This is a genomic window from Azotobacter tropicalis (genome assembly GCF_059739045.1).
On sequence record NZ_AP046059.1, the window covers coordinates 785,001 to 899,623 of the forward strand.

The window sequence follows — 114,623 nt, forward strand, 5'->3', positions numbered from 1 at the left end:
GCCAACGATGGCGAAAGCATCAGCATCAACCTGAAGGAAATCAACAAGACCACCCTGGGTCTGGCCTCCTTCGATGTTACCAATACCCTCAACACCGAGGATCTGGCAGCTACTGCGACGACTGAACTGGCTCCGTCTTCGCGCAATCTGGAAGACTTTAGCTTCACTGACACGGCAGGTGCTGCTACCTGGGCCGTCTATGTAGACGACGCTAACCCGGATCAGCTGTATGTTTCCTCCGATGGTGGTGCTACTGTTGCTGCAGCCACCTATAACACGACAACCAATGCCCTGGAGTTCGACTCCAGCACCGCAGCAGCCCCCGGCGGCACTGTAACTGCTGCTGCTGGCCAGGAAGTCCATGTAGGTAGCGGCGTGGTCATGCAGGCCGACGACATCACTGGCCGCTCCGACGCCAATGTCGCAACCCAGCCGACTCTGCATCTGATGTCCGATGGCAGCTATCACATCAAGCGCGGCGCCAACGACTATGTCACTGCAACCGTTGATTTCGCTGCCGGCACTGTGACCTACGATTCTTCCGCTGCTGCAAACGCCACTACTGATGCCGATGTGGGTTCTGCATTGGATCAGCTCAGCAACCCGGATCCAGCAGTTACCATCGACACCTCCGGCCTGGACACCAGCCTGGTCGGTGACAGCGCCCAAGTCTTCGCCATGGAAGACGGCAGCGGCTATGTGGTCAAGGGTACCGATGCCGACGGCAACGACGTCTACTACGAGGCCGAAGTCGACACCGCTACCGGTGCAGTGACCCTCGGCGACCAGTTGACCGCTGACCCCCTGGCAGCGCTGGACAACGCACTGAAAGAAGTTGACACCCTGCGCTCCGACCTCGGTGCCATCCAGAACCGTTTCGATTCGGCCATCACCAACCTGAAGACCAACGAAACCAACCTGTCCGCCGCCCGTTCGCGCATCGAAGATGCCGACTACGCAGTGGAAGTGGCCAACATGACCAAGGCGCAGATCCTGCAACAGGCCGGCACCTCGGTCCTGGCCCAGGCCAACCAGATCCCGCAGAGCGTTCTGTCCCTGCTGGGTTAATTGGCAATAGCGCCAAGGCGGGTTCTTCGGAACCCGTCCTCCGAAAAAACAACAAAGCGCCTTTTGGCGCTTTGTTGTTTTCAAACGAGTAGAAAAAGGAGGATGGATCTACACATCCGCCAAAGAGCAGCTTGTCGAGCCCCAGCCATGAACACTGCCGACCATCAGCGCCTCATCGACGAGTTGGACATCCTGCTTTCCCAGATAGCAGCTCTGCTACACCGCTTCGAAACCACCGGCTGCAGCGCGACCATGAAAGCCGACTACATCGCCCTGCACGAGTTGCAGGCGCGGGCAATGGAGCAGCGACAGGAACATACACATGCCATAGCCGACGTCCAAAGGCAGATTGCCTTGGCAATAACAAACGTCGAGATACATTGAGCGCTCAGGGGCAAGACCCGCCTCGCCAACAAATGAGGCGTCTTACTCGTCGAAAAGCTCCGCATGTGTGGCCATCCCGGACAAGGACGATCTAGCCGGTCGCACTACTCCGCACACCGCTCCTGCCGCGCCGTCCGGCCTCAAGTTTCCATACCCCCATCCGATAAAGGGTCATGGATCTGTCCGTCTTCCAAGGAGAACCCCCATGAGCTCGCCCCTGAACGATACCGCCCCCCTTTCCAGCTCGCCCCTGGCCAGCCTCACCCCGCGCCAGCGCCTGGAAAACGCCCTGGACGAGCTGCCGCCGGCCGCCGGCAGCGCCGCGGCGCAGGCCGAGGGTGCGCAGCCGGCGCTGGTCGCCCGCGAGGAGCTGGTCGAGCCGGTGCAGCGCATCAACGAGGTGCTGGGCAGCTACGGGGTAGAATTTCATCTGAAGGAACCCGGACCGCGAGTGGTCACCGAGATCGTCGACCGCGAGAGCGGCGAATTGATCCGGCAGATCCCCAGCGAGGAAGTGCTGCGGATCGCCGAAAGCCTTGAACAACTGCGCGGGGTTCTGCTGCGGGAACAAGCCTAGAGCCTGTTATTAACCACTGCTTTGGTTATCGTTTGCAGTTATGCAGACGACAACCCGAAAACCCTACCCCACCGATGTCAGCGATGAGGAGTGGGCCTTCGTGGCGCCCTATCTGGCGCTGATGCCCGAATCCTCCGCCCATCGCGTCCACAGCCTGCGCGAGGTCTTCAATGCCCTGCGCTACATCGTCCGCGGCGGCCTGCTCTGGCGGCAGATGCCGCATGATCTGCCGCCGTGGCAGGTGGTGTATCAGCAGACCCGACGCTGGATCGAGGCCGGCGTCTTCGAGGAACTGCTGCATGATGTGCGCGAGTTGATCCGGGTGGCGGACAAGCGCAAGGCTCAGCCCAGCGCCGTGATCCTCGACAGCCGCACCCTGCAGTCGACGCCGGAAAGCGGCGCACGGGCCGGCTATGACGGGGCCAAACGCCGCAAGGGCTCGAAGGTGCATATGGCCGTGGATACGCTGGGGCAGTTGCTCGCCCTGCGGGTGACGCCCGCCAACGAACAGGACCGCGCCCAGGTGGCCGCCCTCGCCGAGCAGGTGCAGCGGGTGACCGGTGAGGCGGTGGAGGTTGCCTTCGCCGACCAGGGCTACAGCGGCGAGTCGGCGGCCCGGCAGGCAGAGGCGCATGGCATCCAGCTGGAAGTGATCAAGCACACGGAAGCGAAGAAGGGCTTCATCCTGCTGCCCCGGCGCTGGGTGGTCGAGCGCAGCTTCGGCTGGATGGCCCGCTTTCGAAGACTGAGTCGGGATTACGAGCGCCTGGCCTCGACGCTGGCGGGCTTTCACTTCATAGCCTTTGTTTGCCTGATGTTGCCGACTGCTCTCAAGGCCTTGGCAACACTCGGCTGATCAAGAAACGAACGGGTTAATAACAGGCTCTAAGCGCAGTCCAGCCTGGGACTGCGCTTAGAGTTTCTCAGCAGCTCGCCTCAGGCAGGACGATGCCCTCAATGGCGCCCAGAGCGGCCAGCTCGCTCCCCGAAATAGGCGCACTGAGGGTCGCGCCACGCAGGGAGGGCTGATCGGTCAAGCGGACCTGGAGGATGGCACCCTTGCGGTCGAGGCGCTCGACCCAGCCCAGGCCGCCCTCTCTGAATCGCACCAGCGAACCGATCGGGACCAGCCCGAAATGCCGTGCGTAATACTGGCACCAGCGCTTGTCGAGTTGCCCCTCGCGGCCGATCAACTGACGATAGACGCTGCTGATGGTCTGCTCTGTGCGATCCGGGCGGGCCCGTCCCATGGCGTCGATCACATCGACGACGGCGGCGATCCGCGCCAGCTCGCCAAGTTGCTCGGCGCCCAGGCTCCGCGGGTACCCACTGCCGTCGAGACGCTCGTTGATCTCTTCGACGACGCCCCGGATCACCGCCTCGGCCAGCCACTTGCAGCGCACCAGCCGCTCGCGCAGCAGCGGCACATGCTGCGCGAAGGCCGCACGCTGCCCATCGTCGAAGGAGTCGCTGCGCATCAGCGAAGGCGGCAACAGTCCCTTTCCCAGATCGTGGACCAGAGCGCAGGCACAGATGCTCTTGACCAGATCGGGCGGCAGGCCACGACTGCGGGCCAAGTCGCTCAGGCGCGTGGCCACGGCGATGCAATGCTGAATCAGCGGCGGATCGTCCACCAGGCAATTCACCGCGAACAGCACGGCTTCGCGCTCCTCGTTCAGCAAGCCGAGCAGAAAGTCGCAATGCCAGGACAGCTGTGCCGGGTCGATCTCGCTCCCCTGCTGCAACTGCACCAGCAGACCGTTGAGGTACACCGCCAGACGCGCCAGACGCCGGGCCATCGGCGTCGCATAATCCAGCCCGTGCGGACGCTGGGCGCCGGGCGCCGCCTCGCTCGCAGGAACGAACAGCGACGAGGGCATGCGCGAAGGATCGCCCTCCGTGCCGCTGCGGGCGCTTTCCCGCTCGATCTCCCGCACATAGAACCAGAGCCGCCGCTCCTCCGCGGCCCCCAGAGCAGCGAAGGCACAGCCGAAGCGAAGCGTCTGCCAGCCGGCATTGAGCCGACGATGGCGAATCTGGCCACTCAGCTCCAGCTGCTGACCATTGGGAAAGCGCAAACCGAGCCGCTGCAGATCCTGTCCGACCTGCAGATCAGGGGCGGCGCTGGCCGGCAGCTCGACTTGGCAGCCCCCCAGCGACAGGTCCCGCAGGCGCCCGAGGTAGGGACGGTCGCCAGCCCCCATCTGCACCTCCACATCCACTACCATGTGGGCGTTGAGCTTGGCGCGAAAAGTGCTCCGCCGATGCCGAGTCTCCAGCCATTCCGGCCAGGTACAGGCCAGCTGAACGCGGCCCGCTACCGCCAGCCGCTGCCACATGCCCAGCGGCGCGCTGCGCAACTGGGTTCCAGCCACCCACCCGGCAAGCCGCCACGCCTGCCCCGCCTCCAGATGGGAGGCCACGGCGGGTACCGTGGTCAGGTCCAGGATCAGCCGCCTCCCGGCGGCGACCTCCATCAGCAGGACGGGCACGGACGGACTGTCCGGCGCGAGTCCCTCCAGCTGGGCGCCCCCCCGCTCGCACAACTGCTCGAGCAACGCACGACACTCGTCTGGATTGTCGATGCGTGCATAGGCATCGTCGGTCTGTGCCATTTTCATGATCTGCCCGGCGTCCTCCCCTGTCGGCGCCCTGTTCTGATGCTCTTGCGCCGACCGCGACAGGCCGGCATATGACGGCTATCCGGCCAGCCCCTTGCGCAGGCGGGCCACCGCCTGACTGTGTAACTGGCAGACACGCGACTCGCTGACGCCCAGCACGGCGCCAATTTCCTTGAGATTGAGGTCTTCTTGGTAATACAGGCCGAGCACCAGCTTCTCCCGTTCCGGAAGCGCCTCGATGGCCTGCACCAGCCGCTCCATGTCACGCCCCTCGGCCAGCTCGGCGAAGGGCGAGGCATAGTGTCCGACGCTCATCGCGTCCACCTCGTCCTCGCCCAGCTCGTCGATGGCCAGCAGTTGGCTGCCGTTGCTGTCCAGCAGCAACTGCCGGTACTCGGCCAGCTCCAGCCCCATGGCCGCGGCGATCTCGCGCTCCTCGGCGGGCCGGCCGAGGCGCTGCTCGAGCTGACGCAGGGCGTTCTCCAGGGCTCGGGCATTGCGTCGCACGCTGCGCGGCACCCAGTCGCGACTGCGCAGCTCGTCGAGCATCGCGCCGCGGATACGCTGGCTGGCAAAGGTGGCGAAGCTGGCGCCCTGACCGGCGTCGTAGCGCGACAAGGCGTCGAGCAGACCGACCGTGCCGGCCTGGATCAGGTCGTCCAGCTCGACGCTGGGCGGAAGCCTGGTCTGCAGGTTCAGAGCCTGCCGGCGCACCAGCGGCAGATGCTGCTCGAGCAGGTCGCGCTGTCTGATTTTGCCCTGTGCCGTATACATTCCACTGACCTGGAGCTGACGAAAGACGGCCTGTCCCATCCGACTCTGCCGGGGCCGGCCCTGGCCGAACGGAGGCTCTCCGCTCGGCATTCTCGCCTTGCGGAGGAACCCTGAAAGCCCCGAACAGTCGCCGGGGAAACGGGCTATTCCGGGCTTTGCGAACCGGCTGAGCCCCCGCTCAGCGATATTCGACGAGCAGTTCGATTTCCTCGACCTGCTGCGCTTCGGCATGCGGCGCCAGGCGAAAGCGGAACTGCAGCGGCTGCCCGGCATCCAGCCCGGCCAGCGCGGAACTGCGTCCCCGGCTGCGGGGCAGCTCGATGCAGCGCTCCGGATGGCAGAGCCAAGCCCGAACTGCCGCGCCAAGCGGAAGCTCGAAACTCCAGCGCACCCCGGCAAGGCGCCGCTGCCAAGCAAGATCCGGCGGCGGCAGGGGGACGGATGCGCTCTCCCGGCCAGGTACCGCGAGGCGCAAGCCGGGAATCCGTGCCTGCCAGCTGCCCGGCGCGGCCTCCGCAACGGATGCCGGCATGACTGGCAGCAGGCCGAGAAGCCCGCTCAGCACGAACGCCCCGAGTCGGTCGCGCCCGCTCATCCTCCGTGCCCCCTCGGCCGCTCGGCCAGCAGCAGCAACTCGATCTCGAGGAAGGCGCCCGCGGCCTGGCGCAGGTTGTCGAGCAGTCCCGCGTGCGAGGCGAACCCCGGATGCAGCACCAGCAACCGGCTCGGCCCACCGCCCTCGCGCAGGCGGCGCAGGCACTGATAGGCGCGGCGGAAGCTGTCCGGATCACCTTCGACCCAGAGGGCCCAGCGCGGCTGCTGGCAGGCCAAGGTGTGCAGGTGCGGGCTGTCCGCATCCAGGGCGACCAACTGCCAGCGGGCCGGATCGCCGATCCAGGCATGGCCGTTGGCCTGCCATCGCTGCAGGGTCCGGCGCACCCGTTCCAGCCGTTGGCGCTGCGCACCGCTCGGCAGGCCGACCACCATCAGGGTCGGGCGCGGCGCCTCGGGAGAGCCTGAGGACAGCGCGGCGGCGGATAGCTCCCCACCGCCCGCGCCCTGTTGCTCCGCCCAGCGGCGCAGCCCGGCGGCCTGGTCGAGCGGGCCGAAGCCGTCGCCATCCTCCGCAGCGGCCATCAGTGCCCGAACTCGCCGCCAAGTTGGCGAAAGGCATCGCCGGCGACCAATAGATGCAGCAGAGCATCGAGCTGCTGGGCGGGACCGCGCAGACGCCGCCCGCTGCCCAGTCCGGCCAGCCGGGCGCGCAGATCCATCGCCCAGTCCTCGGCGGACCGATCCAGACGGCAGGCGCCGGCAGCCAGCGCGGCGGCCAAGAACAGCCGCAGCTCCGTCTGCGGCGCTCCCTGGACCTCGCCGAGAGCCTGCCAGGCACGCTGGGTCAGCGCCGGCAGATCGTCGCAGGCCAGCAGCAGGCATACCCCGTCGGCCTGTTCGACGAGCGTCCGGCGGCCTGGCTCCGACGACCAAGCCAGCCAGTGCCGCTGGCCGAGCGACTGGCCGCTGTCGCCATCGCGCAGGGTGCCGAACCAGGCCTCGACCGGCCAGGACATCGCGTCTCCGGCGCGCTCGCCGGCAGCACGCAGACTGACCGGCAGATGCTGCAGCTCCAGCCACCGCGGCTGGCCGCGGTGGCGCAGCTGCAGACTGTCATGGGGCTCGGCGACGGCGGCCAGCCGGGCCAAGCTGTGACGCTCGCCCTGGAACTCGACCCGATTACCGGACCTGGCGGCGCCGATCCAGGGGCTGCGCAGCCGCGCCAGCGCGCGTAGGAGTCCACCCTCCGGCACCGCCGGCAGCAGATGGCGGCGCGCCCTGAGACGCTCGAAGGCCCAGTCCAGACGCTGCTCGTGCCCGCTCGGCAGCCGATGGGCCAGCCAGGGACGCATCTGCAGACGCCCCTCCGGGTCCAGGCTCAGCAGCGGCATGCTCCAGGTGGCGCCGGGCACCGGCTTGCCACCGCCCCAGAGCAGTTGCCGCGCGCCGTCCTCATCGGATTCGTCGTCGCACACCTCCAGCAGCCGGGCCAGCCGCTCCCCCTGCACGCTGGCCGGCAGGGCGGCCAGACGCCAGGCGCGTTCTAGCAGGGCGAAGCCGTCCAGCTCGCGGCGCAGCCCTTCGAGCGCGGCCGTCAGGCTGCGGCCACGGCCGACCAGGCCGCGGGACCAGCTGTCGAGGCGCCGCCCGGCGCCGTCAGCCCCGACCTCGGGAACGAACGGCGACGGCTGGCTGACCGCCAGCGCCTGCTGCAGCAACGGCCGGGCCTCGGCTGGCTGCAGGTCTTCCGGCACCTGCTGGCCGTTGGACAGGTAGTTCAGGCGCAGGCCGTGGCGCATCAGGATGTCCAACACCGGGCCGAGCCGCGCAGCCTCGTCGCACTTGCTGACGATGCAGTCGCGCAGCCGGGTGCCGGCGGCCAGGGCGGCACGCTGGTAGGTGCCGACCACCTCCTCCAGGGTGTCGCCATGGCAGGCGGCGTTGAGCAGTAGCATCAAGCTCACCGGCCGCCCGGCGGCGCCGAGCTGGTTGATCTGGGTGAGCAGGCGCCGGTCGCGCTGGCTCATGCCGACCGTGTCGATGATCACCAGACGCTTGCCGGCCAGGCCGGCGAGCAGCGGCTCCAGCGGCGCGACGGCGGCCAGCGTGTGCACCTCGACGTCGAGCAGGCGAGCGTAGATGCGCAGTTGCTCGTGGGCGCCGATGCGGAAGCTGTCGGTGCTGATCAACGCCACCTGGCTGGCACCGTGGCGCATCACGTAGCGCGCCGCGAGCTTGGCAGCAGTGGTGGTCTTGCCCACCCCGGTGGGACCGACCAGGGCGATCACCCCGCCTTCGTCGAGCAGACCAGCCTCGTCCTCGAGCACCGGCAGGCGCACCTCCAACTGGCGCTCCAGCCAGGCCTGCAGGGCGGGTGCCGCGGCGGAGCCGCTGGCCAGCTCGACCGGCAGGCCGGCGAGAACCTCGTCGCTCAGGCAGGGACCGAAACCGGCGCCCAGCAGACGCTGGCGCAGCGGCCCGCGACAGCCGCCGCTCGCCGCCGGAGCCTGTATCTGCCGGTCGAGCAAGGCGCGCATGTCCTGCATCTCGTCGAGCAGACGCTGGCCAAGAGCGGCGAAGTCGACGGCATCCGCTGCCGGCACGGACATGGCTGACCGCCCCGGCGGGGCGACACCGGCCGTCTGTCGATGGTCCACGGGAGCGGTCGGAGATGCGGCAGCGGCGGCCTGGACAGCCTGCTGCTCCTCCTCGGCCAGGGCGAGGATTTCCACGCCTTCGGCGACGGGACGGTTGGACAGGATCAGGGCGTCCTCGCCCAGAAGTTGGCGTACCTGGCGCATGGCCTCGCGGCTGCTGGCCGCGACGAAACGTCTGATGCTCATGGATCATTTCCCTCCGATCAGGCTGGTCACGCGCAGGGCGCGGTCGTCGGGCAACTCCACCAGGGACATCACCACCAGATGGCGCAGGCGCCGGCGCAGGAAGCGCGAGAGCAGCGCGCGCAGCCGGTGCGGCACCACCAGCACCGGCGGTTCGCCATTGGCTTCCTGGCGGGCCAGGGCACTTTCCGTCTGCTGCATCAGGTTGTCGGCCAGGCCCGGCTCCAGGGCACCGTTGTTCACCGCCTGCAGGAGTACCTGCTCCAACTGCAGGTCGAGACCGATGACGTGCAATTCGCTGCGGCTGCCGAACCACTGCTGGGTGATGGCCCGCCCCAGCGCCACGCGCACCAAGGCAGTCAATTCTTGGACATCGCCCGGATGAGCGGCGGCATGCTCGGCCAGAGCATCGAGGATGGTGCGCATGTCACGAATCGACACGTCCTCCTCCAGCAGGGCCTGGAGGATGCGCTGCAGGGTGCTGAGCGGGACCAGCTTGGGCACTACCTCCTCGATCAGAGCCTTGTTCTCCTCGCCGAGCTTATCCAGCAGGCGCTGCACCTCGCTGCGTCCGAGCAGGTCGCCGGCATGCCGGTGCAGCAGGTGGTTGAGGTGGGTGGCGGTGACCGTGCTGGCGTCGACCACCGTATAGCCGTAGATCTGCCCGTGCTCGCGCAGGCTCGTATCGATCCAGGTCGCCGGCAGGTTGAAGGCCGGATCGGTGGTGGCGACGCCCTCCAGGCGACCGCTGACCTGGCCAGGATCGATCGCCAGCCACTTGCCCGGATGGATCTCGCCACGACCAATCTCCACGCCCTTGAGAGTGATCACGTAGGCGTTCGGGCCCAGCTCCAGGTTGTCGCGGATGTGCACCACCGGCGGCAGGAAGCCGATGTCCTGGGCGAACTTCTTGCGCACGCTCTTGATCCGCGCCAGCAGCTCGCCCTGCTGGCGGTTGTCCACCAACGGAATTAGCCGGTGGCCGACTTCCAGGCCCAGGGTATCGACCAGTTGCACATCGTCCCAGCTGGCCTCCGGGGCCTCCATCCTGGCCACAGGCACCTCGTTGACCACTTGTTCGACCAGCCGCTCCTGCTCGCGCCTGCTCAGCCACCAGCCAAGGCCGGCGAGCAGCGCGGTGAACAGCAGGAAAACGAAGTTGGGCATCCCCGGCACCAGGCCGAGCAGGCCGATCACCGCGGCGGCCAGCATCAGCACCTGCGGCCGGCTGAACAGCTGGCCGAGCATCTGCTGGCCGACGTCCTGCTCGGTGTTCACCCGCGAGACGGTGACACCGGCGGCAATGGAGATGACCAGCGCCGGGATCTGCGCCACCAGGCCGTCGCCGATGGTCAGCATGACGTAGGTATGGGCTGCGTCGGCGAAGGCCATGTCGTGCTGCAGCATGCCGATCAGCAGGCCGCCGACGATGTTCACCGCCATGATCACCATGCCGGCCATGGCGTCGCCGCGGACGAACTTGCTGGCACCGTCCATCGAGCCGTAGAACTCGGCTTCCTGGGCCACCTCGCGGCGCCGCTGACGGGCCTCCGCCTCGCCGATCAGGCCGGCGTTCAGGTCGGCGTCGATGGCCATCTGCTTGCCGGGCATGGAGTCGAGGGTGAAGCGCGCGCCCACCTCGGCGATACGTCCGGCGCCCTTGGTGATGACCATGAAGTTGATGATCACCAGGATCAGGAACACCGCCAAGCCCACAGCGAAGTTGCCGCCGACCAGGAACTCGCCGAAGGCCTCGATCACCTTGCCGGCGGCGCCGGTGCCCTGGTGGCCATCCATCAGCACCACGCGGGTGGAGGCGACGTTCAGCGACAGACGCAGCAGGGTGGTGAACAGCAGGATCGCCGGGAAGGCGGCGAAGTCCAGCGGCTTCTCGGTGAGCATGCTTACCAGCAGGACCATGATCGCCAGGGCGATGTTGAAGGTGAAGAACAGGTCGAGGACGAAGGGCGGCAGCGGCAGGATCATCATCGACAGGATGAGGATGATCAGCACCGGCCCGGCCAGCAACTTGAAATCCGCCCGCCCCTGCCAGGAGCCTTGGCCCAGTAGATCGGTCAGTGCTTTCATCAGGTCTGCGATTCCTCGGATTCTTTGTCGCGCCGGATGCGCTCGTCCATGCCTGCCGGCACCGGCAGGTCGCGCGGGGTTTCCGGCATCTCGCCGCCCTCCTCGCGCACCCGCCGCAGGCGGTAGGCCCAGGCCAGCACCTCGGCCACGGCGGTATACAGCTCGACCGGGATTTCATGGTCGAGATCGACGTGGTAGTAGAGCGCCCGCGCCAGCGGCGCGGCCTCCAGCAGCGGCACGCCGTGCTCGCCGCCCAGCTCGCGGATGCGCGCGGCCACCGCGTCGGTGCCTTTGGCGACCACCCGCGGCGCCCCCATCTCTCCGTCCCGGTAGCTGAGCGCGACGGCGAAACGGGTAGGGTTGGTGACGATCACGTCGGCCGTCGGCACCTTGCTCATCATCCGCGAGCGTGCCATGGCCTGCTGCTGCGAGCGGATGCGCCCCTTGACGTGGGGATCGCCCTCCGACTCCTTGTGTTCCTGGCGCAGGTCCTCCTTGCTCATGCGCAGCTTCTTTGCGTGGCTCCACAGCTGGTAGGGCACGTCCAGGGCGATCACCAGGATCAGCGCCAGCACGATCATCCCGCAGGACAGGGCGATCAGACGCATAGCATCGGCCAGCGCCTGGTGGATCGGCATGCCGGACAGCGCCATCAGCTCGCCGCTGTATTTCCTCAGGAAAAACACCGCCACCCAGCCGACCAGGACGGTCTTGGCGATCGCCTTGCCGAGCTCGGCCAGTGCCTGGGTCGAGAAGATCCGCTTGAGGCCCTTGAGCGGATTGAGTCGCGCCAGCTGCGGCTGCAGCGCCTTGGCCGAAACCAGCAGACCGCCGAGCAGCGAGGGCGCGACCAAGGCCATCACCGCCATCAGCAGGAACAGCGGCAGCAGCGCGAACAACGTGCTCTCGCCGAGCTCCCAGAAACGCGCCAGCATGCGGGCCGTATCGAAGGCCTGGGTGCGCTCGAACAGCAGGGCCTGCTCCATGACCTGGGCCAGCCGCTCACGGAGCACCCCGCCCATCCCCCAAAGCGCCGCCACACCGCTCAGCAGCAGCAGAAAGGTGGTCAGCTCGCGCGAACGGGCGACCTGTCCCTCTTCCCGGGCTTTTTCCAGGCGTCGCGGACTCGCCGCTTCGGTCTTTTCCTGATCGCTGCTCTCGTCAGCCATGGCCCACCGGTGCGCCGCTGGCGACTCGTGCAGATGAACGGCGGCCATTCTGCATGGCCGTACCGAAAGGCCATCACCCGAACAGCACAACGAATTCCGTGCTTATGTCGCGATTGGCACAGGCAATCAAACCCATCGCCGAACCCACGCTGGTCGGTAAGCTGGGAAACGGCCGCCGAAGGCCTTTCCCACCGTGATCGCCGCGGTGGAAAATCGCTGCGCGAATTTTCCACGGGGTGGCCATCCATCCTACGGAACCGAAGCCAAGACATCGAGAACGAGCTCGCTCCTGCAAGGCGCGTCCGGCCTGTAGGAGCGAGGGGGAGCCCAGTCCCTGTTCGCGATGAGTCGAAGGTTGGAGGCAGCGCTCCTCAGAAGCCGAGCTGCGCGAGCAGATCGTCGACCTGATCCTGGTTGGCCACCGCATCGCCCGGAGTGGGCTTGATCTGCGGCCCGTTGAGCAGCTTCTTGTGATCGTCGACCGGCTCCCACTCGGCCTCGGCCAGGCGTTTCAGGACCGCCTGCTCGTCGCCGTCGGGCACGCTGTCGATCAGCACCTGGACCAGTTGGTGCTCGATCTCCTGGATCACTTCCATCATCTTCTTGATGACCTGGCCGGTCAGGTCCTGGAAGTCCTGGGCCATCAGGATTTCCAGCAGCTGGCTCTGGGTGGCCTGGGTCAGCTGCGGCACGGCAGCCAGATAGGCACGGGTGTCGGTGACCAGCGCCTTGGCCTGATCCAGCTCCAGCGGATCGGCGAACCAGGCCTGCCAGCGCTCGTCCAGCGCCTTCGCCCCCTCAGCCAGTTCGTCTTGGATCGGCTGGGCGCGATCGACGGCGTTGAGCGCCCGGTCGGCAGCCTGCTCGGTCATCGCGGCGATATAGCCGAGACGGTCGCGCGCATCCGGGATCGCCTGGGCCGCCTTCTCGATCTCCTTGTCCAGCCCCAGTTCGCGCATGCTGTCGCGCAACATCCGGGTCAGCTGACCGATACGTTGGATCAAATCCTCGGGGTTGGCGCTGCAACCCGCCCCGTTCAGCTCGTTGGCGCTCATGGACCTGCCTCCTCCCCCGAGTTCATTTACCCAGTTTTTCGAAGATCTTGTTCAGTTTTTCCTCCAGGGTCGCGGCGGTGAAAGGCTTGACCACATAGCCATTGGCGCCTGCCTGCGCCGCGGCGATGATGTTCTCCTTCTTCGCCTCGGCAGTCACCATCAGCACCGGCAGGTGCTTGAGCCCGTCGTCGGAGCGGATCTGCTTGAGCATCTCCAGACCGTCCAGATTGGGCATGTTCCAGTCCGACACCACGAACTCGAAACCGCCCCCGCGCAGCTTGTTCAGCGCGTCCTGGCCGTCCTCGGCCTCCTCCACGTTGTTGAAGCCCAGTTCCTTGAGCAGACTGCGGACGATCCGGCGCATGGTCGGAAAGTCGTCCACCACCAGGATGCTCATGTTCTTGTCGGTCATTTATGGTCCCCTCGCAATCAAGGGCGGGCAGTTCGTCGACACCCGCCGTGGCATGCAAAACGGGGCACGGAAAGCGCCCCTTCGTCATCGACCTGTCGGGCGGTCGCCCCACTCAAAACTCTTCCCACTGCTCCTCGGCGACGGCCGCAACCGGCCTGGCGCGCTCCTTCGCCGCTGCCGGCCTGTGCTGCTCCGCTCGGCGAGCCTGCACCGCCGGCGCCCCGGCACTCCGCTCCAGCCGGGTCTCCTGCGGCTGTGCACGCTGTTGCTCCGCGCTCAGCCGGAACACCGCCACCGCCTCCTCCAGATGCCGCGCCTGCTCGGCCAGCGAGGACGACGCCGCCGACGCCTCCTGCACCAGCGCCGCGTTCTGCTGCGTCACCTCGTCCATCTGCGCGATCGCCGTGTTCACCTGCCCGATCCCCTCGCTCTGCTCGTGCGAGGCCGCCGAGATCTCGTCGATGATGTCGGTCACCCGGTGCACCGCCTTCACCACCTCCTCCATGGTCCGGCCCGCCTGCTCGACCAGCTGCGAACCGTCGCCGACCCGCTTGGTCGAGGCCTCGATCAGCGCCTTGATCTCCCGCGCCGCCTCCGCCGAACGACCCGCCAGGTTGCGCACCTCGCCGGCCACCACCGCGAAGCCGCGGCCCTGCTCGCCGGCACGCGCCGCCTCCACCGAGGCGTTCAGGGCGAGAATGTTGGTCTGAAAGGCGATCGAGTCGATCACCCCGACGATCTGCGCGATCTGCTGCGAGCTGTCGCTGATCTCGCGCATCGTCTCCACCACCCGGCCGACCACTTCGCGGCCCTGCCCGGCGGTGCCCGACGCGTCGTTGGCCAGCGCGCTGGCCTGGCGGGCGTTGTCGGCGTTCTGCTTCACCGTCGCGGTCAACTGCTCCATGCTCGCCGCGGTTTCCTCCAGCGAGGCCGCCTGCTGCTCGGTGCGCGAGGACAGGTCGGCGTTGCCGCTGGCGATCTGCTGCGCGCCGACCAGGATCGAGCCGCTGCCGGCGCGCACGCTGCCGACGATCCGCACCAGGCTCTCCTGCATCTCGCGCATGGCCGCCTGCAGCTGGCCGATCTCGTTGCCCGAGGTCACCGGGATCGGCTGCGACAGGTCGGCCCGCGCCAGACGCTGCACGTATCCCACCGCCTCGGTCACCGGGCGGACCACGAAGCCCATCAGCATCGCCCGCAGGGCCAGCATCAGGAACAGGGCGAAGGCCAGGGAGATGCCGCCGATGACGGCGAAGGTCATCAGGCTGGAGTGATAGTCGGCCAACTGACGCTCACCATGGGCCTCGAGGTAGGCCATGGTGTCCGCTATGTCCTTAGCGATCTGCGGACCGCTCTTGAACATCATGTCGTTTTCGAGGTGGTCGTAAGCCGTGGTGTCGAGTTTTGCCCAGGCCTGCAGTTGCTGATCGAGGCTCTCCAGCGACTCGGCCAGGCTCACGGCAGCCTTCTCGAGCAGCTTGCGCCCGTCTTCCTTGGCGAACGACGGCATAGCCTGTAAGTCCGCCAGGGTCTTGCCGGCGTCGGTGATCAGCTCGTGGAGCTCGGCCTGCTGCTTCTGCCGCTCCGCAAGCGCGACCTGGGCGACCAGGTTCATCTTGCCGTAGGCCTCCAGACGCGCGAAGGCCTTCAGGCGCAGCATGTCGGCCTGACGCAACAGATCGATCCGGGTCGCGGTTCGGGTGCGGTCCACGAGGGCCTGGTCACCCAGCTTGGTCCCCCCGTACCCCAGTCCGGCGACTATGGCCAGCAACAATGCAAAACAGCCAAGGGTAGCGGTGACCACCGCCTTTATACTCAAACCACGCAAGAAACCCACCATCAATATCTCCTCATTGGCTGCCGGTACAGCCTTGCAATCGGGGCCGCTACGCCCGCCCGGGGCGACTGCCTTCTTAAAACTTAAAATTTTGCTTGCAAGCGACACATCTCATTGGCATCAGGATCATCTCCTGCGGCCCGGCTGACACCCGTGCGTACCAGCCTGCTAGAGCCGTGGCCGGAGCCTGTGCCCCGGCACGATTCGTTCATGCCCGGCCTGCCAGGCACCTCAATCAGAATTCCTCCCATTGCTCCTCGGCGACGGCCGCAACCGGCCTGGCGCGCTCCTTCGCCGCTGCCGGCCTGTGCTGCTCCGCTCGGCGAGCCTGCACCGCCGGCGCTCCGGCACTCCGCTCCAGCCGGCTCTCCTGCGGCTGCGCACGCTGCTGCTCCGCACTCAGCCGGAACACCGCCACCGCCTCCTCCAGATGCCGCGCCTGCTCGGCCAGCGAGGACGACGCCGCCGACGCCTCCTGCACCAGCGCCGCGTTCTGCTGCGTCACCTCGTCCATCTGCGCGATCGCCGTGTTCACCTGCCCGATCCCCTCGCTCTGCTCGTGCGAGGCCGCCGAGATCTCGTCGATGATGTCGGTCACCCGGTGCACCGCCTTCACCACCTCCTCCATGGTCCGGCCCGCCTGCTCGACCAGCTGCGAACCGTCGCCGACCCGCTTGGTCGAGGCCTCGATCAGCGCCTTGATCTCCCGCGCCGCCTCCGCCGAACGACCCGCCAGGTTGCGCACCTCGCCGGCCACCACCGCGAAGCCGCGGCCCTGCTCGCCGGCACGCGCCGCCTCCACCGAGGCGTTCAGGGCGAGAATGTTGGTCTGAAAGGCGATCGAGTCGATCACCCCGACGATCTGCGCGATCTGCTGCGAGCTGTCGCTGATCTCGCGCATCGTCTCCACCACCCGGCCGACCACTTCGCGGCCCTGCCCGGCGGTGCCCGACGCGTCGTTGGCCAGCGCGCTGGCCTGGCGGGCGTTGTCGGCGTTCTGCTTCACCGTCGCGGTCAACTGCTCCATGCTCGCCGCGGTTTCCTCCAGCGAGGCCGCCTGCTGCTCGGTGCGCGAGGACAGGTCGGCGTTGCCGCTGGCGATCTGCTGCGCGCCGACCAGGATCGAGCCGCTGCCGGCGCGCACGCTGCCGACGATCCGCACCAGGCTCTCCTGCATCTCGCGCATGGCCGCCTGCAGCTGGCCGATCTCGTTGCCCGAGGTCACCGGGATCGGCTGCGACAGGTCGGCCCGCGCCAGACGCTGCACGTATCCCACCGCCTCGGTCACCGGGCGGACCACGAAGCCCATCAGCATCGCCCGCAGGGCCAGCATCAGGAACAGGGCGACGATCAGCGCGAGCCCACCGAGGGTGGCGGAAATCACGATCTCGTCGCGACGTTCGGTCTTTTGCCGATCGTCCTCGATGGCAAGATAGGCCGTGATATCCGCCACGGCCTTGAAGGTCTTTGGCGCCAGCCGCTCCGTCATGTCTATTTCGAGCCGGTTGAAGGTCGCGCCATCCCCCGCGCTCCAGGCTTCCAGCAGCCGTTCGCTTCCCGCCAGAGACTCGTTGAGGCTCGCAATCGCCAGTCCGAACAGTTCGCGCCCCCTCTCCTCGGCGAACGGAGGCATGGCCTCGAGGTCCGCCAGCGTCTTGCGCCCCCCATCGATCCATTTCTGGGTCGCCGCCCGATACTGCTCCCTGACCGAATCGTCGATTTGCGCACTGGCGGCGAGCTTGCCGCCGAGCAGCAGGCGCGTGAAGGATTTCAGTCGAAACAGATCGGTCTGGAGCACCAGATTGAAACGTGTGGCGGTCAGCGCCCGCTCTTCGAACGCCTGGTTGGCACCATGGGTACTGAAGTAACCCAGCGCGGCGACGATACCGATCAGGAAGGCAAAACAGGCCAGCGTGGTGGTGACGATCGCCCTGATACTCAGGCTACGCAAGAAACCCAACATGCAATTCTCCTTGGCGACTACGAAACGGTCGAAAGATCAAACCCGCTGTGCCCGCCCGGAAGCGGCCACCTGCTTGAGAATCCGCTCGGCCATGTAGTCGAGCGATACCACCTCGCATGCTCCGCCGAGGGCGATACCCTCCCGCGGCATGCCGAACACGACGCAACTGGCCTCGTCCTGGGCGAAGGTGAAGGCGCCGGCCTGGCGCATCTCCAGGAGCCCACGCGCGCCGTCCTTGCCCATCCCGGTGAGGAGCACGCCAATGGCGTTGCGTCCGGCGTTCTCCGCCGCGGAGCGGAACAGTACGTCGACCGACGGGCGATGGCGGTTGACCGGCGGGCCGTCGTCCAGCCGCGCGACATAGTTAGCGCCGCTGCGTGCCAGCTTGAGGTGGGCGGTTCCCGGCGCGATGTAGGCGTGCCCGGGCAGAATGCGCTCGCCGTCCTCGGCCTCCTTGACGGCGATGTTGCAGAGGCGGTCCAGACGCTCGGCGAAGGAGCGGGTGAAGCCGCCCGGCATGTGCTGGGCGATGAGGATGGCCGGACTGTTGGCCGGCAGCGGCTCGAGCACGGCGCGGATCGCCTCGGTGCCGCCGGTGGAGGCGCCGATGATCACCAGCTTTTCACTGGAGAGGATCGGCGCCTGCAGCGCCTTCGGCCGCGGAGCGCCGGTCGAGGGTGCCTGGCGCGGACGCGAGCGGGCGGCAGCGCGGATCTTCTCGGCGATCAGCTCGCTGTAGTCGAGCATGCCGTGGCGGATGCCCATCTGCGGCTTGGCGATGAAGTCCAGGGCACCCAGTTCCAGAGCACGCAGGGTGACCTCCGAACCGGCCTGGGTCAGGGACGACACCATCAGCACCGGCATGGGCCGCAGACGCATCAGCCGCTCGAGAAAATCCAGACCGTCCATGCGCGGCATTTCGACGTCGAGGGTGAGTACGTCCGGATTGTGTAGCTTGATCAGGTCGCGGGCGGCCAGGGGATCGGCAGCGACGGCCACCACTTCCATGTCCGGTTGCGAATTGATGATTTCGCTCAAGAGGTCGCGTATCAGCGCCGAATCGTCGACGCACAACACTCGGATCTTGGGACTGCCCATGACGGATCTCCTTTTCAAAGGCCCAGCCAGTCGCCAGCCCAGCCCGGTAACGGGCTGGGCTGGCCGTTCGGCCTGCATGTTTTCGGTATATCGGTTGATTGACGTCAAACTTTAGGCTTGTGAGCGAGGGTGTAGACGGTGTGCCCGCGCAGCCTGAAGTCGTCGCAGAGGTAGGTGAAGTTTTCCGAATGACCGGTGAACAGCAGGCCATCGTCCTTGAGATAGGAAACGAAGCGCTTGAGGATGCGCGCCTGGCTCGGCTTGTCGAAGTAGATCATGATGTTCCGGCAGAAGATCGCATCGAACGGACCGCTCAGGTCCCAGCGCGGCGCATGCAGGTTGATCTGCCGGAAATCGACCATGCTCGTCAGTTCCGGGCGCACCCGGGCCAGCCCCTCCCGGCCGCCGCTGCCCTTGAGAAAGAAGCGCTTGACCCGCTGCTCGTCGAGTTCGAGGACCTGCTTGAGCGGATACACGCCGGTCCGCGCCTTGGCCAGCGCGTCGCTGTCGATATCGCTGGCGACGATCCGCGCCTGGCTGGCCAGCTGCGGACCGAGCGCCTCGATCAGGGTCATGGCGATCGAGTACGGCTCCTCGCCGGTGGAGGCCGCGGCGCACCAGATCCGCACCGGCTCGCGGCGGCCGGCCACATGCTCGGCGAGCAGCGGGAAATGGTGCGGCTCGCGGAAGAAGGCCGTCAGGTTGGTGGTCAGCGCATTGGTGAAGGCCTCCCATTCCCGCGCCGCGGGCTGTCGGGCCAGGCGCTCCAGGTACTCCGAGAAGTGGCTGATGCCGTGCAGCCGCAGGCGCTTGGCCAGACGGCCGTAGACCATCTCGCGCTTGTTGGCGGCCAGCACGATGCCCGCACGCTGATAGATCAACTGACAGATGCGCTCGAAATCGACATCGGTCAGTACAAGATCGCGCCCCAGCGGATCGCCCAAGGGCAGCGGCTCGGGGTTTTGTGGAACGCTCAAGATCTTTCCCGCTCCTGACCCCTGGCACGCCATTGGACGCCTTGCCGCTCCGCGCCACCATGCCCGCCTTCCGAAAGCCGCGGAGAAAGCTTTCCGCCATCGGAGAGCGAACCGACCCCAGCTACCCGGAACACGGAAATCGCACGCTGTACCTCGGTCGCCTGACGCTCCAGGTAAGCGGCTTGCTGAGCCACCGACTCCACCAGGCGAACGTTGTGCTGGGTCACCTCGTCCATCTGCGCGACGGCCTGGCTGGCCTGGCCGATGCCGCTGTTCTGCTCGGCGGAGGCGGCGGCGATCTCCTCCATGATGTCGTTGACCCGGGCGACCGCCGTCACCACGCCCTCGATGGTCTGCTCGGCATGCCGCACCAGATGCTCGCCCTCGGTGATCTGTCGCGACGAGTTGTCGATCAGGCTGCGGATTTCCTTGGCGGCCGCCGCCGAGCGACTGGCGAGGTTGCGCACCTCACCGGCCACCACTGCGAAGCCACGGCCCTGCTCGCCGGCGCGCGCCGCCTCCACCGAGGCGTTCAGCGCCAAGATGTTGGTCTGAAAGGCGATCGAATCGATCACGTTGATGATTTCGGTCATCTTCTGCGAGGTCGTGGTGATCACCCCCATGGTATTCACCATTTTCCCCATCACCTGGCCGCTCTCGCGCACAGCCCCGTGGCCTCCTGAGCCAATTGGCTGGCCTGGCGGGCGTTGGCGGAATTCTGCTCCACGGTGGCGGCAAGTTGCTCCATGCCGGCGGCGGTTTGCTGCAGGGAGGCCGCCTGCTGTTCGGTGCGGGCATGCAGCGCCAGGTTGTCCCTGGCGATCGTCTGGGCGGAATTGGTGAAGGTGTCGATGCTGCCGTTCACATCTGCCGAGATGCTCACCAGACTCTTGCGCATGGTTTCCAGCATCCGTGTCATCTGACCCATTTCGCCGTTGCCGTAGTCGGGCATGCGCACCATGAGATTGCCGGCGGCCAACTGGGCAATGAAGGCGATGGAGGCCTGTAGCGGGCGATCCAGGGTGCGGACGGTCGAGCGCGCCAGCACGATCAGCCAGATCATTCCCAAGGCGACCAGCCCCAGTTGGATCTGCAGCAGCAGTTCGGCCAGTTCCTTGTCTCCGCTCTGCAGGCCGAAATAGCCGAGCATGCCGCTGGCCAGCAGCAGCATCCCGCCGGTCGAGACGATCAGCTCCAGCTGCATGGACAGGGAGCCCAGTTGCAGACGCTCGAGAAAACCGCGCCAGCCACGCCGCACCAGTGTCCCGCGCAGCAGCCCCAGATGCTTGCCGCGCCCCTCGCAAATGCTCCGATAGGCCCGCTCGGCGGTGTCGATTTCCTTGCGCGAAACCTTGACACGCACCGAGGTATAGCCGACCAGCTGCTCGCCCTCGTAATAGGGCGTGACATTGGCGCGGACCCAGTAATAGTCACCGTTCTTACGGCGGTTCTTGACGATGCCGTTCCAGCCCACTCCCTTGCGGACGGTTTCCCAGAGATTGGCGAAGGCCACCGGCGGCATATCCGGATGGCGGACGAGATTGTGTGGAGCCCCCATCAGCTCCTCGTAGGTGAACCCGCTGATCTTGATGAACGCGGGATTGGCATAGGTGATCCGCCCCTCGAGATCGGTCCGCGAAATCAGGAAGTCGTCCTCCAGCAGCTCGTACTCGCGTTGGGTAACGGGCCGATTGTTGCGCATGCGAATTTTTCCTTCGTATCACGAAGTGGTGGGCGGTCCGTTGCCGCCCACTCATGGGTTGCGTTCAGAACGTCTGCCAGTCATCGCCGGCCTCGGAAGAGGTCCGACCTTGCTGCAAGGCGACCGGCAGTTCCCGCTGCGTCAATTCACGCGCGGCATTCTCGTATTGGCGTTGCGCCCAGGAGGCGTCGAGCTCCCGGGATGTGGAAAGATCCGTCTCACAGGCCGTGTTGATGAGAAATCCATTCACCGCCTCGCGCAGGCGACGGGCTTCGCCGACCAGCTCGTCGGCCGCCTGGTTGGTCTCCTTGACCAGATTGGCGTTCTGCTGGGTCACGGCATCCATCTCCAGCACCGCCTTGTCGACCAGGGCGATGCCGTTGCTCTGCTCGCGGGACGCGGCAGAGATCTCGTCCATAATATCGGCCACCTTCTGCACCGACTCGACGATCTCCTGCATGGCGGTGCCGGCCTGGGCGACCAGCTTGCTGCCGGCATCGACCTGATCGACCGAGGCGGTGATCAGGTCGCGGATTTCTTTCGAGGCCTGTGCGCTGCGACTGGCCAGGTTACGCACTTCGCCGGCCACCACCGCGAAGCCGCGGCCCTGCTCGCCGGCACGCGCCGCCTCCACCGAGGCGTTCAGCGCCAGGATGTTGGTCTGGAAGGCGATCGAGTCGATCAGCTTGATGATCTCCGCCACCTTGTGCGAGCTGTCGCTGATTCCGCCCATGGTGCTGACCACCTGGTCGACCAGGGCACCGCCGCGCCTGGCCACCTCGGCGGCGCTATCGGCCAAGGCGTTTGCCTGCTGGGCGTTGTCGGCGTTCTGGCTGACCGTGGAGGTCAACTGCTCCATGCTCGAGGCGGTGTTCTCCAGCGAAGCGGACTGCTGCACCGTGCGCGTCGAGAGGCTGCGGCTGCCTTCGGCGATCACCTGAGCGCCTTCGTGAATCAGGCGGCTGCTCTGGCGCACGGTGCCCACGGTCCGCGCCAGACGCTGCTGGATATCGGCCAAGGCCGCGAACAGCTTGCCGATCTCGTTGGTGCTGTGCACTTCGATGTGGCCGGCCAGGTCGCCGGAGGCGATCTGCTCGCAGTGCTCTACCACCCGCTGCAGTGGACGGAGCACGTTGGCGGTGACCCCCCAGAGCACGACGGCGACGGTCAGCACGGAGACGAACAGGGCCGCGTAGATGGCCCATTCGATCGCCGTCTCGACCCAGACGAACTCGCTCTGCGGGATGGGCCGGTCGCTGGCTAGCGCCTGCCCTAGCTTCTCCAGATCATGCAGGAAAGGCATGCTGTCCATCTTGACGGCGTTACCATGATGGGCCGCGATCGCCGGATTGCGCTTGACCAGCTCCTGCATCTGCGGACGCAGCCCGTTATCGAGCAGGCTGGCGAAGCGCTTGCGCACTGTCTGCACCTGTTCGGCATGCTCGGTAGCCCACGGCTGAGCGACGAAGCGCTCCAGGTCGGTCTGCAGGCTTTTCAATCCGCCTTCCAGAGCGGCCCTGTCCACCTGATAGGTCAGCGCCGCCACGGCCACGTCATTGCCGGACTGCGCCGCGCCGCTCGCCTGCTCGCGCTGCACAGCTTGGCCCAGCCGGGTCTGCTCGTCGCCCAGCCGCTGGAGCAGCTCTTGCAGGCGGAGGGCGATGCCCTGCAAGGCAACGATCTGCCGGAGATCCTCCTGCTGCTGACGGTTGAACTCGACCAATTGGCGCTGATTGTGCTCGGCATGATGGACCGCATAGAGGCCCAGCACGCCCAGACCCGCCACCACCACGCTGAAAAACGCCAGCACCAGCATCCAGCTGAGGCGTACCGTCATGTTGTCCAGTAGTTTCAACTCGTTCTTCCTTTGCGGTTGCCCGCTGCAAGTGTTTCGTCCAGACGATCGGTTACGCTCAGCCCCAGGCCTGCTCGGGTTGCGCCGGCTCGTGCTCATGGCGCTGGCGCCGGTCGGAGGCTTGCGCCTTGCCGCGAGCCCCGGCTTGCCGGCCGTCGAGGACGAAGCGCACCACGTGCCGGTTGAGCTGGACACTCTGGCGAGTCAGGCGCTGTGCGGCCTGGGTGCTGTCCTGAACCATGCCGGCATTGCGCTGGGTCATCTGGTCCATCTGCGCTACGGCCAGGTTGACCTGCTCGATGCCGTTGCTCTGCTCGGCGGAAGCCGAGGAAATCTCGCTGATCAGCGTATTGAGCTGGGTGATGTCGGTGACCATGCCGCGAATGAGTTCGCCGGTCTGGCGCACTTGCCGGTTGCCTGCCTGCACCTGGGTGTCGGCCCCATCGATCAGCCCCTTGATCTCGCGCGCCGCTTCGGCGCTGCGGCTGGCGAGATTGCGCACCTCGCCGGCCACCACCGCGAAGCCGCGGCCCTGCTCGCCAGCGCGCGCCGCTTCCACCGAAGCGTTCAGCGCCAGGATGTTGGTCTGGAAGGCGATCGAGTCGATGGTGTCGACGATCCCGGACATGCGGTTGGCGCTGACCTGGATAGCGGCCATGATTTCCACCACCGACTCCATGGCCGCACCGCCCTTGTGCGCACTCTCCGCGCAGTTCCCCGCCAGGCTGCTGGCCCGGCCGGCGTGCTCGGCGTTCTGGCGAACGGTGGCGGTCAGCTGCTCCATGGTCGAGGCCGTTTCGGCCAGGGCCGCCGCCTGCTGCTCGGTCCGCGCGGCCAGCTCGGCATTGCCGGCACCGATTGCCTCGGCCTCGTCCTCGATCTGGCGGGCGCTGTCGCCGATGTCGCCGATGATCCTGGCGAGCGCCTCGCGCATGCGGTTCATGCTGGCCAGCACGCTGTCGCTGTCGCCGGCGCGCAGCACCGGCGTCCTGCTGAGATCGCCGTCGGCAATGTGGCCCACGACCCGGACCGCATAGCGCGGATCGCCGCCGAGGCTGCGCATCAGGTCGCGGATGACCCAGCCCATCAGCAGCGAGACCGCGGCACCGGCGAACAGCAGGCCGAACACCGACTGGATCAGGCGCTGGACGAACATCTGGTTGATGTCGGCAATGTAGATTCCGCTTCCCACATACCAGCCCCAGGGCTCGAAGCTACGGATCAGCGAGCGCTTGCTCTCCAGCTCACCGGTACCGCCGTGGCGCCAGCGGTAGTCGAAGAACGCATGGCCCTGCCCCCGGTCTGCCGCCTCGGCGAACTCGACGAACAGGTTGCGCCCGTCGGCATCCTTGAACTCCGCCAGCGAGCTGCCTGCCTCGAGGGTCGGATGGGTGATGTTGCGCGAGTCGCCATCGAACACGAAGAAATAGCCGCGCCCATCGTCATAGCGCATGCTCTTGACCAGTCCGGCCGCACGGGCCTGGCCCTCATCGCGGCTCATGAGGCCACGGTCAACCTGCGCAGCGACATCCCCAAGCACCGACAGCGCGATCTCGAGCTGGCTTTCGACCTTGGCACTGCGCTCGTCGAACATCATGCCACGCATGATCCAGACCGCCAGGATCATCAGTGCCAGCATCGCCAGCCAGGCCGCGGCCAGGGTGCCCCAGAGCTTCTGACTCGTCGTCGGATTGCCCATTCATCTCTCCTTGTGCTGTTTTCTTATGATTATCGAGTTTCGAGATGCTGCCACTGGCCCCACTGCCAAGGGGCCTTTCCCACTCTATCGGCAAGCAGCAGTCGGACTTGAGATGAGGCCGGCATCGACTTGCACGACCGGCCTACGAACCGGAGAGGCCACGCGTCAGGCCACGGTCTTCTCCACCAAGGCCATTTCTTCGCTGGTCAGCAGCTTGTCGATGTCGACCAGCACCAGCATGCGCTCACCGATGCTCGCCAGCCCGCAGAGATAATCGGAGGACAACGACAAGCTGAACTCGGGCGCCGGCTTGATCTGCTCGGGCGGCAGGCTGATCACGTCCGAAACCCCGTCGACCACCACGCCGACGATACGCCCTTCGACGTTGACTACGATGACCACCGTCTGCCCGCCGTACTCGACGCGTTCGAGGTGGAACTTGATGCGCAGGTCGACGATGGGCACGATCACCCGCGCAGGTTGGTCACTCCTTTGATGAAGTCCGGGGTGTTGGCGATCCGCGTGACGTTCTCGTAACTGCGGATTTCCTGGGCCTTGAGAATGTCGATGGCATATTCCTCGCTACCCAGCGAGAAAACCAGGAATTCACGGGTATGGGTGTCGGCGATGGCCGCCGCCAGATCGGCTTGCTTGAAGGAAGTCATGACAGCATCAGCTCCTGTTCGATGGCGGCCGCACGTTCCTGACGGGCGGCGCTCTGTCTGCGGTTGAGGCGTTGCAAATCGGCGATGTCGAGAATCAGCGACACGCTGCCATCGCCGAGGATGGTCGCGGCGGAGACGCCCGGCACCTTGCGGTAGTTGGTTTCCAGGTTCTTCACCACCACCTGCTGCTGGCCGACCAGTTCGTCCACCAGCAGGGCGCAGCGGGCACCCTCGCCCTGGACGATCACGGCGATGCATTCGCTCGGCCGGGTGCGCGCGCCGGGAATGCCGAAGACCTGGTGCAGCGGCAGCAGCGGCAGGTACTCGTCGCGCACCTTGAGCAACTGGTCGGTGCCGGCCATCGCATAGATATCCTCGCAGCGCGGCTGCAGCGACTCGATCACGGCGTTCAGCGGCAGGATGAAGATTTCCCCACCGGCACGGATCGACATGCCATCGAGGATCGCCAGGGTCAGCGGCAGCACGATGCGGGTGGTGGTGCCCTGGCCTTGGCGCGAGAGGATCTGCACATGCCCGCCGAGCGACTGGATGTTGCGCTTGACCACGTCCATGCCGACGCCACGCCCGGAAACGTCGCTGACCACTTCGGCGGTGGAAAAACCAGGGGCGAAGATCAGTTGCCAGACCTCGTCGTCGCTCATGCTGTCGGAAACCGCCAGGCCGTTGCTGCGCGCCTTGGCCAGCAGCTTGTCGCGGTTGAGGCCGGCGCCGTCGTCGATGACGTCGATCAGGATATTGCCGCCCTGATGCTGGGCCGACAGGGTCAGGCGCCCGGTACGCGGCTTGCCCGCGGCCTCGCGTATCTCGGGCGACTCGATGCCGTGGTCGAGGCTGTTGCGCACCAGGTGGTTCAGCGGATCGACGATGCGCTCCACCAGGCTCTTGTCCAGCTCGGTGGACTTGCCCACGGTGAGCAGCTCGACTTCCTTGCCCAGCCTGGCCGCCAGGTCGTGCACCTGGCGCGGGAAACGGCTGAACACGAAATCCATCGGCACCATGCGGATGGACATCACCGCCTCCTGCAGGTCGCGGGCGTTGCGCTGCAGAAGGGCGATGCCGTTGACCAGCTCGCTGTGCATGGCGCCGTCCAGCTTGCCGAGCATCTGGTCGAGCATCGACTGGGTGATCACCAGTTCGCCCACCAGGTTGATGATCTGGTCGACCTTGGCCACCGGCACGCGCAGGGTGGTGGACTCGCCATTGTTATTGTTGTTGGCCGGCGCCTTGCCGGAGGTCGCCGGGCTGGACGGGGAGGCCGCAGGAGCCGGTACCGTCGGGGTCGCGACCTTCTTCTCTTGGACAGGCGGAGCCGGCGATGCGGGATCGAGCTGCGGAGGCTCGGCCTGGGGTGTCGCATCAGCCGCCTTCGACGGCGCTGCGGGAGCCGCGAGCGCCTGGATCTCCAGCTGCTCGGGCTCGACCACGAAGCAGAGCACGGCCTCGATGTCGTCGGCGCTCTCGCCGGTAGCCAGCTCCACCTCGTAGCGCTGGACGCCGCCGCTCTGGCCGAGGATGCTGCCGAAATGCTTGAGCTCCTCGATCAGCAGCTCGCGGTCCTTCTCGGCGACACCGAGCAGAATCACGCGCAGGCGCTCCGTGCCCTCCTCGTCCGCCGGCGCCTCTGCCGCTTCCGGCTCGGGCGACGGCACCGGTTCGGCGACCGGGATCGGGGCCGGGGCCTGCACGGCCACTTCCGCTCCCTGCCCGCCGAGCTCCTCCAAGGCCATCTGCTGCAGGGTTTGGCAGATACGCGCGAATGCCTCGGGGTCAGGTTCACTGCCGTTGCGATAGGCGGCTAGCTGGTCTTGCAGCATGTCCTTGGTTTCCAGGAAGGTGTCGACGATATCGCGCCGCAGCTTCAGCTCGCCGCGGCGCAGGTGGTCGAGGATGTTCTCGAAGATGTGGGTAGTCCGTTGCAGGACGTCGAAGCCGAAGGTGCCGGCTCCGCCCTTGATGGAGTGGGCGGCGCGGAAGATGGCGTTGAGCTGCTCGGGATCGGGGGACTCGATGTCCAGCTCGAGCAGATGACGTTCCATATCTTCCAGCAGTTCTGCGGCCTCCTCGAAGAAGGTGTCGTAGAAATCGGTGATATCCATGCAAGCACCCTGGCAGTGGTTGGTTAAGGCCGGACCTCGCGGCCGTCGGAGCGGTGGGCAGCATCCGGCGCCACGCCATCGGCGGGCTTTTCGGTTGCGGACGCAGGCGGCAGAGGGCCGTACTCCCGCTGATCGAGAATCGCATCGGCGACGCGGCTGTCGAGAACGATCACCGCGATGCGCCGGTTGGCGGCATCATTCGGTCCGGCCCCCTGGAAAGGAATGCGGTCGGACATCCCCGAGGCGCGCAGCAACTTCTCGGAAGCCAGGCCGCCGCTGACCAGCTCGCGCCGGGAAGCGTTGGCGCGCTCGGCGGACAGCTCCCAGTTGCTGTATCCCGCCTCGCCTCCGGCATAGGGACGACTGTCGGTATGCCCGGTGATCTGGATCCGATTGGGCAGCTCGCTGAGCATCGGCGCAAGGGTGCGCAGCAGGGTGCGCATGTAGGGAGCGACCCGGGCACTACCGATCTCGAACATGGGCCGCTGCTCGGTATCCACGAGCTGAATGCGCAGTCCTTCGGGCGTGAGGTCGATCAGGATCTGATCCTTGAGTTCTTTGAGGATCGGGTCGACCGTCAATGCCGCCTTGATGCGCCTTTCCAACTGCCGAAGACGTGCGCGCTCCTGCTCGTCGACCTGTCGCGACTCCAACTGCGGGTCGATGCGAAAGCGCTCGCCTTCGGCGAAGCTCGGGTCGGGGCCGCCACCGGGAATGACGTTCTTACTGGCCCCTTCGCGATCGCCACCTGTCAGGGCCACCGCGAGCGGGGTGCGAAAATATTCGGCGACCGCGGCCTTCTGGGCCTGACCGGCGTTGGCGAGCGTCCAGAGCACCAGGAACAAGGCCATCAGCGCCGTCATGAAATCGGCGAAGGCGATCTTCCAGGCGCCGCCATGATGGCTGTGGGCAGCCTTTTTGGTACGCCGGATGACGATGACGGGGCGGTCACTCATGCAGCGTCGGCTCCAGCACTCTTGCTGCTGCGCACATGTGCCTCAAGTTCAGCGGCGCTGGGACGCTCGGCGGTATGCAGCGCCTTGCGGCCGAACTCCACGGCCAGCTGCGGGGCATAGCCGTTGAGGCTGGCCAGCAGGGTGACGCGCATGCATTGCAACATCTTCACCGCCTCGCCCACCTGGCGGTCGACGCGGCTGGCCAGCGGGGCGACCATCCCGTATGCCATCAGAATGCCCAGGAAGGTGCCCACCAGCGCATGGGCGATCATCTGCCCCATCTCGTCCGGACCGGCATCCGCCATGCTCAGCGCCTTGACCACGCCCATGACGGCGGCCACGATGCCGAAGGCCGGCAGCGCGTCGCTGACCTTGTTCATGGCATCGACCGGCAGATGCGCCTCGTGCTCGAACTCCTCAATCTCGTGCACCATCAGTTCATCGATCTCATGGGGCGAGGTGTTGCCGCTGACCATCAACCGCAGGTAATCGGTGAGGAAACCGATGATCATCGGATCCTGCACGACCTTGGGATAGGGAGCGAACAGCGCGCTGTCGCCCGGACTGTCGATGTCTTTCTCAATGGCCAACATGCCCTCGCGCCGGGTCTTGCTCAGCAAGTTGAACAGCAGCGCCATCAGTTCCATGTAGAGTGCCTTGTCGTAGCCGCTGGCACGCTTGAGACGCGAAAAGCTTCCCAGCGTGGCCTTGATGGTCTTGCCGTTGTTGGCGGCGATGAACGCCCCCAGGCCGGCCCCGCCGATGATGAGCAGCTCGAAAGGCTGGAACAGCGGCCCCAGGCTACCGCCGGACAGCGCATAGCCGCCGAATACCGAGAGCATTACAACGATGAGTCCTAAAGCGATCAGCACGAGCGCGTCCTTCCAGAGAGCAGCGATATCAGGAATATCGGCACGACGGTACGATGCTTGAGGGTCTTCCGGAAAACTTTGCCGCCTTCGAGCAAACAGGGACAAGCAGAAGCCGATAGGCTTGCAGGGGCGGCGATAGCCGCCCGAAGTCAGCACTTGGTACGGAGTTCTGGCAATGCCGGCTCGTCGGCAGCCACCTGCAGCTCACTTTCCCGGCGCTTGCGCGTCTTGCCGGCACGCGAGGGCGGCTGGCAGATGCCGCAGACGAAGTTCCGGGCCGGAGCATGGGCATAGGCCACGAACGAACCGCCACAGCAGGTACACTGGATCATTTCCAGCATTTCGCTTTCGAAGAAGCGCACCAGTGTCCAGGCCCGAGTCAGGCCGAGCACGAACTCGGTCTCATCCAGATGGACCTGCTCGAGATAGAGACGAAACGCCTTGACGAATGCCTCCATCCGCTCGCAACCGCAATTGTCCAACAGCTGGCGATAGATCCCGTAGAACAGGGAGGAATGAATGTTCGGCAGCCAGGTGATGAACCAGTCGGTGGAAAAGGGCAGCATACCCTTCGGCGGCGACACGCCCCGCAACTCCTTGTACAAACGAATCAGCCGCCCCCGGCTGAGATCGGTTTCGGTCTCCAGCACCTGCAGGCGGGCCCCCAGCTCGATCAGCTCGATGGCCAACTGCACTTGGAGCATTTCATTGACCAGACTTTTTTCCGTCATCGTTCGGCGTTCCCCGCCCGCCCCGCCGGCTGATCGGCGGAAACCATGAGCAAGGACGCATGAAGCCGTGCCAGCCCTGGCTCGCGGGAATTGTTCAGAACCCTGGTCAACTGCCCGGCATCCTCGAAGCCCGGCCGACAGATCAGCTGATTGGTACGTGCCAGCTGCATCAGCTGCTTGCCCGATAATCCTGCCAGCAAGTTGGCCATCTCGTCGCTCAGCTTCAGACGAAAAATGGCAGTAGCGCGATCCTTGCGTAACAGCCGCTGCACCAGCAGCAGATAGGAAAGATTCAAATCCTGAATCTCGTCGATGAGGCTATCGGCAACCATTGACACCCTTGAAACTCCTAAACGACACGCACTCCTAAACCTGGAACGCCCGCCCCATCAAGATTCTCGAAAAAATCACCGTCCTAGAAATGCTTGGCGAGATAAGTGTGAACAGCGTCAAAAAATCAGACGAGCGAAGCGTAATTTTTTGAACTTAAGCAGCTAGTAGATGTATTCACCCTGACAATCTACACAAAAATCACATATGCGAGGCGGCCTTCCTGCCCCTCACTCGACAGGCTCGCCGCGATCCGCTTCGAGGCCATAGGCCCAGACCAGCAGTTCGGCCACGACCTGATAGAGCTGCGGCGGAATCTGCGCATCCAGCTCCACCTGCATGAGCAGACCGACCAGCTCCGGCGCGGCATGCACGGGAACGCCCTGGCGCTGCGCCTCGGCGACGATGCGCTCGGCCAGTTGCCCATACCCCTTGGCCACCACCCGCGGCGCGCCATCGCCCTCGCCATAGGCCAGCGCAAGCGCCTGGCGGCGCCCCCTAAAGCATCCCGGCCGCGTTGATCCTCACTCATCGGAACGCTCCGCAACCAGCCGCGCATCAAGGCAACGCAAGGCCAGCTCCCCCGGACAGCACTGCCCGATACGCTCCCGCAGGAGTCCCTGGGTACGCGAAAAATACTCGAGCAGCGCCGGCGAAGCGCTGAACATGCTCAGCGACAAGGACCCCGCACCCAGCCAGGCCTCCACGCGCAGCGTGCCGTGCACGGGCAGCTCCAGTTCCAGGCGTAGACACCATTGCGCCTCCTCCTGCACTGCCGCCTCCCTATCCCTGTCCGAGCGGGCCGAGTCCCCCCGCTCCGTTTCCGGCGCCTGTATCAGCAGGGACATGAACAAGCCCGGCCAGGCTTGACCCTCCCAGCGCAGGAGCGGATTGACCAGTAATTCCAGCTGATGACGAACGAGCCCCTGCAACTGCTCTCGGGAAGCGCTGCACCACTCTGCGGAGCCTCCTCGGTACGGACGGAAGACTCGATAGACAGCGACTCACCCTCCGCGGCTTCCGCCAGGACAGGCATCGCCGCGACGGGGACACGCTTCCGGCACGCAGCGAGGATGCCGCCTCCCCGGCCGAAGGCAACCAGCCGCTCATCTGCGGCTCGCGAAGCAGCGCCTGCAGAGGCAACTCGCCACGATACCAGCGGGCCAGATGCGCCTCGTAGAAGAGCCCACTTTCGCCAATGCTCCGCCCGAGCAGGCTGGCAAGCAGGCTGGCAACGGGCGGCGCGCCGACGGAGGACAGCAGCGGCGCGGCAGGCGTTATCGCCGAGGGACGCCCTGGATGTCCGACGAGCACATCGGCAATGGTGCGCGCCGCCGGACTGAGCCGGGTCGAGGTGGAAGCCAGGCTCGCCGCCCCCTCCGGAGACACAGGGCGGGAGGCCTCCCCATCGCCGCGCGGCGCGGCCTGCGGCAGCGGCGACAGAAGCTGCGGGCCGCGCGCATCTGGACGGGAATCGCCATGCAGCGCACGCGCCGCCCCGCCCGGAACGACCGGCTCCAGCGGCCGAGCGCCCTGCCTGGCCACCGGCAAATCGACCGATCTGCCCAACACCTGATGCAACAGGCTATCGAGCAGCGGCGTGATCCCGCTCACGGCAAGCCTTTGTCGAAGCGGTCAGCCGCCTGGTACACCAGCGCCGCGCCCACCGCGGGACGATAGGTGCGGTTCAGCTCGCGCTGGCGGCCCGAACTCACGATCAGCCGGCCGAGCTCATCGCGGCGCGCCAGCAGATGTGCACGGATCTCCGCATCCAGCGCCAGGATCTGCTCCAGCAACTCGAGTTTACGCTGTTGCTCCCGCTGCCCGAGGGAAATCCGGGCCTCCAGCTGCCGCAGGCTTTCGGCATCGACCAACCCACAGGATTTTTCCTGCAGCAGGGCCGCCCAGTCGCCACAGCGGGCCAGCTCCAGCATGCTTTTCGACTGCTGCAGAAGCAGCTCGTAGGACGCGATGAGTTGCTGCCCCCCGTCCATGCTCAATCCCCACCCGCCTGGGGGTTGATCTGTCGCCAGGCCGAACCGATCTGCTCCAGCAGGGCCGAGGCCTCGTCCAGGCAGCGCTCGTCGTTATGCAGGTTGGCCCGCAGCAGCAGCCGCGCCACATACTCGTAGAGCTGTTCCAGCCGTCCGGCCAGCTCTCCGCCGCGCTCGTGGTCCAGAGCGGCCAGCAGCCCCTGGTTGACGATATCGATCGCCTTGGAAACGGCCTTGCCCTTCTCCGCGACGTTGCCTGCCTGCATGTGGAGCCTGGCCGTCCGGATCGCCGCCTGAGCCCCATCGAACAGCATCACGATCAACTGATGGGGAGAGGCCGACATGACCCCGCTCTCAACCCCCACCCTGGCATAGGCGCCAGCCCCACGCATGACGGTCACGTCAAATCCCCTTGTTTTTGCTTACGAGTCGCCCAGCATCGCGCTCAGGGCATCGAACTGCTGGGTCAGATAGGTACTGGTCGAATTCATCTGGGCGATCAGCGTATCGAGCGCCGAGAACTGCACGCGGTAGCGCTCGATAGTGGTCGCGATACTGCTCTCCATCCGCGCATAGCGCTCGTCCAGGGCTTCGTTGCGCGACTCCAGCCCCTCGATGGCGCTGCCGATCGTCCCGCTTTCATCGAGGATGTCGTCCAGCGAATCGCTCAGCGTGGCGGCCAGGCCCGGCTTGTCATCGGTGCCGACGAATAGCGCCTGGATATCCGAGAGATCACCCTCGAGTGCCTCGGTCAGCTTGCTATCATCGACCTTCAAGGTGCCATCGAGCTGCAGGGAAATCCCCAGGTCCGACAGGTAGCGATAGGCGCCCTCGTCGAGGCCACCGGTAATCGCTTGGCGCAGCCGGCTCTGCACGCCGCGCAGCGTCGAGTCGCCGAGCAGGATGCCGGCTTCGCCGCTGTCGGCATCGTAGGACGTGAGGCTGTCAGTGGTGCTGTCCAGGGAGTTGAAGGCACTGACGAAGCTGGTGATCGCCGACTTTATCGACGCGGTGTCGCGCTCGACGGTCAGGGTCTGCGCATCGCCGGTAGCGGAGACGGTCAGGGTCACCCCCTGCAGAGCGCTTTCGATCGTATTGCTCTGGCTGGTGATGGCCAGGCCGTTGACGGTCAGCTGAGCATCCTTGGCCGCTGCGGTTTCCTTGTAGCCGTTCGAATTGGTAGCGGCATCGTAGGGATTGAGCAATGCGTTCAACTGATCGCCACCGCTCCCCCCATCGTCGAAGCTCATCGTTATGGCCGCCTCGGTGCCGGTCGCCTTGCTGGTCAGCGCCAGGCGCCAGGGCGTACCGCTGCCGTCGTTGACGATCGACGCGGTGACTCCGCCATTCTCGGCATTGATCGCATCGCGAATGTCCTCCAGAGAGTTGCTGCCGGCGACCACATCGATGCTCAGGGTCTCGTCGCCGCTCTGGATGGTCAGAGTTCCCGTGCCCAAGGCTGCCGTCTTGTCAGCCACCCCGGCGCTGGCCAGGCTGTGCGCCTGAGCGAGCTGGGTCACCTGCACCTGGTAGCTGCCCGGCACCGCATCGGCGGTTACCGCCACGCCCACGCCGCTGCCGCTGATGCGGCTGGTCTGGCCCTGGTAGGTGGAGGCCGTAGCGAGCTTCTCGACCGTGCCCTGCAGGCTGGTCAGGTAGCCCTGCAGGCGGCCAAAGGCGGAAATCTTGCTCTCGATGACACTCTGCTGGTCGGTGATGGGAGTGAGTTTCAGGCGCTCGGCAGACTCGAGCTGATCCAGCAGACCGGTGAGATCGAGACCCGAGCCAACGCCCAGTGACGAGATAGTAGCCATGTCAGTCCTTGTGAAGCAGCGCGGCGGCCCGCGGCGCGGACGGCTGCGCAATAGCCGATGTCGTTTGCTGCTTCAGGATATCGGCCCCGCCACGACAGACTTTAGCGACCATCCGCCGAACGCCCTCAGACCTGCATGTTCATCACGTCCTTGTAGGCGCTGACTAGGCGGTTGCGTACCTGCACACCCATCTGGAAGGCCACGCTGGCCTTCTGCATATCCACCATCACGTCGTTCAGAGCCACGCCCGGCTCGCCGGCCTGAAAGGCATCGGACCTGGCGCTGGCGGTCTGCTGCAGCTGGTTGATCCGATGGATCGCCGCCTGGAGCTCGCCGGCAAAGCTTCCCGACACGGCTCCGGCTGCCTGCGGACCCGAGGCGTGGGCACCGGCGGCCTGAGTGGCGAGAGCCTGCATCTGCTGCAGGGCGGACTGGATGACGGGCGAGCTCATGAGGAGGGGCCTGGACGAAAGAATGGACAACGGAAAAGTAGCGGCAAGCCTAGCAACCCCGCCCAGCCGGGGAAGCGGCCAATTGACCCTAAAAGCACCGGCTTTTTGAACCTTTACGTGCCGACACTCCCCGGATAATGACGCTCGTCCAGAATCGCCCCGCTTTCCTGGCCCGTGCTTACGCGACCAACGGCCGGCAGGCGTGCAACCCATCTCCAGAACCGGATTTTCCATGTTTGCCCTATCGCCCCAGCCCTCTGCCGGAGACACTCGTGAGTAACGCGGTCCTGGGGCAAGGCAGTGCGCTCGCCAGTCCAGCTCCGCTTGCCACCCGCCTGCTCGCACCGATGCGCAGCCAACCGCTGCTGCCGCTGCTGCTGGCCGGCGCGGCGGTACTGGCGGTGATCGTCGCACTGCTGCTCTGGGCCCGCGAGCCCGAGTACCGGGTACTGTTCGCCAACCTCGACGAGGCCGAAGGCGGGCGAATCATCGGCGAGCTGGAAAAGCGCGCCGTGCCCTATCGCCTGAGCGAGGGCGGCCAGGCCCTGCTGGTGCCGGCCGAGCAACTGCATACCCTGCGCCTGCAACTGGCCGAGCAGGGACTGCCGCAGGGCGGCAACGTCGGCTTCGAGCTGCTCGACAAGCAGGCCTTCGGGGTCAGCCAGTTCGCCGAACAGATCAACTTCCAGCGAGGCCTGGAGGGGAGCTGGCGCGCTCCATCGAATCGCTCGGCCCGGTAGCGAAGGCCCGCGTGCACCTGGCCATGGCCAAGCAGTCGGTGTTCGTCCGCGAGCGCGAACCGGCCCGCGCCTCGGTGGTGCTCAATCTGCAGCCGGGCCGCGAGCTGGGCGAGCGCCAGGTCAGCGCCATCGCCCATCTGGTTTCCTCCAGCGTACCGGGCCTGGCCGTCGACGCGGTGACTGTGGTCGACCAGAACGGCCGCCTGCTCTCCCAGCCGGGTGGTACCCGCGACCTCGACGGCAGCCAGCTGAACTACATCGACGAGGTGGAGCGCTCGTACCAGCGGCGCATCGAGAACATCCTCGCCCCCATCCTCGGCGCCCAGAACGTCCGCGCCCAGGTGGTCGCGCAAGTCGACTTCTCCACTCGCGAACAGACCGCCGAGCGCTATGCCCCCAACCAGCAGCCCGGCGAGGCGGCGGTGCGCAGCCAGCAGCTCTCCGAGAACCTGTCCGGCGGCACCGAGCCGGCCCGCGGGGTGCCCGGCGCACTGACCAACAGCCCGCCGAATGCGGCGCCGGCGCCCGCCGCAGCCGAGACGGCAGCAACCGGCGACACGGCCTCCGCCGACAAGGCCGACAAGCCGGCGGCCGCCGCGGAAAAGGCCCCCACCACCGCGCTGAGCCGCGACAACACGATCAATTACGAGATCGACCGCAACGTCGAGCACATACAACACCAGCGCGGCAACGTGCAGCGTCTGTCCGCCGCGGTGGTGGTCAACTACCGCGACCTGGTCAAGGACGGCGCTCGTGCCCGCGAGCCGCTGAGCCAGGAGGAGCTGGCCCGGATCGACCGCCTGGTCCGCCAAGCCATGGGCTTCACCGAGGGCCGCGGCGACCAGCTGGAAATCATGAACAGCCCCTTCGCGGACATCGAGGTCGTCGATCCGCCGGAGTGGTGGAAGACACCGGAGTTCTACAACCTGGCGGCCAGCCTGTCCCGCTACCTGTTGGTGCTCTTCATCGCCCTGCTGCTCTGGCTGATGGTGCTGCGCCCGCTGAAGCGCCGCCACCGGGAGAGGCTGGCCGCGGAAGCCGCCGCCCGTAGCGAGGCTGTCGAAGCCGCGCAGGCCGCCCTCGAGGCCTCCAGAGTGCCGATCATCGCCGCCGAGGAGCACCAAAAACGCGACCCGCGGCGCAAGTCGCCGGTCTATGAACACAACCTGCAGAGCCTGCGCGAAATGGCCCAGGAAGATCCCCGTCTGGTAGCCATGATCATTCGCGGCTGGATGAAGAAAAATGACTGAGATGAGTGGCGCGCGGCGCAGCGCGATTCTCCTGCTGTCCCTCGACGAGGACAGCGCGGCCGAGGTCTTCAAGTTCCTGTCCAATCAAGACGTGCAGGCGGTCGGTACGGAAATGGCGCGCCTGAGCCAGGTCTCCCACGAGGAAATGCGCCAGGTGCTCGAAGACTTCATGGACGAGACCGAGCAGTACGCGGCGATCAACATCCAGTCCAGCGAGCACATCCGTGCCGTGCTGACCAAGGCCCTCGGCAGTGAACGGGCGGCCAGCCTGATCGACGACATCCTGGAGACCAGCGATACCGGCACCGGCATCGATAAACTGAATCTGATGGAGGCCTCGACGGTCGCCGAGATGATCCGCGACGAGCATCCGCAGATTATCGCCACCATTTTGGTCCACCTGGATCGCCACCAGGCCGCCGACGTGCTGGAGCTGTTCGACGAGCGCCTGCGCAACGACATCATCCTGCGCATCGCCACCTTCAGCGGCGTGCAACCGATCGCCCTGCACGAGCTGACCGAAGTGCTCGGCGGCATGCTCGATGGCCAGAACCTCAAGCGCAGCAAGATGGGCGGCGTGAGGACCGCGGCGGAAATCCTCAACCTGATGAACTCGACCCTCGAGGAAGTCGCCATCCAGACGGTGCGCGCTCACAGCGAAGACCTGGCGCAGAAGATCCTCGACGAGATGTTCCTCTTCGAGAACCTGCTGGAGCTGGACGACCGCAGCATCCAGCTGATCCTCAACCAAGTGGAAAGCAACTCCCTGGTCGTCGCCCTCAAGGGTGCCCCGCCGGCGCTGCTCGACAAGTTTCTGGCGAACATGTCGAACCGTGCGGCCCAGCTGCTGCGCGAAGACATGGAAGCGCGCGGACCGATCCGCATCTCCCAGGTCGAGGCCGAACAGAAGACCATCCTGCAGATCGTCCGCCGCCTGGCCGACAGTGGCGAGATAGTGCTCGGCGGCGGGGACGACGCCTATGTCTGACCGGCCGTCCTGGTCGCGCGACGACGCCCCCTGGCGCCTCTGGCAGATGGACGAGCTGGGGCACCCTCGGGACGCCCGCCCCGACCCTGACAGCGCACGCCGCGAGGCCCAGCGCCAGCAGGCCTTCAAGCGCGACGCGGAACTCAAGGCGCTGCGTGAACAGGTGCGCGAGGAGGCCCGTCGCCAGGGCTATGAGGAAGGCTTCGCCGCCGGCAAGACGGACGGCTACGCGCAGGGCCTGGAAGAAGGCCGCCTGGCCGGCGAGCAGGCCCTGCAGGCGCAGATCCGCGAGGCCGTGGAACCGCTGCGCGTCCTCGCCCAGACCTTCGAGCAGGCGCTCGCCCAGCTCGACGGGCAGATCGCCGAGCAGCTGGTCGAACTGGCCCTGGCCGGCGCCCGTCAGCTGGCTGGCGAGGCGCTGAAGATCGATCCGGGGCACATCCTGCCGACCATCCGCGCCCTGCTGCACAGCGAACCGCCGCTCGGCGGTAAGCCGCGCCTGTGGCTGCATCCGGCCGATCTGCAACTGGTTCGCGAGCAGCTCGGCGTGGAGCTGCAGGCCGCCGGCTGGCAGCTCCAGCCGGACGCCCTGATCACCCGCGGCGGCTGCCGGGCGACCAGCCAGGGCGGCGATCTGGACGCCACCTGGGAAAGCCGCTGGGCGGCGATCGCCCGTCAGCTGCGCAAGCGCCCCGCCGCACTGCCGGTCGACGAGGCCCCCGCGACGTGACCGCCAATCCCCACCAGCAGCGCTGGTCGCAAGCCATCGACGGTCTGTGCCGGCGCATCGGCGACCTGCCGCCATACCGGCGCAGCGGGCGCATCGTGCGGGCCACCGGCATGGTCCTGGAGGCCGTCGGCTTGGGCATTCCTCTTGGTGGAGTGTGCCGCATCGAGCTGGCCGCCCAGCCCGGCAGCGCCGCGCGGCAGGCCGAGGCCGAAGTGGTCGGCTTCGCCGGGGAGCGCCTGTTCCTCATGCCGCTGGAAGAAATCGCCGGCCTGCAGCCGGGCGCCCGGGTATTCCCCCTCGGCGAGGGCAACGATGCGCTCAGCGCGCGACGCTTCCCGCTCGGCGAGCGCCTGCTCGGCCGGGTCGTCGACAGCAGCGGCCAGCCGCTCGACGGCCAGGGCCCGCTGGACGACGTGCGCCACGCCAGCCTGCACACCCCGCCGCTGAACCCCCTGCATCGGGCCCCCATCGACCGCCAGATCGACGTCGGCATCCGCGCCATCAACGGCCTGCTCAGCATCGGCCGCGGCCAGCGCATGGGCCTGTTCGCTGGCTCCGGGGTCGGCAAGTCGGTGCTGCTCGGCATGATGGCGCGTTACACCCGTGCCGACCTCATCGTGGTCGGGCTGATCGGCGAGCGCGGCCGCGAGGTGCAGGACTTCATCGACAACATCCTCGGCCCGGAAGGCCTGCGCCGCTCGGTGGTGGTCGCCGCCCCGGCCGACACCTCGCCGCTGCAGCGCCTGCAGGGCGCCGCCTATGCCACCCGGCTGGCCGAGGACTTTCGCGATGCCGGCCGCGACGTGCTGCTGATCATGGATTCGCTGACCCGCTACGCCATGGCCCAGCGCGAGATCGCCCTGGCCATCGGCGAGCCGCCGGCCACCAAGGGCTACCCGCCCTCGGTGTTCGCCAAGCTGCCCAGGCTGGTCGAGCGCACCGGTAACGGGCCGCGCGGCGGCGGCTCGATCACCGCCTTTTACACCGTGCTCAGTGAGGGCGACGACCAGCAGGACCCGATCGCCGACTCGGCGCGGGCGATCCTCGACGGCCACATCGTGCTGTCGCGGGCCTTGGCGGAAAGCGGCCACTACCCGGCCATCGACATCGAGGCCTCGATCAGCCGGGCGATGACCGCCATCGTCGATCCCACGCAGCAGCGCAAGGCCCAGCAGTTCAAACAGCTGCTCTCCAGGTACCAGCGTAACCGCGACCTGATCAGCGTTGGTGCCTACGTCCCGGGCCACGACCCGCAGCTGGACCGCGCGGTGAACCTCTATCCGCAGCTCGAGCGCTTCCTCCAGCAACGCATCGACGAGCGGGCCGGCGTCGAGGAGACGCTGAAAGCACTCAACGCACTGATTCCCACCCCATGACGCCATGTGAGCAAGGCAGGTAACCCGGCATGTCCACGACCAGCGCGCTTGACACTCTCATCGACCTGACCCGGGAGGCCATGGAGGCCGCCGGCCGCACCCTGGCCGACCAGCGCCGTACCCAGCAGCAGGCGCAGACGCAGATGAACACCCTCGAACACTATCGCCAGGAGTATCGCCAGCGCCTGCAGCAGGCCATGCAGGAAGGCATCGCGCCGGCCAGCCTGCACAATTACCGGGCCTTCCTGGCCTCCCTGGACAGCGCCATCCAGCGCGCCGTGCAGACCCTCGACGCACAGCGCCGACAGGTCGACCACAGCCAGCGGCACTGGCAGGAGCAACGCCGCAAGCTGAACGCCTACGACACCCTGGTCGAGCGTCGCGCCCTGCTCGGCCAGCTGCGCGAGAACCGTGCCGAACAGCGCCGTAGCGACGAGACCAGCGCCCAGTTGCGCCTGCGTTCCGGCTTTCCGAACGACAGCAATCTGTAGGAGGCCCCATGGATATCATCGCCCTGCCGGCCAGCCCCCTGTCCGGCGCTGCCCCCACTACGACGCCAGGCGCCTCGCCCGCACCCGTCAACGCTGGCGGTGGCTTCGCCCGCAGCCTCGAACAGGCGGCCAGCCGTCAGACGGCCGACGCTGCCGCCGCCCCGCAGGCCCGCTCCCTGCGCGCCGCCAGCGCGGAAACGCCGACTGCCGCGGCCGTTGCCGTACAGGCGCCCGGCCTGCTGGGGCTGTCCGTGACGCCTCCGGCGAGCGGGACGACGACCCAGAAAGAGGCCGCGCCGCCTGCGGACGAACGCCCGGAGGAAGCGCCAGCCGATCTGGCGGCCATGCTCCTGCAGGTGCCGCCCGTACCGGCGGCGCCGGCAGCCGGCGCTGCCGCCGACCTTCCGGAAACCGACATCCCCGACGAGCTGCAGCGCATCCGCTCGCGCCTGCTGGCGATCGAGAGCGCCGGACAACTGCCCTTCCCCGGCACCGTCGAGGCAGCTCTGGCCAGCCTGCCGGCACAGACTGCCCCCTCCCCGCTACCGGCCACCGCAAGCCTCCCGGCCGTCACGGTTACGCCGCTCTCACTCCAGACGACTGCCGCCAGCATCGAGCAAAGCCGGCCGGCGCTGTCCACGCCGCCACCCGATGCCGGACAGGCTGGATTCGCCGGCAGCGATCAGGCGGGCCAACCCCCCGCGCTCGCGGAAGGCACCCGGGCGGTCCATCCGGATGCCCTCCCGGAGAGCATCCAGGCAGGCCGTACGGAACCGCTCATGGAGGACACCCAGGCGAGCCGCCCGGAGCCGCTCACGGAAGGGGCCCAGGCGAGCCGTGCGGAACCGCTCCCAGAAGGCCCTCGGACGAGCCATGCGGCATCGCTCGCCGAAAACATCCGGGCGGGCGACAGCCTTCCGCCCGGCCTGGAAAGCACATCCGGCAGTGGCACCACCTACCCGCTCGCCAGCAACAGCCCGTCTACCGGCGGCCCGGCGACGGCGGGCAGCCCTGCCGGCGTCAGCCTGGCGGCGCCGCTGGCCAGCCCCGAATGGCAGCGCGGCCTCGGCCAGCACCTGCTCGGCCTGCAACAGCGCGGCGAGCAGGAGATCGAGCTGCACCTGCATCCGGCCGAACTCGGCCCGCTGTCGATCAGCCTCAAGCTGGGCGAGTCGGGGGCCCAGGCGCAGTTCCTTTCCTCCCACCCGCAGGTCCGTGCGGCGGTCGAGCAGGCCATCCCGCAGCTGCGCGAGGCCCTTGCCGAACAGGGCATCGCCCTCGGCGAAACCTCGGTGGGCGAACGCCAGCAACGATCCCGGGACGAACGCCCGGACAGCTCGGGGCGCGGCGCGGCCCTCGCGGGAGGCGCCGGCGAGGACCGCGTGCCCGGAGTGGCGGAAATCGCCGCACCGTTATCGGTGCGTCTCGAGGGTGTCGACCTGTACGCCTGAGGAGAGCGGCCGGACGGCCGCTTCGCAATCTAACCGACGACCAGTGCCACACGGCGGCAAAACAACAAGATACGCGCGATAGCGGGGTCTTATCGCCCCATCGGGATTGTGTGCCTGTCGGCATACTTTTTCCCTCGAACGAGTCGACCTCCCTCAAGGGCACACGCAATGAGCAAAACCCCTCCCGCACGCGGCAACGGCAAGGCCAGTTGGCTGTTGGTGATCCTCCTGGTGCTGGTCGCCGCCGGCGGCAGCGCCGCGGGCGTGTACCTCCTCATGGGCAAGGGCGCGCATGCCGCCGCCGACAGCACCGAGGCCGCTGCCGAACCCACGCTGGCGCCGATCTTCGTGCCGATCACCCCCTTCACCGTCAACCTGCGCAGCGCGGAGCACGAGGAGCGCCTGCTCTACGTCGGCCTGTCCCTGCAGGTGATGGACAAGGCCAGCGGGGAATTCCTCAAGCAGTACATGCCACAGTTGCGTAGCCGCCTGCTCAAGCTGTTCGCCGCGCAGACCGCCGCCGAGCTGATGACCCCCAGTGGCAAGGAGCAGCTCTCGGCGAAGATCCTCGAGATGCTCCAGCAGCCGATGGCCACGCCGCAGCCGGTCCTGCGGGTGACCGACGTCCTCTACACCGACTTCATCGTGCAGTAGCCGCCCATGGCCCAAGATGATCTGCTCTCGCAGGAAGAGATCGACGCGCTGCTCAAGGGGGTCAGCGGCGAGGAAGACACCTCGCCCAGCGAGCCCGCCGACAAACAGCGCATCCGCCCCTACAATCCGGCCACCCAGCACCGGGTGATCCGCGAACGCCTGCACGCGCTGGACATCATCAACGAGCGCTTCGCCCGTTATTTCCGCATGAGCCTGTTCAACCTGATCCGCCGCAGCGCCGACATCACCGTCGACAGCGTGCGCTATCAGAGCTACAGCGATTTCGCGCGCAACGTGCCGGTGCCGACCAACATCAACCTGCTGGCCATGAAACCGCTGCGCGGCACGGCACTGGTGGTCTTTCCGCCGAACCTGGTGTTCATGGTGGTGGACAACCTGTTCGGCGGCGACGGCCGCTTCCTCACCAAGTCCGAGGGGCGCGAGTTCACCCACACCGAGCAGCGCATCATCCGCCGCCTGCTGGGGCTGGCCCTGGAGGCCTACCAGAGCGCCTGGAAGTCGGTGTATCCATTGGAGATCGACTACCTGCGTTCGGAGATGCAGGCCAAGTTCGCCAACATCACCAGCTCGCCCAACGAAATCGTCATCAACAGCACCTTCCACCTGGAAGTCGGCAACCTGGCCAGCGACTTCAACATCGTCATGCCCTACCTGATGATCGAACCGCTGCGCAGCCTGCTCAACGGCCCTCTCAACGACAGCCATCCGGAAGAGGAGCGTCAGTGGGGCCAACGCATGGCCAGCGAACTCAAGCAGTCGCAGATCGAGCTGATCGCCGACTTCGCCGGCATCGACCTGTGCATCGGCCAGGTCATGGCGCTCAAAGTCGGCGACGTGCTGCCCATCGAGCTGCCGGAAACGGTCGTCGCTCGCGTCGACGGCGTGCCGGTGATGTGCTGCGAGTACGGCAGCCAGAACGGCCAGCGCGCCCTGCAGGTAAAGGAACTGATCGACCACTCATCCGCCAACTCCCGCGCGACGACCGACCGGTTCGTCAAGGGTAGCCTGCCCGCCGCCAAGGAACTCCACAATGACTGATTCGAACAAAACCGATCTCAACACCCTGGAGGACGACTGGGCCAGCGCCATGGCCGAACAGGCCGCCGCACCGGTCGAGGACGATCCTTGGGCGGCCGCCTTCGCCGAACAGGCTGCCACGGTCCCGGCACCGGCCGTGCAGAACGTCGGCAAGAGCGTATTCAAGCCGCTCGGCAAGAGCGCCACGGCGGATGGCATGCGTGACCTGGACATGATCATGGACATTCCGGTCAAGCTCAGCGTCGAGCTCGGCCGCACACGGATCACCATCAAGCAGCTGCTGGAGCTGGCGCAGGGCTCGGTGGTCGAGCTGGAGGGCCTGGCCGGCGAGCCGATGGACATCCTCATCAACGGCTACCTGATCGCCCAGGGCGAGGTGGTGGTGGTCGACGACAAGTACGGCATCCGCATCACCGAAATCATCACGCCCTCCGAACGGGTGCAGAAGCTCAACCGATGAGTACCGTCGCGACGAGCGCCGCCGGCCTGGAGAACGCCGGTGCCGACAGCCTGCTGGGCCTCGCCGCCCTGGGCAAGACCGCCTTGGCCCTGGCTCTGGTGGTCGGCCTGATATTCCTCTGCAGCTGGCTGCTGCGTCGCCTAGGCCCCGGCCGCCAATGGCCCGGTCAGCACCTGAGGGTGATCGGCAGCAGCTTGCTCGGTCCCCGCGAGCGCGTAGTGATCGTCGAGGTGCAGGGCACTTGGCTGGTGCTCGGCGTGACCGGCCAGCAGATCAGCAAGCTTCACGAACTGCCGGCACCGCCCGCCGAAGCAGGCGCCGTCCGTCCGGCCGGTGGATTTGCCGAACGCTTTGCCGGTGCCCTGTCCGGCCAATTTAAGCAACAGCCGCCCGGCCACAAGACAGCCACTCCGGAGCAACCATGAATCCGACCGTCCCGCGTCGCGGCCAGTGGTCGGCCGCCGGCGCCCTGGGCCTGGGCCTCGTCCTGTGCCTGCCGGCGCCCGCCCTGGCCGCCCTGCCCGCCTTCACCAGCCAGCCGCTGGCCGGCGGAGGCCAGCAGTGGTCGCTGAGCTTGCAGACTCTGCTGCTGCTCAGTTCGATGGCCTTCCTGCCGGCCCTGCTGCTGATGATGACCGGCTTCACCCGGATCATCATCGTCCTCGGCCTGCTGCGCACCGCCATCGGCACTCCGGCCGCGCCGCCCAACCAGGTCCTGCTCGGCTTGGCGCTGTTCCTCACTTTCTTCGTCATGGCACCGGTGTTCGACCGCGCCTACCAGAGCGCCTGGGCGCCTTTCTCCCGCGACGAGATCGGCTTCGAGCAGTTCCTCGAAACCGGCAGCCAGCCGTTCCGCGAATTCATGTTGGCGCAGACCCGCGACGGCGACCTGGCGCTGTTCGCCCGCCTGGCCAGGCTCGGCGAGCTGGAAGGTCCCGAGCAGGTGCCGTTGCGCGTGCTGATGCCGGCCTTCGTCACCAGCGAACTGAAGACCGCCTTCCAGATCGGCTTCACCATCTTCATCCCCTTCCTGATCATCGACCTGGTGGTGGCCAGCGTGCTGATGGCGTTGGGCATGATGATGGTCCCGCCGGCGACCATTTCCCTGCCCTTCAAGCTGATGCTCTTCGTGCTGGTCGACGGCTGGCAGCTGCTGGTCGGCTCGCTGGCGCAGAGCTTCTACCTGTAACCGAGAGGTAATCCGCGATGACGCCGGAAATGGTCATGGACCTGGCCCATCAGGGCATGCGTGTCACCCTGTTCCTCGCCGCACCGTTGCTGCTCACCGCGCTGCTGGTCGGCCTGCTGGTCAGCCTGTTCCAGGCCGCCACCCAGATCAACGAGATGACCCTGTCGTTCATCCCGAAGATCCTCGCGGTGTTCGCCGTGCTGGTGCTGGCCGGCCCCCTGATGATCCAGCTGATCGTCGATTTCACCCGGGAACTGTTCACCAACCTTCCCGGTATGCTCGGCTGACCCGTGGTCGAGGTCGACTACGCGCAACTGCAGCTGTGGCTGGTCAGCTTCTTCTGGCCTTTCTGCCGGATCGGCGCCTTCCTGCTGGTCGCCCCGCTGCTTGGCCACACCAGCGTCCCCGCGCGCGTGAAGATCGCCCTGGCGGTCCTGCTGAGCGTGCTGCTGGGTCCCGGCCTGCCACCGCTGCCGGCGGTGTCGCTGTTCTCCTGGCCCGGCCTCGGCATCATGGTCGAGCAGATGCTGATCGGCCTGGCCATCGGCATGGTCATGCGCGTCACCCTCGCCGCGACGCAGACCGCCGGCGACATCATCGGCCTGCAGATGGGCCTGGGCTTCGCCACCTTCTTCTCGCCGGACACCGGTACCAACAGCATGGTGCTCTCGCGCCTGCTGTATATGATCGCGCTGCTGATGTTCCTGGCCTTCGACGGCCATCTGCTGGAACTCGAACTGCTCGCCGGCACCTTCGTCAGCCTGCCGATCGGCCTGCTGCGCCTCGATCCGTCGGCCTGGGAGATGCTCGCCCGCTACGGCAGCACCGTCTTCGCCTCGGGCCTGCTGCTGGCCATGCCGCTGGTGGCCGCGCTGCTGATCATCAACCTGGCGATGGGCATCCTCAACCGCTCGGCGCCGCAGCTGACGGTGTTCTCGGTGGGCTTTCCGCTGTCACTGAGCGTCGGCCTGGCGCTGCTGACCATACTGATGGGCGATCTGGGAGGCTTTCTCGGCGGGCTGTTCCGTGCCGGCCTGGAATTCCTGGCGCAGCTGATCGCCGGCCTGGCGCCCCGGGAAGCTGAAGCGCGGCGCGAAGGCACCCCGCTTCCCGCGCGGGGGCCGCGTCAGAGCAGCTTGAACAGCGACAGCTGGTGGATATCGACGAAGGCCTTCTGCGCCGCCTGCAGCCCGACCTGGCGCAGGCTGTATTCGGAGATGGCCGCGTTGTAGTCGAGGTCGACCAGATCGGAGAGGGTCTGCTCGTAGTTCAACGCGCGGTTGCTGCCTACGGTGTCGAGCACGTCCAGCTCGTTCAGGCGGGCGCCCACCGACGCGCGGGTAGTCAGCACGTTGTCCAGCGCGTTGTCCAGCTCGCGGCTGGAGGTGGACAGGGTGTTCTGCAGACGGGCTTGGTCGGCGTCGCTCTGCACCGGCGCGTTCAACGCATCGAGCATGTTCTTGAGAGTGCGGAACAGGTCGGGATCGGCCTCGTCGGCGGCGCTCACGGCGATGGAATCGCCGTCCGCCGGGGTGCCCTCCAGGGTCAGGGAGAGGCCGTTGACGGCGATGCTCTGTCCCGACTCGTAGGGAACCTGGGTCGTACCGCCGTCGGTGCTGTAGGTGGTCGCACCGTCGGCCGCGACCGTGAAGACGACCGTGAAGCTCGTGCCGAAGCCGGCATCGCTGCTGTTCGTCACGCTGGGGCCGGTGAAGGTGACGCTGCCCGCATTAGCGGCATCGGCCCTGGCCAGGTAACTCGCTGAGTCGTGTACGGCCTGGAAGATCTGCTTGCCGTTGTCGCTGCTCGACATTTGCCGCGAGGCGTCCACCTGCTGGGCCACCACGCCCTCGTCGCCCTGATAGCTGACGATGTCGGTGAGCGCATCCTTGACGAACGGCGGGCTCTTGTCCTGGTAGCCGCCGAACAGGTAGCGCCCGTTGCCGTCGGTGGCATTGGCCTGGCCGAGCAGAGCCTCGTAGATGCCGTTGAGTTCGCTGGCCAGGGAGGAACGGTCGGCGTCGCTGAGCGTGCCGTTGCCGGCCTGGACCAGCAGGGTCTTGGCGCTGGCGATGGCGTCGGCGACGCTGTCCAGCACGCTCTCCTCCTGGGAGAGGGCATTGCGGGTGCTGATCCGGGCGTCGGCATACTGCTGGTTGACCGCCGCCGACTGGGCGACGCCGACCGCCTGCGACGCAGCCTGGGGATCGTCGGAGGGGTTGACCACCCGCTTGCCGCTGGCGATCTGCTGGCCAACCTTGAGGTACTCGCCCTGCTGGCGGACCAGCGAGCTCAGGCCCTGCTCGAACATGGTGACGGTGCTGATGCGCATGCTTGCTTATCCTCCGGGATCAGGCGTCGAGACCGAGCAGGGTGTCGAGCACGGTCGCGCCGACCTCGATGACCTTGGCGCTGGCCTGGTAGTACTGCTGGAAGCGAATCAGGTTGGCCGCCTCCTCATCCAGATTGACGCCGGACTCCGACAGCTGCAGCGCACGCAACTGCTGGGTCAGGCCCGCCTGGGCCTGGCGGTTGACCTGGACGACGTTGGTGCGGTTGCCGACGTCGCCGACCATCGAGGCATAGGCCTGGCTCAGGCTGGCCACGCCGCCGACCAGCGCCTCGTCCTGCAGCGCCTGCAGGGCCAGGGCGTTGCGGTTGTCGCCGCTGCCGGTGCCGCCCTCGGCCTGGCCGGCGGCGATCAGCGCGGTGTCCTGGATCAGGTTCTCCAGCTGGCCGGCGGCATGGCGGGTCGGCTGGACGAGGAAACGGTCGCCGTCGGCCGGCGTGCCGTTGATCGTCACGACCATGCCGCCGAATTCGAGGGTCGTGGCGTCGGCCGCGAAGGTTGTGGTTTCGCCGGTGTCGCGGCGAGTCACGCTGTAGCCGTCGGTCGTCGAGAACTTCACATCGTAGTCGCTGGCGGTCAGCCCGCTCAGGTCGTCGGAGAAGCTCGCCTCCAGATAGGCGGTGCTGTCGTTGCTGGCGTTGCTGTAGACGGTCGGCGCGCCGATCGAGAAGAAATCCCCTCCGGCGTCGCCATTGAGATCGACGCCCTCGGCGTGCTGGGTGTTGAAGCCCTGCGCCAGGGACACGGCGAGCTGGCCGAGCTGGTTCTGGGTCTTGTCGAGGGTCTCGCTGCGGAAGGTCATCAGACCGCCCAGTTCACCGCCGGTGAAGGTCGACTCGCTGAACTCGCGCAGGTTGCCGGCACCGTCGCGATAGCCGACCACGGTCCGCGACGGATCGGCGGAGGAAGCCATGGCCTCGAGGGCGAAGCTCTTGGTGCCGGAGACCAGGGACTGGCCGTTGCCGATGCTGATGTTGTAGGTGCCGCCGTCCTGGATGGTCAGCTCCACGTCGACCATGGCGCTCAGCTCAGCCACCAGCTGGTCGCGCTGATCCAGCAGGCTGTTGGGCGCCTCGCCGGTCTTGGCCTTGGCCAGGCTGATCTCGCGGTTGAGCATGGCGATCTGCTCGGCGGTATTGTTGATCTGGAAAACCACGTCCTCGATCTGCCCGTTGACGCCCTGCTGCATGTCTTCGAGGTAGCTGTCGAAGGCCCGGAACTGCGCGCTCAGGGTATCGGCCGTGCCGATCACCCCCTGGCGGGCGGCCGGGTCGGAAGGCGCCGAGGCGAGATCCTGCAGGGAGGAAAAGAAGCTCTGCAACAGCGGCGCCAGCCCCGCCTCGCTGTCCGCCAGCAGGTTGTCGATCTGGGCGATCTGGGTTTCGTAGGTATCCAGCGCACTGGAATTGCTGGTGGCTTGGTTGAGCTGGTTGGCGACGAACTGGCTGAACTGGCGCTGCACGCCTTCGACCTGCACCCCATTGCCCACGCCACTCTCGCTGAGCAGGGTGGTCTGGCGGTTGTAGCCATCCGTGTAGACGTTGGTGATGTTGTTGGAGGTGGTGCTCAAAGCCACCTGGGCGGCATTCAGGCCGCTGATGCCGATGGAGAAAATGCTCATGAAACCTTCCCTTTCGCAGCTTGCCTCAGGTTATCGGCAGCGCTGACCAAGACTTGAGGCGGCTCCTGGAGCCGCCTGTTCTCATTCCCGCGTGTCCGCCGCATCCAGATGGGCGACGTCCTGCCTTCGGCCAAGCGGACCGAGGCTGGCCATCACCGCGATCAGCTTGTCGGCATAGGCCGGGTCGGTGGCGTAGCCGGCCTGCTGCAGCGCCCGTGCGGCCTGGGCGGCATCCGGCGCGGCGACCACGCCGGCATAGCGCGGATTGCCGCCGATCAGCCGAGCGTAGTCGGTCACGGCGGCATCCAGTGACGGATAGGCGCGGAAGCGCTCCACCCGCTTCTGCGCCTGGCCGTCGACGTATTCGGTGGTCAGCACGTCGGCCGTCGCTCCGCGCCACTGGCTGCCGGCCTTGATGCCAAACAGGTTGTGGCTTTCGCCGCCGCTGGCCGTGGCGATCTGCCGCTGCCCCCAGCCGGTTTCCAGGGCCGCCTGGGCGAGGATCAGTTCGGCAGGTACGCCACTGGCGAGGCTGGCCCGGCGTGCCGGTGCCTGCAGGCGATCGAGGAAGTTCGTAACATGGGCCGGGCGTTCAACCACGCTGCCCAGCGAGGCCTGTGCCTCCGTCGCCCGTTCGGCTGCATCCGGCGCAGCGGACGGAAGCGCCACGCTGCCGTACAGAGGCCGCGGTGTGGCGCGCGGAATCCCGGCCAGCAGGTTCTCCTCCTTGGCGCTTTCCACGGGACCTGTTGCCTGGACAACGCCGCGCAACTGGTCGGCCAACTGCTCGGCCAGCCCCAGGCCTTGTCCGGCCAGATGCTGCGCCCACTGCTGATCGAGCAGCTCGGTGTACAGACGCGTCTGTGCGCTGTCGAACAGACCCGATTTCGGGCTGGCCTCGCGCATGCCTTTCAGCATCGCCTGCAGGAACAACGCCTCGAACTGCTTGCTCGCCTCGCGCAGCGCGGCCGGCGAATCCTCGCGGGCCGTATGCTTGAGACGCTGCAAGCCTTGCAAATCGAGGGCGAAACGCTCGCCGAGCGCAGCCGCAGCCATCAGATGATCTCCAGTTCGGCACGCAGGGAGCCGGCGGCCTTCAGCGCCTCAAGGATCGACATCAGGTCCTGGGGCGTGGCGCCCAAGGCGTTGAGCGCCTTGACCACGTCCATCAGGTCAGCGCTGCCCTCGATCAGATGCAGGGCGCCCCCTTGCTGCTCGATGGAGATATCGCTGTTCGGCGCCACTACCGTCTGCCCCCGCTGAAGGGTTCCGGCTGGGAGACGCGATTGTCGGTGTCGATGACGATCGACAGGTTGCCGTGCGCTACCGCGGCCCGGTGCAGCTTGACCGCACCGTTGAGCACCACGGCGCCGGTGCGCGAGTTGATGATCACCTTGGGCCGCTCCGACATCGGCGTGATTTGAACGCCTTCCACGCGCGCAATGAAGTTGACCCGCTCGTTCGGTGAGGACGGGCCCTGCAGGCGGATCAGGCCGCCATCCTGGGCGGAGGCCACGGTACGGCCGAATTCGTTGTTGATGGCGAGCACCACCCGCCGGGCGGTGGCGAAGTCGGGATAGCGCAGATAGAGATCGAGCTCGCCCCTGGGATTGCCCAGCTCGAGCGGCACCTCGCGCTCGACCAGCGCGCCACGGGCGATCCGCCCGCCGGCCTGCTGGTTGATCTGCACGCTACTGCCGTTGGCCTGGGCACCGACCCCGCCCACCAGCAGGTTGCCCTGGGCCAGGGCGTAGGTTTCGCCGTCCATGCCCTTGAGTGGCGTCATCAGCAAGGTGCCGCCGCGCAGGCTGCGAGCGTTGCCAATGGAGGAGACGACGACGTCGACCTGCTGCCCGGGACGGGCGAACGGCGGTAGGTTGGTGGTCACCATCACCGCGGCGACGTTGCGCATCTGCATGTTGCTGCCGGCCGGCACGGTGATCCCCAGCTGCGACAGCATGTTGGTCAGCCCCTGTTCGGTGAAGGGGGTCTGGGTGGTCTGGTCGCCGGTACCGTCCAGGCCGACCACCAGGCCGTAGCCGACCAGCACGTTGTTGCGCACGCCGGCGAAGTCGGCGATGTCGCGCACCTGCTCGGCCGGCGCCACGGCCGGGAGCAGCAGGCCGGCGAAGCAGAGCAGCAGGCACAGCGTCCGGCATGCCGCAGGGGCGAAGGATGTGGGGCGGGCACGCGAAACGGAATCGGGCATGGCAGGATGCATCAGAAGGGGGACACGTTGAGGAAGAAGCGCTGCAACCAGCCCATGTGCTGGGCCTCGTTGATGTAACCGTCGCCGACGTACTCGATGCGGGCCATGGACACCAGGGTCGAAGACACCGTGTTCTGCACGCTGATGGTGCGCGGGTTGACCAGACCGGAGAAGCGGATGTACTCGGTCCCCTGGTTGATGGCGATCTGCTTATCACCGACCACGCGCAGGTTGCCGTTGGGCATCACCTGCTGCACCGTCACGGTGATGGTACCGGTGAAGGAATTGTTGGCCCGCGATCCGCCGCTGCCGGTGAAATCATTGTCCCCCGTGGCGTCGGCGCCGAACTCGCCCACCTTCTCCGGCTTGTCCGACGTCGTCGAGAAGCCCACCGACATGTCCGCGGAACGGCTGGCATTGGAGGCCGAGTTCTTGCTGGCACTGACCTGTTCGTTGAGCACGATGGTCAGGATGTCGCCGACCATCCGCGGTCGGCGGTCCTCGAACAGCGGCTGGTAGATCTGCCCGCTCTGGAAGATGGAGCCGTTGGCCTGCCGGGGCGCCATCTGCGGCACCTCCAACGGCTCGTCGCGGACCACCGAGGTCCGCGGCAGCTGCGCGCAGCCCGCCGCGGACAGCAGCACAGCCAGCAGCCCGTGACGCAGGCGGAATCCCCAGGAGCGCGGCACTCGATTATTCCTCGTCATGCGCTTACAGCTGGGTCAGACGCGCGAGCATCTCGTCCGAGGTTTCCACGGCCTTGCTGTTGATCTCGTAGGCGCGCTGGGTCTGGATCATGCTGACCATCTCCTCCACCACGTTGACGTTGGAGGTCTCCACGTAGCCCTGGTAGAGGCGGCCGGCACCGTTGCTGCCCGGAATGTTCTCGTTGGGCGCGCCCGAGCTGGCGGTTTCCAGATAGAGGTTCTCGCCGATGCTCTGCAGACCGGCCGGATTGATGAACAGCGCCAAGTTGAGCTGGCCGACCTGATTGGGCTGAGCGTTGCCCGGCTGGGTCACCGAAACGATGCCGTCCTGGCTGACGGTCACCGACAGGGCGTTCTCGGGAATGGTGACGCCGCCCATCAGCAGGTAGCCGCTGGAGGTGACCATCTGGCCGTTCTCGTCGAGCTGGAAGCTGCCGTCGCGGGTGTAGGCGGTGGTGCCATCAGGCATCTCGACCTGGAAGAAGCCCTTGCCGTTGATCGCCAGGTCGTTCGAGTTCTCGGTCCCCTGCAGGTTGCCCTGGCTGTGCAGGCGCTCGGTGGCGACCGGGCGCACGCCGGTGCCGATTTGCAGGCCGGATGGCAGCTTGGTCTGGGTGGTATTGTCGGCGCCCGGCTGGCGCAGGTTCTGGTATAAAAGGTCCTCGAACACCGCCCGCGTGCGCTTGAAGCCATTGGTCGCGACGTTCGCCAGGTTGTTGGCGATCACGTCCATCTGCACCTGCTGGGACTCGAGGCCGGTCTTGGCCGTCCACAACGATCTGATCATCGGTGAATCTTCCTCCGTTCACGGCCATCGCGACGGCCGTGCCTGTCAGCCCTGCAGGGACAGCAGGGCGTTGGCGCGCTGGGCGTTGTCGTCGGCGCTGTCGATGGCCTTCATCTGCATCTCGTAGCGCCGCGCGTTATCGATCATCGCCACCATGGCCTCGGTGGCGCTGACATTGCTGCCCTCCAGGGCACCGGTGACCAGCCGTGCGGCATCGTCGGCCGCCAGCGGCTGGGAGGCTCCGGCGCCGTCCGACGGCGCGCGGAACAGGCCGCCCTCGCCGCGCTCAAGCCCGACATCGCCGGCCGACACCAGCTTCAGGCGTCCCACCGCGGCGCTGGTGTCGGGATCCTGCCCCTCCTCCACCACGCTCACGGTGCCGTCGGCGCCGATGGTCACCTCGCTGCCCAGCGGCACCATCAGGGGGCCGCCGTCGCCGATCACCGGATGGCCGGCGACCGTCATCATGCCGTTGCCGTCGATCTGAATGTCGCCGCGCCGGGTATAGGCCTCGTTGCCGTCGGAGGCCTGCACCGCCAGCCAGGCATCGCCGTCGAGCGCCACGTCCAGGCCGCGGCCGGTGCGGGTGACCGGTCCTTGGGTGAAGTCGGCGCTGGAGGTGGCAAGCCGTACCGAGGTGCGGGTCGGCAGGCCCTCGCCGTCGACCGTCACGGCCTGCAGCTCCATGAGCTGGGCGCGAAAGCCCGGCGTCACCGCGTTGGCCAGGTTGTGCGTGACCACCGCCTGCTGGTCGAGACTCTGCTTGGCGCCGCTCATGGCGGTGAATAGCATGCGATCCATGGATCAGGCTCCGTCAGCGGCCGAGGTTGACCGCCTGCTCGAGCACGTCGCTCTGCGTCTTGACCGACTGGGCGTTGGCCTGAAAGTTGCGTTGGGCGATGATCAGGTTGACCAGCTCCTTGGTCAGGTCGACGTTGGAGGTTTCCACCACGCCGCTTTCGACCGTCCCGAGCTGGCCAGCGCCAGCCACACCCACCAAGGCCTGCCCAGAGGCCGCCGTTTCGATCCAGACGTTGTCGCCCACCGGCTGCAGGCCCTCCGGGTTGCGGAAGCTGGCCAGTTGGATCTGGCCGAGAACCTGGGTCTGCTCGTTCGAATAGTTGCCGACGATGTTGCCGTTCTCATCCACGGTGAAACCCACCAGACTGCCGGCGGTATAGCCGTTCTGGGTCAGGCTGGACACCTCGAAGTCGTTGCCGAACTGGGTAGTGCCGGCCAGATCCAGCTCGAAACTGATGTCGGCGGCGCCGTTGGTCAGGGTGAAGCCGAAATTGCTTGATGCATAGGCATCGAGCACGCCGCTGGAAGTGAAATTGACGCTCTGCGAGTCTGCCGATACATCCCCATCAAGGGCGGCATGCACTTCCCAAGTATTGGTACCGGTCTTGGTGAAGTACAGGCTCAACTCATGGGCATTGCCCAGCGAGTCGTAGACCGTGGCGGTGTTGGCATAGGAATAGGTGGCCGGGTCGGTCGCATCGAAGGTCGCCGTCACCGCCTCGGCACCGGCATCCAGGTTCAAGGTCGCCGCGACCTCATCCGTGGGGCTGGCCTGCAAGCCATCGGAGGGGATCTGGATGACGCCATCAGCACCCACCAGACGCGCGCCCTGGGCATTCTCCAGATAACCGTCGGAGGTCAGGGTCAGTTGGCCGTTGCGCGAGTAGACCACCTGGCCGCCCTGCTCCAGGCGGAAGAAGCCCGAACCGCTGATGGCCAGGTCAAGACCGCGGTCGGTGGTTTCCAGGTTGCCTGAGTTGAAATTCTGCACGACATCCGAGACCCGGGTTCCCAGACCGACCTTGGCACCGGCATAGACGTCGGCGAACTGGGTGGTGGAACTCTTGAAACCGACGGTCTGCGAGTTGGCGATGTTATTGCTCACCACGTTGAGGTTGGTGGAGGCGGCGTTGAGACCACTCAGTGCCTGCGAAAAACCCATGTTCTGCTCCGTGAAGGTTATGACGGCCGGCTACCCGGCAAGCCGGGAGTCGTGGATCGGCGAAAAATGCGTTTAGAGAATCTGGCGGATATCGGCGAGAGCGACGCTTCCCTGCACTGCGCCCAGATCCAGCTGCAGCCCCTCGCTGCTGCGGGTGACGCCGCCGACCTCGGCGTAGTTCAGGGTCGTGTGGGAGAGTGTCTCGCCATCGGCGCTGGCCTCGATGCTCACGGTGTAGGCGCCGTCCGGAGCCGCGCTGCCGTCGTCCAGCGTGGCGTCCCAGACGAAGGACTGCACACCGGCATCCAGCGCTCCCAGGTCGAATTGGCGCACGACCTGGCCGTTGCCGTCGGTGATGGTTACCTTGACCTGATCGGCCGGCTGCTCCAGCTCGATGCCGAACGCCGTCGCCACCTGGTTGCCGACCAGTATCTGGTTGCCTGGCACCAGCACGCCATGCCCGACCAGCGCCGCGGCCTGCAAGGCTTGGCTCTCGTCGATCTGCCCGGTGATGCTCTCCAGCGTCGTGTTCAGTTCCTCGATGCCGTTCAGGGTGTTGATCTGCGCCAGCTGCGAGGTCAGCTCGGCATTCTCCATGGGCTTGAGCGGGTCCTGGTTCTGCAATTGCGTCACCAAGAGCGTCATGAAGTTTTCCCGCAGCTCTTCGGCGGTGCTCTTGCTCTGCGTCGTGCCGACATTGCCGTTGAGGGCGCTGACGACCGAAGTGTCGATGGTGCTCATGGAGGAGTTCAGCCTTCGCCAAGAGTCAGGGTTTTCAGCAGCAACTGCTTGCTGGTGTTCATCACTTCGACGTTGGCCTGATAGGAACGCGAAGCGGCGATCATGTTGACCATTTCGTGCACCGGCTCGACGTTCGGCAGGCTCACGTAACCCTCTCCGTCGGCCAGCGGGTGTTCGGGGCGATACTCCCGCCGCAACGGCGAAGGATCCTCCACAACCTGAGTCACGCGCACGCCGCCGATATCCGAACGCCCCAAGCTCCGGGTTTCGAAGACCACCTGCTTGGCACGATAGGCCTGGCCGTCCTCGCCCCCACGCTGTCCACGTTGGCCAGGTTGCTGGCGGTCACGTTCATCCGCTGCGACTGTGCGCTCAGCGCCGAGCCGGTGATATCGAAGATGCTGAACATCGACATGCTGCCGTACTCCCCGCTCATTCCGACTGCATGGCAGTCTTGAGTCCCTGAAGGCGACTGTTCAAAAAGGTCAGACTGGCCTGGTAGCGCACCGTGTTGTCGACGAACTGGGCCCGCTCGCGGTCCATGTCCACGGTATTGCCGTCCAGGCTGGGCTGGTCCGGAACCCGGTAGAGCAACTCGCGCACGGCGAGCGCTGCTATCGAGGAGCCCTGCACATGGCGCGTCGAGGTGGTCGTCAGGCGCATGGAGGAAGCGCCTCTCCCACCCTCGACGGCCTTGGCCAACTCGCGGGAAAAGTCGAAATCCCTTGCCCGGAACTCCGGCGTATCGGCGTTGGCGATGTTGGCGGCCAACACCTGTTGACGCTGGGTGCGCAGATTCAGGGCTTCCTGCTGAAAACGCAGCGAGGCATCGAGTTTGTCGAGCATGCCCGCGACTCCCTCCATAGGGATCATTTGGTTGATGGCAGAATAGCGGCACAACCTCCAGGGCAAAGGCAGAAACAGGCCCGCATTTATCAACCAATTCCGCCCTTGTCCCGGCGGCATTCTTCCTAGAATTTCCGCCTCACCGCCGACGGAACGACCGCATGTCGAGCCTCCCTCCGCTCCGCCTCCTTCTACAGGGAGTCCTGCCATGCCTCCTAGCCTGGCAGGCAGGCCAGCCAGCCGAAGCCGCGCCGGATCTGATGGAAACCAGGATCCGGGAATTGATCATGCAGCGCCTGCCGGTCAGCGACCGACAGGAACTGCGGATCGAGTTGGAACGCCCGGCCGCCAGCCTTCCGGGCTGCAACGATCCGCAGCCGTTTCTGCCGCAACCCAACCAGCGCCTGCCGGGACGAGTCGCAATAGGCGTCCACTGCGCCGGAAATGACCAACCAGCCCGTTATCTGCAGGCCTCCGTCGGCATCCTGGGGGAATATGCTGTTGCCCGACGTACCATCGAACCCGGCGAAATCATCGAGCCCGGCATGCTTGCGGTACGCCAGGGCCAACTGGAGCGCCTGCCGCGCAACGCAGCTATTTCCGCCGACGAGGTCCTCGGCATGCAGGCCGCTCGAGCCATCGCCGAGGGCAGCCCCCTCCAGCACAGCGCCCTGCGCACGCCCGGGCTGATCGAACGCAACGCCCAGGTCGTCCTCGAGGCCCGGGGACCCGGCTTCATCGTCAGCCGCAAAGCCACCGCACTCGACGGCGGCAGCCTGGACAGCGTGGTGCGGGTGCGCACCGAAGATGGGGAAATACTGCGCGGCAGGGTCGTCGGCCGCAATCGGCTGCAGGCGGGCCAGTGAGCATCGCTCGCAACCTTCGCATTTTGGTGAGGCGACTGTTCAAGTTTGCCCGCCCAGGGCCGATACTTCGCCTTGGGAACACCGCGAGAGAAATCCACCGTGAAAATCGACAACTCCACTCTGCCAGGCGCCGCACGACCGACCGACCACAGAGAGACCGGCCTCCGCATCCATCGTGGCGAAGCCCCGGCGCAAACGGAATCGCCCGCCGCCATCGCCCACCTCGGCCAGTCCACGGAAACGGATGCCACCCAGGACATCGACATGGCTCGCGTCATGGAAATTCGCCAGGCGATCGGTGAGGGCCGCCTGCAGATTCGCCCCGAACGCATCGCCGAAGGACTGCTCGAAAGCGTCCGCGAACTACTCGACGACGGGGCCTGAACCTTTTAGGACGGAAGGATTTCCATGAGTCTGAGCAAGCATCTCGCCACCCAGCAACAAACCTTGCAGCGCTTCGTCGAATTGATCGAAGAAGAGCAGCAAGCGCTGACCGAAGCCGATGTCGACGGCCGGCACCTGAGCAACCTGGCCGCCGCCAAGCAGACGCTGCTCGCCGAACTCGAACGCCTGGAAAGCCAGCGCAGCAACGCCCAGATCAAGCTTGGCTACGGCGCCGGGCGTCGCGGAGCCGAACAGGCCGCCAGGGATGCCGACTGCCTCCCCGCCTGGCAACGGCTGCTCGAACTGGCCAGCCATGCCCAACTGCTGAACCGCCTCAATGGCGATGCCATTCGCACCCGCCTGGGACACAACCAGCGCATCCTGAACTTTCTCCACGAAGCGGCCGGACACTCCCTTTACGGCCCGGATGGACGCGCTCGACGCAACGGCAGCCTCTCCGGCCTGTCCACCTAAAAGACAGGCCAGCTCGCGATCCAACGGACACCACAGCAGAGGGAACGAGAACCACCCTCATGGAAAGCTTGAAACTTTCAGGCAGGAAACGAAAAAGCCCCGAATTCTCGGGGCTTTTTCGTTCAGTATGGCGGTGGAGGTGGGATTCGAACCCACGATACGGTTTCCCGTATACACACTTTCCAGGCGTGCTCCTTCAACCGCTCGGACACCCCACCGGATATCTACGGACCTTCTTGCCCGTCGACGGCGCGCAATTTATCCGAACGACGATCAGAAAGCAAAGCTTTTTCAAAAAATTCATGCGTTTAGCCAGCTAGGCCTATCCGCAATCCACGTCCGCCATAGCGAAATGTTGCCATTGTGGGCCAAGCCAGAGCCAGGGAAACGAAGAGGCTGCTGAAGAACAACTGCGCCACCCCCCAAGGGTTATGGCTCAGCGGGGTCAGCGCCAAGCCTATTAAAGCCACAAGCGCCAATCCGGCCAAACAGGCAACGGTAGACGCACTGGAAAGATTGCACCGAGTCATCGGCATGACTCCTTTCGCCCAAGAATTCTTTACCGTACTGCGCGGGCGATGGCACAGCCAACCGCCTCTGTCAAAAACTTAATGCGCTGCACATTCATGAGCTGGGATCGAATTCTTTTGGGCAATGAATCACCTTATCTTTTCCCGATCCTGTGCTTTTCCACATATTCAGGCAAACGATAATGGCCAGGGACTCCCAATTTTTCTAACGCCTGTTATTAACCACTGCTTTGCTAATCGTTTGCAGCTATGCAGACGATAACCCGAAAACCCTATCCCACCGATGTCAGCGATGAGGAGTGGGCCTTTGTGGCGACCTACCTGGCGCTGATGCCCGAATCCTGCGCCCATCGCGTCCACAGCCTGCGCGAGGTCTTCAACGCCCTGCGCTACATCGCCCGCGGCGGCCAGCTCTGGCGGCAGACGCCGCATGATCTGCCGTCCTGGCAGGTGGTGTATCAGCAGACCCGGCGCTGTAGCGAGGCCGGCGTCTTCGAGGAACTGCTGCACGATTGGCGCGAGTCGATCCGGGTGGCCGACAAGCGCAAGGCCCAGCTTGGCGCCGTGATCCTCGACAGCCGTACCCTGCAGTCGATGCCGGAAAGCGGCACACGGGCCGGCTATGACGGGGCCAAACGCCGCAAGGGCTCGAAGGTGCAATGGCAGTGGATACGCTCGGACAGCTGTTCGCCCTGCGGGTGGCGCCCGTCAACGAACAGGACCGTGCCCAGGTGGCAGCCCTCGCCGAGCAGGTGTGCGGGTGACCGGTGAGGCCGGTGAAGGCTGCCTTCGTCGATCCGGGCTACAGCGGCGAGTCGGCGGCCGGACAGGTGGAGGCGCATGGCATCCGGTTGGGAGTCGGGACTACGGGCGCCTAGCCGCGCCGCCAGGACTTTGACCACCCCGCCAGCCGCCACGTAAACGAGCGGATCTACAACCTTTAGCGAGTGGTTCGCTGCAATGTGACAGTTGATTATCTCCCTAACAATCGGTTATCCATTGGCCATGGGAGCTGCGGCGAACAGCCGCAGCCCCACGAAAGGTTCGAGAAGAGCGTCTCCGGCGCCGATCCGCCGGAGCATCAGCGATCCGGGCGAACCCCGCCTGCCGGTTCAAGACCCGGCTCGGCAGGCGGCCAGCCCTTGAAGAGGAGGCTGCAGCATGAACGATTGGGGAGTTGTTTCGGCCAGAGAAGAGTCCCGCATGGACTCACAGCTTGCAGCCGAGCTGCTGAACAAGCGGGGCGCGATGGAGCGTACCGCTGTTGCCGATCTGCAATTCATTCCGCTGTACCGGGAAGTGCACGAGAAGGTAAGCCTACTCGCCCTACGTGCCGAAAGCTGTATCTGCGAGGGGCCAGAGCGGAGCTTTCATCTCAATGTCGCAAGGGCGATCGATTCGGTGATAGGTTTCGCCAGCGGCCACTCCGCCATCCTGACCAGCGAGCAGCGTCGGCTGCTTGCCGGCCTACAGTCCGAGTTCAGCGACACCTTGCGGCAGAGCCTGAACGCCGGTGAGCGGCATCGCCAAGCGGTGGAGAAAGCCAAGCGGGCCACCCTCGACTTCCTCGAACGTGCCGGTCGCCCCCTCACTATGGATCCCGTGGCTGCATAAGACTTGCCGCCAGCCCGCATGACCTCCGCCGAATCGTCGGCAGGAACGCCTGCTCGAGCAAGGACGCCTCCGAGCCTTGATTCACTTAGAGCCTGTTATTAACCCGTTCGTTTCTTGATCGGCCTGGTGCTGCCAAGGCCTTGAGAGCAGTCGGCAACATCAGGCAAACAAAGGCTATGAAGTGAAAGCCTGCCAGCGGCGGGGCAGCAGGATGAAGCCCTTCTTCGCTTCCGTGTGCTTGATCACTTCCAGCCGGATGCCATGCGCCTCCACCTGTCCGGCCGCCGACTCGCCGCTGTAGCCCGGATCGACGAAGGCAGCCTTCACCGGCCTCACCGGTCACCCGCACACCTGCTCGGCGAGGGCTGCCACCTGGGCACGGTCCTGTTCGTTGACGGGCGCCACCCGCAGGGCGAACAGCTGTCCGAGCGTATCCACTGCCATTGCACCTTCGAGCCCTTGCGGCGTTTGGCCCCGTCATAGCCGGCCCGTGTGCCGCTTTCCGGCATCGACTGCAGGGTACGGCTGTCGAGGATCACGGCGCCAAGCTGGGCCTTGCGCTTGTCGGCCACCCGGATCGACTCGCGCCAATCGTGCAGCAGTTCCTCGAAGACGCCGGCCTCGCTACAGCGCCGGGTCTGCTGATACACCACCTGCCAGGACGGCAGATCATGCGGCGTCTGCCGCCAGAGCTGGCCGCCGCGGGCGATGTAGCGCAGGGCGTTGAAGACCTCGCGCAGGCTGTGGACGCGATGGGCGCAGGATTCGGGCATCAGCGCCAGGTAGGTCGCCACAAAGGCCCACTCCTCATCGCTGACATCGGTGGGACAGGCTCTAGTGCCATGTGTCGTGACCATGTGGCTGCTGGGGTGCCCGACTCCGAGTTCCAAGACCATCGCTGACTTTCGACGGACAATGGCCGGCGCTCCAGGCCTGCTATCAGGCCCTCGTACAGCTCTACCGTCGGGTCGGACCGATCACCGGCGGGGGCACTGACCATCAATGGCAGCAAAGCACTTAAAGACTATACCCGCCCGAGCAGCCGACACCTTCAGCTGCCGAGCGAGCTGCTTGCCATCTGCCCCTCAGTCCTGCAGTACCCAGCCGGTACTGTAAAACCGGCACGCCGGTTGCTCCAATGGGGCGAATGTCAATGCGAGGAGCACTTGTCCGTCTTGAGGCAGCTGTTGATGGCCTCGGGCACCGGCATGGCCACATTCAGCAGCGCGTTCAGGCGCGGGATGTCGAAGCCGCAGACCAGGATCTCGCCCACTTCCAGCAGGGGCCGTTTGATCAACAGCGGTTCGGCGAGCATCTTCTCGATCAGTTCGTCCCGGCTCAGGGCGGCGACATCCACTTCGCCGGATTTGATCTTCGGCGCCGCGGTATTGACCATGGCGTCCTTCTCCAGTCCAGCGAAGAAGGATTCCAGACGCTCGCGGGTCCAAGGCGTGCTTAGCAGGTCCCGGACCTCCAGCGCGATGCCATGCTCCTGAAGCAAGGTCTTCTGCCTGCGGTTTCCACCACAGCCGGGTTTTTCGTAGAAGATGACGGTTTTTACAGCAGCTTGTGCAGTCATGGTGATCCTTCGAGCAATCAGGCGGATGAATGCCCGGATCTTAACCAAGGCCAAGCGCGAGGTCAGCCGGACCTCGCCCCTCCGACTGCGACACTGCGCCGCGGCGAAGGCGCCTCGCCCGACCGGCCAGGGCCTCAGCCGAGCGCCGTATCGAGGAACATCATCACCGCGAAACCGGCCATCAGGCCCAGTGTCGCCGGGGTCTGGTGGCCGTTGCGGTGGGTTTCCGGGATGATCTCGTGGGATACCACGAAGACCATGGCACCGGCGGCCAGGCCCATGCCGACCGGGTAGGCCAGGGCGAAGCCGCTGGAAATGCCGATGCCGACCAGGGCACCGAGGGGCTCCATGAGGCCGCTGGCCAGGGCCACCAGGACCGAACCGGTCATCGACAGCCCGGTGGTGCGCAGAGCCATGGCCACGGCCAGGCCTTCGGGGATGTCCTGGATGGCGATGGCACTGGCCAGCGGGATGCCCACGCCGAGATCGCCGCCGGCGAAGCTGACGCCGATGGCCATGCCCTCCGGCAGGTTGTGCAGGGTGATGGCCAGTACGAACAGCCAGACCCGGCCGATGCGCTCGCTGTCCGGGCCGCAGGGGCCGGTAGCGGCATGCGAGTGCGGGGTGAAGCGGTCGAGCCCGAGCATCAGCAGTACCCCGAGCGCCAGTCCGGAGACCACGCTGGCGGCAGCCTGCAGACCGCTGCCGGTGATCTCCCTGGCTGCCTCCAGGCCGGGCAGGATCAGCGAGAAGGAGCTGGCGGCGAGCATCATGCCGGCACCGAAGCCAAGCATGATGTCCTGAATGCGCACGCTGATCCGCCGCAGGACGACGGCTGCAAAGGCACCGAGGCCGGTGGCGGCGAAGCCGGCTCCGCCGCCGTACAGCGCGTGCCATAGGCTCTCCGGACGGGTGCCGGTGAAGGCGTTGTACAGGCTGCTGCCGAGCAGTACCAGGACGATCAGCAGGGCAAGCACCAGACCGGAGGCGAGCACTGGGCTGGCTTCGATCTGCGCCAGCAGGGCCACCCGAAAACTCGAGGCCGAAGTGGCCAGGGGATTGCTGCTTATGCCGTCACTCATGGTCGCGGCTCCACTGTCAGCGGCCGGGCTGCGCCGGCCTGGAAGCAGGCAATGCCCGAATCGCTACCTGGGCAAGGTAGCGACCGGGATGACCTGTCGGATGGCGGGAAGGAGGACTTTCCGCCGCCAAGCCTTTTGGACCACAGGGAACGGGCGCTCGTGCCCTTTTTCTAACTCTGCAGATGCAACGAACCTCGGAGAGCAGTATGTCCATGACCTCAACCTTCTCTTCCAGCGAACCGACCCGGGCCGCCATCGAGGCCCTGCGCGCGCCGACCGTCCTCGAGTTCGGCGCCTCCTGGTGCGGCCACTGCCAGGCGGCGCAACCCCTGATCGCCAAGGCCTTCGCCAGGCATCCGAAGGTTGGCCACATCAAGATCGCGGATGGCAAGGGCCGCCCGCTCGGACGCGCCTACCGGGTCACCCTGTGGCCGACCCTGATCTTCCTTGACCGCGGCCAGGAAGTCGCACGACTGGTCCGTCCCGACGACGTGCAGGCCATCGAGCGCGCCCTGGCGATGATCGACGCGGCTGCCTGACGCCGCCCGAGGCCGCCCGGGCACCGCCCTCCCCGGCGAATCCCCTCGGTCCGCTTCGCCGGTTACACTCGGCAGCGGTTCCGAAACAAGGAGGCGGTATGAAGCTCCACCTGTACGACCACTGCCCGTTCTGCGTACGCGCCGAGATGGTGGCGAACTACAAGGCGGTGGCCCACGAGAAGGTTTACCTGGCGAACGACGACGAGGCGACCTGCCACCGGCTGATCGGCGCCAAGCAGGTGCCCATCCTGCAATTCGACGACGGCCGGGCCATGGGCGAGAGCCTGGAAATCGCCCGCGTACTGGACGAGTTGGGCAACCCCAGGCGGATGATCCGCCCGCACGGCGACTTCGAAGCCATCCGTCAGCATATCGAGCAGGTACGCACCGCGATCAGCTGCCTGCTGTTTCCCCGCGACATCGCCCTCGGCCTGCCCGAATTCGCCACCCGGAGCGCCCGCGACTATTTCCAGGCCAAGAAGGAGCGGATCATCCAGCGCCCGTTCGTCCAGGCCCTGGCGGAAACGCCCGAGCACAAGGCCAGCGTGGAAGGAATACTCGCCAGCCTGCCACCGCTGCAGACACCCGTCGCCCACGGCAATCGCCTGGGCTGGGACGACGTGCTGCTCTACCCGCCCCTGCGCAACCTGAGCATGGTCCGGGATCTGGCCTTCCCGCCCTCGGTGCGTGCCTACGTCGAGGAAGTGGCACGCCTGATCGATACCGCCACCTATTTCGACCGGGCGATCTAAGCCCAAAAGGAGCATCTTGTGCCCATTCTTCTCGCCCGTGCCAGACTGGCCACAGCCATCCTGCTGCCGGCCTGGCTGCTGATCACCCTGCTGCTGAAGCTCTGGCGTCCGATCATCGCCGGCCTGCCGGAATGGCAGGTCGCCGCCATCATCGTGCCGCAGATGATCGTCGGCATGGTGTTCGTGATCATCCCGCTCACCCAGGGACTGCTCCTGAGGCTGGCGGCGAGGCGCCAGGGGTTGGCGGTCGGCCAAAAGGACTGAAGCACAGCTGGCGGACAGGAGCAGAGGACGGCCGGCTGCGGCCGCGCCTGCTAGACTGCGCGTCATTTTCGCTTTCCATCAGGCCTTCCCGTGACCTCCACCGCCTTCGCCACCCTGCCCCTTTCCGCCGCCACCCTGACCAACCTCGATGTCCTCGGTTACACGACGATGACACCGATCCAAGCGCAGAGCCTGCCGATCGTCCTGGGCGGCCATGACCTGATCGCCCAGGCCAAGACCGGCAGCGGCAAGACCGCGGCCTTCGGCATCGGCCTGCTGGAGCCCCTGAATCCGCGCTTCTTCGGCTGCCAGGCGCTGGTGCTCTGCCCGACCCGCGAGCTGGCCGACCAGGTCGCCCGGGAAATCCGCCGACTGGCCCGCGCCGCCGACAACATCAAGGTGCTGACCCTCTGCGGCGGCGTGCCCTTCGGCCCGCAGATCGGCTCGCTGGAACACGGCGCGCACGTCATCGTCGGCACCCCGGGGCGGGTACAGGAGCACCTGAAGAAAGGCACCCTCACGCTCTCCGGGCTGAATACCCTGGTGCTCGACGAGGCCGACCGCATGCTCGACATGGGCTTCTACGACAGCATCGCCGAGATCCTCGGCCAGACCCCGGCGCGGCGGCAGACCCTGCTGTTCTCCGCCACCTACCCGGCCGGCATCGAGCAGTTGGCGGCGGCCTTCATGAAGAGCCCGCAGCGCGTGGAGGTGGAATCGCTGCACGACGATGCCCAGATCGAGCAGCGCTTCTACGAGATCGACCCGCGCCAGCGTCTGGACGCCGTGGTGCGCCTGCTCGGCATTTCCGCCCGCAGTCCTGCGTCGCCTTCTGCCATACCCGCCAGCAGTGCCAGGAGCTGGTCGAGCGGCTCCAGGCCCAGGGCATCTGCGCCCTGGCGCTGCACGGCGACCTGGAGCAGCGCGAACGCGACCAGGTGCTGGCGATGTTCGCCAACCGCAGCCTGTCGGTGCTGGTGGCCACCGACGTGGCGGCGCGCGGCCTGGACATCGCCGGGCTGGAGGCGGTGGTCAACGTCGAGCTGGCGCGCGACCCCGAGGTGCACATCCATCGCATTGGCCGCAGCGGCCGGGCCGGCGAGAAAGGCCTGGCGCTGTCGCTGGTGGCACCGGCCGAGGCCGGCCGCGCCCAGGCCATCGAGGATCTGCAGCGCTCGCCGCTGAACTGGTGCGAGCTGGACAGCCTCGAGGCCCGGGGCGGCGGGCCGCTGCTGCCGCCGATGACCACCCTGTGCATCGCCGCCGGACGCAAGGACAAGCTGCGCCCCGGCGACATCCTCGGCGCGCTGACCGGCGCGGCCGGCATTCCGGGTACCCAGGTCGGCAAGATCGCCATCTTCGACTTCCAGGCCTTCGTCGCCGTCGAGCGCGGCCTCGCCAAACAGGCGCTGAAACGCCTCAACGAGGGCAAGATCAAGGGCCGGTCGCTCAAGGTGCGCATCCTGCAGGCTTGATGGCGCCTGCGTGACACACTGCCGACCTTCGGATCGCGCTGCGCAACCGGCCAACCTTATTCCTTGAGCGATTGGAAAGCGCCCATGAACGACAAGATCTTCTGGCTGTTCCTGCTGGCCGGCCTGAGCTGCGCACCGGGCGCGATGACGGCGCAGGCCGCCTGCCCCACCGAATCCGCAGCCGCCGAGCTGGTGGCGCACTATCTGCAGCGCCAGCCGCTGGAGAACCCGCCGGCCATGTCCCTCATGGATGCCGAATGCGGCCGTGATCGGGTGGTCGCTCTTCTCGGCCGGCAACTGGGCCGGGTCGTGGGCTACAAGGCCGGGCTCACCAATCCGGCGGTGCAGCGGCGCTTCAATCATGACCAGCCGGTGCGCGGCACCCTGCTCGCCGGCATGCTGCTGGAGGACGGCGCCAGCGTGCCGGCCCGCTTCGGTGCCCGGCCGCGGCTCGAGGCGGACCTGCTGGTGCGGGTCAAGGATTCGGAGGTCCATGCGGCGACCAGCCCCGAAGAGCTGCTGCAACACCTCGATGCGCTGATCCCTTTCATCGAGCTGCCCGACCTGCTGGTGCAAGACCCCGGCAAACTCAATGGCGCGGCCATCACCTATATCAACGTCGGCGCGCGTCTGGGCGTGATGGGCAAACCCCTGCCGGCCAGCCCGGCGCTGGCGGCGCAACTGGCCGGCATGACCGTGCGGGTGCTCGACGGCGAGGGGCGCGAGCTGGATCGCGGACGCGGCAGCGACGTGATGGGCCAGCCGCTGCAAGCGGTAATCTGGCTCGCCCAGGACCTGGCCCGCGCCGGCATCCGTCTGCAAGCCGGCGACCTGCTGAGCCTGGGCTCGTTCTCCAAACCGCTGACACCGCAGGCCGGCCAGCAGGTGCGGGTGGTATACGAGGGGCTGGACAGCACGCCAGCGGTGGGCGTGAATTTCCAGTGAGATCATCGCCGGCATAGCCAGCCGTATCAGCCGCGATCGATCGACAAGGCATTTCCGCGAGGACAGGATCATGCCCACCGCAGCTCGCCGCATCGCCCTGCTGGCCCTCGGATGCCTGCTCCTCTCCGGCTGTGGCGGATTTCGCGGCGGCTGGGAAAGTGTCGCCTATCTCGGCGACACGCCACCGACCGCGCGAAACGAACCCAGGTTTTTCGAGGAGACGGCGAATCCTCCTCCACTGGAGCTCCCCGGCCTGCGCCTGCAGGTGATGCTCGACAACCAGCTGCGCACCTACGACATCCAGCTGTACCTGTTCGTCCTCCCGCTCTACATCGACCCGCGCGACCGCTACTGGAAGAACCACAGCCCCGGCACGACCCGCGTCTACCTCACGGTGACGCCCGCGAAGTCGGGGCTCGTGTTCCGCCCGGCACAGGCGGTGCTTAGCATCGGCAACCAGCGCTTCGAGGGCATCGCCGGATTCGACTTCGACCGCTGGGACCGAGCAGGACGCCGCGTCGGGGAAGGTGGAACCTGGGAGCATCGCCCCGTGGCAACGGAGCTGCCTCTCGACGAGCCGGGGCGCAGTTATCATCTATCGATCGACTTCGACACTCCCGTGCCTTCGCCGGAGTCCCGCGAGATCCTGCTCGACCTGTCGCGGGCGCTCGGCTCGCCGCGCCATCCCGTGCTGCCGCCCATCCGCTTCGTGCCGATGCGCTGGCGGCGAAGCTATAGCTAGCGCTAGCCTGGTTGCCCACAGCTCGCCCGCCTCCGTGCCACTCTCCCCGTCGCCCCGGCTGCCACTCGCCTGCGCCAGGTGGTAGCATCCGCGCCCCATGAAAATCGCCGACTTCCACCAACGCCTCGCCGACCTCGGCGCCAAACCCCGCCATATCGGGCGGATCGACCGTGCCTGGCTGCACGGCTGGCCGCTGGACACCGGCACGCGCCACCAGCAGGCCCAGGACTTTCTGCCGCTCAGCGTGCGCGAAGCCATGCCGCAGCTGAGCGCGACGGTCGCCGGCCTCGCCCGGCTGCGCTCCGAGTACCCGGCTGCCGACGGCTCGGCGCGCCTTCTGGTCGAGCTGGGCGACGGACAGATGGTCGAGAGCGTACTGCTGCCGCGTGACGGGCTCTGCGTGTCGAGCCAGGTCGGCTGCGCAGTGGGCTGCGTGTTCTGCATGACTGGCAAGAGCGGCCTCTTGCGCCAGCTCGGCAGCGCCGAGATCGTCGCCCAGGTGGCGCTGGCCCGGCGCTTCCGCCCGGTGAAGAAGGTGGTGTTCATGGGCATGGGCGAGCCGGCGCACAACCTCGACAACGTGCTGGAGGCCATCGAGCTGCTCGGCACCGCCGGCGGCATCGGCCACAAGAACCTGGTGTTCTCCACGGTGGGCGATCCGCGGGTGTTCGAGCGCCTGCCGCAGGGGCGGGTCAAGCCGGCGCTGGCCCTGTCCCTGCACAGCACCGATGCCGAGCGGCGCCAGCGGCTGCTGCCGCGCGCCCCGCGCCTGGATCCGGAGGAACTGGTCGAACTGGCCGAGGCCTACGCGCGCCGGACCGGCTATCCGATCCAGTACCAGTGGACGCTGCTCGAAGGCATCAACGACAGCCAGGAGGAAATGGACGGCATCCTGCGTTTGCTCAAGGGCAAGTACGCGGTGATGAACCTGATCCCCTACAACAGCCTGGAGGCCGATGATTACCGGCGTCCCGGCGGCGAACGGATCGTCGAACTGGTGCGCTACCTGCACGGCCGCGGTGTGCTGACCAAGGTGCGCAACTCGGCGGGCCAGGATATCGACGGCGGCTGCGGACAGCTGCGCGCACGGGCGGAACAGGCGGCCAGGAGCCGGGCGCCGCGCACGCACTGACCCGCCATCCGTCTGGACAGCTCCGCCGCGCCGTCGATACTGTCGGCGAGATCGGCCATCACCTCTGGAGCCCGCCATGTTCCGCATCCTGGGAATCGACCATCTGGTGCTGCGCGTCGTCGATCTGGAGAAGATGCTGCGCTTCTACTGCGAGGCGCTCGGCTGCAGCGTCGAGCGTCGCCAGGACGACCTCGGCCTGGTCCAGCTGCGCGCCGGCAATGCGTTGATCGACCTGGTTCCCGTCGACGGCATGCTGGGCAGCGCCGGCGGCGCCGCACCGGGCAGGGAAGGACGCAATCTCGACCATTTCTGTCTGCGCATCGAGCCGTTCGACGAGGCGCTGATCCGCCAGCGCCTGACGGAACACGGCATCGCGGCCGGTGCCGTGGCATTGCGCTACGGCGCCGAAGGCACGGGCCCCTCCCTCTACGTCACCGACCCGGAGGGCACGGTCGTCGAACTCAAGGGACCGGCGGCCGCCTGATCCCATGACCAGCGACGCGGACATCCTCGCGCAGATCGATACGGCCTTCGCCGGTGTCGGCAAGCCCGAGCATTTCACCGACTACCGCCACTGCTGCGAATGCGCCGAGCATGACGAGACGCTGCGCAGCCACGACCGGGACAGCCTGGAACTGCACCACGTCGGCAATCCGGGCTGGGATCCGCTGTGCTTTGCGTCGGCCCAGGGCCTGGCCTATTACCTGCCGACGCTGGCCCGCTTCGCCCTCGACTCGCCGAGCGCCGAGCACGGCTGGTATGGCGATCAGTTGCTGTTCCATCTTTCCCATGGCGGCGCCTGGAACAGGCTGTACTGCTACTGCTCGCCGGAACAGCGCGGTGCCGTCGCCGCACTGCTGGCGCACTTGGTCGAAACCCGCGCCGAGGCGGTCGATGGCCTTCCCGAAGAGGACATGCTGCAGGGCTACGCGCTCTGGTCGGCAGAAGCCTGATCCTCTTCCACCGTCGGCACTTCGCCTGCTCCGACGGTTACACTGCGCAGCCTGCCCGGGGCCGAGAAAAGCCCCGGGCCTCTCCAGGCAGTACAGAGAGACAACCCAGCCATGATGGTTACCCAGAAACAGGTGGAGGCCGGCCAGGCCGTCTACACCCAGCGCACGCTCGCGCTCTACGACTTCGTGGTACTCGGCCTTTCCAATCCCTTCATCTGGAAATGCCCTACCCGGCGGCTCGAAGCCCACTACGAATACCACCTCAGCGCCAATCACCTGGATGTCGGGGTGGGCACGGGATATTTCCTCGACCGTTGCCGATTCCCTACGCAGGAGCCCCGGGTGGCGCTGATGGATCTGAACCCGGACACCCTGGCGTTCGCCGCCCGGCGCATCGATCAACACGCGCCCAGGAGCTACCGGCGCAACGTGCTGGAGCCGATCGCCTTCGCCGACGCGGGCTTCGATTCGGTCGGCATCAACTATCTGCTGCACTGCCTGCCGGGCGACATCGCTTCGAAGGCCGTGGTCTTCGATCACCTCAAGGCGTTGATGAACCCCGGCGCCGTCCTTTTCGGCGCCACCCTGCTGCAGGGCGGTGTCCCGCGCAGCTTTCTGGCACGGGGCCTGATGGCTGCCTACAACCGCAAGGGAATCTTCTGCAACCGGGAAGACGCTCTGGACGGCCTGAAAGACGAACTCGGCCGCCGCTTTCGCGAAGTTTCGGTCGAGGTGGCGGGCTGCGCTGCGCTGTTCTCCGCACGAGCCTAGGGCTGATCCACCCGGTACCAGGTGCGGTTCTCGCCGATCAGCGGAGTGCCGATGAAGCCCCGTACCCGCAGTTGCCGCCCGCCCTCCTGCAGGGTCAGGCGGCAGTCGTAGACCTTGCCGCTGTCCGGGTCGAGGATCTCCCCGTGCCCGTAGCCCTCGCCCTCCCGCTTGACGCCGCTGAGGATGGTCATGCCGAGCAGCGGCTTGCCACGGCGCTCCCCCTCGCACTTGTCGCAGTAGGGCGATTCGGCATTCGGCCCGCGCAGGCCCTTCTCGATGGTGCCCCGGTACTCGTCTCCCTGCCGGTCGATGCGGACCAGCGCGCGCGGCTCGCCGGTCTGCTGATCGCGGATCATCCACAGCCCGATCAGCGGATCGCCCGCCGCGGCGCTGGCGGCACCGCTGCTGGCAGCCAGCAGCATCACCAGGGCGCAGCAGATGCACAACCGCCGCACGGCCACTTGGGATCGCCCGTCCGGGGCCTTCATCTCAGCGTCCCCCGGCAGCGGCCCGGACAGCCGGGAGCCGGCGGTCCAGGCGCTCGCGCAGGGCAGCCAGCTCATGACGAATGGCATCGCCGCGATAGTGCAGGAAAGCGCCGGTCTCCCCGCCGACCAGGACCTCGAGATAGGGCTCGGCGGCCGCGATTCCCTCGTCGCAATAGGTCTTGAGGGTCAGCAGGCTGTCGTCGTCCTCCTCAATCTCGGTTTCCACTACTCGCCTGAGCCCCAGTTCCTGGACCAGCATGCCCAGCCCCACGCTGTCCTCGTCGGCGACCCCCTGGTGCAGGGGCAGGTGCAGCGAGAAGTGCCGCTCGTCCACCCAGACCGGCTCCACGGGAGAAGCGCTACGCAGCAGTTCCAGGGTATGCGCCGCCTGCTCCAGGCTCGCCAGGTTGATGGCCGGCATATACAGGCCGCGGCGCCCGGAGCCGGTGTAGGCCTTGCGCATGATGCCTTCGAGATTGGGTTTGCGGCTCGCCGGGGCGTGCACGCAGCCGGGGTGCTCGCGGCCGATGCCGCCGCCGAACTCGACGACCAGGTTCACCCCGTCGCCGATCGCCTGCTGCAAGCCGCTCATCCACTTCACCGGGTGGAACATCTGGAAGAACAGTGCGGCACGCAGCTGGTCGGGGTCGTTGCCATGATAGTCGCCGGTATAGTTGGAAAGGACCTTCACCGCCGGAGCCTTCATGGCAGTGGCATCGAGATGGGCACGATAGCGCTCCGCGGCATTGATCATCAGGTAGGTGTGGAAGGCGCCATCGGTCTTCAGGTAGCGTCCGGCCTTGGCCCGGCCGAAGCGCTCGACGACATCCGCCATGAGCGCCTCCAGGTCGTTCTCGAAGCCGCAGACCACGGTCTGATCGGGCAGGTTGCAGCCGCCGATGCCGCAGTAGTGCGCCTCGGCGAGCGGCTTGATCGATTCGAGATCCAGGCGGAAAGCGGCCATCTTCCCGCGCCCGAACTCCGACATCAGCCGGCCGCGCATGCGGATCAGCCTTAACGCATCCTCGAACGCCAGAGCGCCGGCGGCTACCAGCGCGGAATACTCGCCCAGGCTGTGACCGGCCAGCACGCTCGGCGTCCAGGCCCCGCCGGTGAGTTCGCGGAACGCCGCGAGGCAGGCCATGGAATGGGTGAGCAGCGCGATCTGGGTGAACTCGGTGCTGTTGAGCCGCTCTTCCGGCCCCTGGAAAGACAGTTCCGCCACGTCGAAGCCCATCGTCTGACTCGCTCGCTCGTACAGGTCGCGCACGCAGGAAAAGTGCCGGTGGATGTCGCTCCCCATGCCGACGTACTGCGAGCCTTGCCCGGGGAACACGAACATGATGTTGGGACTGGAAACCTGGCTCATGGAAAAACTCCCTGTATGGATCGAGCACCGGGCATCGCCGCCCGGACCGTCAAACACGCGGGGGCGCCCGCGCGCGTCATGCCACCTTGGGAATGCTGCCAGCCGCCGGACCACCCATCCGGTCGGCGATCCCCAGGTGCTCGAGCACACGGTCGGTCATGTGATCGGCCGTGAAACGCTCCGCCAGCGCGCGGGCATTCCCTGCCAGCTCGCGGTGAAGTGCCGTGTTCGTCAGCAGGCTCTCCAGCTGCCGGGCCAGGTCGCCGCTGTCCCAGACCCCGAAGGTCAGGCCGCCGGCCCGCTCGCCGTCGCGCATCACCTCGGTGACGCCGCCATAGTCTGGGACCAGCACCGGCGTGCCATGGCTCATCGCCTCGGCCACCACCAGGCCGAAGGCCTCCCGGTTCACCGAGGGATAGACCACGCAGTGACTATGGGCGAACAGGGTGTCGCGGATATCCTCGGAAACCGCCCCCGCCTGGTGTATCGGCAGACCGAGATGGTCGGCGAGATCGGCGATGACCTTCTTGCAGGACTCGCCCTTGGCGGTGGCGCCGCAGATCACCAGTTGCAGCGGAACACCGCGTGCCATCAGCAGTCGGGCGGCATAGAGCAGCAGGTCGATGCCCTTCTCGGCTTCCTGGCGGCCGAAGTAGGTGACGATGGGGATGTCCTCGCGCAGTCCGGGGAAGAGCTTCCTGAGCCTCGCCCGTGGCGGCCTGGCCGACGGGAGGGGTAGCTCGATGCCGTTGTGGACCGCCTTCATACACTGTCGCGGGACGTTCAGCTCGTCGGCGATCCGCTCGAGGTAGTCGTGGCTGACCACCATGGCCGGCCAGCGCGAACCGGCGACGGCCTCGTTGAGACGGCTTTGAAAGGCCTCGAAGATCCCGCCGCGTCGCGCGTAGTCGGCGAATTGCTCGTCGCCCTGGAAGGTCAGCGCGTAGTCGAAATCGGCTCCGCCCTGGCGCTTGGCCGCCAGGGCGAGCGTGCCGAGAGAGGCGAAGCTCATCATCAGATGGCTGACTTCGTCCCGGGCGATGAAGCGACGCAGGCGACGGGCCAGACCGGTATCCGAGTCCGGCGTCGCATGCAGCGCACAGATGAGATGGGTGAGCAGACGGTCGACGAAGCCGTTGAGGCTCTGGGTGACGCGTAGCCGGAACTGCAGAGGGAGCAGGAAGGCGGCCGAACCGACCACCTGGTCCATGAACGCCGAGGGCCGCCGGAACTGGTAGCGCGTGCCGTGGCAGAGCAGCCGATGCTCGATCCCCGGGTCGGCGAGTTCGGGATTCCACTCCATCATCCAGTAGACCAGCACCTTGTAACCGCGTCGGTGCAGCATATTGGCGAGAGTCAGGTCGCGAACCGTGGAGCCCAGGTAGGATCCACTGCCAATGGTGACGAACGCGAAAGTCGGCTTGCTCATGCGGCCTCCAGTCCATGGAGAGGGCTGCGGGCCGGATCGGGCTCGCCGCCTCCCCTGCTCAGTGAACGCTCAGAACGTGTAGCTAACTCCGGTAAACACCGAGTAGCGCAACAACGTCCCGAACTCGTCGTCGTCGCCCCCGGTAAAGATGTTGCCCGTGAAATAGGCCTGGACGTTGTCGGTCAGGTCGTATTCGAGGATGCCGGTGAAGCGCTGGGACTCGTCGTCGAGGTTCCTCAGGTAACGGATGTTGTATTCGAGATCCGGAATCGAGGTGTTGTCGGTGACCTGGACCATCGCGTAGCTCTGCCGGTAAAGAACGCTCCTGCTGTTCACCTGCCCGGTCAGGTAGCACTGGATCATGGGTTCGTCGTCGCAGCCGTTGTTGTCGCGCAGGTACTCGACGTTGACCGTCGGCCCGACTTCGAGAGTGTAGGAAGCGCCGAACTGGTAGCCGGCCTTTCCTCGTACTTGACATTGCCCTCGGCATAGAGCAGCAACGCATCCGAGGCGTTCCAGCCGGCGAAGAAGCCGGTCTGGTGCTGGTCGTTCTCGCGGTACGAGTGAATGATCGAGGCATAGCCCGAGGAGCCGGTGTAGTCGAGCTTGACCGCGTAGATCTTCTCGAACTCATCGTCGTCCGACAGCCGGCTGCCGGTCAGCGAGGGCTGCCCCGAGGTCAGGCTGTCGATGTTGTCCGAGTGACCCGGACCGGTATTGGCGATCGCCGACAGGGTCCAGGTTCCGTTGGGAATCCAGATCGCCCGGTAGTAATCCAGGCCGGGCACCTCGACGCGCGGGTTGTTGCGTCCGTTGTCGCGGGTGAAGGGGTTGGACAGCGAGAGGATCACCGATGGCCCCCACTGCAGGTTTTCCCGTCCGTAGGACAGGGTCAGCTCGTCGAAGGGGCGGTAACGCACCCAGCCCTCGTTGAGGTACACGTCCGAATCTTCGTCGTGCTCGCCGTCGCGCGGACCGTCCTTCCAGCTTTCCCAGAGCTTCTGGTAGCGCGGCTTGAGGGCGAACTCCCAGTTGCGGAAGTTCAGGCTCAGATCCGCCCGCGGGTTGAGCACCCACTGATAACGCGGAATCTCGGCAGCGTTGTCACGGTTGATCGTGGATTCTTCCGCCTCCTGCACGAGGGTATATGCCATGAGGTTGAAGCGTGAATAGAAGCCGCTGGCCAGTTCATCGGCCAGGCTCATCTGCTCCTCACCCAGTTCGGGAAGCTCGGCTGCCCCCGCCAGTCCTGCCTGGATTGCCATGCCCGCCAGGGGCAATACCAGTCCCAAACGATGAGCCGTCCTTGCCATCTCGTCCGTCCATGCCATGTCTGAAGTTGTCCATACTGCGTTGAATACCCTGACCGGGTTGTTGAGTCCTGATGAAAAACTAGTATGGAGCGCTCCGTATTGCAGAGGCAATGCCGAACCGGCCATCCATGGCGTTTTCGTCATGCCGGAGCGCTCCATAGCGGACTCACTTCATGAACAAGTTGAGGTTGAAGATGTAATCCGGCAACGGCGAAAGCTTGGGCTTGGTCATGCTCAGGGTGGTGACGTCGCCGCTCATCAACTCCTCGTAGATGGCGATCTCGGAAATGAAAGGCCGCGGCTCGCCATTGATCGTTACCGTGCTGCCGTATTCCATGTTGGCCGACTTGAAGCGCTTGCCCGACAGCGTGTAGTAGTCCGCCTTCACCCCCACCATGCGCTTCTTGTCCACCCAGTAGACGATCCGGTCGTAGGTGGTCTTCGAATTGCGCGCCTTGAGGTCGAAGACGTAGCACTCCACACCTTCCACGGTCTCGTCGGGCAGACGGGTCGCGTCGTAGTCCTCGGCGTAGTTGGTCGAGGCGACGTCGCCGTAGGAGGCCTGCCCCATCAGTTTCTGGCGCAGCGAGATGGGTATCGGCTTGCTCAGACCCGGCTTGTGGAACCACATGTTGTTGTCGAGCATGAGCAGCTTCTGCCCCTTGGATTTCGGCGGCGCGATGTTGAGTCCCGAGATGTTGAAGCCGCGCGCCTTGATGTCGTAGAGCATGCTGTCGACACGGCCCTTCTCGTTGGACTCGATCTCCACGTTCCAGGCGATGCCCTGCAGATTGCCGCGCGACTCGTCGGCTCGCTTGAGGATCTGGTAGGGATCTTCGCCGGAGCCGGCGAGCGGCGCAGGGATGCTGGCCTTGGCCACCGCCGGTACTGGTTTGACCTCGGGCGTCTTGCTCGCCGGCACGCTCGGCGCGGCGGGCTGGCTGGCGGCCTGGGGGCCGCGTCGGCCTGCGGCGCCACCGACGCCGGCTGGGAACTGCCGGGCCGCTCGGCGGGCCTGTCGTCCTCGTCGCTGCCGAACAGCCGGCTGAAGAAGCCCCGGCTATCCCCCGGTAGTCGGTGCGGAGGGTGCAGTGTTCTCCGCGACAGCCAGGGTACTGACCAACAGCGCCAGACCGAATGCGGAAATGCGGGAAAGTCCTTTCATCTCTCAAATCTCCGTCGGTTCGAAAACTCGTTCCTGCGGCTCACACATGCCCCAGCGCGCCGACGATCTCCATCCGCGCCGCCTTGCGTGCCGGAAGGCTCGCCGCGACCAGGGACAGCACCATCAGGGCCACGAGGCTCCAGAGCATTTCCTTGGGTACCAGGTAGACCTCCAGCGGGATGCGCCGGGTGATCTGCGGCGGAATCCAGGTCGGCTCGAGGGTGGCGATGCTCGACCACACGGCGAGGGTGAGCAGCACCCCGACCAGCGAGCCGAACAGGCCGAGCAGCATACTCTCCAGGGCGAACAGCCCGACGATGCCGCGCCGCTTCACGCCCAGGGCACGCAGCGTGCCGATTTCCCGGGTGCGCTCCATGATCGCCATGCCCACGGTGTTGATCACGCTCATCACCACGATGGTGAACACGATCAGGAAGGCGAACAGGAAGATCACGTCGAACATGTTCTTGACCTTGGTGTAGAAGGTCGACAGCTCGTTCCAGGTCTTGATCTCTACTTCAAGGCCGCGGGCGGCCAGTTCGTTCTGCAGGGTCGCGCGCATCGGCTGGGTGAGCAGGCCGTCCTTGAGCAGGACGTTGATCCGGTCGACGCTGGTGGTGTCGTAGAGGTTCTGGGCGAACTCCAGGTTGACCAGCATCAGCTTGTCCTCCAGCGCCTCGACCGGCGAGTTGAAGGTCTGCAGCATCTGGCCATCGAGGGCATTGATCTGCCCGCTCACGGTCGGCGCCATCACCACCACGGTGTCGCCCTGCTTGAACCTGAGCTGGTCGGCCAGCCCCTGGCTCATGCCCACGCCGTTGGGCTTGTCGTCGGTCATGGGCTCGCCGTCGAACAGGCGCATGCCGCCCACCTTGGTCCGCGACTGGCTGCGGATGACGTCGACCTTCGACGACACCCGGCCACTGGCGAGGAAGATGGTCGACACCTCGCCGTTGCTGACCAGACCGGAAATGTTCAGCTCGGGGGTCGAGATGCGGATCTCCGGATGGGCCGCGAGCACCTCGTCGATCGCCCGGACCTCCTCCTCGTTGAGCAGGTAACGCGTCGGGTCGAGCTTGCCCTCATTGAGGAAGCCCTTCTTGAAGATCGACATGTGGCCGTTGCCCTGGATGTGGATATAGGAGTCCTCCAGGCTGGTGAAGATATAGGCGGTGAAACCGCCCAGGGCGTTGACCGCAGCGAAGCCGAGCCCGATCGCCATCACGGTGAACAGCGAGCGGCGGCCGTTGCGGAACAGGTTGCGCGTGGCGAGCTTGAACCAGGTGATCATGGGCGGCTCCCTGCGACACGGGTCTGTACGGTCGGGCGTGCCGGCTGGCTGTCGCTGCCGATCTCGCCGTCCTGCATCAGCACGCGACGCTTGACGCTTTCCAGCAGGCGCTGGTCGTGGGTGGAAAAGACGAAAGCGGTGCCGTGGCTGGCGTTGATGCTCAGCATCAGCTCGATGATCCGCCGGGCGTTGCCCGAGTCGAGGTTGGCGGTGGGCTCGTCGGCGATCACCAGCGCCGGGTCGGTGACCAGCGCCCGGGCGATGGCGACCCGCTGCTGCTGGCCGCCGGAGAGCTTGGCCGGGCGGTGGGTGACGTGCTTCTCGAGGCCCACCTCGGTCAGCCGCGCCATCGCCCGCTCCCGGGCGACCGAGGACGAGGCACCGGCGATCTGCAGCGGCAGCATGACGTTCTCCAGCGCCGAGAGCACCGGCACCAGATTGAAGTTCTGGAAGACGAAACCGATGGTCCGGTTGCGCAGCTCGCTGCGGGCGTTGTCCGACAGATCGTTGACCTCCTGGCCGTTGATCAGCACGGTGCCCGAGGTGGGCGAGTCGAGCATGCCGATGAGGTTGCACAGGGTCGACTTGCCCGACCCGGAAGGCCCCCAGATCGCCACGAACTCGCGCGCCTGGATGGTGATGTCGATGCCCTTGAGGGCGATCACCGGCTTTTCGCCGATCTGGTAGTGCCTGGTGACTCGGCGCAGCTCGACGAGCGGGGCCGTTCCGATCGAAGTGATGGTGTTCATGTCGGGTTTCCTGATGCGTCCAATGCCTTGAAATCCCCTGCGATCCGCGAAGTCCGGGCGCGACCGGGCCGCGGCCTGCGCCGCAGGGCCCGGACGCCGCGCCGGTTATCGACCGGATGCGCCCGCTGTTTCGGTAGCCGTGTAGGCGATGATGAAATTCCCGTCGCGCACGCTGTGCACGCTGATCAACCGATCGCTGCCGTGGGCCTGAATGATGAAGTTCCCGGCGCCGTCGATGGCGATCGCCTCGAAGCGTTGCGGGGCGCCATCCACGCCGGTTCCCAGCAGCTTGCCAGCAGCCTCCTTGGCGGACCACAGACGGGTGATCCACTCGTCCCTCGCCTCGCCCTCCAGTGCCAGATCGTCCAGCAGCTCGCGCTCGCCGGCCGTGCTGAAGCTCTCCAGGAAGCCGGGGTCGCGCGGCCGGATCTGCTCGATGTCGATGCCCACCGGCTGCTCGCCGGCCAGCGCCACCGCCCGATCCGCGCTATGCGCAATGCTGATCTTCGGCAGTTGCGCGTGCCCCTCCAGCGCCGCCACCAGCGGCTGGCCGGCCGCCTCGCTGTCGATGGCGAAGGCCGCCGGGTGCAGCATCTCCGCCTGCTCGGTGCGCGCAGCGAGCCAAGCGCGCACCGCGTCCTTCGCCGCCACCCGGCCGAGCTGCCACTGCTGCTGACGCGGCGGGACGGCGGCCTTGGCCGTGAAGTCCGCCATCTCGTCCAGGTGCAGGTAGTGACGCGCCAGGAGCAGCGGGTCGAAGCCCTGGGTATCGGCTCTGCTGATCTGGAAGCCCTGCACGCCCTTGGCCAGCGACGGCAGCTCCAGGGGCCGGCTCAGCAGATACCGGGTCGGCTGACGACGGAAATCGAGCACCTGCTGCGGATGGCGGAACTTAATGCTCCCCCACTCCCGCACGCGCAGCCAGACGCCGCCGGAACCGTCCTGGATCTCCACGTTGGCATACATGGTCATGGTCTCGTCGCGGATGATCTCGATGCGGATCGGCACCCGGGTGCCGGCCGGCGGCGTCGAGCGATACAGCTCGAGCTTGCCGAAACCGATCGGCAGCACGTAGCGGTCGTGCTGCATCGCCCACACGCCGATGAACTGGCCGATCCCGTCGAACAGGGCCGGATCGATCAGCAGCTGGGGCTGCTCGATCGAACGGAACAGCGCGGTCGGCGGCCGGGTCAGCAGATCCGTCACCGCCCCCTCGTCGGCGACGATGATTTCCCCGGTCAGGCAGTGGAAGCACGGCCCGTGGAACATATGGCGTTCCCGGTAGATGTCCTCGCCGGTCAGGGGCAGGCGATAGGGATTGCTGAAGCTGCCGAAGGCCAGGTCGAGATCGACTCGGTAGGCCGTGGAGAACAGCACCGTCGCGGTGGTCGAGGGCTGCTCCTGCCCCTCGAGCCGGATGGCCACGGCGATACGCCAGACCTGGGCGTCGGCATCGACCTCCTGCACCCGGGCGCTGATGTTCAGCAGCTCGCTATCGCGGTCGGACACCTCGATCCAGCGAGTGGCCTTGACGTCCTCGAAGCCGATCAGCCCCAGGCCGGGCGTCAGGCAGGCCGCCGCCTCGGCCATCACCTCCAGGCTCATGGTCAGCGGCAGCACCGGCATGCAGGCGGACACCGGCTTGACCCCCGGGGCATGGACGAAGGCGTGATCGGCGAGGTACAGGTCCTCGTCCAGGTGCAGCCGGCGCTGGATCAGCAGCGCCTCGCCGGGGCGTAGGCGAGCACCTGGCCGACGAAGGGCAGGCCGCCCTCCTCCAAGGGCTCGGCGGCGGGCCGGCCGGACGCTCGGCCGGCCGGACCTCCTCCTGCACGAGGGCGGTCTCGCGGGTCACCGCGGCGACGATCGCCGCCGCCTCCTCGGCCGGCTCCTCGGTCCGCAGCTCCTCGGCGGACTCCACCTCGTAGACGCGGGCGATCAGGGGCATGTCGTTGCTGGTATCGAATACCAGATGGGAAAGGCTTGCACTGCTCATATCTTCTCCAGAACCAATCCGGTGATGGTCAACCCCGGCCCGAAGCCGAGGCATACGATACGAGTGCCGACAGTGGCCTCCTCCAGATGCAGCATGAGAATGTGCGGAATCGTGGAGGAAGACATGTTGCCGTTTTCGAAGAAAACACTCTTGCTGATCGCCACCTGGTCTTCGGACAGACCCAGTTCATCCTGGACATGATCGACGATCTTCGGTCCGCCCGGGTGGATGGCGAAACCCAGGACGTCCTTCTCCCGCTCGAAGTCGATATTGGCGCGCTGCAGCAGGTCCACCACGAAGGCCTTCACATGCCGCTTGATGATCACCGGCACCAGGGGCGAGAGGGTCATGACGTACTGGTGCGAGCCGGGCACTCCAGTCATGGTGTCGGTCGAGTCCGGCAACAGATGCTCTTTCATCGCCAGAATGCGCAGGCCTCGCTGGCCTCGCCGGCGCAGCTCCTCCTCGGACAGCACCGAGTACTTGATCAGTCCGTCGGAGAACAGGGTCGCCGAAATGATGTTGTCCGCCCGCGACTCGTTGATGTTGTTGTGGGCGGACATCAGCTCGGTGTGCACGATGTCCACCCGGTCCTTGACCGGGGTGACGCCGCAGCGCGACGAGGCGAGCATGCCATGAGCCATCTTGATCGCCGGGAAGGCGCCGTAGCAGCCCATGGTGTAACAGTGGGTCACGGTGGTGTCGAACCATTTGCGTCTCGACACCACATGCTCGACCGGGCTCGGCGACAGGTAGCCCGTGCAGGTCACGTGGATCAGATCGTCGGGCGCCGACTCGTCGGCCGCATACATCCGCTCGACACCTTCCTCGACGACCTTGGCGAAGCTTTCATGGCGCGTCTTGAGGTCCGCACCGCGCGGGTCCCTCTTGATGTCGAACAGCCGCAGGTGAGCCTGATCGGGCTCCGGGTCGGCGACATCGAAGTTGCCGTCGCCGAAGCGGATGTCGGTCAGTTTCGGGAAGTAGACCAGTTGCCGCTGCTTGACCTGCGCAGCCGATACCGCGTACTTGTCGAACTTCTCCTTCACCGTCTTGTAGACATCGAGAAAGCCTTCTTCGTCGGTGATGCCGTTGTTCAGGCAGTGGGCCTTGGCGAAGGCGTAGGCCGTCAGTTCGAGGCTGATCCGCTGGGGAATCGGCTTGGCCACCTGGATCGGCATGAAGCCGGTCAGCACGGCACCATTGGGATAGACCATGTCGTTCATATCTTCTCCACCACCATTCCGGTGACAGTCAGTCCAGGACCGAAACCCAGGCACACGACGCGAGTGCCTATATCCACCTCCTCGAGCACCTGCTTGAGGATGTGGGGGACCGTGGCGGAGGACATGTTGCCGTTCTCCAGGAACACGCTCTTGCTGATCGCCACCTGCTCGTCGGCGAGCCCCAGATCCTCCTGGATGTGCTCGACGATCTTCGGTCCGCCCGGATGGATGGCGAAGGTCAGCTCGCGCTTCTCGTGCTCGAATTCGATGCCGGCACGCTGCAGCAGCTTCACCACGAAGTCGCGGACATGGCGCTTGATGACCACCGGCACCATGGGCGTGAGGGTCATCAGGAACTGGTGCGAGCCCGGGATCCAGGTCATGTCGTCGGCGGAGTCGGGCAGCAGGTGCTCGTTCATCGCCAGGACCCTGAGGCCGTGCCCTCCCTGGCGGTGCAGCTCTTCCTCGGAGAGCACCGAGTACTTGATCAGCCCGTCGGCGAACAGGGTCATGGTGATGATGTTTTCCGCCCGCGCATCGACGATGTTGTTGTGCGCCGAGAGCAGCTCGGTATGCACGATGTCCACCCGATGCTTGACCGGGGTGACGCCGAAGCGCGACGAGGAGAGCATGCCGTGGGCCATCTTGATCGCCGGGAAGGCGCCGTAGCAGCCCATGTGGTAGCTGTGGGTCACCGTGGTCTCGAACCAGCCGCGATTGGCCGCCATCCGCTCGACCGGACTCGGCGACAGATAGCCCGAGCAGGTCACGTGGATGAGGTCGTCGGGTGCCTCGGCGGTATTCTGGAACATCAGCTCCAGCCCCTGGTCGACGACCTTGGCGTAGCTCTCGTGGCGCACCTTGAGATCCGCACCGCGCGGGTCATCGATCATGTCGAACAGCCGCAGATAGGGGTGCTCGGGCGGCGCGATGTCGACGTGACCGTTGGCGAAGCGGATATCGGCGACCTTCGGGAAGAAGATCAGCTGGCGCCGTTTGATCTGCGAAGACGACAGGGCGTACTTGTCGAACTTCTCCTTGACCGTCTGGTAGACCTGGGCGAAGCCCGCCTCGTCGCCCTCAGCGATGCCGTTCTTGAGGCAGTAGGCACGGGCGAAGGCGTAGGCGGACAACTCCAGGGTCAGCGCCTGGGGAACGGGCTTGGCCAACTGTACGGGGGTGAAGCCGGTAAGGACTGCATTGTGGGGACTGCTCATGGTATTTCCTCCTTGACTGAGCGGGTGCCTCTACAGCGATCCCGCGCGCGAACGCGCGGGAAAAACTTCAACCTCGGGCCGTTCCTACCTAGGACTGGTGCCCCGAATCACGCTTCTTGCGTGCTTGCATCTGCTCGACGATCTGCTCGAGACTCGCCGTGATCACCAGCTCCGTCTCGCCGGTACTGCCCCGCCGGATCTGCTCGAGGCAGTGACGGGTGCCGATCTCCAGCGGAATGGGGTGAATGTTGCGTTCGGCATAGAACTTGAGCATCTGGTCCCCGACCATCCCGGACTTCCAGGGGCCCCAGTCGATGGCCAGCGCGTGCACGCCGGGCCAGGCATGGCCGAGGCTGTCGGCCAGCTTGTTGAGCACTTCGTTGGCTGCGCTGTAGTCGCTCTGCCCCGCATTGCCGAAACGGCCGGCGATGGAGGAGAAGAACAGCACGAACTTCAGGCCTTCCGGACGCAGCCGGCTGGCCAGCACCCGGGCGCCGGCGACCTTGGTGTCGTACACCGCGGCGAAGGACTCCAGGGTCTTGTCGCGGATCAGCTTGTCGTCGATGACCCCGGCGCCGTGCAGCACGCCGTCGAGCCGTCCCCACTTCGCGTAGATCCCGTCGATCACCCGGCCGAAGGCCTCGCCGTCGCGCACGTCCACGGCGTGGTACTCGACCTTCGCGCCGGTCGCCTCGAGCCGCGCCAGGTTGTCGCGGATCTCGCGATCCTTGAGCAGGCGCTTGAACACCCGGTCGACCTCGGCCGGCTTCAGCTTCGCGCCGCCCTCGCCGCGCAGCTTGCCGATCAGCACCTGCTTGAGCTGCGCCGGATCGGCGATGCCGCGGGTGTCCTCGGCCTCCTCCTCCGGCAGCGGGCTGCGTCCCACCAGCACCAGCTGCGGGCGGTACTCCTTGCCCAGGGCAGTGGCGATTTCCGCGGTGATGCCGCCGGCCCCGCCGGTGATCAGCACCACGGCGCCCTCTCCGAGAACCGGCAGCCCTGCGGCGGCACCGGCCGCCTGCCGGGTCAGCTCCAGCTGGCAGCGCCCTTCGGCACCGTAGCCGACTTCCAGCGCCGGCGTCTGCGCGGCCCATTCGCCCAGCACCCGCTCGACCATCTCGCCGACCTTGAGGGTCGGCGACAGGTCGACGCACTTGACGTGCGCCTCCTCGCCCCACTCCCGCGACGCCGACTTGGCGACGCCCAGGGTGCCGGCGGACTCGATCGGCAGCTCGCGCGAGTGCTCGAGGCCGAAGCGCCCGTCCAGCACGGTGAGGCTGAGCAGCCAGCCGGCGCCGGCACGCGCGGCGGCCTTGAGGTCCTGGTCGAAGACCTTGCAGAGCAGGAACAGGACCTTGGCCGGAGCGACGGAATCGCTCTCCCCGGCCGGCACGCCGAGCAGGCTGACCAGCGTTCCGATTCGTCCCTCGCCGAGCAGGTCGCGCAGCGCCTGCACCGACTCCAGCGAGGCAGGATCGAACTCGAAACGCTCATCGCCCAGCGCGCGGTTTTCCTTGCCCGGAACGATCTGCTTCACCGCGTGCCCGGCTTGGCCGAGGGCGACCCGGAAGGCGGTGGCCAGTTCCGAGTCGGCCCCCACCAGCAGGACCGGCAGGCCGGCTGCGGGCTGCGGGCCGGCGGCCGCGCCCAGGGGCGCGGCGACGGGCTTGACGCTGTAGCAGTGGACGATTTGTTCCGGCGCAACTTCGGTTGCGGACTCCGCCGTCTCAGCCGGCAATGCCGACGGCGGAGTCAGTGCTTTTTTTGAGGCTTGCGCTCCTTCCCCGGCAGCGCCGGAACCCTGCAGCTTGTCGTACCAGACGACGATCTCGTTGAGGGTCTTCAGGCCGGTGAGCTCCTCGAACACCGCCTCCTCGTCGCGTCCCTCCATCAGGTTGTGGCGGTCCTTGAGCTGGCTCAGGACCTCGATGCGCTTGATCGAATCGATGCCCAGGTCGGCCTCCATGTGGGCATCCAGGTCGAGCATGTCCTCCGGATAGCCGGTGCGCTCGGAAACCGCCTGCAGCAGATCGGCCTTGAACGCCTCGGTGGAAGCCGGACTAGCGGCAGCGGCGGACTTGGCGACAGGAGCAGCCGGAGCGGCGGCGGCGACCGCCAGCTTGGGCGCCTCGACACGCACCTCGCTGCGCTGGACCGAGCCCTCGATGGTCGCGACCTGCGGTTCGCGGCCGACCGGCAGACCGGCGGCATGCAGCGACAGCACCTGAGCCGGCAGCACCGGCGCCGGCGCCGGCACCGGTCCGGCCTGGGACACCACCTGCAGGCTGGGGCGCGACTCGCCGACGCTTGCCAGGTCAGCTCCCGCGAGGCTGCTCTGGAAATCGAGGAAGCGACGCAGGGTATCCTGCTGATCGCGTTGCAGCGCGATGAACTGCGCAATGACTTCCTGGACGTGTGCGACGTTTAACAGCGATGGAGCTTCCATCTCTGCCGGGAGATCCCCCGTACGCAGCGTGTTGTCGTTTGCCATGCTGAACCTCCGTTGTGGCGCGTGGCGGTTTACGTTGACCGGAGTGATGGCCGGTCGGGCGAAAGAGACGTGGGCGACGGTCGAGCTGCTCGCGACCGGCTGTGCCTGGGGCCTGAGCGCTGCCGCCGGCAGCGGGGCCGGCGCACTGGCCGGGACCTTGGGCGCGGCGGCGGCCGGGGCCTGGGCGATCGCCGGACGGGCCTTGGCCGGTGCGTTCCAGGGCACCGCGCGAGCGCCGTTAACGCGCCAGACCAGCGGACCGGGCACGGCCTTGGTCTTGGCACGGGCCAACACCTCCGCGACCGTCAACGCCTCGTAGCCGCGGCCCTTGAACCAGCGGCCGAACTCCAGCGGCAGACCGAGGACGAACACCTGGCCGAGCACATGGGCGAGCTGGATCCAGCCGCCGCGTCCGGGCGCCTCGATGCCCAGCGCGGTGTGCGGGCGGTCGCCGAGAATCCGGTCGACCAGCCCGGTCAGCACCAGGCCCGGTCCGGCTTCGACGAAGATCCGCGCGCCGGCCTCGTACAGCTGGTTGATCTCCTTGACGAAGTGCACCGGCTCGGTCATGTGCTCGACCAACAGGGCACGCATGGCCTCGGGGTCGTCCGGATAGGCCGTGCCGGTGGTGTTGCTGAACACTGGCACCCGGGCCGGCTTGAACTCGACTTTTGCCAGCTCGGCCGCCAGTCCCTCGCGGGCGCTGGCCATCGCCGGCGAGTGAAAGGCGGCGCTGACCGGCAGCACCTTGACCCGCAGCGACTCGTTGCCGAGCACCTTGGCCGCCGCCTCGATGGCCTCCATCGAACCGGCGACGATGGTCTGGTCGGCGGCATTGAGGTTGGCCAGGGTGACGTTCAGGCCATGCTGCTCGATCAGCGCGCGGACCCGAACCTCGTCGGCGTCGATCGCCGCCATCGCCCCCGGATTGCGCCGCCCGGCCTCGCCGGCGAGCCGGCCGCGGGCCTCGGACAGGCGGATGAAGTCGTCCAGGCCGATCACTCCGGCGGCATGCAGGGCGACATACTCGCCATAGCTGTGCCCGGCGACGAAGTCCGGCTCGAGGCCGTAGTCGCCCAGCACCCGGAGCGCGGCGCTGTCGACCACGCCGAGCGCCGGCTGGGCGACCTGGGTCGCGTTCAGCGCGGTCTGCTGGCGGGCGCGCTCCTCGTCGCTGAACACCGGCAGCGGATAGATGTAGCGCGACAGGGGCTGCTCCAGGCGGTCGGCGAGCAGCACGTCGGCGCGCTCGAACAGACCGTGCAGCTCGGGCAGGGAGGTCGTCAGGTCGGCCAGCATGTTGACCCGCTGCGAACCCTGGCCGGGAAACACGAAGCACACGCCGCCGTCGGTTGCCGGCCCTTCGCGGAAGAACACCCCCTGCGGATACTTCACTTCGCTCTCGCGGCCCTGCAAGGCTTTCAGGGCCAGTTCCAGCTTGGCCTTGAGATCCGTGCCGGAACTGGCGACCAGGGCCAGCCGGCAGTCGCCGGTGCGGACCGTCCCCTGCTCCAGCTGCACGGCGTAGGCGAGCTGGGCGACATCGACCTGCTCGGGATGCTCCAGGGCATCGAGCAGGCGCTGCACCTGCTCGCGCACCTGGGTGCGGTCCGCGCCCCGGAAGGCGAAGGGCTCGGCATCGCGCGGCTGCAGGTCGACGACGTCGCTGTCGCGGTAGGCGCCGGTGTACTCCTCCATCACCACATGGAAGTTGGTGCCGCCGAAGCCGAACGCGCTGACCCCGGCGCGGCGCGGGTGGTCCGAGGCGTTCAGCCAGGGGCGGGTCTCGGTGTTGATGAAGAACGGCGAGCGGCCGAAGTCGATCTTCGCGTTCGGCGTGTCGACGCCGATGGTCGGCGGCAGCACGCGCTGCTTGAGCGCCAGCGCGGTCTTCATCATCGCCGCCAGGCCGGCGGTGACCTTGGTATGGCCGATCATCGACTTGACCGAACCCACCGCACAGGACTGCCTGGCCATGTCGGTCTTGCCGAAGGCGAGGTTGAGCGACTCGATCTCCGACTTGTCGCCCAGCGCGGTGCCGGTGCCGTGCGCCTCGATCAGGCCGATGGTGGTCGGATCGACCGCAGCGTCCTCGTAGGCACGCTGCAGGGCGGTGACCTGACCTTGCGGATGCGGCGCGGTGAGGCTGCGGTTGCGGCCGTCGCTGGAGGCGCCGATGCCCTTGATCACCGAATAGATGCGGTCGCCGTCGCGCTCGGCGTCGCCCAGCCGCTTGAGCACCAGGGCCACTACGCCCTCGCCCAAGGCGATGCCGTCGGCGCCGTCGTCGAACGGACGGCTGCGCCCGCGCGGCGACAGGGCGTGGGTCTGGGCGAAGCAGAGGAAGCCGATCGGGTTGTTGGTGGCGTCCACCGAGCCGACCACGGCGACATCGGCATCGTGGCTGCGCAGCTGGCGGATGCCCACGTCGAGGGCCGCCAGCGACGAGGCGCAGGCCGCGTCGACGATGTAGTTGGTGCCGCGCAGATCGAAGCGGTTGGCGATCCGTCCGGCGATAACGTTCTCCAGGATGCCGGGGAAGGAATCCTCGGTCCACTTGGGCAGGTCCTGCTCGTAGAGCGCCTCCATCAGTTGCTTGGCGGCTTCCTCGGGCAGCCCGTCGATCCGCGGCAGGTAATGGCTGAGCAGGCCGCGGAAGATGTAGTCGCAGCCCAGCTCGTTCATCCCGCCGGCGGCGAAGATGGTCGCGGTGCGGTCCTTGGCGAACGAGCGGCGGTCGAATCCGGCATCGGCCAGCGCCTGGCGCACCACGTCGAGGGCCAGCAGCTGCACCGGCTCGATCGACTTCAGGCTGGCCGGCGGGATGCCGTACAGGGACGGGTCGAACGGGATGTCGTCCATGAAGCCGCCCCACTTCGAATACACCTTGTCCGGCGTGCCGCGCTTCGGATCGAAGAAGTCCTCGGGACGCCAGCGCTCCTCGCTCACCTCGCGGATCGCGTTGACCCGGTGGATGATGTTCTGCCAGTAGGTGCGCAGGTCGTTGGCCCCGGGCAGCAGACCGGCCATGCCGACGATGGCGATATCGCTTTCCGCCGCCACGCGCTTGGCCGCACGCTTGCGCGGCAGACGCTGCTCGACCTGGGCCAGCACCCCGCCGCAGCCCACCGATACCGCGCTGTGCAGCTCGGCGATGCTCAGCGCCTTGGAGCGCAGGCGGGCGACTTCGCCGAGCATGTACATGCCTTCGCGGCGCTGGTCCTCGATGGGAATCTGCACGTAGCGGGAGGCTGCCGAACGGTCGGGGTTCTGGCTGATGCCCTTGGAGGCCATGCGCAGGCGGCCGATGTTGAACAGCTCCAGCACCTTGAGGACCTTTTCCGGAGCCTCCAGGGCGAGCAGCATGTCGCGGCGGGTGCGGTTGAACTCGTCGCAGAAGGGTGTCACCGCGCAGCGGGTGTACATGCCCTTGCCCGACTGCAGCAGGGTGGTTTCCTTGCAGGCGATGGCCTGGGACTGGAACTCCGGCAGGATCGCGCCGCTGTTGACGATCTCGTGGGTGAACAGGTAGGCGGTACCCATGATCACGCCGATCTTCATGCCGCGCTCGACCAGCGGCGCCGCCAGGGCGGAAACCATCGCCGCCGACAGTTCGTCGTGGATGCCGCCGGCGAACAGGACCTGGACCGACTCGGGATCATTGATCTCGACCGAGGTCAGGGTGTCGATGGCCGACTCCCAGAGGATGAAGCTGCTCAGCGGACCGGTATGGCCGCCGCACTCGCCGCCCTCGAAGATGAACTTGCGCGCGCCGTCCTTGATGAAGCCCTTGAGCAGCCCGGGCGACGGTACGTGCAGGTAGGTGCTGATGCCGATGGCTTCCAGTTCCCGGGCCTGACCGGGACGTCCGCCGGCGATCAGTGCAAATGGCGGCTTGATCGCGCGAACCACCTCGAGCTGGGCCTGGCGCAGCTCCAGCGGCATGAAGCCGAGGATGCCGACCCCCCAGGGCTTGTCGCCGAGCAGTTCCTTGGTCTTGGTCAGCAGGCTCTGCACCTGCTCCTGGCGCATCACCGACAGCGCGATGAACGGCAAGCCGCCACCATCGGCCACGGCCTTGGCGAAGCCGTCGACGTCGCTGACCCGGGTCATCGGGCCCTGGACGATCGGATAGCGGGTACCGTGCAGCTGGGCCAGCGGCGCATCCGGCCCCAGCGCCTTCTGCTCGCGGGCTCCGCGCAGGGCTTGCTCGGTGCAGGTTGCGAGCGCGGCGAGGATGCGTCCGACGGTGCCGTGGCGGCGAGCCAGGGCGGCGGCCAGGGCAATGTCCTCGCCCATCGGCAGCAGCGGTGCGTCCGCCTGGGCGAGGGACTGCAGCAGCAGGCTCTCCCAGGGCTCGTTCTTGATCACCGCCTGCTCGAGCTCCTCGATCCGCTCGCGAGCACCGCGGCCGAACAGGCGGAACGAACGCTGTTCCGGGCCGATCAGCACAGTTTCGCTGCCATCCAGCGCAGCCCAGGCGCGGGCCTGCGGGGTACCGACGAAGGGGCTTTCGTCGGCCAGCCAGAGCTGCTCGCAGAGCACCACGCCGGAGGCGCCGGCGAGTACCGCGGCGGCCGCGGTGTGGGTGGCCATGCCGCCCTGTACCCAGTAGGGAATGTTGACCCGGCCGTGCAGCTCCTGGAGGAGGATGAAGCTCGAATGGCGGCTGACCCAGCCGCCGGACTCGTGTCCCTTGAGGATCAGGCCGTCGCAGCCGGAGGCCTCGGCGGCCAGTGCCGAGGGCAGGTCCCAGACCTCGACGAAGATCTTGCGGGCCAGGCGCTTGATCTTCTTCTTCAGCGCGGCCAGTTCCTTGGGCTGCATCCCGGTGAACACCAGGTCGTCCGGCTTGAGCCCGGCGAGCACCAGGATCGGTACGCGCTGCGGGATGAACTCGGCCAGTTGCTCCAGGCCGCGCTCGGCGGAGCCGAGGGTATCCCAGCGGATACCCCACTGGGCGTTCGGCCCGGCGCTGGCGGCCAGGCCTTCGATGGCCGCCCGGGTGGTTTCCGGAGCGTTGTGACAGCCCAGGTCGAGGATGCCAATCTCCCCGGCGCGGCAGGCAGCAATCGCAATCTTGGAGTCGAGATACCCTGCGGGTGTTATCGCAATATGACTAGCCATTTGATCATCCTGCTCTCAAAAAGATGCGTTTTTTCAGCGCAGCTTTTGTTCCTTGTTCGAGCGCTTCACACCGTGCTCGCGTTCGACTGGCATAGCCCCGATTACCCTGAAAGCGGGAAATGCCATTCAATTGACATCACTCAAGGCCTGCCGAGTTCTCAAGTGAAGAGGCGGAATCTGCATCGCATCCCTGCAAGAGAAATGGCTTACGGCCGTCTTTGGCTCGATATCAAAATGCTGGTTTTCACACTACCGACGAAACAAAGCCTACCCGGAATTTCCCGTAATTCATTACGGACCAATCGGGAAAGTGAATCCCGAATCCAAAGCAAATTTTCACAAATAAATGAAGGCAATTAGCCATCAAGACGATCGAGCAACAGCCAATGGGCTTACATACGTTTTTGCATGGTGCAAAACCACAGAAACGAAACGGAAATGGTAAGAATCATTGCACTGAGCAACAGAGAGACAAGTGACGAGGCAAGCGAAACAGCCAATTGTGTTTGAAAAACGACCTACCAAAATGGAAAACAGGTAAATCCCAATAAGAAAACAAATATCACATATATATTAAGGTACTGATTTTTTTAAAATTAAAATACAAAAATGCAACTGAAAAAATGACTCCCTATGCTTTGAAAGAACGACAAGGCCAATGCATTAAATCGCCTCGTGCAACTTTAACAATCGACCGAAATTATAACGAATAAGCCATATTAATAATGGCCACCTCCCGCCACAACATTAATTTTGCGACGCAATAACAAGCAAAAAATCTTGGCTGACGCTGTGCAACGCAGCAACGGCGCCAGCAAAACGATATCGAAAGAGCAAATCGCCATCATGGAAAACGACAAGCAACTTCAATATCAACTAAAAGGGAAATGCCGGCGATCACCACGGACCGACCTGAATACGGGAGAAAGTTTCTGGGCATATACGGCCAGACACTTCGCAGCACTTGGAAGCAAGATAAAATCAAAATGCCACCTGCATTGTTTCACAAGCATTTTTCCGACCGACCGGGAAACACTTGTGTGCTCGACTCCGGCCGCCTTGGCGCGCGCCTGCACGGAGGCATATTCAAAAAGACAGGGATCAAACTGATGGCGCCTCGCTTGTCTCGAAAGCTCGAACAAGTTCCGGGCAACGGCTGCATATAAGGCTGCCGGTAATCGAAAAGCATTGCCGCTGCAATAGCGCAAACTTGGCGCAAAGGCGCGCGTCAGGCACCTCGAAGCCATCCGCGGCAGTGCTGGCACGGATGGCTGGGGCTTGGATCAGCGCAGGCAGTCGACAGTGTAGATGCGCCCCTGGAGGCCATCCTCGTGCTGCAGGCCGTGCACATCCAGGTCGAACCCCGGGAATCGGGCCGCGAAAGAGCGGGTGGAGTGCAGGTAATCGACGATCGCCCGAGTGGTCGGGGTGAAGCGCTCGCCCGGCATGATCAGCGGAATGCCGGGCGGATAGGGCACCAGCATCACTGCCGCGATGCGTCCTTCGAGACGCTCGATGGGCACCGCCTCGACCTCGCCGCGCACCAGCTTGTCGTAGGCCTCCGCGGGCTTGAGAGCGAGCTCCGGCAACAGGCTGTACATGTGCTTGAGCGCCTTGGCCCGGGCGCTTTGCCGGTTGAAATCGTGCAATTGGTCGCACAGGTCGCGCAGGCCCATGCCGGCATAGCGGCTGCCGCCGGCCTGAGCGATGGAGGGCAGCGCCTGCCCCAGCGGCAGGTTGGCGTCGTAGCAGCGCTTGAACTCCAGCAACTCGGTCAGCAGGGTGCTCCACTTGCCCTTGGTGATGCCCATCGAGAACAGCACCAGGAAGGAGTACAGGCCGGTCTTTTCCACCACCAGGCCACGCTCCCAGAGGAAGCGGCTGACCACCACCGCCGGAATGCCTTGTCCGGCGGGCTGGCCGGCAGTATTCAGCCCTGGCGTCACCAGCGTGACCTTGATCGGGTCGAGCAGCACGTAGTCCTCGGGCAGGGCATCGAAACCGTGCCAGTCGGCCGTCGGGGTCAGTAGCCAGTCGCTGGGCGCGCCTTGCTCGCCGGCTGCACCGCGCGGCGGCTGCCAGATGTCGAACCACCAGTCGTCCGGCGCCAGGCTCTGGCGCAGGTTGGCCAGAGCACGGCGGAAGCTGAGCGCCTCGTCGAAGGTTTCCTGGATCAGCGAGCGCCCGGCCGGCCCTCCATCATCGCCGAAGCCACGTCCAGCGAGGCGAGAATGCCGTACTGGGGCGAGGTGGAGATGTGCATCATGAAGGCTTCGTTGAAGCGGTCGCGGTCCAGCTGGCGGCGGCCGCCATCCTGCACGTGGATCATCGAGGCCTGGCTGAAGGCTGCCAGCAGCTTGTGGGTGGAGTGAGTGCTGAACACCAGCGGGCTGTCAGACGAGCGGGTGGTGCCCATGCCATAGCGCCCGGCATAGAACTCATGGAAGGCGGCGTAGGCGAACCAGGCCTCGTCGAAGTGCAACACCTCGACGGTATCGCCCAGGGTCTGCTTGAGCAGCTCGGCGTTGTAGCAGAGACCGTCGTAGGTGGAATTGGTCACCACCGCGAGCTTCGCCCGGGGCTCGCGACCACGGGCCAAAGGGTTGGCGGCGATCTTTGCGGCGATCGACTCGCGGCTGAACTCGCTGAGCGGAATCGGTCCGATGATGCCCAGCTCGTTGCGCTCCGGCAGCAGATAGAGGGGAATCGCCCCGGTCATGATGATGGCGTGGACGATGGACTTGTGGCAGTTGCGGTCGACCAGCACCAGGTCGTCGCGGGCGACCATCGAGTGCCAGACGATCTTGTTGGCGGTCGACGTGCCGTTGATGACGAAAAAAGTGTGATCGGCGCCGAAATTGCGCGCTGCCCGGGCTTCGGCCTCGGCCAGCGGGCCGGTGTGGTCGAGCAGCGAGCCGAGCTCTGGCACCGACACCGAAAGATCGGAGCGCAGGGTGTTCTCGCCGAAGAACTGGTGAAAGGCCTGGCCCACCGGGCTCTTGCGGTAGGCCACGCCACCGCCGTGACCGGGCGTGTGCCAGGAGTAGTTGGACTGCAGGGTGTGCTCGACCAGCGCGCTGAAAAAGGGCGGCAGCAGGCCGGCCAGGTAGTTGCGGGCGGCGCGGGCGACCTGGCGGGCGAGGAAGGGCACGGTGTCCTCGAACAGATAGAGGATGCCGCGCAGCTGGTTGAGGTCGGCCATCGCCTCGGCCGGCGCGTTCTCGATGGTGACTCGCTCGCCGAGGGCGAAGATCGGCAGCTGCGGCGCGCGCGCGCGGGCAAGGCGGATCAGCTCGAGCATGTCCTGCAGCAGACGCTGGTTTTCCCCCGCCCCCTCGGCAGCGACCAGGACGCAGGCCAGGCCGTGATGGGTCGAAGCGACGATGCGCCCCTCGCTGGAGGTCGCGGTGGACAGGATGCTGAAGCCGCCCTGCTCCAGCTCCCGGGCGATCGCCCGTACGCGCTCGCCGGCCACGCTGTCGGCCTTGATGTCGCGGTGGACGATGAGAATCGGGAAATTGAGGTCTTTGTACACGACTCGTGTCCTGAGGGAGTTCGCCCTCAGGATAAGCCAGAGCGCCGAGCACAAGCTGCAGATATCGTGCGCCGAAAACCCCGGCTACTGCTGCTGCGCCTGCTCCATCTGCAGCCATAGCGCCGGGCCGCCGGCCGCCTTCTCGATCGCCGTCAGCCGCTCGGCATGGGCGGCCAGCTCCTGCTCGCTGGCGCGGATCACCCGGGTGCGTTGACGATCCTGCGGCAGCCGGCGGATCGCCGATGCCTGGGCCCGCCCGCCGTTCTCGCTCCCGTCGCCGGCCAGCGACAGGTGCGTCTGCCCACCGGTCATGGCCAGCCAGACGTCGGCGAGGATCTCGGCGTCGAGCAACGCGCCGTGCAGGTCGCGGTTGGAGTTGTCGACATCGTAGCGCTTGCACAGGGCGTCGAGGCTGTTGCGCTGGCCGGGATGGCGCTCGCGGGCCATCAGCAGGGTGTCGAGCACCGAGCAGTGGGCACCGATGTCGGCACGCTCGGTTTGGCCCAGCAGGGCGAATTCGTTGTCGATGAAGCCGATGTCGAACGCCGCGTTGTGGATGATCAGCTGGGCACCCTTGATGAATTCGAAGAATTCGTCGGCAATGTCGGCGAAACGCGGTTTGTCGGTAAGGAAATCATTGGTGATGCCGTGCACCGCGATGGCGCCTTCGTCCACCTCGCGGTCCGGCTGCAGATAGACATGGAAATGCCGGCCGGTGAGACGACGGCCCTGCAGTTCGACGCAACCGATCTCGATGATCCGGTGGCCTTCGGTCACCGGCATGCCGGTGGTTTCGGTATCCAGTACGACGCTGCGCATGCTCTGTCGATGCCTTTACAGGATATTTAGACGCGGTGTTTATTCTGCGCGCGGGCGGCGGCGACGCCGCGGTTGGCCAGCAGGTCGGCGCGCTCGTTGCCGGGATGGCCGGTATGCCCGCGCACCCAGCTCCAGGTGACCTGATGGCGAGCGACCTGCTCGTCGAGCTGCTGCCAGAGATCGGCGTTCTTCACCGGCTGGCGCGCGGCAGTCTTCCAGCCGCGCTTCTTCCAGTTCGGCAGCCATTCCTGAATACCGCGCATCACGTATTCGGAATCGGTGGTCAGCTGCACCTCGCAGGACCGCTTGAGCTCGGCCAGCGCACGGATGGCCGCGGTCAGTTCCATGCGGTTGTTGGTGGTTTCCGCCTCGCCGCCCCACAGCTCGCGCTCGACGCCGCGGCAGACCAGCAGGGCGCCCCAGCCTCCGGGACCGGGGTTACCCTTGCAGGCACCATCGGTATAGATTTCGACCTTGTCGCTCACTCAAGCCCCATGTTTCGACGCGCGCCGGCTGACCTTCGCCACCGGTAGCGGCAACAGCTTGCCGATGGGCTCCCGGCGGGTCTGCGGCAGTGGCCGCAGGCCGACCACCAGCTTGCGCACCACCAGCAGGTAGAAGCCGCCTCCCGGCATCTGCCAGGAATCGCCCCAGGACTCGAGGCGCGCGGTGCGGGATTGCCAGACGCTGGATGAAAGGGGCGGACGATAGCATCCGAAGCGGCGTTTCTCCAGCGCGAAGCCGAGCAGCGCCAGCCAGTCGCCGACTCGGCTGGCGCCGATGCAGCGGGCTTGGCGCAGGACGTCGCCGGCGAAATGGCGGCGCAGACCCCAGAGGCTGCGCGGATTGATGCCGACCACCAGAAGGTGACCGCCGGGACGCACGCTGCGCGCCGCCTCGCGCAGCAGCGCATGGGGCGACAGGCTGAAGTCCAGGGCATGCTGCAGCACCACCACGTCGGCGGCGTGCTCGGCCAGCGGCCAGGCCTGCTCCTCGCAGACGATCTGTACTCCCGGCAAGGGCGCGCCCAGGCGCACGCAGCAGCGGATCTGCCCCGCTCCCTCGAACTCGCCAGGCGGGCCGTAGTGCACCAGGTAGCCACCGAAGAAACGCGCCAGTTCCTCCTTGAGCAGACGCTGTTCCTCCTGCAGCATCTGCTGTCCGAGAGGCGTGGCGAACCAGTCGCGCGCGTCGCTCATCAGCGACAGCCACTGGGGATCGGCATGGACGAAAGCTCGGTCGGTCATGAAGGCTCCCTGCGTCGAATGCTCGGACTAAGATGAACGGACCCTTTTAAGTTTAGCGACCGCCAGCGTCAACATGCCCTCGGCGAACGCCGCCACCGGCCTGGAAGCGGCAAATTCCTTCTTGATGGACACCTTCGACAGGAGAATGCGGCAAACGCCCGAGTCACGTTACCGGGACGCCCGCGAACACAGCATGGTACGGATCGACGCCCTCCCCGCTTTCCAGGACAACTACATCTGGCTGCTACAGGAGCCGGCCAGCCGGCGCATCGCCGTGATCGACCCCGGCGATGCCGCCCCTGTACGCGCCTGGCTGGAGGCGAATCCCGGCTGGCAACTCGCCGATATCCTGATCACCCACCATCACGCCGACCACATCGGTGGCGTGGCGTCCCTCAAGCAGGCGACCGGGGCCCGAGTGCTGGGTCCCGACGACGAACGCATCCCGCTGCGCGATCTCACCCTGCACGACGGCGAGGAAGTCGACGTCCTCGGCTGCACCTTCAGGATTCTCGAGGTGCCGGGGCACACCCGCAGCCACATCGCCTATTTCCACGACGCCGCGCAGCCCTGGCTGTTCTGTGGCGATACCCTGTTCGCCGCCGGCTGCGGGCGCCTCTTCGAAGGCACAGCGGGTCAGATGCATCGGTCGCTACGCCGCCTGGCCGGGCTACCCGAAGCGACGCTGGTGTACTGCACCCACGAATACACCCTGAACAACCTGCGCTTCGCCCAGGCAGTGGAGCCGGACAACCCCGCCATCGCCCGGCGCCTGGCCGAGGTGAGCGCCTGGCGCGCCAAGGGGCTCGGCAGCCTGCCGTCGAACCTGGCCCTGGAGCGGAAAACCAACCCCTTTCTGCGCACTGGAGAAACATCCGTTAAAGAAAAGATGGCCCGCCGTAGCGGCCAGGCAACTCTTGATCCAGATCAAGTGTTCGCCGAATTGCGAGCCTGGAAGGACAATTTCTAGGCGGCCGCCTACAGTTTGAAAGTCCCCGATGGGTTGACCCTCCTTCGGGGTGCTTCCTAGAATCGGCCCACTTTTTTGCCCGGACCCCTTATCCGCCCATGTCAAACTCCCCCTTAAACAAGGATGTTGCCCCGGGCATATTGGCGCGGCGCACTCCATTTATCGTCATCCTCCTGGCCGCCGCCCTGGCGGGCTGTCAGAGCACCGGCGAGCGCAACAACGACGAATATGCGCGCCTGGCCGCCAAGCCCAAGCGCGAAACCCAATGGCTGAACCAGGGCGCCACCGCTCAGCCCCAGGACATCTGGGCACGCATGCGCGAAGGCTTCGCGCTGCAGGACGGGATCGAGATGGGCGTCAACCCGCGCATCGAGCGCCAGCGCCTGTGGTTCGTCAGCAACCCGGCACATATCGACAAGGTCAGCGAGCGCGGCGCGCTCTACATCCATTACATCGTCGAGCGCCTGGAAGAACGCGGTATGCCGTTGGAACTGGCCCTGCTGCCGGTCATCGAGAGCGCTTACAACCCCCTCGCCTATTCCCGTGCCCATGCCGTGGGCCTCTGGCAATTCGTTCCCGCCACCGGGCGCGACTACAACCTGCACCAGACCCAGTGGTACGACGGCCGCCGCGACATTACCGCCTCCACCCAGGCGGCGATCGAATACCTCTCCAAGCTCTACGACATGTTCAACGGTGACTGGCTGCTCGCCCTGGCGTCGTACAACGCCGGCGAGGGCACGGTCAGCCGGGCCATAGAGCGCAATCGCCGGCTCGGTCTGCCCACCGACTACTGGAACCTGCCCCTGCCCAAGGAAACCCAGGACTACGTGCCCAAGCTGCTGGCCCTGTCCCAGGTGATCAACACACCCGAGGCCTATGGCATCACCCTGAGCCCGATCGCCAACGAGCCCTATTTCGACCGGGTGGAGATCGGCGGCAGCATGGAGCTGTCGCGCCTCGCCGAGATGGCCGGCATCGACAAGGGCGACTTGCTCCGCCTGAACCCGGCCTACAAGCGCGGCATCACCCTGGACGGCCCGCAGTACCTGCTGGTGCCGACCGAGAATGCCGAGCGGCTACAGCTCAGCCTGGGACGCACGCCCGAGCAGTTGGCCGAATGGCGCAAGCAACGCACGACCGCCAGCCGGGGGCCCGTCTCCCCGAGAAGACCGGAATTGCACCGGACCTTCACCCTGCAGCAGGCCACCACGCCGCCCAGCGCGCGGCTGCTGGCCATGGAGGAAGCGGAAGAGGAGCCGCCACGCCGGATAGCAGCCAAGAAACAACGCAAGGCGGTGACCTATTACAAAGTACGCAAAGGCGACTCGCTGCATCGCATCGCCCAGCGTTTCCAAGTCGACGCCAAGACGCTGCAGCGCTGGAACTCCCTGAACGGCCGGACCATCCGCCCGGGACAGACTCTGACCCTCTTCCTGGCGAACTGACGGCAGCCGGCAGCGTCCGGCCGCAAAGACCCGCGGACCTTGCCGCCCGGCGGCTCCGCGAACGCGCGCAAGCCCCGGAGACACAAGCTTTTTCCAAGGCTGACAAGCTGTTACTGTAGCGGCCCGAATGTCCAGAAGTCGCCATGGATCGGACCCGCCCACCGATGCGCCCCCTTTGTCTGCTGCTGCTCAGTCTGCTCGCGAGTGCGCCGGCAGCTGCACGCATCACCGAAAGCCATGGCTACGCCCAGTTCGGCGCGCTCAAGTATCCGGCCCATTTCCGCCACCTCGACTGGGTCAATCCCAAGGCTCCCAAGGGGGGGCGCTGCGCCTGATGGCCCTCGGCACCTTCGATACCCTGAATCCCTACAGCTTCAAGGGCACCAGCCCGTCGGCGACGGCTGACTTTCTCCAGTACGGCATCAACGAGCTGAACGAACCGCTGATGGCCGGCGCGGGGGTATACGATCCGTCCGGCGACGAACCCGCCTCCAGCTACGGCCTGATCGCTGAAACCATCGAATACAACGAAAGCCGCAGCTGGGTGGTGTTCAACCTGCGCAAGGCAGCCCGCTTCCACGACGGCAAGCCGATCACCGCCGAAGACGTGGCCTTCTCCTACCGCCTGCTCAGCCAGGAGGGCCACCCCCAGTACCGCACCGAGCTGCGCGAAGTGCAGCGGGTCGACGTCCTCGGGCGCCACCGCATCCGCTTCGTCTTCAAGCGCTCTGGCAATCCGCTGCTGATCCTGCGTCTCGGCGAGCTGCCGGTGCTCCCCCGCCACTACTGGAAAACCCGCGACTTCAAGGCCACCACCTTCGAACCACCGCTGGGCAGCGGCCCTTACCGCATCGCCCAGGTGCTGCCGGGTCGGCGCCTGGTGTTCGAGCGGGTGAAGGACTGGTGGGGCGCCAAGCTGCCGATCAACCGCGGCAAGTACAACTTCGACCGGGTGGAGGTGGATTTCTACCGCGACAGCGGGGTCGCCTTCGAAGCCTTCAAGGCCGGACATTTCGACTTCTACATCGAGCACCAGGCGAAGAACTGGGCCAGGGGCTACCGCTTCCCGGCCGTGGAAACGGGCCAAGTCATTCGCGCCGCGATCCCGCACCGGATCCCGACCCAGACCCAGGCGCTGTTCATGAATACCCGGCGCAGCGTGTTCAGCGACCCCAGGGTGCGCGAAGCCCTGGGGCTGATGTTCGATTTCGAATGGACCAATCGCACCCTGTTCTACGGCGCCTACCGGCGTGCCGAAAGCTATTACCCGAACAGCGAGTTTTCCGCCACCGCCAAGCCCGAAGGCGAAGAATGGCTGCTGCTGTCCCAATATCGCCAGCAATTGCCGGAGCGCCTGTTCCGCGAGCCCTTTTCGCTGCCGAAGACCGACGGCCGCGGCATCCCGCGCGAGGCCCTGCGTCGTGCCCTCGCCCTGCTCGGCGAAGCCGGCTGGAAACCCTCCGGCCAGCAGTTGGTCGACGCCCGGGGCCAACCGCTGCGCTTCGAGATCCTGCTGGTCAATCCCAGCCTGGAGCGCATTCTCCAGCCCTACAGCGAGAACCTCGCCGGCATCGGCATCGAAGCGCAGTTGCGCACCGTCGATCGCGCCCAGTACAAGCACCGCTTGGATCACTTCGATTACGACATGATCCTGATGACCCTGCCGCAGACCCTCAGCCCCGGCCTCGAGCAATGGTTCTACTTCCACTCCAGCCAGGCCGGCGTGAAGGGCGGCAAGAACTACGCGGGCATCGCCAATCCGGTCGTCGACGGCCTGCTGGAGAACCTTCTGGCCGCGAAGACCCGGGAGCAACAGGTTGCCGCCACCCGAGCGCTGGATCGCGCCCTGCTCTGGCAGCACTACAGCATCCCGAACTGGTACATCAATCATCATCGCCTGGCGTACCGCAACCGGTTCGCCTTCGTCACCACGCCCCCTTACACCCTGGGCCTACGCGCCTGGTGGCTGAAGTCCACGGAGAACGACCGATGACGCGCCCACTGCGCTCCTTCCTGCTTGCTACCGGCGGCAGCCTGCTGCTCGGCCTGGCCGGCCTGGTCCAGGCCGCGCCGCAACATGCCCTGACCCTCTACGGCGAAGCGCCGAAATACCCCGCCGACTACCGGCATTTCGAGTACGTCAACCCGGATGCCCCCAAGGGCGGCACCTTGCGCCAGGCCGGGTTCGGCAGCTTCGACAGCCTCAACCCCTTCATCAACAAGGGCGTCGCCGCCGACGAGATCGGCCTGGTCTATGACACCCTGACCCGCCACAGCCTCGACGAACCCTTCACCGAATACGGCCTGCTCGCCGAGAAGATCGAGCGGGCGCCCGACAACAGCTGGGTGCGCTTCCACCTGCGCCCCGAGGCGCGCTTCCACGACGGCCATCCGGTGACCGCCGAAGATGTGGTGTTCAGCTTCGACATCCTGATGAAGGACGGTGCGCCTATGTATCGCGCCTACTACGCCGACGTCAGTCAGGCGGTCGCCGAGAGCGAGCGTCAGGTACGCTTCGATTTCAAGCATGCCGGCAACCGCGAATTGCCGCTGATCCTCGGCCAGTTGGCGGTACTGCCCAAGCACTGGTGGGCCGGCCGCGAATTCACCAAGTCCGGCCTCGAGCCGCCGCTGGGCAGCGGTCCGTACCGGGTCGCCGACGTCCAGCCAGGGCGCAGCGTCCGCTACGAGCGGGTCAAGGACTGGTGGGGCAAGGACCTGCCGGCGAACCGCGGCTTCTACAACTTCGACGCGGTGCAGATCGACTACTACCGCGACAACACCGTCGCCCTGGAAGCCCTGAAGGCCGGGCAGTTCGACTACTGGCTGGAAACCAGCGCGAAGAACTGGGCGACCGCCTACGACGTCCCGGCGATCAAGAACGGCCAGCTGATCAAGGAGGAGATCGCCAACAACAATCCGGCCGGCATGCAGGGCTTCGTCTTCAACATTCGTCGACCGCTGTTCCAGGACCGCCGGGTGCGCGAGGCCCTGGCCCTGCTGTTCGACTTCGAATGGACCAACCGCCAACTGTTCAACGGCGCCTACACCCGCACCCGCAGCTACTTCGACAACTCCGAGCTGGCCTCGCGCGGCCTGCCCGACGAGGCCGAGCGGAAAATCCTCGAGCCGCTGCGCGAGCAGATCCCGCCGGAAGTCCTCAGCAGCGAATTCCGCCTGCCGGTCAGCGACGGCAGCGGCATCATCCGCGACCAGCAGCGGCGCGCCTACCAGTTGCTGCAGGAGGCCGGCTGGCGGGTCGAGGGCGATCGCATGCTGGATGCCAAGGACCAGCCGGTGCGCATCGAGTTTCTCCTCGCCCAGGCCGATTTCGAACGCATCCTGCTGCCCTACAAGCGCAATCTCGCCGATCTCGGGATCAACCTGGAGATCCGCCGGGTCGATGTCTCCCAGTACATCAACCGCCTGCGCTCACGCGACTTCGACATGATGGTCGGCGGCTTCGCCCAGTCCAACTCGCCCGGCAACGAACAGCGCGAGTACTGGCATTCGGTCAGCGCCGACAATCCGGGTAGCCGCAATTTCATCGGCCTCAAGGACCCGGCCATCGACCGCCTGGTCGACGGTCTGATCCAGGCCGATACCCGCGACAGTCTGATCAGCCATACCCGGGCGCTGGACCGGACGCTGCTGTGGGGTCACTACGTGGTGCCGAACTGGCACATCAAGACCTGGCGGGTGGCCTACTGGAACCGCCTCGGCCACCCGGCGGTGACCCCGCGCTACGACATCGGCCTGTATACCTGGTGGAACAAGCCCGAGGCCGCGGCCGCCCCGAGCGCCCCGGCGGGCACGGAGCGCTGAGATGTTCGCCTATATCCTGCGCCGCCTGCTGCTGATCGTGCCGACCCTGTTCGGCATCCTGCTGCTCAACTTCGTCATCATCCAGGCCGCCCCCGGCGGCCCGGTGGAGCAGGCCATCGCCAAGCTGGAAGGCTTCGAATCCGCTGCCGGCGGTGCCACCGGACGCATTTCCGGCGGCGGCAGCGAGGTGTCCTCGGGCAGCTCCCGCTACCGCGGCGCCCAGGGGCTGGACCCCGAGCTGATCGCCGAGATCGAACGCATGTACGGCTTCGACAAGCCAGCCCACGAACGCTTCTGGCTGATGCTGACCAACTACCTGAGGCTGGACTTCGGCGAGAGCTTCTTCCGCGACGCCACGGTCGTCGACCTGATCATCGAGAAGATGCCGGTGTCGATTTCCCTGGGGCTGTGGAGCACCCTGATCATGTACCTGGTGTCCATTCCGCTGGGCATCGCCAAGGCGGTCCGCCACGGCAGCGCCTTCGACGTCTGGACCAGTTCGGCGATCATCGTCGGCTATGCGATCCCCGCCTTCCTGTTCGCCATCCTGCTGATCGTGCTGTTCGCCGGCGGCAGTTACTTCGATTGGTTTCCGCTGCGCGGGCTGACCTCGAACGACTTCGACCAGCTCAGCCTGGGCGGCAAGGTCCTCGACTACTTCTGGCACCTGGCTCTGCCGGTGACCGCTCTGGTGATCGGCAACTTCGCCACCCTCACGCTGCTGACCAAGAACAGCTTCCTCGACGAGATCAACAAACAGTACGTAGTGACCGCGCGCGCCAAGGGCCTGTCGAAGAACCGCGTGCTCTACGGACACGTGTTCCGCAATGCCATGCTGATCGTCATCGCCGGTTTCCCCTCGGCCTTCATCGGCCTGTTCTTCACCGGCTCGCTGCTGATCGAGGTGATCTTCTCCCTCGACGGCCTGGGCCTTTTGAGCTTCGAGGCGGCGATCAACCGCGACTATCCGGTGGTGTTCGGCACCCTCTTCATCTTTACCTTGCTGGGACTGGTCGTGAAACTGATCGGCGATCTCACCTATACCCTGGTCGATCCACGCATCGACTTCGAAAGCCGGGAGAGCTGACGATGAAGCTGTCCCCCCTCAACCGACGCCGGCTGGAACTCTTCAAGGCGCACAAGCGCGGCTGGTGGTCGCTCTGGCTGTTCCTCGCGCTGTTCGTCGCCAGTCTCGGCGCCGAGCTGATCGCCAACGACAGGCCACTGGTGGTGCATTACGACGGCGGCTGGTACTTCCCGGTGCTCAAGCGCTACCCGGAAACCACCTTCGGCGGCGAATTCCCGCTGACCACCAACTACAAGAGTCCGTATATCCAGAGCCTGATCGCCGAGAAGGACGGCTGGATGCTCTGGCCGCCGATCCCCTTCAGCTATTCGAGCATCAACTACGAGCTGACCGTCCCGGCGCCGGCGCCTCCTTCGCGGGTCAACTGGCTAGGTACCGACGACCAGGGCCGCGATGTGCTCGCCCGGGTGATCTACGGCTTCCGCATTTCGGTGCTGTTCGCCCTCATCCTGACCCTGCTCAGCTCGGTGATCGGCGTCGTCGTCGGCGCGCTGCAAGGCTTCCATGGCGGCTGGGTCGACCTGCTCGGCCAGCGCTTCCTGGAAATCTGGTCCGGCCTGCCGGTGCTCTACCTCTTGATCATCCTGGCCAGCTTCGTGCAGCCGAACTTCTGGTGGCTGTTGGGTATCATGCTGCTGTTCTCCTGGATGAGCCTGGTCGACGTGGTGCGCGCCGAGTTCCTGCGCGGCCGCAACCTGGAATACGTGCGCGCCGCCCGCGCCCTGGGGATGGGCAACGGCGCGATCATGTACCGGCACATCCTGCCCAACGCCATGGTCTCGACCATGACCTTCATGCCCTTCATCCTCACCGGCGCCATCGGCACCCTCACCGCCCTGGACTTCCTCGGCTTCGGCCTGCCGCCCGGCGCACCGTCCCTCGGCGAACTGGTCGCCCAGGGCAAGGCCAACCTGCAGGCACCCTGGCTGGGGATCACCGCCTTCGTGGTGCTGGCGCTAATGCTCAGCCTGCTGGTGTTCATCGGCGAGGCGGCGCGCGATGCCTTCGACCCGAGGAAGTGAGATGAACGATTCGCAAAACCTCATCGAGATCCGCGATCTCGCCGTCGAGTTCGTCGGCGGTGATCGGGTGCAGCGCGTCGTGGAGGGCGTCAGCTTCGACATCCGCTGCGGCGAGACCCTGGCCCTGGTCGGCGAGAGCGGCTCCGGCAAGTCGGTCACCGCCCACTCGATCCTGCGCCTTTTGCCCTATCCGCTCGCCCGCCACCCGGCCGGCAGCATCCGCTACGCCGGGCAGGATCTGCTCAAGCTCGACGAGCGCCAGCTGCGCGGCATCCGCGGCAACCGCATCGCCATGGTCTTCCAGGAACCGATGACCTCGCTGAACCCGCTGCACAGCATCGAGCAGCAGATCAACGAGGTTCTCGCCCTGCACAAGGGCCTGCGCGGCGCGGCCGCCACCGCGCGAACCCTGGAACTGCTCGAGCTGGTCGGCATCCCGAGCCGCACAAGCGTCTCAAGGCCTATCCCCACGAGCTTTCCGGCGGCCAGCGGCAGCGGGTGATGATCGCCATGGCGCTGGCCAACGAGCCGGAGCTTCTGATCGCCGACGAGCCGACCACGGCGCTGGACGTCACCGTACAGCTGAAGATCCTTGAACTGCTCAAGGACCTGCAGGCCCGCCTGGGCATGGCGCTGCTGCTGATCACCCACGACCTCAACCTGGTGCGGCGCACCGCCCACCGGGTTTGCGTCATGCGCGGCGGCACCATCGTCGAACAGGCCAGCTGCGAGGAAATCTTCCACGCCCCCAAGCACCCCTATACTCAGGAACTGCTCGGCGCGGAACCGCGCGGCGAGCCGGCGGACAACCCGGTCGGCGAGCCGCTGCTGGAAGTCGAGGACCTGCGTGTCTGGTTCCCGATCAGGAAGGGCCTGCTGCGCCGCACGGTCGACCACGTCAAGGCGGTGGACGGCATCGGCTTCACCCTGCACCGCGGGCAGACCCTGGGGATCGTCGGGGAAAGCGGTTCCGGCAAGTCCACTCTCGGCCTGGCGATTCTGCGCCTGCTGTCCAGCCAGGGTTCGATCCGCTTCCGCGGCCAGACGCTGAACGGCCTGTCACAGCACGAGATCCGCCCGCTGCGGCGCGAGATGCAGGTGGTTTTCCAGGACCCCTACGGCAGCCTCAGCCCGCGCATGTCGGTGGGCCAGATCGTCGGCGAGGGCCTGCAGATCCACCGCCTGGGCACACCGGCCGAGCAGGAGCAGGCGATCGTCGAGGCGCTGCGGGAAGTCGGCCTGGACCCGGAAACCCGGCACCGCTATCCGCACGAGTTCTCCGGCGGACAGCGCCAACGCATCGCCATCGCCCGGGCGCTGGTGCTGAAGCCGGCGCTGATCCTGCTCGACGAGCCCACCTCGGCGCTCGACCGCACGGTGCAGCGCCAGGTGGTGGAGCTGTTGCGTTCGCTGCAGCGCAAGTACGACCTGACTTACCTGTTCATCAGCCACGACCTGGCGGTGGTCAAGGCGCTCAGTCACCAGTTGATGGTGGTCAGGCAGGGACAGGTGGTCGAACAGGGGCCGGCGCAGAAGATCTTCGCCGCCCCGCAACACATTTACACACGGCAGTTGCTGGAAGCCGCCTTCCTGGCTCCCGGCAGCGCCGATTAACTAGAAGAGGAACTGATCCATGGGATTTCTCGCCGGTAAGCGCGTACTGATCGTCGGCGTCGCCAGCAAACTGTCCATCGCCTCCGGCATCGCCGCCGCGATGCATCGCGAAGGTGCCGAACTGGCCTTTACCTATCAGAACGACAAGCTCAAGGGCCGCGTCGAGGAGTTCGCCACCGGCTGGGGTTCCGGCCCCGAGCTGTGCTTCCCCTGCGACGTGGCCAACGACGAGGACATCGCCAAGGTCTTCGCAGAACTGGGCAAGAAGTGGGACGGCCTGGACTGCATCGTCCACTCGGTCGGCTTCGCCCCGGGCGACCAGCTGAACGGCGACTTCACCGAAGTCACCACCCGCGAGGGCTTCAAGATCGCCCACGACATCAGCGCCTACAGTTTCGTCGCCCTGGGCAAGGCCGGCCGCGAGATGATGAAGGGCCGCAACGGCAGCCTGCTGACCCTGTCCTACCTGGGTGCCGAGCGCACCATGCCCAACTACAACGTGATGGGCATGGCCAAGGCCAGCTTGGAGGCCGGCGTGCGCTACCTGGCCGCCAGCCTCGGCCCGGAAGGCACCCGCGTCAACTGCATCTCCGCCGGCCCGATCCGCACCCTGGCCGCCTCCGGCATCGCCAGCTTCCGCAAGATGCTCGCCGCCAACGAGCGCCAGACCCCCCTGCGCCGCAACGTGACCATCGAGGAGGTCGGCAACGCCGGCGCCTTCCTCTGCTCCGACCTGGCCTCGGGCATCAGTGGCGAGATCCTCTACGTCGACGGCGGCTTCAACACCACCGCCATGGGGCCGCTGGAAGACTGAGTCGCCCGCTCTTGCAGACTGGCGGTCCGGACGGCCGCCGATGACAATGCCCGCATCGCAGGATGCGGGCATTGTCGTTTCTATGCCCGTCTCGATGCTCCCCTTTGCCCGAGGTCGATGCCGTATGCAAGAGCAGTCCCCCGCCGAACTGATCTACGGTCTGGACGACCGCCCCGCCCCGCTTGCGGCGTTGTTCGCCGCACTGCAGCACATCCTCGCCAGCCTCGTCGGCATCGTCACCCCGCCGCTGGTGATCGGCACGGTGCTCGGTCTGGGCGAACAGCTGCCCTACCTGATCAGCATGGCGCTGCTGGTTTCCGGCATCGGCACCTTTCTGCAGGCCTGGCGGCCGCTGGGCATCGGTGCCGGGATGATCTGCCTGCAGGGCACCAGCTTCACCTTCCTCGGCGCGGTGCTCGCCGCCGGCCTGCTGGCCAGGAACCGCGGCGGCGGCCCCGAGGAGATCCTGGCGCTGATCTTCGGCGTGTGCTTTCTCGGCGCCTTCGTGCAGATCGTCCTCAGCCGTTTCATCGGCCAGTTGCGCCGAGTCATCAGTCCGCTGACCACCGGCATCGTCATCACCCTGATCGGCGTCAGCCTGATCAAGGTCGCCATCACCGATATCGGCGGCGGCTTCGGCGCCATGGACTTCGGCGCGCCGGGCAATCTCGCCCTGGGCGCGCTGGTGCTGCTGACCATCGTTCTGCTCAACCGCTCGCCACACCCCTGGGTACGCCTGTCGGCGATCGTCGTCGCCCTTGCCCTCGGCAGCCTGGCCGCCTGGCTATCCGGCCGGCTCGTCCCTCAGCCGCTGCCGGAACTGCCGGCGCTGAGCGTGCCGGAACTCTTCCGCTACGGTTTCGATTTCGCCTGGGCCGCCTTCGTGCCAGTGGCACTGGTCTACCTGATCAGCACCATCGAGACGGTCGGCGACCTCACCGCCAACTGCCTGCTGTCGCGCCAGCCGCTCTCCGGTCCGACCTACCTGGGCCGGCTCAAGGGCGGCGTGCTCGGCGACGGCGTCAGCTGCCTGATCGCCGCCAGCCTCGGCGCCTTTCCCAACACCACCTTCGCGCAGAACAACGGGGTGATCCAGATGACCGGCGTGGCCAGCCGCCATGTCGGCCTGTACATCGGCGCCATTCTCTTCGCCCTCGGCCTGTTCCCGGCACTCGGCGCGTTGCTGCAGCAGATTCCCAAGCCGGTGCTGGGCGGCGCCACCCTGATCATGTTTGGCAGTGTCGCCGCCGCCGGCACCCGCATCCTCGCCCGCGGCGCCTTGGGCCGCCGCGACATGCTGGTCATCGCCGCCTCCTTCGGTGTCGGCCTGGGCATCGCCGCACAGCCGCAATTGCTGCAGCAGATGCCCGAACTTGTGCGCAACCTGTTCGATTCGGCAATCACTACCGGTGGCCTAACGGCCATCTTCCTCGATCTGCTGCTGCCACGCGAGGCGCCGCTCGAAGAGGTCACGGAGTCCTGAGCAAGGTAATTGTCAGGGCCGCGGTTCGCCGGTGGGCAACGTCGCCCCCTGAACAGCTGCCGGACGGTACATGGTCAGTGCGATCCCGGTAAAAACCAAGGCGATGCCGCCCAGATGATAGAGGTGTGGCCGCTCGCCCAGCAGCAACGCCGAAAGGATGGTGCCGAACACCGGCATCAAGTGGATGAACAGCGAGCCTCGCGCCGGGCCGATGGCGGCAACGCCCGCGTTGTAGCAGAGAAAACCCAGGAAGGCCGCCACCACGCCCGCGTAGAGAATGCCGCCGATAGCGTGCATATTGACGACGATCGAGCGTCCTGCCGCGATTTCCCAAGCGTAGGCCGGCATCTGGGCCAGCAGGCCGACGGCGATGCAGGCCGCCAGCAGCAGCATCGGATGCACGCCCTGCGGCCGCCACTGCAGACCCACGGTATAGAGCCCCCAGGACACTACCGCCGCGAGCATCCACAGATCGCCGACATTCAGGCTGAGGGCCAGCAAGGTATCGAGACTGCCTTGGGCCACCAGAGTCAGCACCCCAATCAGCGAGACCGCCACGCCAAGAGCTTCGCGGCGGCTGAGGCGCTTGCCGAAGAGCAGGAAGGCTAGAGCGATGGTCGCCACCGGAATGAAGGAATTGAGCAGGATGGCGCTGGTCGCCGTGGTGTATTGCAGGGCGATATACGAGAAGGTGTTGTAGCAGCCGACGCCCAGCACGCCGAGCAGGAGCACCGCCCGCCAGCCCGCCCGCAGGGCCGGCCACTGGCTGCGCAGGTATGGCAGGGCGAGCGGCAGGACCAGGATGAAAGCGGTGGTCCAGCGCCAGAACGCCAGTCCCACCGGAGGCAGATCGCCGCGCAATCCGCGGCCCATGACCAGGTTTCCCGACCAGAACAGCGACGCCAGGGTGAGCAGCAGATAGGGATTGGCCAGCAGTCTTTTCATCGGGTCATCCGCTTGGGGAAAGAATCACTTTTCTTCTTTCAGGGGCAGCATCGGCGGGGTCGGTGTATACACCATCACCTCCAGCACCTCGGAATGGAACTCCCGGTGGTAGAGCACTATGACCACGCCTGCCGTGACCAGCATGAATACCCAGGGGTTGATGAACCAGGCCAGCATCGCCAGGCCGAAATAGTAAGCGCGCAGGCCGAAGTTGAACTGGTTGGCCGCCAGCGAGATGACCCGGGCTACACGCTCGGCGAAAGCCTTGCGCTCCTGCTCGGTGACATGCCGCTCGCCCACCATGGGCGCAGCACCGACCAGCACCGCCGCGAAGTTGTACTGGCGCATGCACCAGGTGAAGGTGAAGAAGGCATAGACGAACACCACGCTCAGGCAGAGCAGCTTGATTTCGGAGAGCTCACGGCTGGCAACCTGGACGAAGGGCAATTCGGCCAGCAGGGACACCGCGCGCTCGGACGAGCCCAGCACGGTGAGAATGCCGGCGAGAATGATCAGCGTGCTGGAGGCGAAGAAGGAAGCGCTGCGCTCCAGACTGCCGATCACGCTGGCATCGGCGATACGGCTGTCGCGCAACAGCAGACGGCGCATCCAGTCCTCGCGATAGAGGTGCATGATGCTGGCCAGACAGGGAGTATCGCGCCCCTTCCAGGTCGCATAGCGGGTATACCCTCCCCAGCAAAGGGCGAACCAGAGAACGGCGAAAAGGTGGGGCAGATAGCTGTCGGCGCTGAACATCAATGCTCCTTTTGTCGGAAGGCCGGAATGTGAGAAGCCCGTCACTTTACCCAGACAACGAAAAAATGCCAGCCGGCGGGACCGGCTGGCATTTTCCCGGAAAGCGGCTTCGACAGCTTCAGGAGCGCTTGATTTCCCAGCCGGTCAGCTCGGCCAGAGCCTTGCCGATATCAGCCAGAGAGCGAACGGTCTTCACACCGGCATCCTGCAGGACGGCGAACTTCTCGTCCGCAGTTCCCTTGCCGCCGGAGATGATCGCGCCGGCATGCCCCATGCGCTTGCCCGCCGGTGCGGTGACGCCGGCAATGTAGGAAACCACCGGCTTGCTGACGTTGGCTTTTATATAGGCCGCCGCCTCCTCCTCGGCGCTGCCGCCGATCTCGCCGATCATCACGATGGCCTCGGTCTGCGGATCGCCCTGGAACAGCTCGAGGATATCGATGAAGCTGGAACCCGGAATCGGATCACCGCCGATGCCTACGCAGGTGGATTGGCCGAAACCGGCATCGGTGGTCTGCTTCACGGCTTCGTAGGTCAGCGTGCCCGAACGGGAAACGATACCGACTTTGCCCGGCAGGTGGATATTGCCGGGTTGGATGCCGATCTTGCACTCGCCGGGAGTGATCACGCCCGGACAGTTGGGGCCGATCAACCGCACGCCCAGTTCGTCGCACTTGAGCTTGACCTGCAGCATATCGAGAGTCGGTATGCCCTCGGTGATGCAGACGATCAGGCGGATGCCGGCAAAAGCCGCCTCGAGAATCGAGTCCTTGCAGAACGGCGCAGGCACGTAGATCACCGAAGCATCGGCGCCCGTAGCTGCCACAGCTTCCCGGACTGTGTTGAATACCGGCAGCCCGAGATGGATAGCACCGCCCTTACCCGGGGTCACGCCTCCGACCATCCGGGTGCCATAGGCCATCGCCTGCTCGCTATGGAAGGTCCCCTGACTGCCGGTGAAGCCCTGACAGATGACCTTGGTGTCCTTGTTGACCAGGATGCTCATCGGTTGCCCTCCGCAGCCTTGACCACCTGCACTGCCGCGTCGGTCAGGCTGTTGGCCGGAATGATGTTCAGACCGCTCCGGGCCAGCGTCTCGGCCCCCAATTCGGCATTGTTCCCCTCCAGGCGAACGACGACCGGAACCTTGACCCCGACTTCCCGGACCGCACCGATGATGCCCTCAGCGATCATGTCGCAGCGCACGATGCCGCCGAAGATATTGACCAGCACGGCCTTCACGTTGGCGTCGGAGAGGATGATCTTGAACGCTTCGGTCACCCGTTCCTTGGTCGCGCCACCGCCGACGTCGAGGAAATTGGCCGGCTTGCCGCCATGCAGATTGACGATGTCCATGGTGCCCATGGCCAGACCGGCGCCGTTGACCATACAGCCGATGTTGCCCTCGAGCGCCACGTAGTTCAGCTCCCATTTCGCCGCATGCACTTCGCGGGGATCCTCTTGGGACGGATCGTGCATGGCGCGTAGCCTGGGTTGGCGAAACAGGGCGTTACTGTCGAGGTTGACCTTGGCATCTAGGCAGATGAGATTGCCGTCCTTCTGGACCACCAGCGGGTTCACCTCCACCAGGAACAGGTCGTGCTCTTGGAACAGCTTGGCCAGACCGATGAAGATATGGGTGAACTGCTTGAGCTGATCGCCCTGCAGACCCAGTTGGAAAGCCAGTTCGCGGGCCTGGAACGGCTGGGCGCCAATCAGGGGATCGATGGTGGCCTTGAGGATCTTCTCAGGAGTTTCATGGGCGACCTTTTCGATGTTGACCCCGCCCTCGGTCGAAGCCATGAAAACGATACGACGGCTGGAGCGGTCGACTACCGCGCCCAGGTAAAGCTCCCGCTCGATGTCGGTACACCCCTCGACCAGGATCTTGCTAACCGGTTGCCCCGAAGCGTCCGTCTGATAAGTCACCAAGCGCTTGCCCAGCCAGGTGAGCGCGAAGTCCTTCGCCTCTTCCCGGCTCTTGACCAGCCGGACACCGCCGGCCTTGCCGCGGCCACCGGCATGCACCTGGGCCTTCACAACCCAGCAGTTGCCACCAATCTTGTCACAAGCCTCTGCGGCGCCTTCGGGGGTATCGACGGCAAAGCCTCGGGACACGGGTAAACCATATTCGGCAAAAAGCTGCTTGCCTTGATATTCATGGAGATTCATATCTGTTTACCGCTCTGGTTTTTATAAGCTGTCCTTGCACAGCATGGTGCCTGACCCATGCTGCCACGGTAGCTATGACCATACCAGCGAAAACAGCGCGGCAGACGCTCCGCTGCAGCCGGAAAGGGCCGCAGCGGATTGTCTGCCGCAGTGGTGTTGCCGTGTAGCTTTAGTTACTTCTTGCGGTTGGCAATGTGAATTGCATGACCGCTGACCGCCAGGGCGGCTTCATGCAGCGCCTCGGACAGGGCCGGGTGCGCGAAGACCATCATGCCCAGGTCTTCGGCGCTGGTGCCGAATTCCATAGCGATAGCGCCTTGCTGAACCAGTTCGGCAGCGCTCGGGCCAATCACGTGAACGCCCAGCACGCGGTCGGTCTTGGCATCGGCGATGACCTTGACGAAGCCGGCGGTATCGTTGGCAGCCATGGCACGACCGCTGGCAGCGAACGGGAATACGCCGACATTGATGGCCACGCCTTCGGCCTTGAGGGCCTGCTCGGTCTTGCCCACACCGGCGATTTCCGGGTGGGTGTAGATGACCGCCGGAATCAGGTCGTAGTTCATCTGGGCCTTGTGACCGGCAATGCGCTCGGCAACCATCACGCCTTCTTCCGAAGCCTTATGGGCCAGCATCGCGCCGCGCACCACGTCGCCGATGGCGTAAACGCCCGGCACGCTGGTGGCACAGAAGTCATCGACATAGATGAAGCCGCGCTCATCCATGGTCACACCGCTATCGGCAGCCAGCAGATCGGTGGTCACCGGACGACGGCCGACCGCGACGATCAGCTTGTCGAAGGTCTGCGACTTCTCGCCTTCGGCATCGATAAACTTGACGGTGACCTGCTTGTCCTTGACCTCGGTGCCAGTGACGCGGGCTCCCAGCAGGATCTTCAGGCCTTGTTTGGTGAGGATCTTCTGGGCTTCCTTGGCCACTTGCTCGTCAACTGCCGGCAGGAACTTGTCCATGGCCTCGAGCACGGTGACTTCGGCACCCAGACGCGACCAGACCGAACCCAGCTCCAGACCGATCACGCCGGCGCCGATCACGCCGAGCTTGCCCGGAACGCTCTGGAAGTCCAGGGCACCGGTGGAGTCGACGATGACGTCCTGGTCAACCGGAGCCGGCGGGATTTCCACGGGCTTGGAACCGGAAGCGAGGATGACGTTCTCGGTGTCGAGCACCTGGGTGCTGCCATCGGCGGCGGTGACTTCGACCTTCTTGCCGGCCAGCAGCTTGCCGTGACCTTCGAACAGAGCGACACCGTTGGCCTTGATCAGCGAGGAAACCCCGCCGGTGAGGTTACGCACAATCTGGTCCTTGCGGGCGACCATGGTCGGCACGTCCATGGCAACTTCGCCGGTGCTGATACCGTGGAGCTTGAAGCTCTCATGGGCCTCGTGGAACTTGTAGGAGCTGTCCAGCAGGGCCTTGGAAGGAATGCAGCCCACGTTCAAGCAGGTGCCGCCCAGCGCAACCTTGCCTTCCTTGCCCTTGTACTTCTCGATCACGGCAGTCTTGAGGCCGAGCTGGGCCGCCTTGATGGCAGCCACATAGCCGCCCGGGCCGGCGCCAATCACAACCACGTCGAACTTCTGGCTCATAACAAATCCTCTTCTTTAAAGCGGCGTGAAGCCGCCAGCACGGGCTTCCTCAGAAGCCCGTGCGGCAGCTTGCGGTCTCAGATCAGATATCCAGCAGCAGGCGAGCCGGATCCTCCAGGAGATCCTTCATGGTTACCAGGAAGGTAACGGCCTCCTTGCCATCGATCAGACGGTGATCGTAGGACAGGGCGAGATACATCATCGGCAGGATGACCACCTGGCCGTTGACGGCCATCGGGCGCTCCTGGATCTTGTGCATGCCGAGGATGGCGGTTTGCGGCGGGTTGACGATCGGGGTAGACAGCAGGGAACCGAACACGCCACCGTTGGAGATGGTGAAGGTACCGCCGCTCATTTCCTCGATAGTCAGCTTGCCGGCCTTGGCCTTCTTGCCGAACTCGTTGATACCGCCTTCGATTTCCGCCAGGCTCATGAACTCGGCGTTGCGCAGGACCGGCACCACCAGACCACGATCGCTGGACACGGCCACGCCAATATCCTGGTAGCCGTGGTAGACGATGTCGTTACCGTCGATGGAAGCGTTGACGCCCGGCTGGCGTTTCAGAGCCTCAACGGCAGCCTTGACGAAGAAGGACATGAAGCCCAGACGTACGCCGTTGTGGGTCTTCTCGAACAGGTCCTTGTATTTGGCGCGCAGTTCCATGACCGGCTTCATGTTGACTTCGTTGAAAGTAGTCAGCATGGCCATGGAGGACTGGGCCTCGACCAGACGCTCGGCGACCTTGGCACGCAGGCGGGTCATCGGCACGCGCTTCTCGACACGGTCGCCGGCCGCGAACAGCGGAGCGGCAGTGGCGGCGGCCGGCTGACCGGCAGGAGCGGATTTCTTGGCCTCGACGGCAGCGACCGCGTCTTCCTTGGTCACACGACCGCCCTTGCCGGTGCCGGTAATGCTGTCGGCAGCGATGGCATTTTCTTCGGCAATCTTGCGGGCGGCCGGGGACAGGATCGGCGCTTCGGCAGCGGCCGGGGCGGCAGCAGCCGGAGCGGCAGCGGCCGGGGCCGGGGCGGCAGCCGGAGCAGCAGTGGCAGCGCCACCCTCAGTCAGCTTGCCGAGCAGCTCGCCGCTGAGCACGGT

At 66.1% G+C, this 114,623-nt stretch carries 99 protein-coding genes, 1 tRNA gene and 10 pseudogenes (2 of these 110 cut by a window edge); 43 read left to right on the forward strand and 67 right to left on the reverse strand.

Annotation, left to right across the window (positions count from 1 at the left end; all coding sequences use genetic code 11):
* The 4 genes from Atro_RS03460 to Atro_RS03475 all read left to right on the forward strand — a co-directional run.
* Positions 1 to 1,068, forward strand: the 3' portion of a protein-coding gene (locus Atro_RS03460) for a flagellin N-terminal helical domain-containing protein (protein WP_497926448.1). 363 nt of this gene lie to the left of the window's left edge; only the last 1,068 of its 1,431 coding nucleotides appear in the window; the start codon falls outside the window, past its left edge; the stop codon is at positions 1,066 to 1,068.
* A gap of 147 nt (positions 1,069 to 1,215) precedes the next feature.
* On the forward strand, positions 1,216 to 1,452 hold the full coding sequence (locus Atro_RS03465) for a hypothetical protein (protein ID WP_131339404.1): 237 nt from the start codon (positions 1,216 to 1,218) through the stop codon (positions 1,450 to 1,452).
* A gap of 205 nt (positions 1,453 to 1,657) precedes the next feature.
* On the forward strand, positions 1,658 to 2,029 hold the full coding sequence (locus Atro_RS03470; RefSeq protein WP_497926449.1) for a flagellar protein FlaG: 372 nt from the start codon (positions 1,658 to 1,660) through the stop codon (positions 2,027 to 2,029).
* 40 nt (positions 2,030 to 2,069) lie between these two features.
* On the forward strand, positions 2,070 to 2,885 hold the full coding sequence (locus tag Atro_RS03475) for an IS5 family transposase (protein WP_497926216.1): 816 nt from the start codon (positions 2,070 to 2,072) through the stop codon (positions 2,883 to 2,885).
* Positions 2,886 to 2,952: 67 nt separating this feature from the next.
* Here the strand turns inward: Atro_RS03475 and Atro_RS03480 are convergent, their stop codons facing one another.
* The 28 genes and pseudogenes from Atro_RS03480 to fliE form a co-directional block, all read right to left on the reverse strand.
* Positions 2,953 to 4,650, reverse strand: a complete 1,698-nt coding sequence (locus Atro_RS03480; protein ID WP_497926450.1) for a PilZ domain-containing protein — start codon at positions 4,648 to 4,650, stop codon at positions 2,953 to 2,955.
* Between the two features lie 78 nt (positions 4,651 to 4,728).
* A complete protein-coding gene (locus tag Atro_RS03485) occupies positions 4,729 to 5,424 on the reverse strand; it encodes an RNA polymerase sigma factor FliA (protein WP_497926451.1) in 696 nt (231 codons plus the stop codon).
* A gap of 178 nt (positions 5,425 to 5,602) precedes the next feature.
* On the reverse strand, positions 5,603 to 6,019 hold the full coding sequence (locus tag Atro_RS03490) for a flagellar protein FlhE (RefSeq protein ID WP_497926452.1): 417 nt from the start codon (positions 6,017 to 6,019) through the stop codon (positions 5,603 to 5,605).
* Complete coding sequence (locus tag Atro_RS03495; protein WP_497926453.1) at positions 6,016 to 6,561, reverse strand: hypothetical protein; 546 nt, start codon at positions 6,559 to 6,561, stop codon at positions 6,016 to 6,018. Before Atro_RS03495 ends, Atro_RS03490 begins: the two co-directional genes overlap by 4 nt.
* On the reverse strand, positions 6,561 to 8,822 hold the full coding sequence (gene flhF / locus Atro_RS03500; RefSeq protein ID WP_497926454.1) for a flagellar biosynthesis GTPase FlhF: 2,262 nt from the start codon (positions 8,820 to 8,822) through the stop codon (positions 6,561 to 6,563). Before flhF ends, Atro_RS03495 begins: the two co-directional genes overlap by 1 nt.
* Positions 8,823 to 8,825: 3 nt before the next feature.
* Positions 8,826 to 10,907, reverse strand: coding sequence for a flagellar biosynthesis protein FlhA (gene flhA, locus Atro_RS03505; protein ID WP_497926455.1), 2,082 nt, complete (start codon positions 10,905 to 10,907; stop codon positions 8,826 to 8,828).
* Positions 10,907 to 12,076, reverse strand: a complete 1,170-nt coding sequence (gene flhB / locus Atro_RS03510; protein ID WP_497926456.1) for a flagellar biosynthesis protein FlhB — start codon at positions 12,074 to 12,076, stop codon at positions 10,907 to 10,909. The genes flhA and flhB overlap by 1 nt, the downstream gene beginning before the upstream one ends.
* A gap of 371 nt (positions 12,077 to 12,447) precedes the next feature.
* The gene (gene cheZ, locus Atro_RS03515; protein ID WP_497926457.1) at positions 12,448 to 13,131 is read right to left on the reverse strand and encodes a protein phosphatase CheZ; all 684 of its coding nucleotides are present in this window, start codon (positions 13,129 to 13,131) and stop codon (positions 12,448 to 12,450) included.
* A 22-nt stretch (positions 13,132 to 13,153) separates the two neighbouring features.
* Positions 13,154 to 13,543 (reverse strand): chemotaxis response regulator CheY, encoded by a 390-nt coding sequence (gene cheY / locus Atro_RS03520; RefSeq protein WP_131339421.1) that lies wholly within the window; start codon positions 13,541 to 13,543, stop codon positions 13,154 to 13,156.
* Positions 13,544 to 13,655: 112 nt separating this feature from the next.
* The gene (locus Atro_RS03525; protein WP_497926458.1) at positions 13,656 to 15,383 is read right to left on the reverse strand and encodes a methyl-accepting chemotaxis protein; all 1,728 of its coding nucleotides are present in this window, start codon (positions 15,381 to 15,383) and stop codon (positions 13,656 to 13,658) included.
* 232 nt (positions 15,384 to 15,615) lie between these two features.
* Entirely contained in the window at positions 15,616 to 17,343 is a 1,728-nt protein-coding gene (locus Atro_RS03530) for a methyl-accepting chemotaxis protein (RefSeq protein WP_497926459.1), read from the reverse strand.
* 36 nt (positions 17,344 to 17,379) lie between these two features.
* Positions 17,380 to 18,441 carry a protein-glutamate methylesterase/protein-glutamine glutaminase gene (locus Atro_RS03535; RefSeq protein ID WP_497926460.1) on the reverse strand — a complete coding sequence of 354 codons (1,062 nt, stop codon included), beginning with the start codon at positions 18,439 to 18,441 and terminating at the stop codon, positions 17,380 to 17,382.
* Between the two features lie 104 nt (positions 18,442 to 18,545).
* Positions 18,546 to 19,391, reverse strand: coding sequence for a CheR family methyltransferase (locus Atro_RS03540; protein WP_497927595.1), 846 nt, complete (start codon positions 19,389 to 19,391; stop codon positions 18,546 to 18,548).
* Positions 19,392 to 19,414: 23 nt separating this feature from the next.
* Positions 19,415 to 21,120, reverse strand: a pseudogene (locus Atro_RS03545) (methyl-accepting chemotaxis protein).
* 64 nt (positions 21,121 to 21,184) lie between these two features.
* Entirely contained in the window at positions 21,185 to 22,975 is a 1,791-nt protein-coding gene (locus Atro_RS03550) for a methyl-accepting chemotaxis protein (protein ID WP_497926461.1), read from the reverse strand.
* 58 nt (positions 22,976 to 23,033) lie between these two features.
* A complete protein-coding gene (locus Atro_RS03555; RefSeq protein ID WP_497926462.1) occupies positions 23,034 to 24,674 on the reverse strand; it encodes a methyl-accepting chemotaxis protein in 1,641 nt (546 codons plus the stop codon).
* 165 nt (positions 24,675 to 24,839) lie between these two features.
* Positions 24,840 to 25,339, reverse strand: a pseudogene (locus tag Atro_RS03560) (chemotaxis protein CheW).
* Complete coding sequence (gene cheA / locus Atro_RS03565; protein WP_497926463.1) at positions 25,336 to 27,456, reverse strand: chemotaxis protein CheA; 2,121 nt, start codon at positions 27,454 to 27,456, stop codon at positions 25,336 to 25,338. The pseudogene Atro_RS03560 and the gene cheA overlap by 4 nt, the downstream one beginning before the upstream one ends.
* Before the next feature lie 23 nt (positions 27,457 to 27,479).
* The gene (gene motB, locus Atro_RS03570) at positions 27,480 to 28,412 is read right to left on the reverse strand and encodes a flagellar motor protein MotB (RefSeq protein WP_497926464.1); all 933 of its coding nucleotides are present in this window, start codon (positions 28,410 to 28,412) and stop codon (positions 27,480 to 27,482) included.
* The gene (gene motA / locus Atro_RS03575) at positions 28,409 to 29,284 is read right to left on the reverse strand and encodes a flagellar motor stator protein MotA (RefSeq protein WP_497926465.1); all 876 of its coding nucleotides are present in this window, start codon (positions 29,282 to 29,284) and stop codon (positions 28,409 to 28,411) included. Before motA ends, motB begins: the two co-directional genes overlap by 4 nt.
* A 149-nt stretch (positions 29,285 to 29,433) precedes the next feature.
* Positions 29,434 to 30,015, reverse strand: coding sequence for a flagellar transcriptional regulator FlhC (flhC, locus tag Atro_RS03580; protein WP_497926466.1), 582 nt, complete (start codon positions 30,013 to 30,015; stop codon positions 29,434 to 29,436).
* Positions 30,012 to 30,347, reverse strand: coding sequence for a flagellar transcriptional regulator FlhD (gene flhD / locus Atro_RS03585; RefSeq protein ID WP_497927596.1), 336 nt, complete (start codon positions 30,345 to 30,347; stop codon positions 30,012 to 30,014). Before flhD ends, flhC begins: the two co-directional genes overlap by 4 nt.
* A 228-nt stretch (positions 30,348 to 30,575) precedes the next feature.
* Positions 30,576 to 30,821, reverse strand: a complete 246-nt coding sequence (locus tag Atro_RS03590; protein ID WP_497927597.1) for an EscU/YscU/HrcU family type III secretion system export apparatus switch protein — start codon at positions 30,819 to 30,821, stop codon at positions 30,576 to 30,578.
* 48 nt (positions 30,822 to 30,869) lie between these two features.
* Complete coding sequence (locus tag Atro_RS03595) at positions 30,870 to 31,277, reverse strand: hypothetical protein (protein ID WP_497926467.1); 408 nt, start codon at positions 31,275 to 31,277, stop codon at positions 30,870 to 30,872.
* Between the two features lie 678 nt (positions 31,278 to 31,955).
* Positions 31,956 to 32,339: a flagellar protein FliT gene (gene fliT / locus Atro_RS03600; protein ID WP_497926468.1), complete on the reverse strand. Its 384-nt coding sequence runs from the start codon at positions 32,337 to 32,339 to the stop codon at positions 31,956 to 31,958.
* 2 nt (positions 32,340 to 32,341) lie between these two features.
* Complete coding sequence (gene fliS / locus Atro_RS03605) at positions 32,342 to 32,731, reverse strand: flagellar export chaperone FliS (RefSeq protein WP_497927598.1); 390 nt, start codon at positions 32,729 to 32,731, stop codon at positions 32,342 to 32,344.
* Positions 32,732 to 32,761: 30 nt separating this feature from the next.
* Complete coding sequence (fliD, locus tag Atro_RS03610; protein ID WP_497926469.1) at positions 32,762 to 34,153, reverse strand: flagellar filament capping protein FliD; 1,392 nt, start codon at positions 34,151 to 34,153, stop codon at positions 32,762 to 32,764.
* A 125-nt stretch (positions 34,154 to 34,278) separates the two neighbouring features.
* Positions 34,279 to 34,605, reverse strand: a complete 327-nt coding sequence (gene fliE, locus Atro_RS03615) for a flagellar hook-basal body complex protein FliE (protein WP_497926470.1) — start codon at positions 34,603 to 34,605, stop codon at positions 34,279 to 34,281.
* Between the two features lie 272 nt (positions 34,606 to 34,877).
* On the opposite strand from fliE, the gene Atro_RS03620 reads away from it, so the two are divergent.
* The 14 genes from Atro_RS03620 to fliR all read left to right on the forward strand — a co-directional run bounded on the left by Atro_RS03620 (position 34,878) and on the right by fliR (position 46,225).
* Positions 34,878 to 35,345, forward strand: a complete 468-nt coding sequence (locus Atro_RS03620) for a hypothetical protein (protein ID WP_497926471.1) — start codon at positions 34,878 to 34,880, stop codon at positions 35,343 to 35,345.
* 11 nt (positions 35,346 to 35,356) lie between these two features.
* On the forward strand, positions 35,357 to 36,595 hold the full coding sequence (fliF, locus tag Atro_RS03625; protein ID WP_497926472.1) for a flagellar basal-body MS-ring/collar protein FliF: 1,239 nt from the start codon (positions 35,357 to 35,359) through the stop codon (positions 36,593 to 36,595).
* Positions 36,588 to 37,583, forward strand: a complete 996-nt coding sequence (fliG, locus tag Atro_RS03630; protein ID WP_497926473.1) for a flagellar motor switch protein FliG — start codon at positions 36,588 to 36,590, stop codon at positions 37,581 to 37,583. Before fliF ends, fliG begins: the two co-directional genes overlap by 8 nt.
* On the forward strand, positions 37,576 to 38,313 hold the full coding sequence (locus Atro_RS03635; RefSeq protein ID WP_497926474.1) for a flagellar assembly protein FliH: 738 nt from the start codon (positions 37,576 to 37,578) through the stop codon (positions 38,311 to 38,313). The genes fliG and Atro_RS03635 overlap by 8 nt, the downstream gene beginning before the upstream one ends.
* Positions 38,310 to 39,689: a flagellar protein export ATPase FliI gene (fliI, locus tag Atro_RS03640; RefSeq protein WP_497926475.1), complete on the forward strand. Its 1,380-nt coding sequence runs from the start codon at positions 38,310 to 38,312 to the stop codon at positions 39,687 to 39,689. The genes Atro_RS03635 and fliI overlap by 4 nt, the downstream gene beginning before the upstream one ends.
* A 29-nt stretch (positions 39,690 to 39,718) precedes the next feature.
* Positions 39,719 to 40,180, forward strand: coding sequence for a flagellar export protein FliJ (gene fliJ / locus Atro_RS03645; RefSeq protein ID WP_497926476.1), 462 nt, complete (start codon positions 39,719 to 39,721; stop codon positions 40,178 to 40,180).
* Between the two features lie 8 nt (positions 40,181 to 40,188).
* Complete coding sequence (locus tag Atro_RS03650) at positions 40,189 to 41,631, forward strand: flagellar hook-length control protein FliK (RefSeq protein ID WP_497926477.1); 1,443 nt, start codon at positions 40,189 to 40,191, stop codon at positions 41,629 to 41,631.
* Positions 41,632 to 41,799: 168 nt separating this feature from the next.
* Positions 41,800 to 42,285 (forward strand): flagellar basal body-associated protein FliL, encoded by a 486-nt coding sequence (gene fliL / locus Atro_RS03655; protein ID WP_497926478.1) that lies wholly within the window; start codon positions 41,800 to 41,802, stop codon positions 42,283 to 42,285.
* 6 nt (positions 42,286 to 42,291) lie between these two features.
* Positions 42,292 to 43,344: a flagellar motor switch protein FliM gene (gene fliM / locus Atro_RS03660; protein ID WP_497926479.1), complete on the forward strand. Its 1,053-nt coding sequence runs from the start codon at positions 42,292 to 42,294 to the stop codon at positions 43,342 to 43,344.
* Positions 43,337 to 43,804, forward strand: a complete 468-nt coding sequence (gene fliN, locus Atro_RS03665; RefSeq protein WP_497926480.1) for a flagellar motor switch protein FliN — start codon at positions 43,337 to 43,339, stop codon at positions 43,802 to 43,804. Before fliM ends, fliN begins: the two co-directional genes overlap by 8 nt.
* The gene (fliO, locus tag Atro_RS03670; RefSeq protein WP_497926481.1) at positions 43,801 to 44,229 is read left to right on the forward strand and encodes a flagellar biosynthetic protein FliO; all 429 of its coding nucleotides are present in this window, start codon (positions 43,801 to 43,803) and stop codon (positions 44,227 to 44,229) included. The genes fliN and fliO overlap by 4 nt, the downstream gene beginning before the upstream one ends.
* A complete protein-coding gene (gene fliP / locus Atro_RS03675) occupies positions 44,226 to 44,993 on the forward strand; it encodes a flagellar type III secretion system pore protein FliP (RefSeq protein WP_497926482.1) in 768 nt (255 codons plus the stop codon). The genes fliO and fliP overlap by 4 nt, the downstream gene beginning before the upstream one ends.
* 17 nt (positions 44,994 to 45,010) lie before the next feature.
* Positions 45,011 to 45,280 (forward strand): flagellar biosynthesis protein FliQ, encoded by a 270-nt coding sequence (fliQ, locus tag Atro_RS03680; RefSeq protein ID WP_131254529.1) that lies wholly within the window; start codon positions 45,011 to 45,013, stop codon positions 45,278 to 45,280.
* Between the two features lie 3 nt (positions 45,281 to 45,283).
* Positions 45,284 to 46,225 (forward strand): flagellar biosynthetic protein FliR, encoded by a 942-nt coding sequence (gene fliR, locus Atro_RS03685; protein ID WP_497926483.1) that lies wholly within the window; start codon positions 45,284 to 45,286, stop codon positions 46,223 to 46,225.
* Here the strand turns inward: fliR and flgL are convergent.
* The 12 genes and pseudogenes from flgL to Atro_RS03745 all read right to left on the reverse strand — a co-directional run bounded on the left by flgL (position 46,120) and on the right by Atro_RS03745 (position 56,786).
* The gene (gene flgL / locus Atro_RS03690) at positions 46,120 to 47,325 is read right to left on the reverse strand and encodes a flagellar hook-associated protein FlgL (protein WP_497926484.1); all 1,206 of its coding nucleotides are present in this window, start codon (positions 47,323 to 47,325) and stop codon (positions 46,120 to 46,122) included. The genes fliR and flgL overlap by 106 nt on opposite strands.
* A gap of 19 nt (positions 47,326 to 47,344) precedes the next feature.
* Positions 47,345 to 48,964: a flagellar hook-associated protein FlgK gene (gene flgK / locus Atro_RS03695; protein ID WP_497926485.1), complete on the reverse strand. Its 1,620-nt coding sequence runs from the start codon at positions 48,962 to 48,964 to the stop codon at positions 47,345 to 47,347.
* 81 nt (positions 48,965 to 49,045) lie between these two features.
* Entirely contained in the window at positions 49,046 to 50,020 is a 975-nt protein-coding gene (gene flgJ, locus Atro_RS03700; protein WP_497926486.1) for a flagellar assembly peptidoglycan hydrolase FlgJ, read from the reverse strand.
* Positions 50,020 to 51,185: pseudogene (locus Atro_RS03705) on the reverse strand (flagellar basal body P-ring protein FlgI). Before Atro_RS03705 ends, flgJ begins: the two are co-directional and overlap by 1 nt.
* Positions 51,185 to 51,862, reverse strand: a complete 678-nt coding sequence (locus Atro_RS03710) for a flagellar basal body L-ring protein FlgH (protein WP_497926487.1) — start codon at positions 51,860 to 51,862, stop codon at positions 51,185 to 51,187. Before Atro_RS03710 ends, Atro_RS03705 begins: the two are co-directional and overlap by 1 nt.
* 22 nt (positions 51,863 to 51,884) lie before the next feature.
* Entirely contained in the window at positions 51,885 to 52,667 is a 783-nt protein-coding gene (gene flgG, locus Atro_RS03715; protein WP_089167993.1) for a flagellar basal-body rod protein FlgG, read from the reverse strand.
* Positions 52,668 to 52,712: 45 nt separating this feature from the next.
* A complete protein-coding gene (locus Atro_RS03720; RefSeq protein ID WP_497926488.1) occupies positions 52,713 to 53,468 on the reverse strand; it encodes a flagellar basal body rod protein FlgF in 756 nt (251 codons plus the stop codon).
* A gap of 13 nt (positions 53,469 to 53,481) precedes the next feature.
* The gene (flgE, locus tag Atro_RS03725) at positions 53,482 to 54,630 is read right to left on the reverse strand and encodes a flagellar hook protein FlgE (protein ID WP_497926489.1); all 1,149 of its coding nucleotides are present in this window, start codon (positions 54,628 to 54,630) and stop codon (positions 53,482 to 53,484) included.
* Between the two features lie 72 nt (positions 54,631 to 54,702).
* Entirely contained in the window at positions 54,703 to 55,371 is a 669-nt protein-coding gene (gene flgD, locus Atro_RS03730; RefSeq protein ID WP_497926490.1) for a flagellar hook assembly protein FlgD, read from the reverse strand.
* Between the two features lie 8 nt (positions 55,372 to 55,379).
* Positions 55,380 to 55,786, reverse strand: a pseudogene (gene flgC, locus Atro_RS03735) (flagellar basal body rod protein FlgC).
* A gap of 17 nt (positions 55,787 to 55,803) precedes the next feature.
* On the reverse strand, positions 55,804 to 56,217 hold the full coding sequence (gene flgB, locus Atro_RS03740) for a flagellar basal body rod protein FlgB (protein ID WP_497926491.1): 414 nt from the start codon (positions 56,215 to 56,217) through the stop codon (positions 55,804 to 55,806).
* 215 nt (positions 56,218 to 56,432) lie between these two features.
* A complete protein-coding gene (locus Atro_RS03745; RefSeq protein WP_497927746.1) occupies positions 56,433 to 56,786 on the reverse strand; it encodes a hypothetical protein in 354 nt (117 codons plus the stop codon).
* On the opposite strand from Atro_RS03745, the gene flgA reads away from it, so the two are divergent.
* The 3 genes from flgA to Atro_RS03760 all read left to right on the forward strand — a co-directional run bounded on the left by flgA (position 56,733) and on the right by Atro_RS03760 (position 57,941).
* On the forward strand, positions 56,733 to 57,083 hold the full coding sequence (flgA, locus tag Atro_RS03750; protein ID WP_497927599.1) for a flagellar basal body P-ring formation chaperone FlgA: 351 nt from the start codon (positions 56,733 to 56,735) through the stop codon (positions 57,081 to 57,083). The two genes, Atro_RS03745 and flgA, sit on opposite strands and share 54 nt — an antisense overlap.
* Before the next feature lie 99 nt (positions 57,084 to 57,182).
* A complete protein-coding gene (gene flgM / locus Atro_RS03755; RefSeq protein ID WP_497926492.1) occupies positions 57,183 to 57,467 on the forward strand; it encodes a flagellar biosynthesis anti-sigma factor FlgM in 285 nt (94 codons plus the stop codon).
* 24 nt (positions 57,468 to 57,491) lie between these two features.
* Positions 57,492 to 57,941 carry a flagella synthesis protein FlgN gene (locus Atro_RS03760; RefSeq protein ID WP_497926493.1) on the forward strand — a complete coding sequence of 150 codons (450 nt, stop codon included), beginning with the start codon at positions 57,492 to 57,494 and terminating at the stop codon, positions 57,939 to 57,941.
* 128 nt (positions 57,942 to 58,069) lie between these two features.
* Here the strand turns inward: Atro_RS03760 and Atro_RS03765 are convergent.
* Positions 58,070 to 58,159, reverse strand: a tRNA-Ser gene (locus Atro_RS03765).
* Positions 58,160 to 58,729: 570 nt separating this feature from the next.
* Between Atro_RS03765 and Atro_RS03770 the strand changes: the two are divergent.
* Positions 58,730 to 59,331, forward strand: a pseudogene (locus tag Atro_RS03770) (IS5 family transposase); the annotation flags it as partial.
* A 301-nt stretch (positions 59,332 to 59,632) separates the two neighbouring features.
* Entirely contained in the window at positions 59,633 to 60,085 is a 453-nt protein-coding gene (locus tag Atro_RS03775; RefSeq protein ID WP_497926494.1) for a hypothetical protein, read from the forward strand.
* Positions 60,086 to 60,277: 192 nt separating this feature from the next.
* On the opposite strand, the pseudogene Atro_RS03780 reads toward Atro_RS03775, so the two are convergent.
* The 3 genes and pseudogenes from Atro_RS03780 to Atro_RS03790 all read right to left on the reverse strand — a co-directional run.
* Positions 60,278 to 60,942 (reverse strand): annotated as a pseudogene (locus tag Atro_RS03780) (IS5 family transposase); the annotation flags it as partial.
* 293 nt (positions 60,943 to 61,235) lie between these two features.
* Positions 61,236 to 61,664, reverse strand: a complete 429-nt coding sequence (locus tag Atro_RS03785; protein ID WP_497926495.1) for an ArsC/Spx/MgsR family protein — start codon at positions 61,662 to 61,664, stop codon at positions 61,236 to 61,238.
* Between the two features lie 134 nt (positions 61,665 to 61,798).
* Positions 61,799 to 62,746 carry a ZIP family metal transporter gene (locus Atro_RS03790; RefSeq protein ID WP_497926496.1) on the reverse strand — a complete coding sequence of 316 codons (948 nt, stop codon included), beginning with the start codon at positions 62,744 to 62,746 and terminating at the stop codon, positions 61,799 to 61,801.
* A 206-nt stretch (positions 62,747 to 62,952) separates the two neighbouring features.
* Here Atro_RS03790 and Atro_RS03795 point away from each other — a divergent pair, with 206 nt between their 5' ends.
* The 10 genes and pseudogenes from Atro_RS03795 to Atro_RS03840 all read left to right on the forward strand — a co-directional run bounded on the left by Atro_RS03795 (position 62,953) and on the right by Atro_RS03840 (position 70,319).
* On the forward strand, positions 62,953 to 63,285 hold the full coding sequence (locus tag Atro_RS03795; protein ID WP_497926497.1) for a thioredoxin family protein: 333 nt from the start codon (positions 62,953 to 62,955) through the stop codon (positions 63,283 to 63,285).
* Between the two features lie 98 nt (positions 63,286 to 63,383).
* Entirely contained in the window at positions 63,384 to 64,037 is a 654-nt protein-coding gene (grxB, locus tag Atro_RS03800) for a glutaredoxin 2 (protein ID WP_497926498.1), read from the forward strand.
* An 18-nt stretch (positions 64,038 to 64,055) separates the two neighbouring features.
* Positions 64,056 to 64,301 (forward strand): hypothetical protein, encoded by a 246-nt coding sequence (locus tag Atro_RS03805; protein ID WP_497926499.1) that lies wholly within the window; start codon positions 64,056 to 64,058, stop codon positions 64,299 to 64,301.
* A 90-nt stretch (positions 64,302 to 64,391) separates the two neighbouring features.
* A pseudogene (dbpA, locus tag Atro_RS03810) lies at positions 64,392 to 65,776 on the forward strand (ATP-dependent RNA helicase DbpA).
* An 84-nt stretch (positions 65,777 to 65,860) separates the two neighbouring features.
* Positions 65,861 to 66,721 (forward strand): 2-keto-4-pentenoate hydratase, encoded by an 861-nt coding sequence (locus tag Atro_RS03815; protein ID WP_497926500.1) that lies wholly within the window; start codon positions 65,861 to 65,863, stop codon positions 66,719 to 66,721.
* Between the two features lie 70 nt (positions 66,722 to 66,791).
* Positions 66,792 to 67,463, forward strand: coding sequence for a hypothetical protein (locus Atro_RS03820; RefSeq protein ID WP_497926501.1), 672 nt, complete (start codon positions 66,792 to 66,794; stop codon positions 67,461 to 67,463).
* 97 nt (positions 67,464 to 67,560) lie between these two features.
* On the forward strand, positions 67,561 to 68,595 hold the full coding sequence (locus Atro_RS03825; protein ID WP_497926502.1) for an RNA methyltransferase: 1,035 nt from the start codon (positions 67,561 to 67,563) through the stop codon (positions 68,593 to 68,595).
* A gap of 76 nt (positions 68,596 to 68,671) precedes the next feature.
* A complete protein-coding gene (locus Atro_RS03830; protein ID WP_497926503.1) occupies positions 68,672 to 69,079 on the forward strand; it encodes a VOC family protein in 408 nt (135 codons plus the stop codon).
* Positions 69,080 to 69,083: 4 nt separating this feature from the next.
* Positions 69,084 to 69,548 carry a hypothetical protein gene (locus Atro_RS03835; RefSeq protein WP_497926504.1) on the forward strand — a complete coding sequence of 155 codons (465 nt, stop codon included), beginning with the start codon at positions 69,084 to 69,086 and terminating at the stop codon, positions 69,546 to 69,548.
* Between the two features lie 111 nt (positions 69,549 to 69,659).
* Positions 69,660 to 70,319, forward strand: a complete 660-nt coding sequence (locus Atro_RS03840; protein ID WP_497926505.1) for a class I SAM-dependent methyltransferase — start codon at positions 69,660 to 69,662, stop codon at positions 70,317 to 70,319.
* Here Atro_RS03840 and Atro_RS03845 read toward each other — a convergent pair.
* From Atro_RS03845 to Atro_RS03925, 17 genes and pseudogenes are all read right to left on the reverse strand, one after another.
* Positions 70,316 to 70,807: a DUF2147 domain-containing protein gene (locus Atro_RS03845; RefSeq protein ID WP_497926506.1), complete on the reverse strand. Its 492-nt coding sequence runs from the start codon at positions 70,805 to 70,807 to the stop codon at positions 70,316 to 70,318. The genes Atro_RS03840 and Atro_RS03845 overlap by 4 nt on opposite strands.
* Position 70,808: 1 nt before the next feature.
* Positions 70,809 to 72,176, reverse strand: coding sequence for an ACP S-malonyltransferase (locus tag Atro_RS03850; protein ID WP_497926507.1), 1,368 nt, complete (start codon positions 72,174 to 72,176; stop codon positions 70,809 to 70,811).
* Positions 72,177 to 72,252: 76 nt separating this feature from the next.
* A complete protein-coding gene (locus Atro_RS03855) occupies positions 72,253 to 73,605 on the reverse strand; it encodes a glycosyltransferase family 4 protein (RefSeq protein ID WP_497926508.1) in 1,353 nt (450 codons plus the stop codon).
* Between the two features lie 69 nt (positions 73,606 to 73,674).
* The gene (locus Atro_RS03860; RefSeq protein ID WP_497926509.1) at positions 73,675 to 73,968 is read right to left on the reverse strand and encodes a hypothetical protein; all 294 of its coding nucleotides are present in this window, start codon (positions 73,966 to 73,968) and stop codon (positions 73,675 to 73,677) included.
* Positions 73,965 to 74,897 carry a hypothetical protein gene (locus Atro_RS03865; RefSeq protein ID WP_497926510.1) on the reverse strand — a complete coding sequence of 311 codons (933 nt, stop codon included), beginning with the start codon at positions 74,895 to 74,897 and terminating at the stop codon, positions 73,965 to 73,967. The genes Atro_RS03860 and Atro_RS03865 overlap by 4 nt, the downstream gene beginning before the upstream one ends.
* A gap of 187 nt (positions 74,898 to 75,084) precedes the next feature.
* Entirely contained in the window at positions 75,085 to 75,840 is a 756-nt protein-coding gene (locus Atro_RS03870; protein ID WP_497926511.1) for an outer membrane lipoprotein-sorting protein, read from the reverse strand.
* Positions 75,841 to 76,123: 283 nt separating this feature from the next.
* Positions 76,124 to 77,374 (reverse strand): ABC transporter permease, encoded by a 1,251-nt coding sequence (locus tag Atro_RS03875; RefSeq protein WP_497926512.1) that lies wholly within the window; start codon positions 77,372 to 77,374, stop codon positions 76,124 to 76,126.
* A complete protein-coding gene (locus Atro_RS03880; RefSeq protein ID WP_497926513.1) occupies positions 77,371 to 78,123 on the reverse strand; it encodes an ABC transporter ATP-binding protein in 753 nt (250 codons plus the stop codon). Before Atro_RS03880 ends, Atro_RS03875 begins: the two co-directional genes overlap by 4 nt.
* Before the next feature lie 105 nt (positions 78,124 to 78,228).
* Complete coding sequence (locus Atro_RS03885) at positions 78,229 to 79,749, reverse strand: 4'-phosphopantetheinyl transferase superfamily protein (RefSeq protein WP_497926514.1); 1,521 nt, start codon at positions 79,747 to 79,749, stop codon at positions 78,229 to 78,231.
* A gap of 366 nt (positions 79,750 to 80,115) precedes the next feature.
* Positions 80,116 to 81,345 (reverse strand): 3-oxoacyl-[acyl-carrier-protein] synthase III C-terminal domain-containing protein, encoded by a 1,230-nt coding sequence (locus Atro_RS03890; protein ID WP_497926515.1) that lies wholly within the window; start codon positions 81,343 to 81,345, stop codon positions 80,116 to 80,118.
* A complete protein-coding gene (locus Atro_RS03895; RefSeq protein ID WP_497926516.1) occupies positions 81,342 to 82,562 on the reverse strand; it encodes a type III polyketide synthase in 1,221 nt (406 codons plus the stop codon). Before Atro_RS03895 ends, Atro_RS03890 begins: the two co-directional genes overlap by 4 nt.
* An 88-nt stretch (positions 82,563 to 82,650) precedes the next feature.
* The gene (locus Atro_RS03900; protein WP_497926517.1) at positions 82,651 to 90,180 is read right to left on the reverse strand and encodes an SDR family NAD(P)-dependent oxidoreductase; all 7,530 of its coding nucleotides are present in this window, start codon (positions 90,178 to 90,180) and stop codon (positions 82,651 to 82,653) included.
* 1,283 nt (positions 90,181 to 91,463) lie between these two features.
* On the reverse strand, positions 91,464 to 91,991 hold the full coding sequence (locus Atro_RS03905; RefSeq protein WP_497927600.1) for an Orn/Lys/Arg family decarboxylase: 528 nt from the start codon (positions 91,989 to 91,991) through the stop codon (positions 91,464 to 91,466).
* 42 nt (positions 91,992 to 92,033) lie between these two features.
* Positions 92,034 to 93,715: pseudogene (locus Atro_RS03910) on the reverse strand (Orn/Lys/Arg decarboxylase N-terminal domain-containing protein); the annotation flags it as partial.
* Between the two features lie 84 nt (positions 93,716 to 93,799).
* Positions 93,800 to 94,534, reverse strand: a complete 735-nt coding sequence (gene dnaQ, locus Atro_RS03915) for a DNA polymerase III subunit epsilon (protein ID WP_497926518.1) — start codon at positions 94,532 to 94,534, stop codon at positions 93,800 to 93,802.
* A 26-nt stretch (positions 94,535 to 94,560) separates the two neighbouring features.
* Positions 94,561 to 95,019, reverse strand: a complete 459-nt coding sequence (rnhA, locus tag Atro_RS03920) for a ribonuclease HI (RefSeq protein WP_497926519.1) — start codon at positions 95,017 to 95,019, stop codon at positions 94,561 to 94,563.
* On the reverse strand, positions 95,020 to 95,781 hold the full coding sequence (locus Atro_RS03925) for a class I SAM-dependent methyltransferase (protein ID WP_497926520.1): 762 nt from the start codon (positions 95,779 to 95,781) through the stop codon (positions 95,020 to 95,022). It lies immediately after the preceding gene.
* A 193-nt stretch (positions 95,782 to 95,974) separates the two neighbouring features.
* Here Atro_RS03925 and gloB point away from each other — a divergent pair, with 193 nt between their 5' ends.
* From gloB to Atro_RS03975, 10 genes and pseudogenes are all read left to right on the forward strand, one after another.
* Positions 95,975 to 96,751, forward strand: coding sequence for a hydroxyacylglutathione hydrolase (gene gloB, locus Atro_RS03930; protein ID WP_497927601.1), 777 nt, complete (start codon positions 95,975 to 95,977; stop codon positions 96,749 to 96,751).
* 98 nt (positions 96,752 to 96,849) lie between these two features.
* Positions 96,850 to 98,199 (forward strand): lytic transglycosylase domain-containing protein, encoded by a 1,350-nt coding sequence (locus Atro_RS03935; protein ID WP_497926521.1) that lies wholly within the window; start codon positions 96,850 to 96,852, stop codon positions 98,197 to 98,199.
* A gap of 164 nt (positions 98,200 to 98,363) precedes the next feature.
* A pseudogene (locus Atro_RS03940) lies at positions 98,364 to 100,192 on the forward strand (extracellular solute-binding protein).
* Positions 100,189 to 102,024, forward strand: a complete 1,836-nt coding sequence (locus Atro_RS03945) for an extracellular solute-binding protein (RefSeq protein ID WP_497926522.1) — start codon at positions 100,189 to 100,191, stop codon at positions 102,022 to 102,024. The pseudogene Atro_RS03940 and the gene Atro_RS03945 overlap by 4 nt, the downstream one beginning before the upstream one ends.
* 1 nt (position 102,025) lies before the next feature.
* Positions 102,026 to 103,111 (forward strand): microcin C ABC transporter permease YejB, encoded by a 1,086-nt coding sequence (locus Atro_RS03950; protein WP_497926523.1) that lies wholly within the window; start codon positions 102,026 to 102,028, stop codon positions 103,109 to 103,111.
* A 2-nt stretch (positions 103,112 to 103,113) separates the two neighbouring features.
* A complete protein-coding gene (locus tag Atro_RS03955) occupies positions 103,114 to 104,133 on the forward strand; it encodes an ABC transporter permease (RefSeq protein ID WP_497926524.1) in 1,020 nt (339 codons plus the stop codon).
* Between the two features lies 1 nt (position 104,134).
* Positions 104,135 to 104,898: pseudogene (locus Atro_RS03960) on the forward strand (ATP-binding cassette domain-containing protein); the annotation flags it as partial.
* 6 nt (positions 104,899 to 104,904) lie between these two features.
* Entirely contained in the window at positions 104,905 to 105,747 is an 843-nt protein-coding gene (locus tag Atro_RS03965; protein WP_497927602.1) for an ATP-binding cassette domain-containing protein, read from the forward strand.
* 19 nt (positions 105,748 to 105,766) lie between these two features.
* Complete coding sequence (gene fabI / locus Atro_RS03970; protein ID WP_497926525.1) at positions 105,767 to 106,561, forward strand: enoyl-ACP reductase FabI; 795 nt, start codon at positions 105,767 to 105,769, stop codon at positions 106,559 to 106,561.
* Positions 106,562 to 106,685: 124 nt separating this feature from the next.
* The gene (locus Atro_RS03975; protein ID WP_497926526.1) at positions 106,686 to 108,044 is read left to right on the forward strand and encodes a uracil-xanthine permease family protein; all 1,359 of its coding nucleotides are present in this window, start codon (positions 106,686 to 106,688) and stop codon (positions 108,042 to 108,044) included.
* Positions 108,045 to 108,056: 12 nt separating this feature from the next.
* Here Atro_RS03975 and Atro_RS03980 read toward each other — a convergent pair whose 3' ends face one another.
* The 6 genes from Atro_RS03980 to sucB form a co-directional block, all read right to left on the reverse strand.
* Complete coding sequence (locus Atro_RS03980) at positions 108,057 to 108,989, reverse strand: DMT family transporter (protein ID WP_497926527.1); 933 nt, start codon at positions 108,987 to 108,989, stop codon at positions 108,057 to 108,059.
* A 24-nt stretch (positions 108,990 to 109,013) separates the two neighbouring features.
* Complete coding sequence (locus Atro_RS03985; protein WP_497926528.1) at positions 109,014 to 109,745, reverse strand: DUF599 domain-containing protein; 732 nt, start codon at positions 109,743 to 109,745, stop codon at positions 109,014 to 109,016.
* A gap of 118 nt (positions 109,746 to 109,863) precedes the next feature.
* Positions 109,864 to 110,751 carry a succinate--CoA ligase subunit alpha gene (gene sucD, locus Atro_RS03990; RefSeq protein ID WP_497926529.1) on the reverse strand — a complete coding sequence of 296 codons (888 nt, stop codon included), beginning with the start codon at positions 110,749 to 110,751 and terminating at the stop codon, positions 109,864 to 109,866.
* Complete coding sequence (sucC, locus tag Atro_RS03995; protein ID WP_497926530.1) at positions 110,748 to 111,917, reverse strand: ADP-forming succinate--CoA ligase subunit beta; 1,170 nt, start codon at positions 111,915 to 111,917, stop codon at positions 110,748 to 110,750. Before sucC ends, sucD begins: the two co-directional genes overlap by 4 nt.
* A 173-nt stretch (positions 111,918 to 112,090) precedes the next feature.
* Positions 112,091 to 113,524 (reverse strand): dihydrolipoyl dehydrogenase, encoded by a 1,434-nt coding sequence (gene lpdA / locus Atro_RS04000; protein ID WP_497926531.1) that lies wholly within the window; start codon positions 113,522 to 113,524, stop codon positions 112,091 to 112,093.
* An 82-nt stretch (positions 113,525 to 113,606) separates the two neighbouring features.
* Positions 113,607 to 114,623, reverse strand: the 3' portion of a protein-coding gene (gene sucB / locus Atro_RS04005) for a dihydrolipoyllysine-residue succinyltransferase (RefSeq protein ID WP_497926532.1). Its footprint extends 195 nt past the window's final position; the window shows 1,017 of its 1,212 coding nt (coding positions 196-1,212); the start codon falls outside the window, past its right edge; the stop codon is at positions 113,607 to 113,609.

What these genes read in the sequence shown, in the direction of transcription:
- Atro_RS03525 (WP_497926458.1), bottom strand. Translation starts at nt 15,383, where the DNA reads ATGGTGGGTTTCTTGCGTGGTTTGAGTATAAAGGCGGTGGTCACCGCT.
- Atro_RS03885 (WP_497926514.1), bottom strand. Translation starts at nt 79,749, where the DNA reads ATGCCGGTGCTGCCGCTGACCATGAGCCTGGAGGTGATGGCCGAGGCG.
- Atro_RS03890 (WP_497926515.1), bottom strand. Translation starts at nt 81,345, where the DNA reads ATGAACGACATGGTCTATCCCAATGGTGCCGTGCTGACCGGCTTCATG.
- Atro_RS03530 (WP_497926459.1), bottom strand. Translation starts at nt 17,343, where the DNA reads ATGTTGGGTTTCTTGCGTAGCCTGAGTATCAGGGCGATCGTCACCACC.
- Atro_RS03825 (WP_497926502.1), top strand. Translation starts at nt 67,561, where the DNA reads ATGAAAATCGCCGACTTCCACCAACGCCTCGCCGACCTCGGCGCCAAA.
- flgJ (WP_497926486.1), bottom strand. Translation starts at nt 50,020, where the DNA reads ATGGCTGCGGCTGCGCTCGGCGAGCGTTTCGCCCTCGATTTGCAAGGC.
- sucD (WP_497926529.1), bottom strand. Translation starts at nt 110,751, where the DNA reads ATGAGCATCCTGGTCAACAAGGACACCAAGGTCATCTGTCAGGGCTTC.
- flhD (WP_497927596.1), bottom strand. Translation starts at nt 30,347, where the DNA reads ATGGTTGCCGATAGCCTCATCGACGAGATTCAGGATTTGAATCTTTCC.
- fliL (WP_497926478.1), top strand. Translation starts at nt 41,800, where the DNA reads ATGAGCAAAACCCCTCCCGCACGCGGCAACGGCAAGGCCAGTTGGCTG.
- cheA (WP_497926463.1), bottom strand. Translation starts at nt 27,456, where the DNA reads ATGGATATCACCGATTTCTACGACACCTTCTTCGAGGAGGCCGCAGAA.
- fliD (WP_497926469.1), bottom strand. Translation starts at nt 34,153, where the DNA reads ATGGCTACTATCTCGTCACTGGGCGTTGGCTCGGGTCTCGATCTCACC.
- flhF (WP_497926454.1), bottom strand. Translation starts at nt 8,822, where the DNA reads ATGAGCATCAGACGTTTCGTCGCGGCCAGCAGCCGCGAGGCCATGCGC.
- Atro_RS03830 (WP_497926503.1), top strand. Translation starts at nt 68,672, where the DNA reads ATGTTCCGCATCCTGGGAATCGACCATCTGGTGCTGCGCGTCGTCGAT.
- Atro_RS03985 (WP_497926528.1), bottom strand. Translation starts at nt 109,745, where the DNA reads ATGTTCAGCGCCGACAGCTATCTGCCCCACCTTTTCGCCGTTCTCTGG.
- Atro_RS03880 (WP_497926513.1), bottom strand. Translation starts at nt 78,123, where the DNA reads ATGAACACCATCACTTCGATCGGAACGGCCCCGCTCGTCGAGCTGCGC.
- flgD (WP_497926490.1), bottom strand. Translation starts at nt 55,371, where the DNA reads ATGAGCACCATCGACACTTCGGTCGTCAGCGCCCTCAACGGCAATGTC.
- Atro_RS03850 (WP_497926507.1), bottom strand. Translation starts at nt 72,176, where the DNA reads ATGAGCCAGGTTTCCAGTCCCAACATCATGTTCGTGTTCCCCGGGCAA.
- Atro_RS03490 (WP_497926452.1), bottom strand. Translation starts at nt 6,019, where the DNA reads ATGAGCGGGCGCGACCGACTCGGGGCGTTCGTGCTGAGCGGGCTTCTC.
- Atro_RS03835 (WP_497926504.1), top strand. Translation starts at nt 69,084, where the DNA reads ATGACCAGCGACGCGGACATCCTCGCGCAGATCGATACGGCCTTCGCC.
- Atro_RS03475 (WP_497926216.1), top strand. Translation starts at nt 2,070, where the DNA reads ATGCAGACGACAACCCGAAAACCCTACCCCACCGATGTCAGCGATGAG.
- fliP (WP_497926482.1), top strand. Translation starts at nt 44,226, where the DNA reads ATGAATCCGACCGTCCCGCGTCGCGGCCAGTGGTCGGCCGCCGGCGCC.
- Atro_RS03555 (WP_497926462.1), bottom strand. Translation starts at nt 24,674, where the DNA reads ATGGGCAATCCGACGACGAGTCAGAAGCTCTGGGGCACCCTGGCCGCG.
- Atro_RS03950 (WP_497926523.1), top strand. Translation starts at nt 102,026, where the DNA reads ATGTTCGCCTATATCCTGCGCCGCCTGCTGCTGATCGTGCCGACCCTG.
- Atro_RS03815 (WP_497926500.1), top strand. Translation starts at nt 65,861, where the DNA reads ATGAACGACAAGATCTTCTGGCTGTTCCTGCTGGCCGGCCTGAGCTGC.
- Atro_RS03720 (WP_497926488.1), bottom strand. Translation starts at nt 53,468, where the DNA reads ATGGATCGCATGCTATTCACCGCCATGAGCGGCGCCAAGCAGAGTCTC.
- fliS (WP_497927598.1), bottom strand. Translation starts at nt 32,731, where the DNA reads ATGCGTGGGGCTGGCGCCTATGCCAGGGTGGGGGTTGAGAGCGGGGTC.
- Atro_RS03635 (WP_497926474.1), top strand. Translation starts at nt 37,576, where the DNA reads ATGTCTGACCGGCCGTCCTGGTCGCGCGACGACGCCCCCTGGCGCCTC.
- Atro_RS03785 (WP_497926495.1), bottom strand. Translation starts at nt 61,664, where the DNA reads ATGACTGCACAAGCTGCTGTAAAAACCGTCATCTTCTACGAAAAACCC.
- Atro_RS03465 (WP_131339404.1), top strand. Translation starts at nt 1,216, where the DNA reads ATGAACACTGCCGACCATCAGCGCCTCATCGACGAGTTGGACATCCTG.
- fabI (WP_497926525.1), top strand. Translation starts at nt 105,767, where the DNA reads ATGGGATTTCTCGCCGGTAAGCGCGTACTGATCGTCGGCGTCGCCAGC.
- flgG (WP_089167993.1), bottom strand. Translation starts at nt 52,667, where the DNA reads ATGATCAGATCGTTGTGGACGGCCAAGACCGGCCTCGAGTCCCAGCAG.
- Atro_RS03945 (WP_497926522.1), top strand. Translation starts at nt 100,189, where the DNA reads ATGACGCGCCCACTGCGCTCCTTCCTGCTTGCTACCGGCGGCAGCCTG.
- fliO (WP_497926481.1), top strand. Translation starts at nt 43,801, where the DNA reads ATGAGTACCGTCGCGACGAGCGCCGCCGGCCTGGAGAACGCCGGTGCC.
- flgE (WP_497926489.1), bottom strand. Translation starts at nt 54,630, where the DNA reads ATGGGTTTTTCGCAGGCACTGAGTGGTCTCAACGCCGCCTCCACCAAC.
- fliQ (WP_131254529.1), top strand. Translation starts at nt 45,011, where the DNA reads ATGACGCCGGAAATGGTCATGGACCTGGCCCATCAGGGCATGCGTGTC.
- Atro_RS03480 (WP_497926450.1), bottom strand. Translation starts at nt 4,650, where the DNA reads ATGAAAATGGCACAGACCGACGATGCCTATGCACGCATCGACAATCCA.
- cheZ (WP_497926457.1), bottom strand. Translation starts at nt 13,131, where the DNA reads ATGAGCGCCAACGAGCTGAACGGGGCGGGTTGCAGCGCCAACCCCGAG.
- fliE (WP_497926470.1), bottom strand. Translation starts at nt 34,605, where the DNA reads ATGAGCTCGCCCGTCATCCAGTCCGCCCTGCAGCAGATGCAGGCTCTC.
- Atro_RS03495 (WP_497926453.1), bottom strand. Translation starts at nt 6,561, where the DNA reads ATGGCCGCTGCGGAGGATGGCGACGGCTTCGGCCCGCTCGACCAGGCC.
- Atro_RS03935 (WP_497926521.1), top strand. Translation starts at nt 96,850, where the DNA reads ATGTCAAACTCCCCCTTAAACAAGGATGTTGCCCCGGGCATATTGGCG.
- flhC (WP_497926466.1), bottom strand. Translation starts at nt 30,015, where the DNA reads ATGACGGAAAAAAGTCTGGTCAATGAAATGCTCCAAGTGCAGTTGGCC.
- fliM (WP_497926479.1), top strand. Translation starts at nt 42,292, where the DNA reads ATGGCCCAAGATGATCTGCTCTCGCAGGAAGAGATCGACGCGCTGCTC.
- Atro_RS03845 (WP_497926506.1), bottom strand. Translation starts at nt 70,807, where the DNA reads ATGAAGGCCCCGGACGGGCGATCCCAAGTGGCCGTGCGGCGGTTGTGC.
- fliJ (WP_497926476.1), top strand. Translation starts at nt 39,719, where the DNA reads ATGTCCACGACCAGCGCGCTTGACACTCTCATCGACCTGACCCGGGAG.
- Atro_RS03925 (WP_497926520.1), bottom strand. Translation starts at nt 95,781, where the DNA reads ATGACCGACCGAGCTTTCGTCCATGCCGATCCCCAGTGGCTGTCGCTG.
- sucC (WP_497926530.1), bottom strand. Translation starts at nt 111,917, where the DNA reads ATGAATCTCCATGAATATCAAGGCAAGCAGCTTTTTGCCGAATATGGT.
- Atro_RS03760 (WP_497926493.1), top strand. Translation starts at nt 57,492, where the DNA reads ATGAGTCTGAGCAAGCATCTCGCCACCCAGCAACAAACCTTGCAGCGC.
- Atro_RS03980 (WP_497926527.1), bottom strand. Translation starts at nt 108,989, where the DNA reads ATGAAAAGACTGCTGGCCAATCCCTATCTGCTGCTCACCCTGGCGTCG.
- flgL (WP_497926484.1), bottom strand. Translation starts at nt 47,325, where the DNA reads ATGCGCATCAGCACCGTCACCATGTTCGAGCAGGGCCTGAGCTCGCTG.
- Atro_RS03795 (WP_497926497.1), top strand. Translation starts at nt 62,953, where the DNA reads ATGTCCATGACCTCAACCTTCTCTTCCAGCGAACCGACCCGGGCCGCC.
- Atro_RS03875 (WP_497926512.1), bottom strand. Translation starts at nt 77,374, where the DNA reads ATGATCACCTGGTTCAAGCTCGCCACGCGCAACCTGTTCCGCAACGGC.
- fliN (WP_497926480.1), top strand. Translation starts at nt 43,337, where the DNA reads ATGACTGATTCGAACAAAACCGATCTCAACACCCTGGAGGACGACTGG.
- flhB (WP_497926456.1), bottom strand. Translation starts at nt 12,076, where the DNA reads ATGGCTGACGAGAGCAGCGATCAGGAAAAGACCGAAGCGGCGAGTCCG.
- fliG (WP_497926473.1), top strand. Translation starts at nt 36,588, where the DNA reads ATGACTGAGATGAGTGGCGCGCGGCGCAGCGCGATTCTCCTGCTGTCC.
- grxB (WP_497926498.1), top strand. Translation starts at nt 63,384, where the DNA reads ATGAAGCTCCACCTGTACGACCACTGCCCGTTCTGCGTACGCGCCGAG.
- fliT (WP_497926468.1), bottom strand. Translation starts at nt 32,339, where the DNA reads ATGGACGGGGGGCAGCAACTCATCGCGTCCTACGAGCTGCTTCTGCAG.
- gloB (WP_497927601.1), top strand. Translation starts at nt 95,975, where the DNA reads ATGGTACGGATCGACGCCCTCCCCGCTTTCCAGGACAACTACATCTGG.
- Atro_RS03900 (WP_497926517.1), bottom strand. Translation starts at nt 90,180, where the DNA reads ATGGCTAGTCATATTGCGATAACACCCGCAGGGTATCTCGACTCCAAG.
- Atro_RS03905 (WP_497927600.1), bottom strand. Translation starts at nt 91,991, where the DNA reads ATGGGCATCACCAAGGGCAAGTGGAGCACCCTGCTGACCGAGTTGCTG.
- Atro_RS03775 (WP_497926494.1), top strand. Translation starts at nt 59,633, where the DNA reads ATGAACGATTGGGGAGTTGTTTCGGCCAGAGAAGAGTCCCGCATGGAC.
- Atro_RS03470 (WP_497926449.1), top strand. Translation starts at nt 1,658, where the DNA reads ATGAGCTCGCCCCTGAACGATACCGCCCCCCTTTCCAGCTCGCCCCTG.
- Atro_RS03535 (WP_497926460.1), bottom strand. Translation starts at nt 18,441, where the DNA reads ATGGGCAGTCCCAAGATCCGAGTGTTGTGCGTCGACGATTCGGCGCTG.
- Atro_RS03840 (WP_497926505.1), top strand. Translation starts at nt 69,660, where the DNA reads ATGATGGTTACCCAGAAACAGGTGGAGGCCGGCCAGGCCGTCTACACC.
- lpdA (WP_497926531.1), bottom strand. Translation starts at nt 113,524, where the DNA reads ATGAGCCAGAAGTTCGACGTGGTTGTGATTGGCGCCGGCCCGGGCGGC.
- Atro_RS03855 (WP_497926508.1), bottom strand. Translation starts at nt 73,605, where the DNA reads ATGAGCAAGCCGACTTTCGCGTTCGTCACCATTGGCAGTGGATCCTAC.
- Atro_RS03485 (WP_497926451.1), bottom strand. Translation starts at nt 5,424, where the DNA reads ATGTATACGGCACAGGGCAAAATCAGACAGCGCGACCTGCTCGAGCAG.
- motB (WP_497926464.1), bottom strand. Translation starts at nt 28,412, where the DNA reads ATGAGTGACCGCCCCGTCATCGTCATCCGGCGTACCAAAAAGGCTGCC.
- Atro_RS03860 (WP_497926509.1), bottom strand. Translation starts at nt 73,968, where the DNA reads ATGATCCAGTGCTACCTGACCGGGCAGGTGAACAGCAGGAGCGTTCTT.
- Atro_RS03650 (WP_497926477.1), top strand. Translation starts at nt 40,189, where the DNA reads ATGGATATCATCGCCCTGCCGGCCAGCCCCCTGTCCGGCGCTGCCCCC.
- cheY (WP_131339421.1), bottom strand. Translation starts at nt 13,543, where the DNA reads ATGACCGACAAGAACATGAGCATCCTGGTGGTGGACGACTTTCCGACC.
- Atro_RS03975 (WP_497926526.1), top strand. Translation starts at nt 106,686, where the DNA reads ATGCAAGAGCAGTCCCCCGCCGAACTGATCTACGGTCTGGACGACCGC.
- Atro_RS03790 (WP_497926496.1), bottom strand. Translation starts at nt 62,746, where the DNA reads ATGAGTGACGGCATAAGCAGCAATCCCCTGGCCACTTCGGCCTCGAGT.
- Atro_RS03895 (WP_497926516.1), bottom strand. Translation starts at nt 82,562, where the DNA reads ATGAGCAGTCCCCACAATGCAGTCCTTACCGGCTTCACCCCCGTACAG.
- flgB (WP_497926491.1), bottom strand. Translation starts at nt 56,217, where the DNA reads ATGCTCGACAAACTCGATGCCTCGCTGCGTTTTCAGCAGGAAGCCCTG.
- flgK (WP_497926485.1), bottom strand. Translation starts at nt 48,964, where the DNA reads ATGAGCATTTTCTCCATCGGCATCAGCGGCCTGAATGCCGCCCAGGTG.
- dnaQ (WP_497926518.1), bottom strand. Translation starts at nt 94,534, where the DNA reads ATGCGCAGCGTCGTACTGGATACCGAAACCACCGGCATGCCGGTGACC.
- flhA (WP_497926455.1), bottom strand. Translation starts at nt 10,907, where the DNA reads ATGAAAGCACTGACCGATCTACTGGGCCAAGGCTCCTGGCAGGGGCGG.
- Atro_RS03820 (WP_497926501.1), top strand. Translation starts at nt 66,792, where the DNA reads ATGCCCACCGCAGCTCGCCGCATCGCCCTGCTGGCCCTCGGATGCCTG.
- Atro_RS03955 (WP_497926524.1), top strand. Translation starts at nt 103,114, where the DNA reads ATGAAGCTGTCCCCCCTCAACCGACGCCGGCTGGAACTCTTCAAGGCG.